General features: G+C 32.8%; 84 protein-coding genes and 1 pseudogene (1 of these 85 cut by a window edge). 20 read left to right on the forward strand and 65 right to left on the reverse strand.

Annotation, left to right across the window (positions count from 1 at the left end; genetic code table 11):
- The 3 genes in view from OA93_RS05115 to OA93_RS05125 are tightly spaced (at most 26 nt apart) and all read left to right on the forward strand, a layout consistent with a single transcriptional unit that may run on beyond the window.
- Window positions 1-108: the final stretch of a gliding motility-associated C-terminal domain-containing protein gene (locus OA93_RS05115; protein ID WP_240474668.1), read on the forward strand. Its footprint begins 9,954 nt before the window's first position; only the last 108 of its 10,062 coding nucleotides appear in the window; the start codon falls outside the window, past its left edge; it ends in the stop codon at window positions 106-108.
- 26 nt (window positions 109-134) lie between these two features.
- Window positions 135-1,058 (forward strand): type IX secretion system membrane protein PorP/SprF, encoded by a 924-nt coding sequence (locus OA93_RS05120; RefSeq protein WP_082001768.1) that lies wholly within the window; start codon window positions 135-137, stop codon window positions 1,056-1,058.
- Between the two features lie 11 nt (window positions 1,059-1,069).
- On the forward strand, window positions 1,070-2,998 hold the full coding sequence (locus OA93_RS05125; RefSeq protein ID WP_039112060.1) for an OmpA family protein: 1,929 nt from the start codon (window positions 1,070-1,072) through the stop codon (window positions 2,996-2,998).
- 140 nt (window positions 2,999-3,138) lie between these two features.
- Here OA93_RS05125 and OA93_RS05130 read toward each other — a convergent pair whose 3' ends face one another.
- Genes OA93_RS05130 through OA93_RS05140 form a run of 3 tightly spaced genes read right to left on the reverse strand, consistent with a single transcriptional unit; the run spans window position 3,139 to window position 4,230 of the window.
- Window positions 3,139-3,357, reverse strand: a complete 219-nt coding sequence (locus OA93_RS05130) for a DUF4287 domain-containing protein (RefSeq protein ID WP_039112061.1) — start codon at window positions 3,355-3,357, stop codon at window positions 3,139-3,141.
- Between the two features lie 41 nt (window positions 3,358-3,398).
- The gene (locus tag OA93_RS05135) at window positions 3,399-3,812 is read right to left on the reverse strand and encodes a VOC family protein (protein ID WP_039112062.1); all 414 of its coding nucleotides are present in this window, start codon (window positions 3,810-3,812) and stop codon (window positions 3,399-3,401) included.
- A gap of 10 nt (window positions 3,813-3,822) precedes the next feature.
- Window positions 3,823-4,230, reverse strand: coding sequence for a VOC family protein (locus tag OA93_RS05140; protein ID WP_039112063.1), 408 nt, complete (start codon window positions 4,228-4,230; stop codon window positions 3,823-3,825).
- 138 nt (window positions 4,231-4,368) lie between these two features.
- On the opposite strand from OA93_RS05140, the gene OA93_RS05145 reads away from it, so the two are divergent.
- Window positions 4,369-5,349, forward strand: a complete 981-nt coding sequence (locus tag OA93_RS05145; protein ID WP_082001769.1) for a helix-turn-helix domain-containing protein — start codon at window positions 4,369-4,371, stop codon at window positions 5,347-5,349.
- Between the two features lie 411 nt (window positions 5,350-5,760).
- A complete protein-coding gene (locus tag OA93_RS05150; protein ID WP_039112064.1) occupies window positions 5,761-6,798 on the forward strand; it encodes a serine hydrolase domain-containing protein in 1,038 nt (345 codons plus the stop codon).
- 204 nt (window positions 6,799-7,002) lie between these two features.
- Here the strand turns inward: OA93_RS05150 and OA93_RS05155 are convergent, their stop codons facing one another.
- From OA93_RS05155 to OA93_RS05165, 3 genes are all read right to left on the reverse strand, one after another.
- Window positions 7,003-9,024: a site-specific recombinase gene (locus tag OA93_RS05155; RefSeq protein WP_240474670.1), complete on the reverse strand. Its 2,022-nt coding sequence runs from the start codon at window positions 9,022-9,024 to the stop codon at window positions 7,003-7,005.
- Between the two features lie 214 nt (window positions 9,025-9,238).
- The gene (locus OA93_RS05160; RefSeq protein ID WP_039112066.1) at window positions 9,239-10,114 is read right to left on the reverse strand and encodes a DMT family transporter; all 876 of its coding nucleotides are present in this window, start codon (window positions 10,112-10,114) and stop codon (window positions 9,239-9,241) included.
- Window positions 10,114-10,602: a MarR family transcriptional regulator gene (locus OA93_RS05165; RefSeq protein WP_052259378.1), complete on the reverse strand. Its 489-nt coding sequence runs from the start codon at window positions 10,600-10,602 to the stop codon at window positions 10,114-10,116. Before OA93_RS05165 ends, OA93_RS05160 begins: the two co-directional genes overlap by 1 nt.
- 477 nt (window positions 10,603-11,079) lie before the next feature.
- Between OA93_RS05165 and OA93_RS05170 the strand changes: the two genes are divergently transcribed.
- Window positions 11,080-12,150 (forward strand): hypothetical protein, encoded by a 1,071-nt coding sequence (locus OA93_RS05170; protein WP_039112067.1) that lies wholly within the window; start codon window positions 11,080-11,082, stop codon window positions 12,148-12,150.
- A 107-nt stretch (window positions 12,151-12,257) separates the two neighbouring features.
- Here the strand turns inward: OA93_RS05170 and OA93_RS05175 are convergent, their stop codons facing one another.
- From OA93_RS05175 to OA93_RS24990, 8 genes are all read right to left on the reverse strand, one after another.
- Window positions 12,258-13,751: a tryptophan 7-halogenase gene (locus OA93_RS05175; RefSeq protein ID WP_039112068.1), complete on the reverse strand. Its 1,494-nt coding sequence runs from the start codon at window positions 13,749-13,751 to the stop codon at window positions 12,258-12,260.
- A gap of 6 nt (window positions 13,752-13,757) precedes the next feature.
- Window positions 13,758-15,143: a radical SAM protein gene (locus OA93_RS05180; protein ID WP_039112069.1), complete on the reverse strand. Its 1,386-nt coding sequence runs from the start codon at window positions 15,141-15,143 to the stop codon at window positions 13,758-13,760.
- Window positions 15,140-17,446: a hypothetical protein gene (locus OA93_RS05185; protein WP_039112070.1), complete on the reverse strand. Its 2,307-nt coding sequence runs from the start codon at window positions 17,444-17,446 to the stop codon at window positions 15,140-15,142. The genes OA93_RS05180 and OA93_RS05185 overlap by 4 nt, the downstream gene beginning before the upstream one ends.
- Window positions 17,447-17,491: 45 nt before the next feature.
- Window positions 17,492-18,988, reverse strand: a complete 1,497-nt coding sequence (locus OA93_RS05190; protein WP_039112071.1) for a ferritin-like protein — start codon at window positions 18,986-18,988, stop codon at window positions 17,492-17,494.
- A 360-nt stretch (window positions 18,989-19,348) separates the two neighbouring features.
- Entirely contained in the window at window positions 19,349-21,007 is a 1,659-nt protein-coding gene (locus OA93_RS05195; RefSeq protein WP_039112072.1) for a hypothetical protein, read from the reverse strand.
- Between the two features lie 63 nt (window positions 21,008-21,070).
- Window positions 21,071-22,066 carry a hypothetical protein gene (locus tag OA93_RS05200; protein WP_039112073.1) on the reverse strand — a complete coding sequence of 332 codons (996 nt, stop codon included), beginning with the start codon at window positions 22,064-22,066 and terminating at the stop codon, window positions 21,071-21,073.
- A 161-nt stretch (window positions 22,067-22,227) separates the two neighbouring features.
- Window positions 22,228-23,199, reverse strand: coding sequence for a grasp-with-spasm system ATP-grasp peptide maturase (gwsG, locus tag OA93_RS05210; RefSeq protein WP_052259379.1), 972 nt, complete (start codon window positions 23,197-23,199; stop codon window positions 22,228-22,230).
- Window positions 23,200-23,266: 67 nt separating this feature from the next.
- Window positions 23,267-23,413 (reverse strand): hypothetical protein, encoded by a 147-nt coding sequence (locus tag OA93_RS24990; RefSeq protein ID WP_165572088.1) that lies wholly within the window; start codon window positions 23,411-23,413, stop codon window positions 23,267-23,269.
- 635 nt (window positions 23,414-24,048) lie between these two features.
- Between OA93_RS24990 and OA93_RS05215 the strand changes: the two genes are divergently transcribed.
- From OA93_RS05215 to OA93_RS05240, 5 genes are all read left to right on the forward strand, one after another.
- Complete coding sequence (locus tag OA93_RS05215) at window positions 24,049-25,611, forward strand: lipocalin family protein (RefSeq protein ID WP_039112075.1); 1,563 nt, start codon at window positions 24,049-24,051, stop codon at window positions 25,609-25,611.
- Between the two features lie 1,028 nt (window positions 25,612-26,639).
- On the forward strand, window positions 26,640-27,746 hold the full coding sequence (locus tag OA93_RS05225; protein ID WP_039112077.1) for an efflux RND transporter periplasmic adaptor subunit: 1,107 nt from the start codon (window positions 26,640-26,642) through the stop codon (window positions 27,744-27,746).
- A gap of 33 nt (window positions 27,747-27,779) precedes the next feature.
- Complete coding sequence (locus OA93_RS05230; protein ID WP_039112078.1) at window positions 27,780-30,899, forward strand: efflux RND transporter permease subunit; 3,120 nt, start codon at window positions 27,780-27,782, stop codon at window positions 30,897-30,899.
- Window positions 30,900-30,902: 3 nt separating this feature from the next.
- Entirely contained in the window at window positions 30,903-32,411 is a 1,509-nt protein-coding gene (locus OA93_RS05235; protein WP_082001771.1) for a TolC family protein, read from the forward strand.
- 203 nt (window positions 32,412-32,614) lie between these two features.
- The gene (locus OA93_RS05240; RefSeq protein WP_039112079.1) at window positions 32,615-33,397 is read left to right on the forward strand and encodes a hypothetical protein; all 783 of its coding nucleotides are present in this window, start codon (window positions 32,615-32,617) and stop codon (window positions 33,395-33,397) included.
- A gap of 246 nt (window positions 33,398-33,643) precedes the next feature.
- On the opposite strand, the gene OA93_RS05245 is transcribed toward OA93_RS05240, so the two are convergent.
- The 4 genes from OA93_RS05245 to OA93_RS05260 form a co-directional block, all read right to left on the reverse strand.
- Window positions 33,644-34,303 (reverse strand): GNAT family N-acetyltransferase, encoded by a 660-nt coding sequence (locus OA93_RS05245; RefSeq protein WP_240474671.1) that lies wholly within the window; start codon window positions 34,301-34,303, stop codon window positions 33,644-33,646.
- Between the two features lie 433 nt (window positions 34,304-34,736).
- Window positions 34,737-36,011, reverse strand: a complete 1,275-nt coding sequence (locus OA93_RS05250; protein WP_039112080.1) for a histidine-type phosphatase — start codon at window positions 36,009-36,011, stop codon at window positions 34,737-34,739.
- 431 nt (window positions 36,012-36,442) lie between these two features.
- On the reverse strand, window positions 36,443-37,624 hold the full coding sequence (locus OA93_RS05255) for an MFS transporter (RefSeq protein WP_039112081.1): 1,182 nt from the start codon (window positions 37,622-37,624) through the stop codon (window positions 36,443-36,445).
- A gap of 96 nt (window positions 37,625-37,720) precedes the next feature.
- Entirely contained in the window at window positions 37,721-38,215 is a 495-nt protein-coding gene (locus tag OA93_RS05260; protein ID WP_039112082.1) for a hypothetical protein, read from the reverse strand.
- Between the two features lie 357 nt (window positions 38,216-38,572).
- On the opposite strand from OA93_RS05260, the gene OA93_RS05265 reads away from it, so the two are divergent.
- Window positions 38,573-39,310 (forward strand): hypothetical protein, encoded by a 738-nt coding sequence (locus OA93_RS05265; RefSeq protein WP_039112083.1) that lies wholly within the window; start codon window positions 38,573-38,575, stop codon window positions 39,308-39,310.
- A gap of 436 nt (window positions 39,311-39,746) precedes the next feature.
- Window positions 39,747-41,288: a hypothetical protein gene (locus OA93_RS05270; protein ID WP_039112084.1), complete on the forward strand. Its 1,542-nt coding sequence runs from the start codon at window positions 39,747-39,749 to the stop codon at window positions 41,286-41,288.
- Window positions 41,289-41,366: 78 nt separating this feature from the next.
- On the opposite strand, the gene OA93_RS05275 is transcribed toward OA93_RS05270, so the two are convergent.
- From OA93_RS05275 to OA93_RS05345, 15 genes are all read right to left on the reverse strand, one after another.
- Complete coding sequence (locus tag OA93_RS05275; RefSeq protein WP_039112085.1) at window positions 41,367-42,395, reverse strand: rod shape-determining protein; 1,029 nt, start codon at window positions 42,393-42,395, stop codon at window positions 41,367-41,369.
- 521 nt (window positions 42,396-42,916) lie between these two features.
- Window positions 42,917-43,867, reverse strand: coding sequence for a heavy metal-binding domain-containing protein (locus OA93_RS05280; protein WP_240474674.1), 951 nt, complete (start codon window positions 43,865-43,867; stop codon window positions 42,917-42,919).
- 343 nt (window positions 43,868-44,210) lie between these two features.
- On the reverse strand, window positions 44,211-44,432 hold the full coding sequence (locus OA93_RS05285; RefSeq protein ID WP_039112086.1) for a cation transporter: 222 nt from the start codon (window positions 44,430-44,432) through the stop codon (window positions 44,211-44,213).
- Between the two features lie 124 nt (window positions 44,433-44,556).
- Window positions 44,557-46,572 (reverse strand): heavy metal translocating P-type ATPase, encoded by a 2,016-nt coding sequence (locus tag OA93_RS05290; RefSeq protein WP_082001772.1) that lies wholly within the window; start codon window positions 46,570-46,572, stop codon window positions 44,557-44,559.
- A 392-nt stretch (window positions 46,573-46,964) separates the two neighbouring features.
- A complete protein-coding gene (locus OA93_RS05295) occupies window positions 46,965-47,381 on the reverse strand; it encodes a transcriptional repressor (RefSeq protein WP_082001773.1) in 417 nt (138 codons plus the stop codon).
- A gap of 59 nt (window positions 47,382-47,440) precedes the next feature.
- A complete protein-coding gene (locus OA93_RS05300) occupies window positions 47,441-48,007 on the reverse strand; it encodes a DUF2652 domain-containing protein (protein WP_039112088.1) in 567 nt (188 codons plus the stop codon).
- A gap of 32 nt (window positions 48,008-48,039) precedes the next feature.
- A complete protein-coding gene (locus tag OA93_RS05305) occupies window positions 48,040-48,240 on the reverse strand; it encodes a heavy-metal-associated domain-containing protein (RefSeq protein ID WP_039112171.1) in 201 nt (66 codons plus the stop codon).
- 436 nt (window positions 48,241-48,676) lie between these two features.
- Window positions 48,677-50,104 (reverse strand): MFS transporter, encoded by a 1,428-nt coding sequence (locus OA93_RS05310; RefSeq protein ID WP_039112089.1) that lies wholly within the window; start codon window positions 50,102-50,104, stop codon window positions 48,677-48,679.
- A 28-nt stretch (window positions 50,105-50,132) separates the two neighbouring features.
- On the reverse strand, window positions 50,133-51,509 hold the full coding sequence (locus tag OA93_RS05315; protein WP_346425741.1) for a TolC family protein: 1,377 nt from the start codon (window positions 51,507-51,509) through the stop codon (window positions 50,133-50,135).
- Window positions 51,506-54,610 (reverse strand): efflux RND transporter permease subunit, encoded by a 3,105-nt coding sequence (locus OA93_RS05320; RefSeq protein ID WP_039112090.1) that lies wholly within the window; start codon window positions 54,608-54,610, stop codon window positions 51,506-51,508. The genes OA93_RS05315 and OA93_RS05320 overlap by 4 nt, the downstream gene beginning before the upstream one ends.
- A 21-nt stretch (window positions 54,611-54,631) precedes the next feature.
- Window positions 54,632-55,702, reverse strand: a complete 1,071-nt coding sequence (locus OA93_RS05325) for an efflux RND transporter periplasmic adaptor subunit (protein WP_039112091.1) — start codon at window positions 55,700-55,702, stop codon at window positions 54,632-54,634.
- Between the two features lie 462 nt (window positions 55,703-56,164).
- On the reverse strand, window positions 56,165-56,752 hold the full coding sequence (locus tag OA93_RS05330; protein WP_039112092.1) for a helix-turn-helix domain-containing protein: 588 nt from the start codon (window positions 56,750-56,752) through the stop codon (window positions 56,165-56,167).
- A 590-nt stretch (window positions 56,753-57,342) separates the two neighbouring features.
- On the reverse strand, window positions 57,343-59,763 hold the full coding sequence (locus OA93_RS05335; protein ID WP_039112093.1) for a heavy metal translocating P-type ATPase: 2,421 nt from the start codon (window positions 59,761-59,763) through the stop codon (window positions 57,343-57,345).
- A gap of 88 nt (window positions 59,764-59,851) precedes the next feature.
- On the reverse strand, window positions 59,852-60,415 hold the full coding sequence (locus OA93_RS05340; protein ID WP_039112094.1) for an AraC family transcriptional regulator: 564 nt from the start codon (window positions 60,413-60,415) through the stop codon (window positions 59,852-59,854).
- A gap of 383 nt (window positions 60,416-60,798) precedes the next feature.
- On the reverse strand, window positions 60,799-62,661 hold the full coding sequence (locus OA93_RS05345; protein WP_039112095.1) for a TonB-dependent receptor: 1,863 nt from the start codon (window positions 62,659-62,661) through the stop codon (window positions 60,799-60,801).
- Window positions 62,662-62,725: 64 nt separating this feature from the next.
- Between OA93_RS05345 and OA93_RS05350 the strand changes: the two genes are divergently transcribed.
- Window positions 62,726-64,210 carry a PLP-dependent aminotransferase family protein gene (locus OA93_RS05350; RefSeq protein WP_039112173.1) on the forward strand — a complete coding sequence of 495 codons (1,485 nt, stop codon included), beginning with the start codon at window positions 62,726-62,728 and terminating at the stop codon, window positions 64,208-64,210.
- 27 nt (window positions 64,211-64,237) lie between these two features.
- Here OA93_RS05350 and OA93_RS05355 read toward each other — a convergent pair.
- The 4 genes and pseudogenes from OA93_RS05355 to OA93_RS05370 form a co-directional block, all read right to left on the reverse strand.
- Window positions 64,238-65,081: pseudogene (locus OA93_RS05355) on the reverse strand (SDR family oxidoreductase).
- A gap of 286 nt (window positions 65,082-65,367) precedes the next feature.
- Window positions 65,368-65,751: a GreA/GreB family elongation factor gene (locus OA93_RS05360; protein ID WP_039112096.1), complete on the reverse strand. Its 384-nt coding sequence runs from the start codon at window positions 65,749-65,751 to the stop codon at window positions 65,368-65,370.
- 472 nt (window positions 65,752-66,223) lie between these two features.
- A complete protein-coding gene (locus tag OA93_RS24030) occupies window positions 66,224-66,832 on the reverse strand; it encodes a hypothetical protein (RefSeq protein ID WP_052259380.1) in 609 nt (202 codons plus the stop codon).
- A gap of 290 nt (window positions 66,833-67,122) precedes the next feature.
- Window positions 67,123-68,160 carry an META domain-containing protein gene (locus OA93_RS05370; RefSeq protein WP_039112097.1) on the reverse strand — a complete coding sequence of 346 codons (1,038 nt, stop codon included), beginning with the start codon at window positions 68,158-68,160 and terminating at the stop codon, window positions 67,123-67,125.
- A 499-nt stretch (window positions 68,161-68,659) separates the two neighbouring features.
- On the opposite strand from OA93_RS05370, the gene OA93_RS05375 reads away from it, so the two are divergent.
- Window positions 68,660-69,127: a hypothetical protein gene (locus OA93_RS05375; RefSeq protein ID WP_039112098.1), complete on the forward strand. Its 468-nt coding sequence runs from the start codon at window positions 68,660-68,662 to the stop codon at window positions 69,125-69,127.
- Between the two features lie 64 nt (window positions 69,128-69,191).
- On the opposite strand, the gene OA93_RS05380 is transcribed toward OA93_RS05375, so the two are convergent.
- A complete protein-coding gene (locus tag OA93_RS05380; protein ID WP_039112099.1) occupies window positions 69,192-69,935 on the reverse strand; it encodes a DUF2490 domain-containing protein in 744 nt (247 codons plus the stop codon).
- 311 nt (window positions 69,936-70,246) lie between these two features.
- Entirely contained in the window at window positions 70,247-71,623 is a 1,377-nt protein-coding gene (locus OA93_RS24035) for a HAMP domain-containing sensor histidine kinase (RefSeq protein ID WP_052259381.1), read from the reverse strand.
- Between the two features lie 242 nt (window positions 71,624-71,865).
- Here OA93_RS24035 and OA93_RS05390 point away from each other — a divergent pair, with 242 nt between their 5' ends.
- Both OA93_RS05390 and OA93_RS05395 read left to right on the forward strand, forming a co-directional pair.
- Complete coding sequence (locus tag OA93_RS05390) at window positions 71,866-72,462, forward strand: hypothetical protein (protein ID WP_039112100.1); 597 nt, start codon at window positions 71,866-71,868, stop codon at window positions 72,460-72,462.
- Between the two features lie 139 nt (window positions 72,463-72,601).
- On the forward strand, window positions 72,602-73,186 hold the full coding sequence (locus tag OA93_RS05395) for an XRE family transcriptional regulator (RefSeq protein WP_082001774.1): 585 nt from the start codon (window positions 72,602-72,604) through the stop codon (window positions 73,184-73,186).
- 175 nt (window positions 73,187-73,361) lie between these two features.
- On the opposite strand, the gene OA93_RS05400 is transcribed toward OA93_RS05395, so the two are convergent.
- From OA93_RS05400 to OA93_RS05480, 17 genes are all read right to left on the reverse strand, one after another.
- A complete protein-coding gene (locus OA93_RS05400) occupies window positions 73,362-75,041 on the reverse strand; it encodes a DUF4983 domain-containing protein (protein ID WP_039112102.1) in 1,680 nt (559 codons plus the stop codon).
- 72 nt (window positions 75,042-75,113) lie between these two features.
- Entirely contained in the window at window positions 75,114-75,794 is a 681-nt protein-coding gene (locus tag OA93_RS05405) for a phosphonatase-like hydrolase (protein ID WP_039112176.1), read from the reverse strand.
- 376 nt (window positions 75,795-76,170) lie between these two features.
- The gene (locus OA93_RS05410) at window positions 76,171-77,328 is read right to left on the reverse strand and encodes a TIGR03364 family FAD-dependent oxidoreductase (protein ID WP_039112103.1); all 1,158 of its coding nucleotides are present in this window, start codon (window positions 77,326-77,328) and stop codon (window positions 76,171-76,173) included.
- Between the two features lie 40 nt (window positions 77,329-77,368).
- Entirely contained in the window at window positions 77,369-78,649 is a 1,281-nt protein-coding gene (locus tag OA93_RS05415) for a DUF5690 family protein (RefSeq protein WP_117615801.1), read from the reverse strand.
- Window positions 78,650-78,851: 202 nt separating this feature from the next.
- Complete coding sequence (locus OA93_RS05420; protein ID WP_039112104.1) at window positions 78,852-81,728, reverse strand: TonB-dependent receptor; 2,877 nt, start codon at window positions 81,726-81,728, stop codon at window positions 78,852-78,854.
- 347 nt (window positions 81,729-82,075) lie between these two features.
- A complete protein-coding gene (locus OA93_RS05425) occupies window positions 82,076-82,363 on the reverse strand; it encodes a hypothetical protein (protein ID WP_039112105.1) in 288 nt (95 codons plus the stop codon).
- 218 nt (window positions 82,364-82,581) lie between these two features.
- Window positions 82,582-83,940, reverse strand: coding sequence for a S41 family peptidase (locus tag OA93_RS05430; RefSeq protein ID WP_052259382.1), 1,359 nt, complete (start codon window positions 83,938-83,940; stop codon window positions 82,582-82,584).
- A 42-nt stretch (window positions 83,941-83,982) separates the two neighbouring features.
- The gene (locus OA93_RS05435; protein WP_039112106.1) at window positions 83,983-84,771 is read right to left on the reverse strand and encodes a hypothetical protein; all 789 of its coding nucleotides are present in this window, start codon (window positions 84,769-84,771) and stop codon (window positions 83,983-83,985) included.
- A 60-nt stretch (window positions 84,772-84,831) separates the two neighbouring features.
- On the reverse strand, window positions 84,832-85,683 hold the full coding sequence (locus tag OA93_RS05440; protein ID WP_039112107.1) for a T9SS type A sorting domain-containing protein: 852 nt from the start codon (window positions 85,681-85,683) through the stop codon (window positions 84,832-84,834).
- 72 nt (window positions 85,684-85,755) lie between these two features.
- Entirely contained in the window at window positions 85,756-87,057 is a 1,302-nt protein-coding gene (locus tag OA93_RS05445; RefSeq protein WP_039112108.1) for a hypothetical protein, read from the reverse strand.
- A 469-nt stretch (window positions 87,058-87,526) separates the two neighbouring features.
- Window positions 87,527-88,828 (reverse strand): hypothetical protein, encoded by a 1,302-nt coding sequence (locus tag OA93_RS05450; RefSeq protein WP_039112109.1) that lies wholly within the window; start codon window positions 88,826-88,828, stop codon window positions 87,527-87,529.
- A gap of 94 nt (window positions 88,829-88,922) precedes the next feature.
- Complete coding sequence (locus OA93_RS05455) at window positions 88,923-92,153, reverse strand: TonB-dependent receptor (RefSeq protein WP_039112110.1); 3,231 nt, start codon at window positions 92,151-92,153, stop codon at window positions 88,923-88,925.
- Between the two features lie 173 nt (window positions 92,154-92,326).
- Window positions 92,327-93,175, reverse strand: a complete 849-nt coding sequence (locus OA93_RS05460; protein ID WP_039112111.1) for a FecR domain-containing protein — start codon at window positions 93,173-93,175, stop codon at window positions 92,327-92,329.
- 226 nt (window positions 93,176-93,401) lie between these two features.
- The gene (locus tag OA93_RS05465; protein ID WP_039112112.1) at window positions 93,402-93,980 is read right to left on the reverse strand and encodes a sigma-70 family RNA polymerase sigma factor; all 579 of its coding nucleotides are present in this window, start codon (window positions 93,978-93,980) and stop codon (window positions 93,402-93,404) included.
- Window positions 93,981-94,187: 207 nt separating this feature from the next.
- The gene (locus OA93_RS05470; protein WP_039112113.1) at window positions 94,188-94,784 is read right to left on the reverse strand and encodes a hypothetical protein; all 597 of its coding nucleotides are present in this window, start codon (window positions 94,782-94,784) and stop codon (window positions 94,188-94,190) included.
- Window positions 94,781-95,404: a hypothetical protein gene (locus OA93_RS05475; RefSeq protein WP_039112114.1), complete on the reverse strand. Its 624-nt coding sequence runs from the start codon at window positions 95,402-95,404 to the stop codon at window positions 94,781-94,783. Before OA93_RS05475 ends, OA93_RS05470 begins: the two co-directional genes overlap by 4 nt.
- Window positions 95,405-95,631: 227 nt before the next feature.
- On the reverse strand, window positions 95,632-96,843 hold the full coding sequence (locus OA93_RS05480; protein ID WP_240474680.1) for an MFS transporter: 1,212 nt from the start codon (window positions 96,841-96,843) through the stop codon (window positions 95,632-95,634).
- Window positions 96,844-96,939: 96 nt separating this feature from the next.
- On the opposite strand from OA93_RS05480, the gene OA93_RS05485 reads away from it, so the two are divergent.
- On the forward strand, window positions 96,940-97,710 hold the full coding sequence (locus OA93_RS05485) for an AraC family transcriptional regulator (RefSeq protein ID WP_039112115.1): 771 nt from the start codon (window positions 96,940-96,942) through the stop codon (window positions 97,708-97,710).
- Between the two features lie 181 nt (window positions 97,711-97,891).
- Window positions 97,892-98,965, forward strand: a complete 1,074-nt coding sequence (locus OA93_RS05490) for a BamA/TamA family outer membrane protein (RefSeq protein ID WP_039112116.1) — start codon at window positions 97,892-97,894, stop codon at window positions 98,963-98,965.
- A gap of 387 nt (window positions 98,966-99,352) precedes the next feature.
- Here the strand turns inward: OA93_RS05490 and OA93_RS05495 are convergent, their stop codons facing one another.
- The 3 genes from OA93_RS05495 to OA93_RS05505 form a co-directional block, all read right to left on the reverse strand.
- Window positions 99,353-99,841 carry a GNAT family N-acetyltransferase gene (locus tag OA93_RS05495; protein ID WP_052259383.1) on the reverse strand — a complete coding sequence of 163 codons (489 nt, stop codon included), beginning with the start codon at window positions 99,839-99,841 and terminating at the stop codon, window positions 99,353-99,355.
- A 134-nt stretch (window positions 99,842-99,975) separates the two neighbouring features.
- Entirely contained in the window at window positions 99,976-101,391 is a 1,416-nt protein-coding gene (locus OA93_RS05500) for a PLP-dependent aminotransferase family protein (RefSeq protein WP_039112117.1), read from the reverse strand.
- Between the two features lie 184 nt (window positions 101,392-101,575).
- On the reverse strand, window positions 101,576-101,986 hold the full coding sequence (locus OA93_RS05505) for a hypothetical protein (RefSeq protein WP_039112118.1): 411 nt from the start codon (window positions 101,984-101,986) through the stop codon (window positions 101,576-101,578).
- A gap of 237 nt (window positions 101,987-102,223) precedes the next feature.
- On the opposite strand from OA93_RS05505, the gene OA93_RS05510 reads away from it, so the two are divergent.
- Entirely contained in the window at window positions 102,224-107,164 is a 4,941-nt protein-coding gene (locus OA93_RS05510; RefSeq protein WP_039112119.1) for a hypothetical protein, read from the forward strand.
- A gap of 90 nt (window positions 107,165-107,254) precedes the next feature.
- On the opposite strand, the gene OA93_RS05515 is transcribed toward OA93_RS05510, so the two are convergent.
- The 6 genes from OA93_RS05515 to OA93_RS05540 form a co-directional block, all read right to left on the reverse strand.
- Window positions 107,255-108,202, reverse strand: coding sequence for a DUF4465 domain-containing protein (locus OA93_RS05515; RefSeq protein WP_052259384.1), 948 nt, complete (start codon window positions 108,200-108,202; stop codon window positions 107,255-107,257).
- Between the two features lie 79 nt (window positions 108,203-108,281).
- Window positions 108,282-109,508: a hypothetical protein gene (locus tag OA93_RS24040; RefSeq protein WP_052259385.1), complete on the reverse strand. Its 1,227-nt coding sequence runs from the start codon at window positions 109,506-109,508 to the stop codon at window positions 108,282-108,284.
- Window positions 109,509-109,512: 4 nt separating this feature from the next.
- Window positions 109,513-110,754 carry a hypothetical protein gene (locus OA93_RS05525; protein WP_039112120.1) on the reverse strand — a complete coding sequence of 414 codons (1,242 nt, stop codon included), beginning with the start codon at window positions 110,752-110,754 and terminating at the stop codon, window positions 109,513-109,515.
- A gap of 40 nt (window positions 110,755-110,794) precedes the next feature.
- Window positions 110,795-112,090 (reverse strand): hypothetical protein, encoded by a 1,296-nt coding sequence (locus OA93_RS05530; RefSeq protein ID WP_039112121.1) that lies wholly within the window; start codon window positions 112,088-112,090, stop codon window positions 110,795-110,797.
- A gap of 12 nt (window positions 112,091-112,102) precedes the next feature.
- Window positions 112,103-113,248, reverse strand: coding sequence for a DUF5074 domain-containing protein (locus tag OA93_RS05535; protein ID WP_039112122.1), 1,146 nt, complete (start codon window positions 113,246-113,248; stop codon window positions 112,103-112,105).
- Entirely contained in the window at window positions 113,245-115,293 is a 2,049-nt protein-coding gene (locus tag OA93_RS05540) for a TonB-dependent receptor plug domain-containing protein (protein WP_039112123.1), read from the reverse strand. Before OA93_RS05540 ends, OA93_RS05535 begins: the two co-directional genes overlap by 4 nt.
- Window positions 115,294-115,343 lie beyond the last annotated feature (50 nt).

Consider the following 115,343-nt stretch of genomic DNA (forward strand, 5'->3'; position numbering starts at 1 on the left):
GGAAAAGCAGATGGATCTGCGAAAGTGCTTCCAGAAGGAACCTATTTCTACATCCTTGATCTCGGAGATGGTTCGGCTAAAACCTCAGGATGGCTTTATTTAAAATAAAATGAATAACCAAAATTAAATTGGCTATGATTCAAAATATAAAAAAGATTTTCACCATCATAACGATGCTATCTGTATTTAGCGGTTTGGCACAACAAGATCCGCAATACACACAGTATATGTATAATACGCTTAGTGTTAACTCTGCGTATGCCGGATCGTTAGGACATTTGGCTGTAACCGGAATATACAGAACCCAGTGGGTTGGTCTGGAAGGAGCACCAAAAACGGCATCATTTAGTTTGGATACGCCACTAGGAAAACGCGTAGGATTAGGCTTATCTGTAATTAGTGAAGAAATCGGACCATCGGAAGAACAATACATAGATGCTAATTTCTCTTATACGATACAATCAGGACCAACTCATCAACTATCTTTTGGTATAAAAGGAGGCGGACGCGTATTAAATATCGATTGGACAAAAGGAAGTTATAGAGATCCTGATGCTCAGTTTCGCGAAAACATTACTAACAAATTCTTGCCCGTTATTGGCGCTGGTTTGTACTGGCACGGAGAAAGAGATTATATCGGACTATCAATTCCGAATTTTATGACACGGGAACGATATGATTATGATGATATTGCGGATGATCTTGTAAACCAACGCATGCACTTATATCTTATTGGTGGAATTGTTTTTGATTTATCGGCTCATACAAAATTTAAACCAGCAACTTTGCTTAAGTACGTTGCAGGTGCACCATTAATTGCTGATTTTTCGGCCAACTTTATGTTTAACGATTGTCTGACTCTTGGCGCATCATATCGTACCTCCGATTCAGTAAGCGGATTGGTTTCTTTGCAAATATCACCGCAAATACTAGTAGGTTATGCGTATGATTATACCACAACCGAATTACAAAATTACAATAGTGGCACACATGAAATTATGCTAAGATTTGAATTGGTATCACGCAAAAAAGGATTAAAATCGCCTAGATTCTTTTAATACTATGCTATATGAAAAGAACGATTATTATACTTGTATTATTAGTTATGCAGTTGGTTTATTCGCAAACGAAAAACAAAACTGCCGATGCTCTATTTGATAAAATGTATTATATAGAAGCAGCAAAATCGTATGAAATGTCTATAAAAAATGGAGACGTTTCTAAAGAGATTTTGCAGCGTGTAGGAGATGCTCATTATTTTAATACGCAAATGGAAAATGCAAGTAAATGGTATGGTAAGCTCCTTGCCGATTATTCAAATGAAGTTTCCGCTGAATATTATTTCCGTTATGCACAATCCTTACAAGGAATCCAGAATTATGAATTGGCTAAAAAATGGATGAAAAGTTTTTCTGAAAAACAAAAAGCATCAGATTCCAGAGGCGAGAATTTTTCACTAAAAACAGTAACACTAGAAGATATTAAAGCTATAAAACCACAGTTTATACTCGAAAATCTGGATATAAATTCGGCTTATTCCGATTTTGGACCAATGTTTTATAAAGGCGATTTAGTTTACTCTACAACCGTAGATTCCTCTTATTTAAAAACAGCTAAATACGGATGGAATGATCAGCCGTTTTTAAACCTTCAACTAGGCAAAATTAGCCCGACACAAACCGATGTGACTTTTAAAGAACGTTTCGGGAAAGAGATTACAACACAATATCATGAAGCTTGCGTGGCTTTTTCGCCTGACGAAAAAACAATTTATTTTACAAGAAATAATTATAACGGAAAACTGAAAAGAGATGCTAAAGGAATCAATAATTTAAAAATGTATTCGGCAAAAGCTGTGGAAAATGGAAACGGTACTGTAAAATGGGAAAACGTAAAAGAACTTCCTTTTAACAGCGATAACTATTCTGTTGGGCAACCATCTGTAAGTAAAGACGGAAAAAAACTATACTTTATTTCGGATATGCCAGGAACAATTGGTTCTACAGATGTTTTTGTTGTTGATATTTTAGGCGAAGATCAATATTCGAATCCTAAAAATTTAGGAGAGAAAGTAAATACTAGCGGACGCGAAATGTTTCCTTTTATAACTGATAAAGCATTATATTTTTCATCTGATGGATTCTTGGGTCTGGGTGGACTTGATGTTTTTGAAAGCCGATTAAACAACGAAATTTTTAATACGCCAGTTAATCTTGGCGCTCCATTAAATAGCAATCTAGATGATTTTGGTTATATCGTAAACGAAGAAACCAATAAAGGTTTTGTTTGTTCCAACAGAAAAACAGGCAAAGGCGATGATGATATTTATTCTTTCGAAAGAAGCTGTACACAATCGATTAAAGGATATGTTTTTGATGCTATTTCTAATGCTAAAATAGCGGGAGCCATTGTTACGCTTAAAAATAAAGAAAATCAAAAAATTGATGAAACAGTTTCTAAAATTGATGGTAGTTACGAGTTTGACGGAAACATTGCTTGTAGCACCTCTTATACAATTGAGGCTGCAAAAGATAATTTTGCAACAAATACAAAAGCAATTACTACGGCTGAAAGTTCTGGGGTAATACAAGTTCCTATTGACCTTGACCCTGCTCTTATAGAACGCAAAGACGGTTTATTAAAAATAAAAATTGGTATTATTTTCTTTGATCTTGATAAGTCGAATATCCGATATGATGCCGCAATAGAATTAAATAAAGTAGTTTTATTAATGAGCCAATACCCAACAATAATTATTAAGATAGAATCCCACACCGATTCCAGAGCTAATGACCAGTACAATCTTGAACTCTCTGACCGACGAGCAAAATCAACCAGAGATTATATAATCTCTCAAGGAATTGCCCCTGATAGAATCGAAAGTGCAATTGGTTACGGAGAAACACAGCTTATTAATAATTGCTCAAACGGAGTTCCTTGTACTGAAGTACAACATCAAATAAACAGACGTAGTGAATTTATTATCACTAAGATGTAATTTAAAATAATAAAAATATTCTAATGTTGATTACTCAATAAAGTCGGAACAATAAGAATTAAAATATACTATAATAAAAAGAAGCTGTATCAAATCTTTCATTGATACGGCTTCTTTCTATTTTGCTTTTATACAATATTTTATTCCGTTTTCCCTTTGAATGAAGCGTAGATTGCCATAGCATGTCCATGACCTAATTCAAATTCTTCTTTAAGCCAATTGGTAATTTGGGTGGCTTTTACAGTTTCAATAATGTTTCCGTCTTTCAGGAATCCTTTCTTTTCAGCCAGTTCTTTAAATTCTGCTGGTGTTTTACCAGTCTTGGCTTTAATATTATCTATATACGCTTGAAATGACATAATCGTGTTGGTTTAGTTTGTGATACAATTTATAGTAATAGTTAATCTTTAGCAGATGAATAATAGAGCATCCATTGATAACCAAATTTATCCGTAAGATGACCAAATAAGGCTCCAAAAAAAGTTACTTCTAAAGAATGAGTTGCAACGCCATCTTTAGCCAGATAAGCATAGGCATTTCTTATTTCTTCTTCAGTGTTAAAAGTAAGCATCATAGCAACATTATTACCTTTAACTAAATTTTCTGGAGCCATATCTGATCCCATAATTACAATAGAGTCACTCTTAAGTGTGGCATGCAAAATACATTTTTTCATTTTCTGAGGCAAATCTTTTGCCATTGGTGAGTCGGCTATGGTTTGTAGTTTGAGTTCACCACCAAGACAAGCTTTGTAAAATGTCATAGCTTCCTGGCAATTGCCATTAAATGTTAAATAAGAATTAAGCTGTACCATTTTTATTGTGTTATTGTTGTGGGAATTTAGTTAGATCCATATATAGAACTTCCCAAAGATGCCCATCTAAATCTTCAAAGCTTCGTTGTTGCATAAAACCATAATCTTTAGCTTCAGAAGATTCCTTACCTCCTGCTCCTACGGCTTTATCGATCATTGTATTCACTTCCTGAGTGCTATCTACAGATAAAGAGTTAATTACAGAAGCGGTTTTAAAAGTATTACCGATTTCTTTTTTGGTAAATTCATTAAATTTTGAATGCGTTAAAAGCATTACATAGATTTCTTCGGTCAAAACCATACAAGCAGCAGTTTCATCTGTAAACTGTGGGTTATTTGTAAATCCGATTGCTGAATAAAAGGACATTGCCTTTTGTAAATCTGCTACAGGCAGATTGATAAAAATTTTCGTAGCCATTTGTCTAATTTTTTAATTGTTAATTGATTAATACAAAGATCGAACAGAAATAATAGAATATGAATATACAAAAATGACAACAAAAGGGTGATTTGCGACAAACTATATTTATCTTTGAAATAGTAAGAAATTAAAGCTATGATAAAAAAAGTTAGTATTCTTGTTCCTGAAAGTTCTGTTTTGCAAGCTATTGCAGACCCTCAGTATTTATTTTCGGCAGTAAACCAATTTATGGTTTCATCTGGTAAAGAACCGCTGTTTGAAGTACAGTTAGTTGGCTTAAAAAATGAAGTAAAGCTAAATGACGGATTATATTCTGTAAATGCATCTCATCTTTTAAAAGATATTACAAAGACTGATCTAATTGTAATACCTGCATTGTTTGGAGATATGAAGAATGCGATAGCTCTAAATCAACAATTTTTGCCTTGGATAAACGAACAATATGATAAAGGAGCCGAAGTCGCTTCCTTATGTGTTGGCGCATTCTTGTTGGCATCTACAGGTTTATTAAATAATAAAAAATGTTCTACACATTGGGGTTTTCAAAACGAGTTTAGAGAAATGTTTCCCGAAGTAGAAGTTGTAGATGGAAGTATAATTACCGAAGAACTGCGTATTTATTCTAGTGGAGGAGCAAATTCTTATTGGAATTTGTTATTGCATCTGGTAGAAAAATATACGGATAGACAAACTGCTATATTAGCTTCTAAATATTTTGCTATTGATATAGATAGAGATAGCCAGGCAGCATTTGCAATGTTTCAGGGACAAAAAAATCATAATGATGCTGCAATTAAACAAGCACAGGAATTTATAGAAGATAATATTCAGGAGAAAATTACAATTGATGAATTGGCAGAATTAGTACTATTAGGCAGAAGAAGTTTTGAAAGACGATTTAAAGCCGCGACCAATAATTCTGTTTTAGAATATATAAACAGAGTAAAAATTGAGTTTGCTAAAAAGAGTTTTGAAACCAGTCGTAAGAATATTAACGAAGTAATGTACGATGTAGGTTATACAGATACCAAAGCATTTCGTAGTATTTTCAAAAAAGTTACTGGATTAAACCCAATCGAATACCGCAATAAGTACAATAAAATGGTTCTTAATTAATACTCATATAGCTCACAGTTTCAACCGTGTGATACAGATTGCGATAATGCATTATGCTTCAACGGCTAAAACCGTTGGCAATGTTTACAACACCCGATAGCACGGAAATTCTTTCCGTGTCCGCAAGATGTATTCTTAATCAAGATATAAGTTTATATCATTTTAAATTCCAGAGCTCCGATGGAGTAATTACGGATTATAATTTTCTAAAACTTCCTGAGAGCTAAAGTATTTTCTAAACTTGAAAATCACATTTAATAGCGGGAAATTCCTTGTATATGTTGCATCACTTAAAGTAAAAAAAAGACTTTTTTGAAAATATTACTTTCCTATATTTGTTTACAACAAAACCAAAGTTTTTTCACAAACTGACGTTATGTGCCATTTAATCATATAATTAAATTATAAATTATGACAATAAAACATTTAACGATATTTTTGTTTTTTGCCTTACTTGGGTGTAAAAGTAATCAGCAAAATGTTGAAAATGCGATTACAAAAAATGCCTTACAGTTATTAGAGGACAAAAGATTTCATTCTGTTTCAATAGCTGTGTTTAAAGATGGAGAATCTACAATAAAACATTTTGGAGAATTATCTATTGGAAAAGGAAACAAACCAAACGATTCTACACTTTATGAATTAGCTTCTGTAACTAAAACTTTTACGGGCTATGTAGCCGCTAAAGCCGTACTTGATAAAAAAATAAATTTAGATGATGATATTAGAATTTATCTAAGCGAACCTTATCCTAATTTAGAATTTAATGGAGAATGTATAACAATCAAGCACCTCCTCACGCATACAAGTGGGTTTCCTAATTTCCCTATAAAAAGCGAAAATAAAGAAGCTTTTTTTGAAGGATTAAAACTAATCAAAATTGAAACGAAACCTGGAGAAATATATTCCTATTCAAACACAGCTCCAGAGTTAACAGCATATATACTTGAAAAAGTGTATCAAAAACCTTATGAGGAATTGGTAATTGAATTTGTTTTGAAACCAAATAAAATGAACCAAACCAAATTCACCTTAAATGATAATGAAAGAGCAATTTTAGTAAAGGGCTACAATGATAAAAACGAGTTAATGCCAAACTTCAATAGAACTTTATGGGGCGGAATTTCAGGATTGCACTCTACGCCTACGGATTTAGTAAAATATATGAAATTACAACTTGACAAGTCAAATCTTGTTGTAAATGAATCTCATAAAAAATTATACAAAGAAGGTTCTGATTTTTGGGAGGGTTATCATTGGTATATATTAGAAAATGATAATGAATTAATTTATAGACATCACGGAGGTATATACGGAATGCAAAATTGGTTTGTGATTTATCCTAAAAAAAATATGGGAATATCTATATTAACAAATACCAGTTTTAATGAAACAGGAGAAATTTTGGAAAACGTGGTTGATAAATTATATGAAGACCTAAATAAATAGATATAAACAGAAAAAAAACAGCACATAACCTCTATAATAATGGCAGATTTAGGCCTTAATTTTATGATATGTGTGCTATAAATACAATGTTCTGATGGAGTAATTACGGATTATAATTTTCTAAAACTTCTAAAAAAAAGGTGCTGTCCAAAAATTAGACAGCACCTTTTTTATTACTTAAGAAATAATGAGTTTTGTAAATAGCTATTGTGAAATACTGCTATTTTTTGGTGGAAAAAAGAAATGCATAGGTTTACTTAAAAAGTACCTGAAGATTGCTCTTGCCACTTGTCTTAGTTCTGAAAGCGGAATGTTTCGAGAACGAAATGCAAGTCCAAGCGATAAGCTGAAACTAACCATGAAATTGACCAAACCGATGATTCCGATACCTAATACTGACCAGATAAACATCCATTGAGTAACATAAAAGTCGGTTCCGTATAAAGCCAACGCAAAGTTTCCACTTGCAAAAGTAATGTGCCTGATATCTATATTTAATCCGAAGAATATCCCAATAAAAGCTGTACTTCCCATAAAAACACCAAACCAGAAATTAGAAATAATACCTGCCCATTTTTTTTCATATAAAGAGGCTAATTTCTTAGTCCATTTTTTACCTAAACTCAATTTTAATAATGGATGTTCCTGAATACGATAGTATATATGATTGTGTTTGTCACGATTGGCGATACTACCCGCAATAATTCCTGATAAGAATAGAAAAACCCCTGCTATGGCAGCATGAAAAATTGCTGCAGAATAAATCGGATTTAGATCTTGCATTAAAGTTGGCCATTTTTCCTTAGCTATATTATAATGAAAAGTTTGGTCAATAAGCCAGATTCCGAGTAATGAAACTGGAAAAGCTATAATAACGTTCCCTACAAAAGCGATAAACTGTGAGCGGAATACACGAGCAAAAAATATTGCAAATTCTTTATACTTATAGTCTTTTTTGTCCTGTGTTTTTTGCTTAAAGCCTTCTTGTAAAGCCCTTACCAGTGCAGAAGCGGTCATTGCAGGCTGTTTTGTTGCAAGCGTAAACCCAAGAATATAAATGATTATAAATCCGATAGAATAGTTCATGCTGTATAAAAAAACATGTCCAAATCCGCTTGCTTCTACTTTACCTAATAACAGTTTAATGATACACAGTATTCCTACGATAAAACCTCCACCAGCAGCAGAATAAAACATTTTATAATACTCCTTACGACTATTAGTAATATAATGTTCTCCAGTATTGGCAGTATGCTGGGTTATTTCATAAGATAAAAGCTGAGTACTCTCATTAACTAATTTCTGGATATTATTTTTATCACAATTGTATTTAATCAGTTTATACGCTAGAGAAATTGTATTTCTTTTAGCATCTTCTTGATTGCCTTGTATCAAAAGTGGTAATAGCGATTTAAGTCGCTGAAGTTGCTGACGAATTCGTAAAAGACTTTGATTTACGTGTAATGAAATACCGAATTTATTACTGTTTTTAAAAGCAGTTTCTATATAATCTACACATTGTTTGTGCAGAATAATTAATTGTTTGTAACCTAAATCATCTTCATTGATTGCATTCTCAGGAGAATCAATTAGTTTCTCATTCATTAATAACAATTCTCGCTGAAAAGCAATAAATGGGCTTTCGAGATTTTCATATTCTGGCACCATTTGTATTACATCTGTCTCCATGGCAGACCCACAAATGCGATAAGTAATTACTTCCATTGCAAAAATTAACTCATTAAACGAAGAGTTTTCGTCAGTGAATCCATAAATAGAATGAAATTTAAGCAAATAAAATAGCTCTAGGATTTGCTCTTGAGGTATTTTTTTAATCCATATCGGGTCAGTATTAACAAAGAATATTTGATTTAAAATAAATTGCAATGTGTCCTTTTCAGGTTGCTCAGGAATTAATTTAGCGAAAATCCTTTTGCGAACTTCAAAAAAGAAATTGGCATCTTGAAGAATACCTGCATCAGAAAGGATTTTATTAAACTTTTTCTTTTCTAAATGGGCATTAACGCAAACCATCAGTCCGTTACGATAATTTTCATTCTCCTTAAGTAGACTAATTAGCTCCGATAAATCAACAGCAGTAACAGTTTTTGGGTTTTTCGGGCGAATTAAATTCACCAGTTCTACCAGTAATTCTACATTTTCGCTATTAAATTCCCATAACTGGGCATTATTAAAGTTTTTTTCAAAATAGTATTTTAATGTCATTTTTGGTTTTCTCCTCAATTTCATTCTAATCAAATTTATTATAGCAAATCTTTTTATATCGGGTACAAAAAGTGAGCTTGTTTGAGTTTGCAATATACTGTATAAGAATTATAGTCATTTTAATTTTCTCTTAAAGTATTCTCGCGATAGTTTATTTAGACAGAATTTTAATTCATTTCTAATTTTTGATTTTACTTTTGAAGGGGGAAAAATGTCAAACAGAAGTGCTTTTTGCCTTTTTTAGATTCATAGCTATAATTGCTGCTATCATAATTATAATTCCAATGATCTGGACAAAAGTTATATTTTCTCCTAACACCAAACTAGCAGTAAGAACAGCTACTGGCAACTCAACAGTCATTAAAAGACCACTTGTTGTCACTCCTACTTTAGGAATACCTACAGCAAACAAAGCTGGCGGTAATATGGTTCCGAATACAGAAAGGAAAAGTCCCCATTTTAATAAATGAAAGTCAAAATGATTAGAGAAAACGATAGGCTGAAAGTTTACTATTAAAATACAAAGAGCAGAACCTGTCATAATCCATGCACTTCTGTTTTGCCAGTTTCCTTCCTTTCCAGTCTTGCTATTAAGTATAATATAAATAGAGTAAATAAGTGAAGCCAACAGCACAAATCCAATACCTTTTAATGATAAAGAACTCCCTTCATTAAAATTTATTCCACTTGCCAAAACCGTCCCAAAAATAACAACTCCAGTTACTATTAATTCCATTTTAAGCGGTTTCTTACCGTACAAAAGCCATTCTAGCAAAATACCAATCCATGTAAACTGCATAAGTAATACTATAGCAATTGATGCAGGAATGTACTTTACCGATAAATAATACAGAAAAGTTGTAATACCAATTGCTGCTCCTGTAATTAAAAGCCACCCTATTTCTTTAGGTTTACGACGTTCTTTATTTGTAAAAAACACAATTCCCCATAATACAATCGCTCCCAATAGCGCTTGAATAAAAGATACTTCGGGAGTTGTATATCCTTGCTTATATGCAAGTTTTACAAACGAAGAAAGAATACCAAAACTTGCAGCGCCCACAAGTACCATTAAAACATATCTAAACATTATATTTTTTTTAAATTATTTAAAGTTCTCTCTTTATAACTTTTCTTTCCGATTTTTTCCTCAATCAGTTCTAGATTTTTTAAGAAAAGTTCATTTCCATCTAGTAATTCGTTCATGGTAAGAATACAAGCTTCCCAACATTTTTCTAATTGAGGCAAGGCTAACTTTGCTTTTTCAGTAAGGTATAGCAGTTGTTTCCGAGAATCGGTAGTATCAGTTTTGGTTTCTATATACCCTTTTGCTTTCATGTTCCTGATAATCTTAACAATTGCAGGATGTGACATTTGCAAACGCTCTGATATTTCGGTTACCGTGAGCTCTTCATGTTTTTTTAAAAGCAAGAATATAAGATGCCAATTCGGCTCAATATCTACTCCAACAGCTTTATAAAAGTCTTTAGTACTATAAAGTATATTATCCGTAAGTCGCTTTAATCGGCTGGTAAGTCCCACCAATTGTAATTCTATTAAAAAATCGTTCTGTATCATAAATTACGTAACTAGTTACGCAAATATAAAAAAAATACGTAACTAGTTACGTTGTTTGCGAAAAAAGAGGATAATTTAAATAAAGTATGATTACGAAATGTGTTTAATGAAGAGAATTTAGTTACATAAAAAATAGTTGGGATTTTCCCGATTATTGGTAATTTATTAAAAGAATGATGACACTCCAAATAATTAATTTTACTTATTGTTTAATTTTGTACTGTAAGAAAAACGTGTATCTTTAAAACAATATAAAATTTATATTATTTTAAATTATTTATTTAAAATTCAGATGATTGTAAATAAGTTATGCATAAAACTTAAAAAATAAGAAAGAAAATTTCCAAAATCAATAGCGGTAAAACTAAGAATCTCAATAATGGCTCTTAGAGCGTATTATAATTTTAAGTGTATAACATTTAGTGAAATACAAATTGCTTACATGACAAAAACTGGATAACTTACAAGAAAAAACTAATGGAATCTATTGAGCTAAAAGAAAAAGAATTTAATGTTTTTGCCTGTTCTAATTGTGGAGGCGAACTTAAATACAAACCTGGCACTACAACTTTAGTTTGCGACCACTGCAATACTAAAAATGAAATTCCTCAAGAAAAAACAATAATTGAAGAACTCGATTTTAATGATTATCTAGAAAAATCTGAATCAGAAAGTCTTGGATTAGAAAAAATGATTCAATGTAAAAGTTGCGGAGCTACATCTTCTATCAATGAAAGCATAAAATCTTTTCATTGTCCTTATTGTAGTACTCCTTTGGTTGAGGAAGATATTCGAGAAGAACGAGTTATAAAACCTAGTTATTTACTGCCTTTTAATTTAGACACCCCAAAAGTTTATAACTTACTTTCGAGTTGGGTAGATGGTCTTTGGTGGGCTCCAAATAATTTAAAAAAGGCGGCTCTCTCTCCAATAGGATTACGAGGTATTTATGTTCCTTATTGGACTTTCGATGTCAATACTCACACTATGTATACGGGAGAAAGAGGAGAAAATTATAAAGTTACAACGGGTAGTGGTGATAATGAAACAACTAAAATTAAAACCCGTTGGTATGATACTACAGGCAATGTTTCAATATTTTTTGATGATATCATGATTCCGGCATCAGGAAGTATTGATCCAAATTCATTGGCACAATTGGGGCCTTGGGATGTAAATGCTTTGGTGAAAGTTAATGATCAATATTTGAGTGGTTTTGTAACTGAAAAATATAAGATTAAATTAAAAGAAAGTTTCCAATCTATAAAAGGTCTCATTGATAACAACATTACAAAAAAGATATATAATGACATTGGTGGGGATGATCAGCGCATAAATTCTGTTAACACACAATATAGCAACATACATTTTAAACATATTTTGCTACCAGTTTATGTTAGTTCTTATCATTATGATGGCAAAATTTACCATTTTTATGTAAATGGAAGAAATGGCAAAATGATAGGTAAAAGACCATATAGTGCAACAAAAATTGCACTAGCTATTATTATTGTATTCTTAATTTTAATTGTTGTTATAGTACTCTAGAAATTTAGGAGATGCATCAAAATGGTTTATTTAGAACTATACAAAAGATTAATCTTTGCAGAATTTAAAATTCGTTTAAGATTGGTCAAAAAGCACGAAATAACGATTTAAACATTTGCATATTTTTTGTCAACAACAAGTAGCTGATTTGATAAAAGAAAAACTAATATTTTTTTAGATTTTTCTATTTCCATAAATTTATTTAAATCAGCTATAACATTTGAAACTACTTTTCCATTCATACTTTTGTAAAAGGGAAATAATTCGACTTGATCGAGATAAACTGTAGGCCGCTCTAAATTAGGATGTATTAGTGCTTGTTTTATTATTATACGATCATTATTAATTGCGTAAACATCTTTAAATGTAACATCCGAAGAAATATTAATTTCCTTATTCCAAAGTGAAAATAAAAATAAATCAACAGGAATTGGTTCTACTTGTTTTTTTTCAAATATTGGCAGATCTTGATTATACTCCTTTTCTAATTTGAGGGCAAAATTGGTTTGGTTTTTAGAAATATCAAGTTGAAAGTTGGCTCTTTTCATCCAAAACTCTTTTTTTTCTGAGTATGCCCATGCTTTGCGATAATAATCGGCTGTCCAATGTGTATGATTAACAACCGATTCTATTAATTTTTCTTCATAAAAATTCTTTGGATGCTGAGAATCGGGATTTTTTAAATAGGTATTTATTGCAATAGCAACTTGCAATGAAAAACGCATTGCTTTTTCTACACCTGTTGAAGAAAGTGGATCTAATGTAAAAGCGGCTTCTCCAATTTTTACAAACTGCTTATTCCATGGGTTTTGATTAACAAACGAGGTAACGGAACAAGTTTCTATATGACCGTTTCTTGCTTTGTTTGCCAATGGAGAAAATAATTCGGTCTTGTTCATTAAATCTAAAAGATGCAAATCGCTATTATTTTTTAATGTAATTGGATCTGTAAAGCACATAATGCGATAGCGATTTCCCGCAACTGGAGATCCCCATAACCAACCATCATCAACCGCTTCGATTAATGCTTCTTTCGTAATTGAGTTATTATCTATATGTGTCCATACTGCAATAGCCGAAGGTGCAATGGGAACTCTCTCGCTTAAAAGTGTCCCTTTGCGACCTCGTGCATCTAGTACTATCTTCGAATTAACTTTAATTTCAACCGAACCAGCTATAATTTCTAATATGAATCCGTTTTCTGTACTTATGGATTGCTTTAATTTTGCGGGTTGTATGGAATGTAATCCTTTTACAATAGCAAATTCTAGTAACTCCTGATCCAATTTGCTTCTATCTACAATTATCCCTTCGTTATTTTGACCAGAACGATAGTATATATCGGCTGTATTTTCCCAAATTACCTTGGCGGGAATATTTCTTAAATACGTAGAATCTTCCAGTAAATGACCTGCATTTAAATATTCGAAAATATTGTGAATTCCAGGTGAAAGTGACTCCCCTATTTGTGGTCTCGGAAATTGTTCTTGCTCAAGCATTCCAACCGTATATCCCATATCTAATAAACGTATTGCAGCGCATAATCCGGCAGGACCAGCTCCTAGAATAAAGACATCGAAAGTATCAGGTACCGTTTTCATTTACAATTAATTATTCCAGTTTGGTTTTAATCGTGATAATCTTTCATTGGCTTGTATAGTATAAAATAACCATGATCGTATATAATCACAAGCCGGTCTTCCTTTTTCGATTACTTCATGATGGCATCCACCACCACAAAGGTATCGAGCCCAACATTTAGAACATGGTTCTTGTGTGTTTACATGTCTGGAAGCTAACCAATTGTTTTGCAAGTCAGCTTGTACACCATTGTTTAAGTCGCCCATTTTCCCTACATCTTCGTTTACAAAACGATGACAGGCAAATAATTCTTCATCTGCAGATACGCCCATATAACCCGCGCCTGCACCACAAGGATAAGGTCTATGTGTTCCTTTGGAAATTTCCTTCAAAGCATTTACCATATTCAAAAAAGGATAACGTTTTCCTGCCAGTACATTTTTCTCAAAATTAAGTCCGCAAGCAATCATATTTTCTAACATGATGGCTAGCTGCTCATTGTTCATTTCATTTTGTCCGTTGCTAGATCTTAACAAAGGCGAGAAACCTACACCATGAAATCCCATATTAATAAATTCATCCAGAACTGCAGGAAGGTTTGTATTTTCGGGAGTTACTGTTACTCTTGCAGATACTTGCATTTTCTTTTGTAATAAAAGTAAAGGCTGAATATTTTTTATGATTGTATCATAACTTCCTTTACCTCCTTTCATAGGGCGATTAAGATCATGATCTTTGCCTATTCCGTCTAAACTAATGGTTACTGAAAAACCATATTCTTCAAAAAAAATGGCATCACTTTCTGTAACCAAAGTTCCGTTTGTAGTAATGGAATAACTGACTTGTATTTGTTTCTTTTTTGCAGTTGTTTCAGCATAAACAGTAGCTTCTCTAATTGCTTGTCTATTAATTAGTGGTTCTCCTCCTAAAAAAGTAAGTTGTGCTTTTCCTCCTTCCGGGCAATCTTTTAATAACAAATCGATGGCTTTATAAGCGGTTTCTAAAGACATGTTTTTTGTAGGTCCTCCAAAATCACCCTGATCAGCATAACAATATGTACAGCCCATATTACATTTTTGCGCTATTGCTAATGATAAAGCATGCAATGGCGGACTTTGTAAAGGCTCGTCTGTAATATATTCGGGAGCATCCAGACCCAAAAAGTTTAGCTCATCTTGCAGGCCTTTATCATCTTTTTTATCCATTAGGAAAGCTATTTTTTGCTCTACTTCTGGAGAAATAGTATAAAGTCGGCTTCCATTTGGGATAAAAATCTGAGTCGATTGTCCTCCTTTTACCAAATGCGCTTTGGCTGAACGTGGTTTTGATTGCGGGACAATTATTTGTGCCAACTTGGTTGCAATCGACGCATTTTTTTTCTGTTCGGCAAATGTTTCAATAACTCCTATCATTTCGTTTTGCTTGATTTAGGTTTTATTTTGCTACTTTCTATTGCATCATTTCCTTTTATAATAAAGTTGAGTTCGCCTTGCCAATTCTCAAATAAATCTTGATAAGAAATTAATCTTGAATTTTTCCAATCATCTGGAATATAAGAGCCTGTTCGTTTTTTTGACATCCATAAATCTCCAGTACTCAAACCATTTTCATCTGGTACAATATTTACAAAATCAGGTCTGCTGGCTGCCCAATAATAGCAAGAACATTCACGATAATCATTTTGCCACGGTGCACAAAGTCCTTGAGTTAATTCTCCGGGTTTTAAAATAGTATCTGAAAATGCAGCACTATTACCATCAAATACTTTATTAACTACTAATATTACAGCAATATATTTTTCTACATCATGTAATTCCTTTAAATCAACTACAACTTCCTCCATTGAAGGTTTGGCTGTAAAATGACATATTACTTCCTGACCTTGTTTTTGCAAAACGTGAACCATAGAATTCGACCATTCCATAAACGAAACACCGTTAGGGTTTGCATCCGTCTTTAAGGGAGTATTGTCCCCATCAGGAAAAACGGGACCAAATGTCTGTACCATTGTAGGTTTCCCTTCTATAGCTACCAATCGGTGTCCTACTAAACTTTGAAATTTTATATCGGTAGCTTCTAGTACATAATTATTATTTTCAATAAGTACAATGCCATTAAATGTTCTTCTCCAAAGATTTCTAAAATCAAATTCGAGCCCGGGAAAGCAATTCGAAATCGCCGTTCTTGGCAAAACTGCAATAGGGTTTCCTGTTCCTCTATAATGTAATTGTGCGGTTAAATTTGTAGCTTTTAATGGCGAACCGTATGATACTGGCAGCGTATCTGGATTATTATCCTTAAAAATTGATGTTGTTGCAGCCTTTATTATCGTATTAATTTGGCGGTAGGTAAAAGTTAGTGATCTACCATCGGCACCACGCATTAATGCAGGCATTTTTCGAAGTGCTTTACTCGATAAATCCCCTATTTCTGTAGGTTTTCGCAATAAATCACCAAACCAGGGCGATGCACCCGAACTTAACCCGTTAAAGACTCTTTCGTGTAATAATTGCAAAGCAAGATTATCTACAAGGGAGGTTGCCATAATGGGTTCAAAAAAACGTCCGAAATCATTTGTGTTTTGGCGTACCATTGTACTGGCAACATTTTGTTTTCCTTCGTAACTATTCCCATTCATAATCGTTGTATTCATCAATCGAATAGTTTCAAAAGCTCTGCGAATAATTTCTTCGGCTTCTTCTATACTTACTTCTCCATCTATATCTGTACTTAATATTATTTGTTCTAACTCATCAGACACTACACGAATTGGTAAAGTATCGGGAGCAAAAGATGGTGGTCCAGCACTAATATGTGCTTTGGCTGTTAATGTTTTTTCATCCGAAACCTTTAGTTTAACGGTTACAAAACCATCACATTCATCATCAATATATCCCCAGCTTACTTGCCAACTTACTTGTTTTTCATCGGTATAGGAATAACCGGCAAAAATTTGTGCCGGAGCAGTGTAAAATATATTAGGAGTGCCACTTTCCTGATAACCACGCCATGTCCCTTTACCTTCGCTTGTATCGTATATTATTAAATCTTCTTTCTTTTCAAAAGTTGGGTCTTCTTGTATTTCTGTTTCACCAGGACCTGTCTTTCTTTTTAAATTTGAACCATAAACTTTACCGCCTGCAGGTGTATATCGTAATCTTAATTCTGGAAACTCTTTTGTTGGTTTTATGTACTGAACAGAACCTAATGGTAATTTTTTATTTGGCAAAAAGTTATTACAATCAGCTAGCAATGGTTTTGATTCATGCGAGGTAATGTTAGTAATTTTTGCTGTCATTTTATCATTGACATCGGTGGTTCTTCTAAATATTTTTATGTTAGCCACATCTACATCCCAACTAATGTCTTTCAGACTTAATCCTGATTTAACAAGCAATTCTTCAGTAAGAGGCACTAACTCGCCAGGGTTTTCATCTGTTATAGCAAACACTTCCAGGAAAGGTGAAACTGGGCGTATTTTTCCTTTTCTATCTGCCAGACTTGTTACCTCTTTAAATTTTATATTTATAGGGTCATGTGCTTTAATTTCTCCTGAAACGGGGTCTACTGTTAAAGTCGTTTTTGGTATTATTTCTCTAAAGTCAAGTGGTTTTTCTTTAGATAATTCAAGGTCATACGCTTCCATTGGTGTATTTGATTCTCCTAGTCTGCCAATTGCAATGGGAGGAAGAATTCGTAATTCTATAATTTTCATATTGTAGTATTTTAAATGTTTTAATTGAGTTGAATTAATTTGAAACTATACCAGATTTTCCTGGGTTAAGTGTACAATTGCTTGTAATAGCTTTTTATCAGCTTCTTGTAATCCATTCAAATATTGAATATGTGGTTGGTCTTTAAAGTTCTTTAACTGTACGATAAGATTATTTGATGCTTCGAGAAGGTCTTTGTGTGATCTCCATCTATTGTGTTCTCCAAAAGGCAAATCAAATGTATATGGGAGTGTAAATGGTGGTCCAGCCATTTTGCTGCTATTTTTAGCAATAGGAGTCTGAACCAATATAGTAGCCAGACTTCGTAAATTATACATTTCTCCAAATGAAGAATTGATAATCATACCACGAGGAGAAGTATTCCCAGAATGATTATAACCATCATCTAGTAAAAAACTATGATTTAAGAAATTAAGCAATAATCGATAACGAATATCACACAAGTTCGCCCAAAGTATTGCCTGCGGATCTGTAATTTTTTCACTTTCTGCTTCTACTGCCGAGGCTTTAAACGTTGATTCTTCTATTACTTCGATTTTTTTGCCTACATAAGGATTGGTAGCAACATCACGAGAAGGATTAAAAGTGCCTTTGGTATCTTCTAATAATTCTTTATACTCTCTGTAGATATGTAAAAACCTTTCGAAATGAGATGGTGTACCTTCTTTTACATCTAAACCTTCTCCCTGCTCTGCAATTTCATTTAATGCATTATAAGCGTCATCACGAGATAATAATGCTGCAACTAATACGTCGGGACTTTTTGTATAAATGCTTTTTCCATCACTTCCTCTGTCACCTTCTTTATATCCACGACCCCATTCACCAAACTTAGCCTGATAGTTATAAGTAGCCGCCTGAAAAGTTTCATCGGATATTACATCAGGATCCTTAATTAATTGAAGTAATACTATAAACAATGCTCCAACGGTATGCGGATCATCTACAGTTGTTTGTACGGATTTCTTAATTTCGGCAGCCAAAGGATCATCACCATCCAACCAATCCGAAGAAGCTTCGGCATAAACATATTTAGCAAGGGATTTAAGAGAGAATTTTTCTAAAGTAAAAGGAAAAGGATAAAAAGGACTATCCCAAGGATAACTTTCTCTTCCAAAATTTAAGGGAGCTCCAATCACTTTTAATACATTTTGTACCGAGATAAAATGTCCCATTTCTTCTTTGGCAATACCTAAAATTATATTTTGCCAAGTATGTACTTTTTCTTGATATTTTTCTGGAATTTGAGGTCCACCTATACTGTAAGCAGAGTAAAGATACTGCAACATAAGCCCTTGCTCTATTTCGGCATCTATCTGTAGTAACATAGTAATGTAATCTTTTCCATTAAATTCTGATGGTACCTTAAAACGTTTTGCTTTTTCTAGATTTTCATAAGTGTCGGTAAGACTATCTGTTGCCATAAACATTTTGTTTGCGGCGTTCTCCGTCGGTTTATTATTGGCTTTTGCCCATTCTAATATTGGGGAAATAAAATGGTCTCTTTTTGGATTGTAATTCATAATATATTGTTTAGTTAAATTTCTATTTAATTATATATTGTACTTACTACCAACTCAATTATAAATGCTGATCGTTACTGGATTTCAGCCTTTTAATTCAAATAATAATTTAATAACCTAAACTCATTCTGTTATAACTGTCTAGTGTATTGGTTTTTAGTTGGTATTAGAAGAATCTAAGCTAAGTTTTTAATTAATAAATTTGCCAAGTATAAATACCTGTTTTTCATTGTTATGCCATTTTTTTAATAAGATTATTATCTAAGTATTACAGCATTATATATGCATAAAAAAACCAGAATTGATTTCCTAAATCAATTCTGGTTTTTGTTGTAATTTTCGAGGAAATACTAGTGGCAGCTATTTAGCTTCGATATCATCAAATTCAAATCTATCATTATTTGCTGATTTTACTGTAACGTAGTACTTTCCAATAGGTAAATTGATTTCAATTTTATCACCTTTTGGGATAATTAGGGTTGATTCTATTGGGATTAATAAATCTGCATTTTTAGTTTTGTTATATTCATCAAACAGAAAAATTTCAACTAGTAATTCTTCATTTTTATAAGCATTGAGTTTTTCATTTTTTAAAACAACCTTCTTAAAAACGTCATTCGGGTAAACTGATTTTAGGTTTGCTTCAAGATTATTTATTAAAAAATAATCAGCACTTGATTTCATTAAAGTATCATTTAAAAATATAGATTTAGGAAGCAAAACTAATTTTTCCTTCGTGTTACCAATAACTGTTTCCTGATTAATTGTAATCGGATCAATGTTTGAATATTCTTTTAAATAACTTCCCATGACACGACTTTCTCCCTCCTCTTCTAAGTGACCATGACCAACATAAATGAAAATTTTTTCTTTTGGATTTTTCTCTAATATTTTCATGATATTTTTGGCTTGCCCTATTTCTCTTGGAACGTTTCGATCTTGATTTTCATGTCCTAAAAGATTAAATCCCATAGCATTTGCTTTTCTTACAAAATGACCAAAATAAGGATCTTTAATATAGAATCCATTTTTAGAATTTGGGATTACAGTCGTAGTATTATCTTCATTAGGCACAAATGTTTCCATAGAGATAGTTGTGAATCCTTTTTGTTTTAAAATGTCTAATAATGACATAGCAAATAATCGATGTTTAGGATAAAAATGATCCTCGTTAAGCATGATTATCTGATTATTATTGGCTAAGTCGGCAATTGTAGTCAAAACATCTTCATTGGTTTTAACTTCCTCTTTTGATAAAGAATTTAGAACTGTAGCATTAAAGTCATCTTTTTTATTTTCATAGTCTTTAATGAGTAAATCATATTCTTTATTATTACCCATAAAAGAGTTAATTGTAAAATACAATGGTTCCTTGAGCATTATTTTCTTAGGATCTTTTATGGGAGCTTCCTTTATTTTCTCTCTTCCTTGAAGAAAATTTTTATGTGGCTCGACTGTATAATAATTGTACAGTTTCATAAAGGACAGTTTATCCAAATTGGTATTATCAAGATTAACTGTTTTCATATTTTCAGTAGCCTTTTCCAAATTATTAGCATGATCCAACATACGTGTAATGCAAATAATTTTCTTTGTTCCTTTTTGTTTTTCAAAAATAACAACTCCATTGATACTGTCATTTTTTACAATTTTTTCATGAGCAATTGTATCAATAGGGTTTTCAACTTTTTCAAAGAAATATGATGTTTCTACATTTTGATCTGTTTTAAAACTAAGGATTAAATTATCTATAGAAACATCTTTAAAATCTCCAATTTTCTTTTTTAAGTTGTTTTTCTTCTCTTTCGAAAGATCTTCATAAGTTACATTTCCTAAGATATCAATTGAAACATCTAGTGAATCATTGTAAAACAAATCTCCGTAGTTTCTTTCTCCAGTTATATAATTGTGTTTAATAACATCTTGATTAATTGTTTTGCACCCAATTAGTAATAGGAAACAAGATGCTGAAAAATAATTTTTTATAAATTTAATTTGAATCGTTCTTTTTCTAAACATAATTATTAAAAGGTGAAATGTATTAAAGCGCATGTTTTTAACTATTTGTATAGGATAAAATGACTAAACTACTAGCCATTTATTAGTATAAGGATTATAATTGCAGCTTTGGGAATGGGTATAATATTTGTTTTCGGCAGTTTTTAACGGGATGCTACCATCTGGACATACATATCTGAATTCGCAGTCTTGACAAATCTTTATTTTATCCTTATTGATTTCCCAAAAATCTGTTATTTCAGGATTAAAAACAATTTCGTTTAAGTCATGAGTAGCAACATTACCAAAAATTGATCCATCACTAATATATCTCTTTATGTTTCCAAAAGAATCTATATATATTGTCCTGTTGTAAGCTAAACTATATTTAAGTGATTCATTGAAGTTAAAACGATTCAATAAGAAGTTATCCTGATTGTTAATTTTCATTGATAATGTTTCTTCTAATGTATTTGTTTCATAAATAAACTTGCTTTTTTTTAATTCATCTTTATTGACTTCATAAAAAATAACTTCAGCTATTCTGGCAAATTTATTTTGTAGTTTAATTAATTCGCTTTCTAATCCACCAATATGTTTTATATACAAAACGACGGATTTTACTTTGGATTTATTGATGAATTTAAGTATTTGGGTCAATTTTGCTAGATCATAATCCTTACATATTATTTTCAGATTCGACACGCCCAAATTATCAATTTTATTTTCTAAGAAATCTTGTGAAATTGATGTACTAATAGCTGAATCTAAAGTTATTGTATCCAAATTATAAGGCTTTTCAAAACTATTACTTATTGCTGGATATCGTTTTGTATTGTTACTCACAATAACTAATTCGTTGGAAAGAAAAAAACGGATATACTTTTTTAAAGTAATCTTATCATTCTGAAAATCTTTAAATAAAAAGTATATTTCCTTATCAGAATACTTATTTATTAAATCAATAATTTGATTGGGTATTGTGAAATAGTTTTTTCTCTGAAAATCAATGATTATTCCACGATTGATGCCTTTTACAGAAAGACAGTTTGTAAACAGTTTGAATTTTTTATCTATCATCAGAATTTTTTAAATATATCGGCTTATCAAATTCACTGCAAATAATTTTAGAAGTTTGGTAAAACTTTGATTCAACATATTTATAGTAACTTTTGTAATTCATTTTAAGAACAAGATCTTCCTTGGCGGGTTCTGCAATTACTGGCAAACTTATCTTTCGTTTATTCTTCATTATTCAGTAAGGTTAAATTTTCGGCAACTATTTTATGAAGAGGAAAATTACAAGGATAAGCAGTCATCCCAAATTGTCCCGAAGGATTAACTTCTAAAAAATAATATTCCCCATCCTTCGATGACTTGATTAAATCGATTGATCCAGTATTGAGTTCCAGATTTTTCATCAGCACATCAATTTTAGTTTCGATAGATTCAGGAAGCTGATAAGGAATAAATCTATTGGGATTTTCCAAATCATAAGCTCGGAAATCTAATTGAGTTTGTGGATTACTTTGTGAAAATATGGCCATCGAATAACATTTGCCCATGATATAAAATACCCTTAGTTCTATTTCTTTTTCTATGTACTCCTGAAATAGAGACGGGCTAAAAGTTTTGTTTAAATCCTTTACCGTTTCTATTTTTTTAGTGCTAAAGGTTACAGAACTATTTGGCAATTTTACATGCACGGCTTCTGCTATAGGTTTTGTTATTATAAAGTTATTATTCTCTTTTAAAAATGCTTTAAGATTATTTCTTTCTGTAGTTATAATTGTCTTCGGGATACATAGTCCAGCCATTTTAGCTACATTCAAAATCTCTAATTTAGACTTCCATAAATTTCTTTTAAAAAGCCATTTTTTATCTTCTAGAAGATGTAAAATCAATTCTCGTAAAGCTTTAAATTCACTATATAAAAAATCTGTTAAATCCCTTACAACAGTAAGCTTTCTTTCATAATCAGTTAGAAAACCAAACTTTCTGCACCAAACTACGGTAATGTCTTTTATGTAAACTCTTTGCGTTGCATTCTCAAAATAGGAGTTTTCTATAAAATTGATATTATATGAAAAATATGATTTTCCCTGCATTAATTCTTCATCATCAATCCTGATAACTGGAGTCTTAAAAAAATTCAACCATTCAATGACATTATCGGTATCTCTATCGTCAGGTTTGCTTAATATTAAAATCATAATGAATGTTGTAAAATGCATTTAGGCATATAAATTATGCCTAAATACATAAATTGAAATAAGAATACTATTTGCTAGCTGGATCCATACCATCAAAGTCGTTTAGCTCCTGTCCTGGAACTTGACAAAATGTATAAGCCTTACCTTTTTCTCCTCCTCCAACTACATTTTTAATCTCTACTTTTTCGCATTCGAAATCTTCTAATCTTTTCATAATTTTATGGTTTTATAATTAATTGTAAGCAAATATCTACGCTTTTTGATATTATTTTAAATAATATATTATCCTAAAATCATATTATATTACTCAAAAAAATCCTACAGAAATTAAAATTGATAGTTTTGGTTTGGTAGGCTGAAAGTCTTTAAATTGAATCTCTTCAGGAATTAAATCCTTATTATTTAATTCTGCATTTACCCCTCTAAAATCTGAAACTCTGATAAATATTGAACTGTAAGTTTATTTATTGGTACTTAACTTTTGTTGTAAAATAGCGATACATGCGTTTTGTAGAATTAAAAATTAAATAATTTATAAAGGAATAGAAGTTTGGAGACGAATAGTTAAACAATAACCTGATTAATAACATTGTATGATAATTTTAAAGCTAAAAAACAGGTGAAAATACTGGGTGCTTTAAATAGTTTTTTTCTTAATTTCGAAGAAATATTTCATCTCTAAGAGAGTTCTTTTCAAAATCTACAAAACATGTTAAATCAATAACAATTATTTATCTAAAGGATTAATCGTACGATAATAATAATTTACGCTAAATTTATTTGAATTGCTTAAATTTTTTAATACGATTTTTCTATAAAAAGAAGAATTTATTATCTAAATCAAATATTATGAAATCAAATTCAAAACTAGATTTAAATAAAAAAAACATCATTTTTTTTATTCTTATAATTACTTTAATTTTTGCATCTTGTAGTAAAAATGATGATGAAATAAAATTAGATCCTGAAAACACTTTGAAAGAAAACACTTTAAAAGAAAATGTTTTTATAATAAATTCTATAAATATAATATCCTCAGACGACAATTCATTTGTTTTAAATGGTAATCAAAATTCACTAAAAGTAAATGATATTGTTTTATCTGCTCCGTCAAGTAATTGCCCATATGGTATGATAAGAAAAATTACAGCAATTAATAATTCAAGTAACGGAATAACTTTTAAAACGATACAATCTAATTTAAATGAAGCATTTGATGAACTTCATATTGATACTTCGAATAATGAATCATATACATCAGGAGTAACTTTTAAAAACTCGCAAGGTTCTGGAAGTAAACTCTCTGTTGATTTTAATGATAATGTTACAATTGCTGCGGGAATTAAAATGAATGGCTCATTAAAATTTAATATTCCAACCACAATTATAAAGTATGAAAAAGAAAAAGGGAGTTTGAAACCAAAATTAGTTTTATTAAAGGCTGAATTAAATAGTTCAGCATCATTAATAGATCTAACTTATTCTGGCTCTGCACCAATAACAGTGCCTAAAAAAATAATTAAATCGTTTGATTTACTTCCAATCGAAGTTATAATACCAATAACTACTCCAATAGGAATCTTTCCGTTACCTGTCATATTTAAACATAAAATAGATATTGAAGTATTACCCTTTACAGTAAATGGGAAATTTAATTTGAGTATTAATCCTGAAATTAATGCCGTACTAGGTTGCAAATATGAAAATGATTCTTGGTCAGATTTAAGTAGCTTTTCAATTAACGCATCCAGTGCTACAAATTTTTCTATCCTTGATTTATTAAGTAATGGCTCATCATTGAATGCAAATTTAGTTATCTTTAATCCACGCTACGAAATTACCCCTTTATACACGGAATTACTTAAAGGATATTTTGAGGTCCCAAATAGTGTAACATTAAAAATACAAAATCCCCAACCTAATTATTCTTTAAAATACGATTTAACTGTTAATGGTGGCATACAACAGTTCTTTTGGACTGGTATTCCTGCTGAATTTAAATTATCAAGCACTTTACTTAAAAAAACAATAAAAGAAGGAAACTGGAATTCAATTATTGGAAATTGGAAGATGAGTGGAAACGTCCATTATGGTGTTGATTGCTGGAATATCCCTATTGGAACTTGTGTTGTTGGAACTAACGGTTCATGTATATATTCTATACCTCAATGTGTAAGAGATGATATATCTACCTATACTGATTCAAATAATTTTATTGGTGATGAAGGAGCTACTAAATGTTCAAATAATGATCCGCAAACGGTTAAGGGGACCTATACAGTAAATAATAATCAACTTAGTCTCAATTTAAACGGAGAAAATATTACTTATAACATTCTACAACTTGACGCTACAACTCTAAAAATCCAAGAAATTGGTTATGATGGCTACGAAATTTATACTAGACAATAAATTATTATTATTTAATTTAAATTTGTTGAACCATTACAAATGGTTTGCTATTATTTTAAAGCAATATAAAAAAATGCTATTATTAGTTTCATGGAAAAATCATGGCACTTTAATAACTAAGTTAATATGTTCCCAAATATTATATCACTACAAATTGAATAATTCTTGTTTGTTCTAACTTTTATTTTACTCACTTTCTACTTCAAAATCTGAAATTCTGATAAATAGTAACTCACAAGTTTCACTATCGGGAAATAAGACTACAAAATTTTATGACCTATCTAAATTAAAGGAATTCTAAAAATGCTATGAATTAGTTAATTAACTATTGATAACTTTTAAATCATGTTTTTTTAAAGAAAATTTAATAAACATTAATTTTGCAAAGTATTATATTTGGCGGCTTATCACTTATAAGACTATTTATTTAGATACTAAAAAAGAAAAGTATCTGCCTATTTACCTATGAAACATATTAAGTTTATATCTGTTATTTTATTATTCTTGCTTTCCCTTTTAGGTAGCACGGAATTTTACAAATACTCTTTTGAACTAGATAATTATAATGGACAAGAGCATATTTTAGAGACTGTATCTTCAACTCTATCAATGTCTAATGATTTGGACGTGCATTTTATAATCAAAAAGATAAAAAATCGCATTGTAAGTTCTGAATCAAGTGCCTTAAAAAAAGATTACTACACCCAGTTAGTTCACTTTAAGGTTTTAAAGGACAATGTTATTTATAGTATCGCTACTATATATGAAAATCAGCGACATACTCACCTACACTTATATCAACTTTTCTAGATTTTAAGATTGTGTATTTTTATATGAAGTCTCTTTTGTAATAATGTTTTTCATTATTATAAAGGGGTTATAACTTATAAAAATAATTCTTAACGAACGATATTCTCTCACCAGGGAATACACGATACACTTCCATATTCAATATTTTCTCATTTGCAACTCCCTATAAATCATTATTTGGGAGGCAACATATTTATATAATACCTTAAAAATTAATCATGATTATTAGTAAAAAACAATTCCTGTTGTACGGTTTATCGTTAATATTTCTAACCTCTTGCGGAGATAAAGCCCAAAAAGACTCTGCCAATATAAAAACACTACCAGTTTACAAGATAACTTTAAGAGATACTGTAGTTTCTAACCGATTTGTTGCAGATGTTCACGCCAAAAATAATGTTGAAATCCATGTACGTATACCAGGATTATTAGATAAAGTGTATGTTAGTGAAGGACAAAAGGTAAAAAAAGGACAAATCCTTTTTAAGATTAGCGATGCCGAATTACAAATACAACTTATAAAAGCTGATGCTGTTTACAAAAGCATGTTGGCAGACCTAAGAATGGCAAATGTGGAGCTTGAGCAAGCACAAACTCTTTTTAATAAAAAGGTAATTGCAAATCAGGAATTAGAATTATCTAAGGCAAAACATGATGCGGCTACAGCCAAAGTTGCTCATGCTGCTGCTGAGAAAAAATCGATTAATCAGCAAATAAGTTTTACCACATTAAGAGCTCCATTTGATGGTACAATAGATCGTATTCCGTTTAAGGAAGGAAGTCTTGTCGAAAACGGTTCGCTCCTAACTACACTTTCTCAGTTAGACGATGTATATGCTTATTTCTCTATACCAGAGAATATTTATTTCCAGATGATGGCAGATAAAAGCCTGAATACTAAAGGGGATATAAAACTGGTATTACCAAACGGAATGGTATATGACCAACAAGGTGAACTTAAAACTGCCGATGGAGAGATCGACAGGCAAACGGGTTCTATCCAATACAAAGCTAAATTTAATAATCCGCAAGGTTTTATAAAACATGGAACATCAGGAAAATTGATTATTTCTGAGCCAAGAACCAATGTTATGCTTATTCCTCATAAAGCAGTTTTCTCTATTCAGGATAAACAATTTGTATTTGTTGTAAACAAAGAGGGTATCGTAAAAATGACCAATATTACCATTGCTAGCACTCTAGATGATGTATATATCTTAAATAAAGGGTTGAAAAAGAATGATCTTATCGTACAAGAAGGTACTCAATCACTGAGAGACGGAGATAAAATCAATATAAAACAAATGCAAAGCGCAAGCTTGTAATCAATCACTTAATTACAATTAAAAAGATATAAAATGATAGAGATGTTTATCAAAAGAAAAATATTATCATTAATCATTTCGGTTATGATAGTTTTGCTCGGAATATTAGCTTTATTCCAGTTACCTATAACACAATTTCCAGATATCGTTCCGCCATCGGTAACAGTTACAGCAAAATATACTGGTGCTAATGCCGAGGTTTCTGCCAATGCAGTTGCGCTTCCTTTGGAACGAGCCATAAATGGTGTGCCGGGAATGACTTATATGTCTACAGTTACATCAAACGATGGTTTAACACTGATTCAAGTATTTTTTGAAGTAGGAACCGATCCCGATCTGGCCGCGGTAAACGTACAAAACAGGGTTACCACAATTCTGGATGAACTTCCCGAAGAGGTTATACGTGCCGGGGTAACTACCGAGAAGGAAGTTAACAGTATGTTGATGTACTTAAATGTTACTAGTACGGATAAGATTCAGGACGAACAGTTTATCTTCAATTTTACAGATATTAATATTCTTCAGGAATTAAAGCGTATTGATGGTGTTGGACGTGCAGAAATTATGGGGCAGAAAGAATATTCGATGCGAGTATGGCTTGATCCACAAAAGATGCTGTCTTATAATATTTCGGCAAACGAAGTTATAAACTCATTGCAAAAGCAAAATATATCTGCTGCTCCGGGTAAAGTTGGAGAGGGTTCAGGACAACTGGACAGTCACGTTCAATATGTTATTAAATACGGAGGAAAATTCTATGAGCCTAAACAGTATGAAGAAATACCACTAAGAGCCAATTCTGATGGTACTATCTTAAAACTGAAGGATATCTCAAAAATAGAATTGGGATCTATGAGCTACGGAATGGTTTCTAAGACTGACGGAAAACCTTCGGCTTCGATTATGCTTAAGCAAAGACCCGGTTCTAATGCCTCTGAAGTAATTGCCAGCGTAAAAGCAAAAATGGCCGAACTAAAAGGAAGTTCATTTCCTCCGGGAATGAATTATAATATTGCTTATGATGTTTCTCGTTTTCTTGATGCATCTATAGACGAAGTTTTAGTAACTCTTGTAGAAGCATTTCTTCTTGTAGCCTTTGTTGTTTTTATATTCCTACAAGACTGGCGTTCTACACTTATACCAGTATTGGCAGTGCCTGTAGCTCTAATTGGTTCATTTACTTTTATGTCGATGATGGGCTTTTCTATAAACCTTCTTACGCTTTTTGCTTTAGTACTATCGATAGGAATTGTCGTCGATAATGCCATTGTAGTCGTCGAAGCCGTACACGTTAAAATTACGGAAGAACATATGGATCCTTTACCCGCCACCACAAGTGCGATGAAAGAAATCACTGGTGCCATTATTGCAATTACTATTGTAATGGCTGCTGTATTTATTCCTGTAGCTTTCCTTAGCGGGCCTGTTGGGGTTTTCTATAGGCAATTCTCGCTTACTATGGCTATAAGTATTGTAATTTCGGGTGTAAATGCACTTACGCTTACTCCTGCTCTATGTGCTATAATGCTTAGAAAACATGATCCAAACAAAGAGAAAACATCATTGCTAGATCGTTTCTTTTATCGATTTAATAAATGGTTTGACAAAATTACTTCAAAATATATCAGAGTACTTTCTAAACTTGCAGATCGTAGCTCTGTTACCATAGGAATTTTGGTTTTGTTTTGTATTCTTACTTGGGGTACATCTGCTCTTTTACCTTCAGGATTTATACCTTCTGAAGATCAGGGAATGGTATATGTTAGTGTAACTACACCACAAGGTGCTACTGTAGAACGTACAGAAAAAGTGCTAGACGAAGTAACTCGTATTGCAAAAGGAATAGAAGGTGTAGATAATGTTACTACACTTGCTGGTTATAGTATTATTACCGAAATCGCTGGTGCATCTTACGGTATGGGAATGATTAACCTAAAAGATTGGAGTAATCGAGATATATCTGTAAACGACTTTATTGCAAAATTAACAGAGAAAACAAAAGGCATTTCAGATGCGCAAATTGAAGTTTTTGCTCCGCCTACAGTTCCTGGATTTGGTAATACAAGTGGTTTCGAACTCCGTTTACTAGATAAAACCGGAGGCCCAATTAGTAATACTGATGAAGTTACTAAAAACTTTATAAAGGAACTAAATGCCACGCCCGAAATACAAAATTCATTTACGAGTTTTGATGCTACTTTCCCTCAATATATGATACATATTGATTATGATCTTGCAGCAAAAAAAGGCGTTTCGGTAGATAATGCTATGTCGACTTTACAAACAATGTTGGGATCGTTTTATGCTACAAACTTTATTCGTTTTTCTCAGATGTATAAAGTAATGGTACAAGCAAGTCCGCAGTTCAGAAAAAATCCTGAAAGCATACTAGATATGTATCTTAAGAATGATGCAGGCGAAATGGTTCCGTTTTCTACATTCGTAAAATTAGAGCGTGTTTATGGCCCAGAAGTTCTTACGCGTTATAATATGTATATGTCGGCGATGATCAATGGTGAACCTGCTCCAGGTTTTAGTTCTGGAGAAGCCATTGCAGCTGTAGAGAAAATTGCTGCCGAAAAACTCCCGGGTAAATTTGAATTAGAATGGTCAGGAATGACTCGAGAAGAAATCCTCTCTGGAAACCAAACGATATACATTTTTGCTTTGTGTTTGTTGTTTGTTTACTTATTACTTGCCGCTCAATATGAAAGTTTGCTACTACCCTTCCCTGTGCTTTTATCACTTCCTGTAGGTGTTTTTGGTTCTTATCTTGCACTTCTCGCTGTCGGGTTAGATAATAATATTTATGCCCAGGTTGCCTTGGTAATGCTTATAGGACTACTGGCCAAAAATGCCATTTTGATTGTGGAGTTTGCCATGGCTCAAAATAAACTAGGACAAGGTATAACCGAAGCTGCTATAGAAGGTGCCAGACTTCGTTTTAGACCTATCTTAATGACATCATTTGCCTTTATTGCCGGACTTATTCCTTTATGTATAGCTTCTGGTGCGGGTGCAATCGGTAACCGTTCTATTGGTACTGCGGCAGCTGGAGGAATGTTTATCGGGACTGTTTTTGGTCTTTTAATCATCCCTGGTCTTTATATACTATTCGCAAAACTTGAAAAAGCTTCGAAAAAACAAATTTAAACAATGAAAAATTCACTTAATAAATTCTATAAAAATACAACCCCTTCAGTAAGTTTCGAAGGAAGAAAAGCAATGTATATTTTGCCAGTTGTATTTACCACGTTACTCTTTGCTTGTTCTGCGCCTAAAGTGGCAGAACAGCAAAAGGCCAAAACATTGCCAGAGAACTTTGATGTTAATCGTAAAAAAACAACAGACAGTCTGCAAGTTTTTATTCCTGTAAAAACAGAAACGTATTTTAAAGATCCTGAGTTAGAAAAAATATTAGATATCGTTATTGCTCAAAATCCTGATTATTTGGCAATGCAAGAAAGAATTCTGATAGCAAATTCTCATCTAAAAGTTGCTAAACTGGCTTTGCTCCCATCATTTGATTTGGGAGCTGATATTTCGGGGACGCGTTATGGTAAATATACAATGGATGGCGTAGGAAACTTTGATACCAATTTTTCTCAGAATATATCAGAAAAACAAAGAATCAATACAGATCTTACTCCTAACTTGTTTTTAGGCGGAAAAGTATCTTGGGAAGCCGATATATGGGGAAAATTAAGCAATCGGAAAAAGGCTGCTCGTCAGCGATTTTTTGCTTCACAAGAAGGAATGAGATTATTACAAACCAGACTTTTGAGCGATGTTGCCGAACTGTATTATAAACTGATAGCATTAGATAAACAAGCTATTATTTATGAAAAAAACCTTAAAACACAGCAACGAGCACTTGATATCGTTTCTGCTCAAAGGTCTGTTGGAAAAGCAACTGAATTAGCCGTACAGCAATTTAATGCTCAGAACAATAATATTTTGGCTGAAGCCGAAGAATTAAATCTTAGTATTGATCAAACCGAAAAAGCTTTATTGACCTTGTTGGGAGAATATGGTGGTAAGATTACCAGAAGTAAAGAATTCTTATCAGGACATCTTGAAGTTTTGAATCAAAAAATAAGTGTTGATTCTATTATACACAACCGACCTGATGTATCGCAAGCCTATTTTGAATTACTGGCATCAAAAGCCGATGCTAAATCTGCTCGTGCCGCTTTCTTTCCGACTGTAAACTTGGGTGGTTATGCTGGATTTAACTCTTTTTCTTTCTCTACATTTTTTGATAGCGGATCATTTGCATGGCAATTACTTGGAGGAATTACTGCTCCTGTATTTAACAAAGGCCAAATTAAGCATGAATATTTTACAGCCAATAAAAGACAGCAAATTAGTTTTCTTGAATATCAAAAATCTATCACTGTTGCTTACAATGAGTTGAGTGCTTTATTATATCGTACAAAAGCTTTTGAAGATGTGCTTGAATATAAATCAAAGGAAATTGAGCACCTTGAAATTGCTGTAAATGTTTCGAATGATTTGTATTTGAGCGGATATGCTAATTACCTTGAAATTATCAGTGCGCAAAAAAACAGACTTCAGGCTGAGCTTGATTTTGTCGATATGCAATTAAAGAATGTAAACTCTCAAATATTATTGTATAAAGCTCTGGGTGGAGGAATAAATTAATTTTTTTCTTAAAATTAAGTCGCTAATAATTGAAATTGATTTATAAGTAAACTTAATCATAATGAACCCGATCTTGTATCGGGTTTATTTTTTTAGACTAGTCTCAACTTAACCCTTTTTTATTATTTTTGATTGATTTAAAGAAACTCAAAAACATCAAAAAGCCCACGTTAAGGCTAAAAAAATTCTCTAAAAACCTATAAATGAAAAAGAAATCTATACTTTTTATTTTTTTAACGATACTTTTAATTTCGTGTAAGGATACTGTAAAACAGGAAAACAACCTTATAAAGCCTGACAGTATAAAACAAGAAGAAAAAAATGCAGCATCAGTAATTACAGATTCATCAACGGCAGTTTATTTTATAAAAACCAAAATGATACCCGCTACGGATGAACTTAGAAAAGTCATCACAGAAAAAATTGAAAGCGTAGAAAGTGTTGATTTTACAGGCGATAAAATTCCTGATTATATCTGTAAAACGGCGATAGATTCGTTGGGAATTGGAAATGAATACTGGATTTCATCGGAATATAAAACTATAAAAAAAGCAAAACATTATGACGGTTTTCATTATCGTTGGTTTATAAATTTAGATGATGATCCCGAACCTGAAATGTTTGAAACAAACGGTGACGAGGATGGTGCTGATTACACTATTAGGGATCAGGATTTAATAACAGGAAAAGACAAAATATTGCTTTATATCAATCCGGTTATCATTGAAAATCAGAAAAAGTATTGGGGGTATTCTTGGGACGTAAAAAATATAATTGCCCGAAAAATCGGAACCGATATTGAACTGTTCTGCTCTTTAAACCATAAAGTAATCAGAGACGGGAATGAAGAATATGACCCGAAATTTCAGAAAATAATGCCCGTAATCTTTTTTACGGGACATCATACACAAGAAAGCGGAGATCATTTCATAAAAGAAGAACAATGGTTAACATTGAAAGAAATCATCAAACAAACCAAAAGATAAACCCCTAAAAAACAATACTTAATCTCTTGCCTAATTTTCTAAAGCTTGTGTTTTTTTTATTAAATATTCGCTCAGATCCTAAAAAAAATACTTAACACATAGAAACATAGATTTTATATGTAAAAAAGAGCAACGAAAAGAAATACATTTGAACTATGTTTATTTTAAACAAGTAAAACGCCTATTCTGAGAATCCAAAATCTATGTTTCTATGTGTTAAAATAATTACAACCAATAGATTATATTTTAAAATTCATTAGGTTTTGTTTTTGGATTATAAAGCATTGCCGTACACAAACAGTTTTTCCTTTCTTTACTCATTAATATGGGGCAATTAATACAGGATTTGCAATTTTCCCAAAATCGTTCGTCAGTAGTTAATTCAGAATAAGTAACGGGTTCAAAACCGAGTTCATGATTCATTTTCATTACGGTCAGCCCTGTGGTTAGACTAAATATGCTAGCATTAGGATATCTTTGGCGGCTCAGCCAAAAGATTTTTCTTTTAATTCTTTTAGCAAGACCAGTATGTCTGAATTGTGGAGCGACTATTAATCCTGAATTAGAAACAAATTGTCCATTACCCCAAGAAGAGATAAAAGAGAAACCTGCCCATGTTCCGTCGGATGCAAAAGCAATAATAGCTTCTCCCTTTTTCATTTTTTCCTCCAGCGTTTCTGGAGAACGTCCTGAAATTCCTGTTCCCCGTGCTATAGCCGATGATAAGGTCGTTTCGCAAATTTCTTTTATCCAAAATAGATGGTTGGCATTGGCGATTTCAATGGTGAAAGTTAGTAATTCCTCAGCTGGTTGAATACCTAATAATAAGGCTGTTTTGTCTGGGAATGGATCAGACAATAAAAAGGGGTTGTCTGAAAAATTTATGGTGCGTTGTCGGGTTTTCATATCTAATTTAGCGTATTTTGATTTTATTAATAATGCTAATACAATATGAAATATTCAAATTACATACCAATGTAGGTTTATGGTTGCTGTGTAAGCGTTACAAGCTGTCTTTGCTTGGCTTGCGCCAATAATAAGATATTTATTGGTAGATTCTATCCCTATCATTATGATATGATTGTATCATTATGAGATGCCATTAAGTTAAGAGATTTAAGATTTAAGATCAACGATTGTAGACTTTTGATTTGGTGTTAATAAATAAAAAAAACACCTATTTTAAGCGGTTTCATATTTCTGAAATCAATCCCGACGCTTCGGGACGTTAGTCAAAGATCCTAAATCATTTTTAAAATTATTGCTTAACTTAATGACATTACCCGAAGACTCAGGATTGCTTCTTTGCGAGAAGTTTATTTATTACAATCATATAAAATTAAGTAGCAAGCAAACTCTTATAATAAGCTTCCACATCTTTCCAGTGATAATATGGCGCTTTATCTGTTTGTATAGTTGGAACAAGGATTTCTTTTTCGTGCAGAAGGAATTTTACAAGAATATCATCAGATTTTGATTTTCTGAAAAATACAATTTGTATGTTACCAGCCATAGGTGCTACTTTAAAGTTGCTCCAAGCTTCGTAAAATTTACCAGGATCAGAGATACTATTATAACTTCCGTCTAAATGAAGTAACATCGCCAACGGAATTATATTACCATCATGAGCAAAACGTAGAGTTGCTCCTTTTCCTTTAGAAGCAATTATTTTATTGGCACTTTCCATAATATTTTTTAATGTTGGTTTTTGATTTTCAAACATGATTCCGTTATTAAGGGCTGAGTTTGCATCGTTTACATATAAGCGATAGTTGCCACTTTGCCATAGGTCAAACAATTCCTGTTTTTCGAATAAATCATAAAAGGATAGTTTTGTTTCTGTATTTTGCATCCCTCCTGCTATGGCAAATAATTTTTTCATGAGGTCGTCAGGATTTACTTTTTTAACGATATAATCAGTATCAGAAAATAGAGAATTTACCAAACGATCTGGGTTTGTATGTTTGGCTTCAAATTTTAGGAATTCTTCTTTCCATGTGTCTTTCGCAGATCTAAAAGCAATTGCTTCTTTTGTATGATAGTTTAAATACTGTTGCCATTTTATACCCGCATTTCGAGAAATTTGCAGGCTTGGATTAAGTTCTTTAATACGTTCGCTAAAAGCATCCATACTTAGAACAACACGCACAACTGTTGTGGCACTGGCTTCGACTTGAGCATCTTTTGCAAAAACTTTTGGATAATGCGCATACATACGTTCAGCGATTCCTCTTTGCTCCCTTTGTCCTAATGGCGTAAGATCGCCCCCTCTAAATTCTACTTCTGTCCAAAGTTCCTGCAATCGTTTTAAGGCGTCTTTACCTAAATCAGATAACGCTCCATTTTTATTAGCATCTTCAAATAGGTTAATTACATCTTTATAATCATTATCACTTATTAAATAACGGGAACCATGTCGCCCAAAATGACTGATATAAAATGCCTCATATCCTTTTGGTAACGGTGTATAAGCTACAATATCCTTATCTGGATAAGCGTAATGTACACCAGCAGTTTTTTCGGGAGTATCAAATAATTCTTGTTGGGTAGTTTGGGCTAAAATAACAGACAAATTAGCTAGCGTAAATAATAATGATAAACGGATTTTTTTCATTTTGGTTTAGTTTTTTGCGAAGTAAATATATTGTAAATACTAGAAAATAATTGCGGTTATTTAGCTCATTAAATTATTATTAACAACCCGTTGGGGAATGTCACTAAGTTAAGGGAAAATGATAAAAAGATTTAAGATTTTGACTAACGTCCCGAAGCGTCGGGATTGATTTCAGATGTGTGAAACTGCGTAAAATATAAAATCTATTAACTTAACGACATTGCGGGACGAGAGAAAATCTGCGTTTATCTGTGTTTTCGCTTTAGCGAATCAGTGTCATCCGCGTTCCCTTATAGACAATCTTTGTCGAGAATACAAATTAGTGGTTTAATAAAATTGTGGTGCATGAAAATACACTTCAATAAAATCGAAGCAACGAGAAATGATTAAATAAACGGTATTGTAAGTACTATTTGGCGTTATGAAAAAAGTTAGATTTTTTCAGCTTTTCGCAATCGCATCCAAACATATCCAAGTGCAAGAAAAACCATTGATGCACTGCCGTACATAAGCATTGGAATGTTTGCAATTACATCCTGATACATCCATCCGGCAACAAGTGCGCCAAGACCAATTCCTGCTTCAAGGGCAATGTACATAGTTGCCATGGCTTTACCTCTATGATCTGCAAAACTCATATCGACTGTCCAGGCATTTAGTGCAGGTGAAACAATTCCTGTGGCAATTCCGTAAATTGCTGCTCCTACTAGAAGTCCGCTAATTGAGGTTGAAAATCCAACTATGATTAGTGATATTATTAAAAAGAAAAGTCCAATCCCAATTAAATGTAAACGACCATATTTATCAGAAGCTTTTCCTGCTCCAAAACGAATCATTACTGATGTAATTGTAAAAACCATAAAGAATAGGCCTTTGTTGGTTATTCCTAAATGCTGACTCCAATCGGGGATTAATGTTAGTATCACACCATATGCCATATAGGAAAGAAAGGTTACTATAGCCGCTGGTAAAACTTCGACAGCAATAATATCTTTTCTGGAAATCTTTAGGATATGCAAGCTAAAACGCTGTTTATATTTCAACGTTTCTTTCATATTCATTAAAATGACGATGGACAAAAGTGCAAAAACGGAAGATGCATAAAAAAGCATGTTCATGGATGAATATATCTTAATTGTACTCCCAATGGCTGGCCCTAAAGCCATTCCGATAGAAAAACAAAGACCATGTAAGCCCAACGCTTCGCCCCAACGTTCTCTCGGAACAATATCGGCAACATAAGCTGCTGTTGCTGTAGGTTTAAATCCTGTAGAAAATCCGTGAATTAGTCGCAAGAATAAAAAACCTGAAACTGTTCCTAAAATTGGATAGAGAATTCCGCAAACAAAGCATACAATTGATCCGACTGCCATAACAGGAACTCTTCCTAATGTATCAGTTAACCGACCACTGAATGGTCTTGAAATTCCGGCTGTTAATGTAAAAAGCGCAACAATTAATCCTTTATATTCTGCCCCACCCATATTACTTAAATATTCTGGAAGTTCAGGAATTAGCATATTAAAACTAGCAGAAAAGAGTAAGGAACTTAAACATACTAATCCAAACTGAAGATTATAGATTGGATGAACGGCTTTTACAGGGGAATTCATGAGGTATTTTTAGAAATGCAAAGATAGGCAAAACTCTAACCTCAAACTAACGGATAATTGAAGAAGTTGCTATGTAAAAACAGTTTAAATTATAAGCTATTCATAAGTCTCATAATTGATATACAAAACACAATTAGGCAGTATTTCTTTCATTGTAATAACGTGTTCCAAAAGGTATTCTCTATCAATGTTTTCGGAAGAAACATACAATTCTTTTAATTTTTGAAGGTTAAATAATCCTGGTAAATCTTCTAAATGAATTTCTGTTTTTAAGATATCTAAGTATTCTAAATCGACTAATTTATTAAGATATGGTATAGATTTATTTGTGATCTTTTCATGCTCTCTTAGAGTAAGTTCCCGTAAGTTTTTAATGTTACTAATATGCCTTACTCCTTCATCGGTTATGAGATTAAATTTAAAATAAAGCCGATGAATAGATGGTATTCTAGATGTCATTGTAAACAAAAAGTCATCATCGAGTTCGGTATCAATAGCCTTATAACCATCTATTTCTGATGGTATAGCAGCAAGATTTCCAATATCAAAGTTGCTTCTCCAGAAGTATTTTTCTTTTCCTTTTAAATGCATGACTAAATTGATTTATGGGTTATTAATGTGAAATAACTTGATTTACAATTACTGCGTTTGTTCGTTTCACTCGGAGCATTAAAATAAATCAATAGCTGTATATACTATAAAATTAATAATAAAACATTAATTATCATTGATAAGAAAAGAATTAATGTTGCCCAGACATAATTACTATATTTAAAGCATTATATGTAATCATGCTAACCAAATTAATCCTAATGTTTTCATAATTTGTACGTTTCTATAACCGTTTAAAAAGTTAAAAATACTTATATTTACTTTTTTGGTGATAAAACCCGATTACACGAATAGTAAATTTGAGTAGGTTAAGCCGATTAATTTTAAGCAGTCAAGATGGAACAAAATACCATATCAATAGCATCATTACCTTTAGAGGATAATCCTATACCGAATAATATAATAATAAAAGCTGATTTATTACCCAATCCAGAATCCAGGTTAGATTCTATGGAAATGAAGGAAACACCTCTTTATGATTCTAGCATTCCTTATAGAGATTTAACGGATGTTGCTAGTAAAAAAGAAAGTATTGCCCGACTGATAGATAAATTAGATGTTGAAAAAAATATTAGATATCAAAGAACTGTAGAAGATACTTATTGTAATGTGTACTCTTACGATTATTGTTATTTTTCTAAAGTTTATCTTCCTACGGTTTGGTGGACTGATGAAGCTCTGGAAAATATATTGAACGGACAAGATGTGGAAGCTGTTTTTGAGCAAACCGTAGATCGCATTTATTCTAGTGCAATACACGACTGGTTTTTACAATGGGGAGCCAGTTTTGGTTGGGAAAGAATGTTTTCTGTTGATGAAATTCAGGAAAAAGTAAATGCAAATGGTGGAATCGGAATGATTTGTGCCAAAAGAAGGGAAAAAGGACTGTCTGGACATATAGTTCCTGTTGTTCCCGAAACAGATTTACATAAGGCATATCGTGAAAATGATGTGGTAGTGTATCCGCTGCAATCGCAAGCAGGAAAGCTAAATTATAATTACTTTTCTGAGGATAGAAAAGATTGGTGGAATGATGAGTTATATTCCTCTTATGTGTTTTATTACCATGAATAAAAAAACTTTTGCACTTTATTTTTAAATCCAAAAAAAGCTTATTGATTTTCAATGTGTTAACAACTTGGAAATGATAAAACAATTCACTACTTTTGCAACTTAGAAAATACTAGGAATAGCAAAAGTTGTAATTAAGCTATCCTTATGCTTAAATTATTGATATAAAAGTGATTAATAACAATAGTAATTTTATAACCTTATTATAAAATTTTAGTTTTTTTTCAATTCATCAGTCGCTACAAGTACAAAAAATCTAAAATATATTTTCCTATATTTTTAAAAGTAAACGAAAACTTTTATAATGGAGGCAACAATGATGCTCAATCCGTTACAAGGTTTCTTGTGTCTAATTTAAACTGATTAGACTCTTGTTTGCGGATAAAAAGTATCATCTTAAAAAAAGTATTATCAACCATAAAAAAGAAAATTAGTATAAATGAAAGACAATCAGACAAAAAAATATTATTGGGGAATTGGATTAGAAAACGAAACCTATTTGCAATTTGAAGACCCCCTAATAGTTTCTGGTGAATTTATACAAGAAAAAATTGGATTTGAGAAATACAGTATTGATTATAGAAAATGCTATAAACCAGAAAGCCTGGCTCCTATTTTAAAAAAAGCTTTTGGATTAAATGAAAGCTATAAAGTAAGCCGAATGATGAATAGTCATTCTCTGGAAAAACTTGATATAAACTATCAACACAAAACATTATCACCAATAAAACCATTAATTGATACTGAAAATGGTGAGGTGATCGCAGAACCACTTGAGAATCCTGATTATCTTGGAAAGTCTATCATGGAACTTTTCCTTGAGGATCAACCGTACAATATTCAGAGTATGATTACTCAAAGAAACAAAACAATGGGTTCTGTTCATTTTGATGGTGATTCTATCGAATTTGTAACTAAATATTTTGAAAACAGAACAATAGCCGATTCGTGCAAAGAACTAAAAGCTACCAAAAAGTTATTCATTGATAAAATTAATGAATCACGTGTATTAAACGGAAAATTAAACTTTCCGGATTATAACAATGGACTTAATATGTTTATGACCAATCAGGAAAATTTGGTTTTGTTTAATAACGGAACGTACCATTTTCATATTACTTTGCCGTCATTAACAGAAGATAGCAGAATTGTAGATTATAATGAATTTGAAAAGACACATGCCAATGCTATTTATTTGTTGCAATGGTTTGAACCATTTTTTATAGCTACTCTTGGAAGTCCAGATATTATGGGAGTGATAAGTGATACTTATAGTATGGACAAAAAATTTACTTTGGGCTCTATGCGCAATGCAATGTCTCGTTATATAGGTGTAGGAACTTATAATAAAGCGATGCCAAAAGGAAAAATTCTGACTTATAAAGTAGATGATTTTAGAAAATTACTAAAATTTGAAAAAGAAGAAAATGTTTGGTGGCGTGATCAGGTTGAAGCTGATATGGAATATGAAATGCTTTCGGAAGTTGGTCTTGATTTTAATCAGGAAAAAATGTACCAAAGTGGTTTTGAATTCAGAAGTTTTGATGAGTTTCCAGCGCAGTACTTGAACGATGTTCTTTTTTCTATAATTTTAATTTGTGAGCATTCTTTAAACCTACCCGATGTACAATGGGGACATGATAGTAAAGCATGGAATAATCTAGTTTTTAGAACTTTAAAAACGGGCTATTTAACTGAAATTAATGAAGATGAAAAGAATGAAGTTTTAAATTTATTGCAAGTAATAAATCCTACTGATAGTAATTATAATACGCTAAAAGCAGAATTTGATGCTATCATAATGTTAGATGAATTCTTCTTTAAAATTTTGGCTGTCTTACATGATAAATACAAAGACAATAATGTTTGCTTGGATTCTATGTACGGACAAAAAACAAACTTCCCTCCTAAATGGGATAACTTTAATAAATACCAAACAGAGAAACATTTAAAGCAAATAGGTTCTTTCTGTGAGAATTAAAAATTATTAAGAAGTTTAAAAAAAATCATACAACGCCATAAAATTATGGTATTGTATGATTTTTTTTTTTGATTCCTACTATTTTATAAGTACGCTTTTATACTTAGCTATATCTTTTAAGACAGTTCCAGTACCAATAACCACGGCTCTTAACGGATCTTCTGCAATATATACTGGTAAATCCGTTTTCTGAGATATTCTTTTATCAAGACCACGTAACATTGCGCCTCCTCCTGCCAGATATAATCCGGTATTATAAATGTCGGCAGAAAGTTCTGGTGGTGTTAATGAAAGTGTTACCATTATTGCATCTTCTATTCTTTGTATTGATTTATCCAATGCTTTTGCAATCTCCCTATAGCTAACTTTTATTTCTTTTGGTTTCCCCGTAAGTAAATCTCTTCCACGAACCAACATATCATCAGGAGCTTCCTCAAGTTCTTCCATTGCAGCGCCAACCTCAATTTTTATCATCTCTGCAGAAGCATCTCCAATATACAAATTGTGTTGTGTTCTCATATAATACAAGATATCATTGGTAAAAACATCCCCTGCAATTTTTATCGATTTGTCACAAATTATTCCTCCAAGTGCAATAACTGCAATTTCTGTAGTTCCTCCTCCAATATCAACAATAAGATTTCCTTTTGGGAGCATCACATCTAAACCAATTCCGATAGCAGCAGCCATAGGCTCATGAATTAAAAATACTTCTTTCCCGTTTACCCGTTCACAGGATTCTTTTACGGCTCTCATTTCAACCTCGGTAATACCACTCGGAATACACACAACCATTCGTAATGCGGGAGTGAAAAAACTTTTCTTTAGTTCAGGTATATTTTTTATAAACCAACTAATCATTTTCTCAGAGGCATCAAAATCGGCAATAACCCCATCCTTAAGTGGTCGGATTGTTTTAATATTTTCGTGTGTCTTTCCCTGCATTAAACTGGCTTCCTTGCCTACAGCGATAATTTTTCCGTTTCTAATATCTCTGGCTACAATAGAAGGACTGTCAACAACGATTTTTCCGTTATATATTATTAAAGTATTAGCTGTTCCTAAATCCATAGCTATCTCCACCATCATAAAATCAAATAAGCCCATAATATTGTTTTGTTTAAGAACGGTTATTGTTGCGGCTTTATTTTCTGCAAAAAATAAAATTAAAATGCGGCAATTAAATATGTTTAAGGTTGGAATCTAGTTAAAAGGCACTAAATCATTCTTATACTAAGGTAGAACAAAAGATATGATTATTATGATGATTTGTTTTTATTAAATTATTTAATATTTTCTTAGTGTTAATTATCAAATTTTTTGTAAGGATTGGTTTATACTCATGATTTACAGGGGTATCTATCTGCCAATTTAAAGCATTAAGTTACATAGTTAGATTCATGAAATTAATATTACAGCAAAAAAATAACCATAATAAGAGAAGTAAGGTCATTTAAGTTTACGCTGATTAGGAGTACTTATATTCACTTATTTTTTCCTATTATGGTTAAAATATTTTTATTGTATTCGCTAAAAATTTTAGCAACACTTAAATAAATTTCTAGCAACACTTACAGTACTTTATCTATACAGCAAAATAAATTATTTTATTGGATAGTAGTTTACTTTTAGTGGTGAGCATGTTTATCATGACTATCGCCTGTAGCTTTAGGACCTTCAGAAACATTTACTGTAAAATCTGCTGTATGAAGTTTACCATCTATTTTAAACTGTACCCACATTCTATAAATACCCGCTTTTTTAACTTGAGTCTCTGCGTAAATTGGGAAGTTTTTATCAGATATTGGATGGATATGCAGGAAGTCTTTAGTTTCTTTAGCAACCATTACAATATGAGCGCTTGCTCCAAGATACTGTTCAATATCTTTCTCCTCTAGTTTCTTACCCCCTTTTTCTACAGTAAATTTTAGTAACTGACCTCTGTCTGTTTTTAAATCATTTCCGTTAGTTAATGTAACAGTATAATTATCAACTTTAGATACTAGTTTTTCTGTTGCCGTTTTTGGTATATCCAAAGGAGTTCCTTTTACTTCAACTTCCATCATTTTGACGTTACCAGACGCACCAACTGGTTTGTAATCGGTAAATAATAAATATTTACCTCCACCCGGAAATGTTTCGGAAACACTATAAGTACCATCCGTTTGTTCTTTTGGGTGAACGTGATCAAACCATGTTAATTCTTCATTCATAACCAAAAGATGCATCTTCATTTCGTGTACTACATCCATTGTTACATTTTTACCATCTTCGGTAACTGAGATTGATAAATTCGTTGGTTTTCCAGCCTGAATTACTTCAGGATTACTAGATAACTTAACATCAAAAGCCCTATCCTTCTTTGCTGCTGAAGGTTCTAATTCCATTCCGCATTTTGAACATTTTTCTCCTTTTTTCCCTGTTACTTCAGGATGCATAGGACAAACATAATTAGTTTCTTCATTAGCGTGCTGATGTATATCCATATCTGATGTGTTTTGTTTGTTTCCTGTATTATTACAAGCGGATAGCATAGCAATAGATGCTGTTCCGAGCAATAAAATTTTTAGTTTATTCATACTATTTTTAATTATTTTAAAGGCTTTATTACCTGTTACAAAGTTCTATGTTTCTTATAATCTAATCATTACACTTTTTCTGGTTTTATTTGTGACATTTACAGATAATGGATTGCGAACAAAAAAATATCTTATAAATATTGCAACGGTTTTAACCGCTGGAGCGCAATGTATTATCATAATTCGTATCGCATGGTTGAAACCGTGCGCTATGGTTAAAATAGAATTTAAGAACTAAAAAGAAAGAGCCCGATATGGTATCGAGCTCTTTCCAAACTGCATAACTGTAATAATATTGACTTTTTGCTTTTAACCTCTTTTGGAATAAGGTGTGTTTACAATACTAAACAGATAAAGGTTCCGCTTTAAAACCTTTACTTTTGATGATAGCAACGATTTCGTCTTCTGTTGCTCCTTCTGATTGCACTGTAAGGATTTTGTCGGCATTATCAGTGTCTACATTCCATTCGCCAATACCTTGAGCATTGTCTAAATCAGATTTTACTTTTGCTACACATCCACCACAATTAAGGGTTGTTTTAAATTGAAGATTTTTATTTTCCATTTTAATTGATACTTTAATAATTATTTGATACCACAAATTTCCGTCAATAATGCCTCAATACGTTTACAATATTCCTTATTTGATTTGTGATATTTACTGATTAAGGGATATCATAATGTCTTCTTTAAAATTTCATCTTTTGAATTCTAACGGCATTTAGTATAGCCAATAGCGCAACTCCTACATCGGCAAATACAGCTTCCCACATGGTAGCAAGTCCGCCCGCTCCGAGTATAAGTACAATGGCTTTTATAGAAAATGCCAATATGATGTTTTGCCAAACTATTTTTTTGGTTTGTTTACCAATATTTATTGCCATTGCAATTTTTGATGGCATATCGTCTTGTATTACCACATCGGCAGTTTCTATGGCAGCATCACTTCCTAGACCGGCCATTGCAATTCCTGCATCACTCAGAGCAATTACTGGAGCATCGTTTACACCATCGCCCACAAAAGCTACACTACCGTTACTGGCTTTGATTTCTTTTACTTTATTCACTTTGTCTTCTGGTAGTAAATCTCCGTAAGCATTATCTATTCCTAATTGCTTAGCAACATGATTTACAACGGCACTTTTATCACCGCTGAGCATAGTGACTTTTACATTCATGCTATGTAACTTATCGATTGCTATTTTTGCATCAGCTTTAATGCTGTCTGAGATTGTTAGATAGCCTACAAATTTCCCATCATAAGCAATAGCTATAACCGTGTACACAATATTTGCTGTGTCGGCATCATGGCTGATATTAAATTTATCAAGTAATTTAAAATTACCAACAAGCAATTCTTTTCCGTTTACAGTCGATTTTAGTCCATGTCCGGCTATTTCTTCCGTCCCTACTAAATTGATGGTATTGTCTATCTCGCCAACATAGTCATGAATGGCAGTTGCTACAGGATGTGTGCTTTGGCTTTCGAGCGCATTGACCATTTTAAGGATTTCGTCTTTATTAAACTCGGGTTTTATTATTACTTCCTGAACTTTAAAAACGCCTTCGGTCATTGTTCCTGTTTTATCAATTACAACATTCTGAATATTAGCAAGAATATCCAAAAAGTTAGAACCTTTAAATAAAATACCATTATGACTTGCTGCTCCAATACCTCCAAAATAGCCTAAAGGGATAGAAATTACCAAGGCGCAAGGACAAGAAATAACTAAGAATACTAATGCTCTGTATAACCACTCACTAAAGACATAAGTATCTACAAATATCGCTGGCAACAACGTAATTGCAATAGAAAGCAATACGATAATAGGTGTATATACTTTGGCAAACTTACGAATGAACAATTCCGTGGGTGCTTTTTGAGCAGTTGCATTTTGTACCAGCTCCAATATTTTACTAAGTTTACTATCCGAATAGGCTGTGGTTACTCTTACTAAACTTATAGTGCTACCGTTAATCATACCTGCCAATACAGTTTCGCCTTTAGATTTCGTATCGGGTTTACTTTCTCCCGTAAGGGCGGCAGTGTTAAATGAGGCACTTTCCGAAACCAGTTCGCCGTCTAGTCCTAATTTTTCTCCTGGTTTTAGCTGAATGAGATCTCCTATTTTTGCATTTTCAGCTTTTATAATAACCGTTTTATTTTCTTTGAGTAAAGTAACTTCGTCTGGGCGTTGATCCAGTAGTGATTTTATATTTCCTTTGGCACGAGATACGGCAAGTGTTTGGAACACCTCGCCTACTGCATAAAACAACATAACAGCTACAGCTTCTGGATATTCGCCTATGGCAAAAGCACCAACTGTAGCAATAACCATAAGAAAGAATTCTGAAAAGAAATCTTTGTAGCGTATACTCTCAATCGCTTCTTTTATAACTGGTAACCCAACAGGAATATAAGCTATGATGTACCATGCTAATTTTACCCAGCCAGTAAACCAAGGTTGCAGAAAATAATTATCAAAAGCTATCGCAATCAATAATAAAATGAGGGAGATAATAGCAGGCAAAAATAACTGAAATGCTGTTTTATCTTCGAGGTCGTGGCTGTGATCATGATCGTGTCCGTGACTATGGTCATGCACATGATTATGGTCTTTTTTGGTAGTATCGCACTGGTGTTGGTGCGCTTCTTTTTTTTGAGGTTTTAAATGATTATCTGTAGTGCAGCATTGCTTTGACATATCTAATAGTTTTTAATTCTATGGCAAAGTTATAAGTCTGTTTTGGGAACCTGGTTGCAATTTATACTTCTGAAATCAAAAAGCGTTAGTCAAAAATCTGAAATCAATTTTATTAAGTTAAGGAAAAATATATAATCTTGCATAGAATAAATTTATCGCAAAAACGCAAATTTTTTACAAACATCAATTATCCACGCGGTTGCATTTCTAGCCCTGATAGAAGGGAAAATCCTTTTTTATTGTTTTTCTCAATAAAAAAGATTTGGAATGATAGCAGGAAATAGCTCCTAAAAATCTTTAGAGAATAAATTATTTCCTGATTGTCGGGCAATTCAAGGCCTGAAATAAAGGATTTTCTAAAGATATAAATACTTGTTTATTCTTGAGAAAATCTAAAAGAATTTGGAGCAATTTTCGCAAATTCCTTTCATTACAAAATTGACACTTTCTAATAAAAACTTTTCAGGAAGCTGAATTGGTGGTATAGAAATACTTTCGAGACAATAGGTATTATGGCAACGGTTACAATTAAAATGAACGTGTAATTCTCCAACGGTACACATACAGGTTTCATTACAAATTGAATATTTCATTGAACCAGAACCGTCGTCAATGTTATGAATAAGCAAGTTTTCATGAAACAAAGTCAAGGTTCTAAAAATGGTTGATTTATTTACGGTTTCTAATTCCGTTTCCAGATCTGTTAGGCTAAAAGTTTTTTTAAATTCAGTCATTGTTTTAAATATCAATAACCGTATTGATGTTGGCTTTATATTCCTGTTCAATAATCTTTTTTCTAAGCTTTCCATTTTTATACTTTATTTAGGCTTCTATTACAAATTTAAGAAAATAGGGAACGTTACAAACGTTACAAATAATGTATATAACCAATTTCTGGTAAGTACATACAATTATCGCAAGTATCATATTCGATAGTTGCTTTAGCCGGTTGTTCAAAATTGGCCTTTAAAAATGCATCTGAGAACAAAGCATACGGCGGAAATTTGGCAATATGATTTTTAAGCATTTTGTGAGCTTCTACAACTGGTGCTCCATAAAGTTTCTCAAATCTGCCAATTTTATATTTGGTAAAAGGACCATAATGCACAATGATTTTTAGGGATAAAGGAATTTCCATAGAAAGCTGTAATGATAGTCTGGATATTTCTCTTCTAAAGTTGTTGTACATTACTTCAATTTGAGTTAATGTAGTACCAAACGACGGTATTTTGTGGTATTTGTAAAATAATATGGCATCACCTTCAATTTCCGAAACTTCTAAGGATAATGTGTTGCTGTCTATTATTGATTTTAGCAGACTTTCGGTTATGTATTTACCGATAAACATATTGGTATTTATTACAAAATCTGTAAAACCAGATATGTCTGGAATCATCACCATTCCTGTTTTATATTGTGCAGTATCATTTTTCATAATTCGGATTACAGCTGGGCTGATTACTATTATTAATTACCAACAGTGTATCCCGCCTTTTTAATAGCTTCTATAAGATTTTCTGCAGCATCATTGTCTTCTACAGAAGCGGCTAGTTTTCCAGCTTCTATTTTTTGAATTTGAATTCCATCTATATTTTTGATAACAGTATTTACTCTAGCCTGACAATGTCCACTTTTCATATCAGGTATACTTAATATTATATTTTCCATTTTGATTTATTTTATAATACAAATTTCAGAATTGTACCACTATTTTTCATGGTGTAATTCCTTGTTTGATTTATAATATTTACTGATTGTTTTAAGAAAAGGTTCTGAGGTTCTGAGAGGCAAAGGTTCAAAGGTTTTCCTGTAGAGACGCACCTCAGTGCGTCTTAAAGAATGTATTTATAAAGGTTCTGAGAAGCAAAGGTGCAAAGGTTCAGAGGTTTCTCTTGCGCAGATGCCAAGTTGTCTAGTGAATAAGTTTTAAAGTTTTTATTTAAAATAGTTGATTTATAGTTTTTTATGGTGTTTTGGAATTTATTTTCAAAAAAAAAAGACCCCATCATTAATCAACTTCCAAACTATTAAAGAAGAGGATTAAAAATGAGGTCAAAAAATGGTTTGTTTTAAGAATTTATAAAGCTCGTTTTTTGAATAGCATTTATTGTTTAAGCGTTTTTATTGAAAAAGCGGCTATAATTGCAGCAATGGCACATATAACGGCTGCGGAGAAAAAAGCCGTCTGGAAACCTGTATTTAATGCTGCAATATCAGTTTCACCCATTGCTTTAAGCGTATTTGTTTTTGCTGCTGAAATAGCAACAACAATACCCAGTCCTAAAGCCGAACCTACCTGATAACTTGTATTAACCAAGCCAGAAGCAAGTCCCATTTCTTCGGGTTTAGCTCCAGACATTGAGGCGATAGTACCTGGAATATAGGCTAATGACATACCAAGTGCTCCCAATAAAGATGCAGGCAAGACATTGATTAAGAATGTTCCGTCGGGCGGAATTGTACTAAACAGAAGAAGTGATCCTGTAAGTGCGATTAATCCAGCAATTAGATTTGCTTTAAAACCAAATTTGGCGACCAACTTTCCTGTAACTCCAACCATTAAAAACATGATAGCAATTGTCATTGGTAATAAAGCCAGTCCGCTATTAAAGGCAGAATAATTAAGCGTTTGCTGCAAATAAAGATTTAGAAAAAACCATAACGGAATCCATCCTGCGGCCATTAAAGCCATTACTAGATTACCTCCTGAAAGATTAGGAACTTTAAAAATACTCATTGGTACTAATGGTTCTTTTTTCTGTTTTTGAACAATAAAGAAAACAAGAAATAGTAACAAAGAAAGACCTAGTAAGGCAATGGTTTGTAAAGACTTCCACCCTGCTCCTTCTCCCGACACGATTGCATACACCATTACTACTAATGCTGTTGTAGCAAGAATTGCACCTGCAATATCTACTTTTCCTTTGCGGGTAACACCAGCAAATAATAAACTCTTGCTATATGCTAATACTATAAGTCCTACGGGAATATTAATTAGGAATATCCAATGCCAAGAAAGCCATTGAGTAATTGCTCCGCCAAGGAAAACTCCTGCAGAACCTCCCGCAGCGGCAGATGCTCCCCAAAAACCTAATGCTTTATTGAGTTCTTTAGGGTCAGTAAATTTAGATAATACCAAAGTAAGTGCTGCCGGAGCAATAAGTGCCGAGCCTAAACCTTGTAAAGCTCTTCCTGTATTTAGTGCAGCTTCAGACCAAGCCACACCTGCCAAAAGTGATGCGGCAGAAAGGATAATGAATCCCCACATAAAAATTTTACGTGTACCAAACAAATCAGACAAACGCCCGCCGAGAAGCAAAAATCCTCCGAATAGGATAACGTATGCATTAAATATCCATTGCAACCCACTTTGCGAATAACCAAGATCCGCTTTTATTGCTGGCAAGGCTACCCCAATAATTGAGGTGTCCATAATTACTATAAATTGTGCTGTACATAGCAAAAAAAGTGCCGACCATCGTTTGCTATATGGTGTAGGTTTGTCTATTGGTTGTTTATTATTTTTAGTCATATTTTTATTTAATTGTTTTAGTTAGTAATTATAGAGTTAGCAGTCCAAGGGCTTGTTGTAATTCTACATGTAGCATTCGCAAATTATACACAGCGTTTAGGTAATTTATTTTGGCTTGTGTTAGTGCTAGTTCAGCATCTGTTAGTTCAAGCCTTGAGCCTAAGCTATTTCTAAAACGATCATCAATCATTCGGTAATTTAATTCTGCCGACTTTACCGTTGTTTCCTGTATGTCTAATTGCGTTACGGATTCCTTCCATTTGCTTATAATTGTGGCAAGTTCAGTCTTAACTTCATCTTTTAAATCGTTTAGCAATATGTCTTCTTGCTGCGTTTTAATTTTTGCTTGATTAATCTGAGATTTAGTGCGATTGCCATTGAAAATTGGTACGCTAAGCTGTAAGCCTAAGAAAGAAGTTCTTGGCCAAGCATATTCGTTAATTTCCATATCATCTGCTTGTGCCTGTATCTGATATTGTCCTATTAATGCCAGCTGTGGTAATAGTCCTGCCTGAGCGGCTTTTAATTTTTTTTGCTGAAGATCAATAGTCAGTTTTTGAATATTCAAATCTTTCCTGTTTTTATCAGCAATTAGCAATGCTTCATCAACTTGGTAAAATTCGCCTTGACTTACTTTTACGGTATCTTCAAGGTTGTCTGTCAGTTCAATTTCTCCCGAATCTTCTAATCCTATGAGTCTTTTTAACTCAATGGCAGATACCTCTATATTATTTTTTAAATAAGAAACAGATGATTTTAAATTTGCTACAGCAATAAAACTCCTTAGTGTATCTGATTTTAGTCCTCTGCCTTGTGCAAATAGCGATTTTGAATCTTTAAGTGCTTTGATGTTACGTTGATGGCTTTGTTGAAGTAAACCTAGTTGTCTGTTCATCATCAGTATGTTAAGGTAAAGACTAGAAACCTGAAGCGCTACCCGACTTTTTAAATCGGCAGTTTTTTCGTCTTGAATTTTCTCGTTGATTTTAGAAGCTTTTGTAAGCTGATGTGTCGCTGGTGCAAAGATGGGTTGGTACAACGATACGAATGCATTATAAGTATTTCTTCCGCCAACAGCGAAATCCTGCACTGGTTTATCTGTGCCTACAAAGGAACCTGGGAGAAATATAACCTGCCTGTCGAAATAATGAGAAAACCCTGCGTTTGCCGAAATACTGGGCAGCAAACCACCTCTTGTTTCTCGGGTCATTTCTTTAGCATTTATTTCTTCTAATATTTGAACCTGTAATGCTTTGTTTCCCTGTTTTGCCATTTCTAATGCATCTGTGAGAGCTAGCTTTTTTTTCTGTGCATGCACTGCATTAGCGCTGCTTAGCAATAGCAGCGCTGTAACTATGTGTAAGATATTTGTTTTCATTTTATCTTCTTTGAGATTTAAAATCATGATTCTATGGCTGGACTGTTTGTGTCTTCAGAATCTTCTTCTACAATAACAACTTCTCCTTTTTTGCTTGACAAATAAGAATAAACTGCCGGGATGATAAACAATGTTAATATTCCCGAAAAGACAAGTCCTCCCACAATAACAATTCCTAATGACTGGCGGCTGTTAACGGTAAGCGCAATAGGTAATGCTCCGAATATCATGGCTAGCGATGTCATTAAAATTGGACGGAAACGCTGCTCTGCTGCCTGTATTGCGGCATCGTATTTAGAAAGTCCTGTATCTTTTAGATGATTGGCAAATTCTACGATAAGGATTCCGTTCTTGGTAATTAATCCTACCAGTGTAATAATCCCAATCTGACTGAATACATTTAAACTCTGACCAAACCACGATAGGCTAAGAATTGCTCCTGTTACTGCCATAGGCACGGTTAACATAATGGTTAATGGATCACGAAGATTTCCGAACTGAGCAGCTAGAATCATATAAATAAGCAATAATGCAAGGACTAGCGTAAAGGCGATATTACCTTGACTTTCGTCATAATCTCGCGATTGACCTGCTAATGAACTTTTGAAATTTTCTCCTAACACTTCTTTCTTAATCTTTTCGATTTCCTCAATTCCTTCTGCAAGACTCACTCCTTCTGCTGTTGCTGCCGATACTGTTGCCGATATATATTGGTCGTATCGGTATATTGCTGCTGGACTTACAGCTTCTTCAGTTGTTATTAGGTTGTTCAACGGAATCATCTTACCTGTTGTTGAACGAACATAGATAGCGCTTAAATCACTTTTGTCATTTCTGTGTTGTCGGTCTAATTGTCCAATTACTTCATACTGACGATCGTTGCGCAGGAAATATCCGTAACGCTGTCCTGAGAATGAAAGTTGCAGCGTATGAGCTACTTCTTCCATAGATACGCCCATTAAGGCTGCTTTTTCTCTGTCAATATTTATTTTTATCTCTGGTTTATTAATCTTAAGATCTGCATCTACAAATAGTAGTTTTTTGCTTTGACGTGCTGCTGCCAGGAATTTAGGAAGCACCGCTGTTAGACTATCAAGATTTGGCGATTGCAATACATATTGTATTGGCATACCTCCTCCATAACGGCTTCCGATAGTTGGTGGCAAATAAGGAAACAAAAGAAATCCTCTAAATTTCCCCGACGCCGCACCATATTGATTGTATAAATCCTTAATACTTGATTTTCTATCTTTCGGATCTTTAAGATAGATACTTTGTACAGCTACGTTAACAGGTGCTGGAGCGGGAATAAATGAGATTGCAACCATCGAATAGGTTTGATATAATCCATCGGTAGAATCGTTTACATATTTTCCAACTTCGGTCATGTGTTTTTTCATATAATCGAAAGAAACACCCTCGGGAGCAACGGCAATTAGATTCATGTTCGAACGGTCCTCTATCGGTGCTAGCTCAGAAGGAAGTCCTTTCCCAACAAGATAAATAAGTAAAGTTGTGCCTATCAAAAATACCCACGCTAACCATCTAAATTTCATAAATGTGATTAACAAACTAGCGTATCCATTATTCATACGGACGAAAAAAGGCTCAGTCACACTATAAAACCAACTAGGCTTTTCTTCTTTCTTCAAGAAATAAGCACTCAGCATTGGAGTAAGTGTCAGTGCTACAAAAGCCGATACCATTACAGAACCTGATACGACAATAGCAAATTCCTTAAATAGCTGACCGCTGATTCCTCCCATGAAAACAATCGGCAGGAATACTGCTGCAAGCGTGATGGTAGTAGAAATAACTGCAAAATAAATCTCCTTAGAGCCTTTAAACGCTGCTTGTATGGGCGACATTCCTTCTTCAATTTTTTTGTAGATATTTTCGAGTACTACAATAGCATCATCGACCACCAATCCTATGGAAAGTACTAATCCCAAAAGGGTAAGTATATTGATAGAAAAACCAGCTATATACATAATAAAAAATGCGGAAAGAATAGAAACTGGAATTGCTAATACTGGTATGATTGTAGATCGCCAGTCTCTTAGAAATAGAAAAATAATTAATACGACTAAACCAAAAGCGATAAAGAGTGTTTCTTCTACTTCTTTAATAGATTCTCTTACAGAACGGGTATAATCAAAGCCTACTATTAAGCGGTATTCAGATGGGATATCTTTTTTTAGCTGATCTAATCTTCTGTAAAATTCATCTACTACTTCTATAGCATTTGCACCACGTTGTATCTGGATAGCCACACCTATACCCACGCGGTTAAGGCCTCCAGTTTCATTGATGATAGCCGTACGTTCGTTTACTTCTCCTAATTCGGCTGAGCCAATGTCTTTTAATCGGATTACTCTATTATCAACTTGTTTGATGAGCATTTCCTCAAAATCTTTTACGGAAGTAAGACGTCCCATTGTACGAATACTTAGTTCGCTGTTATTCCCGTCTATCCTACCCGCAGGCAAATCAATGTTTTCTCTTAATAATGCCTTACGGATATCTTCGGGAGTTAGTTGATAAGCAGCAAGCTTAGAAGGTTCAAACCGAAGACGCATGGCGTATTTATGTTCTCCCACGATAGCAACATTATTGATTCCGGGGATAGACTGTATTCGGTCTTTTATCGTAGTAGATGCGAGGTGACTGACCTCTTTTATGTCTTTGGTATCGCTTTCTACTTCAAGAAATGCTACCAAATTATCTGGCGAAGATGCTTTTTGTACAATCGGCGGATCTACATCTGTAGGAAGCTGTTTTCGTGATTTGGCAACTTTATCCCTGACATCATTTAATGCGTCTTCAATATTTATTTCACGGTTAAACTCTATTGAAATTACACTTACTTGTTCCCTGGATTCAGAAGAAATGGTGCGTATTCCGTTTGCTTCCGATATAGATTCTTCCATTGGTCTGGTAAGCTTAGATGCGATTACATCTGGGCTTGCACCAGCATAGAAAGTAATTACTGAAATTACTGGTGGTTCTGTTAATGGAAATTCTCGAATCCCTAATTGTTTCCATCCTATTATTCCTAAAATAACAATGAGGAGGGAGAATACACCGGCTAAAACCGGTTTTTTTATGCTTAAAGCTGATATACTCATAACGCTAAAATTTGAATTTGATTAATTGGGTACAACGACTTTTACAGGAGTACCATCTCCTATGCGTAGCATATTTGAAATTATGATACTATCGCCAGTCTTAATCCCAGATGTGATAACAGCATCCGTTTCTGTCCTATTACTTATGGTTACTGCCACAGGTTTTGCTACTCCGTTTTTTATTACAAAAACAGCATATCCTTTATCACTTGGCGACAAAGCTTCGGTTGGTATCATTATACCTTTTGCTCCTTTCTGAGTGACACTGAAATAAACTTTTGCCGAAAGGCCTGCACGAAATTTTCCGTTTGAATTATTAGTTATTGCCTGTACTTGTAAGCTTCTGCCTTGAGCGTCAAGACCCGGTTCGGTAGCATTGATAGTTGCCGAATATTCTTGATCGGATAACTCAGAAGTAAATCTTACTTTGTTTCCTGTTTGTATCAACGGCAAGTATTTTTCTGGAACAGAGAAATTGATTTTGATACTGCTTTGATCTTGCAGTATTACTAGTTCTGCTCCAGGCGATACGTAAGCCCCAAGATGTACTTTTGAAATTCCGATTTTTCCTGAAAATGGAGCTCTAATTACGGTTTTGGCTAAGTCTACTCTAAGGAGTTCTTGCTGTGCAATCAAGGATTGGTAACGCATAACTGCCTCATCGTTTTCCTGTGGTCTTACAGTTTCGGTTTTTAAAAGATTAGCCATTCTGTCTTTAGTTAATCGAGCCAGTTCTAGTTCGGCACCAACCTGTTTTAACCGCGATCTGATGTCGGCATCATTCAGTTTGTAAAGCACAGCTCCTTGGCTCACGTAACTACCATCTTTAAATGCTACATGAGTAATTTTTTGAGGGAGTTCGCTCACAATAGAGACTTCGCGATACGGCATCATCGTTCCCACTACAACCTCTTCCTGATTGAGTTGTTTTTCTTGGGCAATTATAATGTCAACTGGTAGTTTGTTGGCATCCGCCTTAGCTGTTGCATCCTTTTCTGGTGCTTTTTCAGTTTTGTTCTCACAAGCAATCAATAAGATGCTCAACAAGGGAACTAAAATTCCCAACCTTTGTGTAGTATGTTTGTATAACATGTTCTTTTTTTTAATTATCCAACTAACTATTAAATTTCAATGTCAAAATTACAGTGAGATGCTAGCGGGCTTTATACACAATTACAGGTAAGAGTTGTGAGATTTACTTTTTTAAAGGCTCTAAGAAAGGTTCAAAGGCTCTGAGGTACTAAGGCACAAAGGTTTTCGTAGAGGCGCACCGCAGTGCGTCTTAGCTATTGAGGATAAAGGTTTTTGAGAAGGTTCAAAGACGCAAAGGTTTTCCGTAGAGACGCACCGCAGTGCGTCTTAAGTTGTGGAGAGATAGGTTTTAAGAGATAACCGTTTAAAAAAACAGTCGCAATCTTGTCTTTCTGAGGCGGAGCCGAAGAATCTCCACCAGTAGCTCGACAACATTGTGTTAAGACTAGTTTGTGCCCTTCGACTCCGCTCAGGGTGACAAGATTGTTCGTGAAATTAGTTTTATAGGACTGAAATGATTTTTTAAGAAGCGCTATTTATATGAGATTGCTTCTCAATAATAGCAAGCTTATCAAACCGTATTTTTTTATAGTAGGAAGAAGTAAAACCAGTATATTTTTTTAACTGGTTAGATAAATGTGCAGGACTGCTATATCCTAAAGTATGGGTAATCTCAGACATCGATTGATCGGTATAAACAAGGAGTTCTTTTATCTTTTCGATTTTTCTGAGGATGATATATTTTTCAAGTGTTTGTCCTTCTACAGACGAAAATAAAGCGCTAAGTGTATCATAATTCTTAGTCAGTTTATTACTGATTAATGTAGAAAATTTAGTTGGTTTTCCATTGTCCAATTGCATTTTGATGCCTATTTCTACTAGTTCCTTAATCTTTTCTACAGTTTCTTCGGTTTTAGTAAATAGTAATTCAAATCCATTTTTTTTAAGCATGGATTTAATTGCCTCTTGGTTCACAGAAAAGTTGGCTGTATCTTTTATTACAACACGTCCTAGCTCAATAGCAATGATTTCTAAATCTAGATTTAAAAATTCTTGTTCGAGAACATAAATGCATCTGTTGCACACCATTCCTTTTATTAGTAATGTCATAAAATTGATATTAATGATGCTTTTTCTATTTTCCTTGAATTTTGTTTTACAAATTTCCTGATAGTTGAGCTGTGTCTTATATTGCTATTCCTAATTTGATTTATAAAATTTACTGATTGTTTAAAAAAAGGTTCTGAGGGACAGAGAGGCAAAGATTCAAAGGTTTCTCTTGCAGCGCGTATTTCTCAAAAAAAAAGACCTCATTTTAACTAGCTTCAAAGATTAATGAAGAGGAAAAATGAGGTCAATAATAAAAATCAATTAAACTAAGAGGTAATATAAAACGGCGGCCAATGCATTAGGAAACCGCCGTTTGGCAAACGCATCAAGATAGTTAGCTTCTTTTTTTTTAATTACAGATTTAATAAACTTCGTAGTTTGAACTGTTCAAGTACTACCAAAAAGCATTCATAATAATTCAAATGAAATTATTTTAACCACATAAGTGAAGTTAGTAAATATAAGTATAGTTAATCTGTGTAAACTTAAATGAACTTACATCACTTATATGGTGAGCTTTTGTGTTACATTATTAATTTTATGTAATCTGACTATATAATTTGTCTTGAGAATTTATAGCTCAGATAAGTTTACTTTTTCCACTTTAATCGTAAGCTGTTGCTTACCACACTTACACTACTCAAAGCCATTGCAGCTCCTGCAATCATTGGGTTTAGCAAGAATCCGTTTATAGGGTATAATATACCTGCAGCAAGAGGAATACCAATAAGATTATAAATAAACGCCCAGAATAAGTTTTGTTTGATGGTAGCTACTGTTTGTTTAGATAGTCGAATAGCTTGAGGTATTTTGTTAAGATCTGATGATATAATGGTCATCTTTGCCACATCCATTGCGATGTCGCTTCCCTTACCCATTGCAATACTTACATCGGCTGTTGCCAAGGCTGTACTGTCATTGATACCATCACCAACCATGGCAACAACTTTACCTTGCTGTTGCAATTCTTTTACAAAATCGGCTTTGTGCTGTGGCATTACTTCTGCTTTATAATGTTTTATTCCTGTTTGTTCTGCGATAGCTTTTGCAGTAGCTTCATTATCTCCAGTAAGCATATAGAGTTCAATACCCATACCTTGGAGATGTTTGATCGCTTCTACAGATGTTTCTTTAATTTTATCAGAAATTGCAATAACCGAAAGTGCTTGCTTGCTATTAGCAAACCAAATTACAGTCTTAGATTCTTTACCCCATGCATCAGCTTGATCCAATAATGTATTGTCAATAGTGATATTATTTTCTGCGAGCAATTTTTTGTTACCTACATAATAGGTTTCGTCCATATAGATTGCTTTTGCTCCCTTACCAGTAATACTATCAAAATGGGTTAGAACTACGTTTGGTATACTTTTGAAATTTTTCACTACGGCTTCCGCCAAAGGGTGTTCGGATTGCTTTTCGATACTAATTAAAATATCTTTTGTTACATCGTTATTATCTAGCCATTTAACACCAGTTACCTGTGGTCTTCCTTCAGTAATAGTTCCGGTCTTATCTAAGACAATTGCAGTAACTTTTCTTGCTAGTTCTAAACTTTCGGCATCTTTAATCAGGATACCATTTTCGGCACCTTTGCCCACTCCTACCATAATTGCTGTAGGTGTTGCAAGACCTAATGCACAAGGACAAGCAATAACTAGTACTGTAACTGCTGCTAATAAAGCTTGTGCCACAGCATTTTCTCCTCCTAGAACTATCCAAACAATAAAAGTAAGTATTGCTATACTAATCACGATTGGTACAAAAATGCCTGCAATTTTATCAACTAGTTTCTGTACAGGAGCTTTACTTCCCTGAGCATCTTGCACCATTTTAATAATTTGCGCAAGCATGGTTTCTTTTCCAACTTTAACTGCTTTGAATTGAAAACTTCCTTTTTGGTTTATAGTTCCAGCAAATACTTTTTCGTTTTCCGTTTTCAGTACAGGAACTGGTTCACCGCTTAACATACTTTCATCTACATACGAGTTTCCTGAAGTCACCATTCCATCCACAGCAATTTTTTCTCCTGGTTTTACAAGGATAATATCACCAACATTTACGTTTTCAATTGCTATTTGTTTTTCCGTTCCGTCAGGCTGAATAACCATTACAGTTTTAGGCTGTAAACCCATTAATTTTTTAATTGCAGATGAAGTATTTCCTTTGGCTTTTTCTTCTAATAATTTACCAAGAAGGATGAATGCAATAACTACTGCTGCCGCTTCAAAATAAACGTGAGCATGTAATCCGCGTTGATGCCAGAAATCCATGAATAACATGTTGAAAACGCTGAACAGATAAGCAATTCCTGTGCTTAAAGCCACCAAAGTGTCCATATTGGCAGATCTGTTTTTCGTTTGTTTCCATGCATTTATGAAGAAGTCTTTCCCTAACCAAAGCACTACTGGAGTCGAAAAGAACCACATAATCTCATTTCCATAAGGCATATCCATAAAGAACATACCAATCGTTACTACGGGTAACGACAATAGCACTGCCCAAATGGTTTTATTTTTTAATTTTTTGAATTTCTCGGCATGAATTGCCTCCAGAGATTCTTGCTGTTTGGTTTCGTCTACAATAAGTAAATCGTAACCAACGGCTTGCATAGCCTTTTGAAGTTTATTTGCGTCTGTTAGATTTGGAAGATATTCTACAGTTAAGTTTCCTGTTGCAAAGTTTACCGATGCATCAACTACTCCCAATTCATACGTTACAATACTTTCTGCGCTGCCTGCACAAGAGGCACAAGTCATACCTAGAACAGGAAAAGTATTTTTAACAGTGGGAACATTATATCCCAAGTTTTTGATAGCCTTTACAGCATTACCAACAGTTTCATTACCTTTAACAGTAATGGCAGCTCTGCGGTTGTTTACTTCTACTTTGTGAGTTTCAACGCCTTTAACCTCCGCTAATCCTTTTTCTACGATTAAAGCACAATGCTCGCTATCTACATTTTCTAGCGGAATGAAAATTGTATCTTTACTATTATTATTTGTCGCCATATTTCACGTGTTGTAATTTACATGCAAAGTTGGCGACAATATCTATGAATTTTATTGTGTAATTATGGGTTTGATTTGTAATATTTACTTAAACCTTATCCAATGGTTTTCTTTTTTCTTCCCTAATTTGTTTAAAATGACTTGGTGTTAACCCTGTTACCTTTTTAAATTGATTACTTAGGTACGCAACACTGGAATAATTTAAACGTAAAGCTATTTCGCTCAGTGATAACTCATCATAAACCAAAAGTTCTTTTATCTTTTCGACTTTTTGAGCGATGAAATATTTTTCTATCGTGGTGCCTTCTACCTCCGAAAATAAATTAGAAAGGTAATTATAGTCATGATTGATTTTTTCGCTCAAGATATCAGATAAATTGTTTTTTGTGTCATTATCCTGATGATGCACCAGGTCGATGATAATGTTTTTTATCTTTTCGATAATTCTACTTTTTTTATCATCAATTACCTCAAAACCTAAAGGAACTAATGCTTCTTCTATCGAATTTCTTTCGTCGGAGCTTAGTTCTTTTGTCAGGCTAACCTCTCCAAGCTTAATATTTGCAAAGTCTAAACCGAGTTTTTCGAGTTCATTTTGAACTACCATAATACAACGATTGCAGACCATGTTTTTAACGAATAATGTACTCATATCCTTGTTAGATCAGATTTTTTATTAAATATAGTATCGACAAATCTACTATTAAAATTCAATTAACCGTTTTATAAATATCGTTAAGTTTACCGCAAAGAGCGCAAAGGTTTATAATCTGTAGGTTAAAAAGTTTAACCATTAAGACATTAAGTTTCATTAAGGATTAGCGTTAAGTTTACCGCAAAGGTCACAAAGGTTTATAATCTTTAGGTTGAAAATTTTAACCATTAAGGATTAAGCTTAATTTTTCTTTTTTTCTTAATGGTAAAAAAATGGTCAAGTTAGGTTAATAATAAAGGACGAAAGGGTTTACGTTAAGCTTTGTACCCTTTGCGTAAACCCTAGCGCCCTTTGCGGTAAAAATATTTAGTTTATGATGTTTAGAAAGTCACAAATTTCACTCCTAAACTAAACCATCTTGACGGAAGCGGAACTGCTCCAACCTCGTAATAAGTTGTGTTGAAGATATTTTGTGCATCAACATAAATAGTTACTTTTTTTATAGATTGACTTACTCTAAAGTCGTTAATCCAGTATGATGGTCCTGTTATTCTTTTATTAAAACGGGTAGCAAATAGTCCCGTAAAATTTTTATGCTGAAAATCGATTGTATTGGTTATTTGGTGCTCTAAAGAAGAAACCAGATATTTAGAATAAAGATCATCGATAACATCTTGAAATTTAAAATCTAAATAAGAATACGCCAGATTGATATTTAACCTAGAATCATTAGAAAAGTTAACTCTATAGTTGGTACGTAAATTAAAACCATTTGTATTTAGATTTCCGTAATTATTACTTTGCCAAGGCTGAGTGGTTACATTTCTTGTCCAATCTATAAAATTGCTAATCTTTCTGTAAAAATAATTGGCATTAAAACTAAAATTTTGCTTCGTGTATTTGAATCCTATTTCGCTCTGAAAAGCGTTTTCGGTTAACAAATCAGGATTTCCAATATTCCCCGGACGTTGGTTAAGGTATAAATCGGTAAATGAAGGTATACGCTGACTTGTTCCGATATTTCCTATTATCTTAAACGCATCAGTTATAGCATAACTAGCATCAATTCCTGGATAAGCTTGCCATTTATAATCTGAATTATAATTAAGATAAGTACCAAAATTCACATCTAGTTTTTCAATAAAAGTAGTTCTGTATTGTAGATAAATTCCAAAATTTTCTCGATCATGATCCCCAATGTTAGACGAACTAATGTCTTCATTTCGTACTTCTGCACCAAAACCCAGTTCTCCCCTTTCCATCTTATAGGTTGTGTTAATTTCTGCAGCTATAGAGTTGGTATAATGCTGGCTTCTACCCGCTTTTAGGTTAGAAATTCCGTAGTAACGATAATCATCATAATTATATCTGTAGCTTACTCGAGGCATCAATGTCCATTTTTCCGATAGATTATGTTTAGATTGTACAGATGCAAAGGTAGTTTGTACAACTTCACTTGAGTTTCTGTCACCAGGAGCAGCATAAAATCCATTAGCGCCAAAGCCATTGTTAATATAACCGAATGAACTTAAAATTTCATTATTGTCGTTAATCTGAAAATTACCCTGATAAAATATTTTATTATTTTCGAAAGCTGTATTGTATCGATAACCGTTGCTTTTATCATGTGAAGCAAAAAGCGAATGTTGTTGTTTCTCTTTGCTTAAAACTCCTCCTACCTGAATTCCGGTACCATAAAATGTATCTCCTGTATCTTGCGTATCTTTTTCAAAATTAGATCCAGCATACGTATTTACTAAAAAGCCAGATTTGGTTGGTTTTTTGGTAATAATATTTATGGCTCCAGTTAAGCTGTTAACACCATAAGTAAGAGCAGCTGGTCCACGAATTATTTCGATTCTTTCAATTAATTCAACCGGAATAGGCAAATTAAGCATATTGTGTGCCGTTTGTGAGTCAATAATTTTTGTCCCATTTATAAAAACAACTGTTTGCTCAAAACTTCCTCCATCTATACTTACATCGGCTTGACTCCCAAAAGGTCCTCTTTGTCTTAAATCTACACCATTGGCATATTGTAAAATTTCCTGAATAGATTTTCCTGGTAATTTTTCAATTGCAACTTTATCAATTATATATACATTTCTGTTTTTTTTAGAAATTGGAGTGCTAAATCTATTTTCGTGAATTATTACTTCGTCAATTTTAATAGTATCTTTTTGTACTTGAGCGTATAAACCAACACTCATAAAGGTTAATATAGCAAAATAAATCTTTGTCATTTGTTTTAATTTTTTGCAAAAGTAGTATCTTGCCGTACTACTAATGTGTACCAGTTTTATAAAAATGGATAGTCCGGTTCAAATTCCTTTCAAAAGTTTTATTCAGCTTAAGCCTGAAGAGTCAACTGCTATATACTTGCAAATAGTTTTTGAATTTATAAAAGCGATACAAATCGGATTACTTCCTGAAGGCACAAAACTTCCTGGAACTCGTATATTATGTAAATTATTGGAGGTTAATAGAAATACGCTTATTAAAGCTTTTCAGGATTTAGAATTACAAGGCTGGATTGAAATTTTGCCAAATAAAGGAACGTTTATCTTATCTGAAAAAAAACAAAAAAACAAAGCCGAATTTGTTCCGATTGAAGGTGAAAATGCTTCAAAAATAAGTGAACCTTTTACTTTTAAGCGTTCTACAATTCTTGAAAACCCGAAAGAAATCAGCACTTTACCCTACCAATTTAATGATGGTTTACCCGATTTACGATTGGTTCAAACTGATGTTCTGGCGAGGTTATATGTATCTAAATTAAAAAGAAAAAAGAACACAAAAACTTGGGAACAAATTCAAACTCAGTCGCATTTAAATTTTAAGACTCAGTTCTCTAATTTTTTAAATCTGACACGTGGTATTCGTATTTCAACATCAAATTTACTCACAACTACTAGCCATGAAATCAGTTTGTATCTGGTTACAAAATTACTGATTAGTCCTGGTGATAAAGTTGTTGTGGCTTCTCCGGGTTATTATATGTCGAATATGACATTATCTGATAGTGGTGCGCAAATAATTACAATACCTGTTGATAAAGACGGAATCGACACGGGGCATCTAAGGCAGATTTGCGAAAAACAGAGTATCAGACTATTATATCTTACGTCTAATTATCATTATCCTACAACAACTTCTCTTAGTGCTAAAAGAAGAATGGAAGTATTAGAATTAGCTAATAAATATGGGTTTGTTATTTTAGAAGATGATTATGATTTTGATTTCCATTATGATAATAATCCTGTATTACCTTTGGCTGCCTTAGATTCTAATGAAAGAGTAGTTTATATTGGATCGTTTGGCAGATCCTTGCCAGCAGGTTTTGGTTATGGATTTATTGCTGCTCCATCAGAATTTATTAAGGAATTAGAAAAGCATCAAAACATTCTGGAACCTGAAATTGATGTTATTAAGGAACAGGTTTTAACCGAATGGATTATGGAAGGTGAAGTTCATCGTCTTTCTAAAAAAAATAAAAAAATCTATAAAGAGCGAAGAGATTATTTTGTTTCGTTATTAAAGGAAAAATTAGATGGAAAAATCAAATTTCAAATTCCTCTTCGGGGTTTGGCTATTTGGGTAGAATGGCTTGATAATTTTAATTTAATAAACTTGCAAAAGCAATGTATTGCAAATGGATTGTTCTTGCCGAAAACTATTTTATATCAAACAAAAAATCTAACCGCTACACGTTTAGGTTTCGGACATTTAGACGAAGCTGAAATGGAAAAGGCGGTTGCTATTTTAAGCAAATCTCTGGAAGAGATTATTTAAGATTAGGTATAAAAGACTGTTTTAATCTTAACTCCCAACCATTTCTCCTCCATTTACATGAATAAATTGTCCCGTAACATAGCTGCTATCCTCACTAGCCAAGTATACATAAGCTGGTGCAACTTCTGATGGCTGACCTGCTCTTCCCATTGGAGTTTTTGTCCCAAAATCAGAAACTTTATCAAAAGTAGCGATAATTAGCGGTGTCCATATCGGGCCAGGAGCTACGCCATTAACTCTTATTTTTCTTTTTATCAGCATTGTCGATAATGACCTGGTAAAACTTACAATTGCCCCCTTTGTACTGGCGTAATCTATTAAATGTGCGCTTCCTCGATAGGCTGTAACCGAACTGGTATTGATAATGCTAGCGCCCTCCTTTAGATAAGGTAAGGCAAATTTTGTAATATAAAAATAGGGATAAATATTAGTTTCAAAAGTAGTTTGTAATTGTATGGTGGTTACATCTTCAAGTTTTTTCTCAGGAAATTGAACCGCTGCATTATTCACTATTATATCTAATTTTTCAAAGGTTTGTATACTTTTTTTTATGACGTTTTTACAAAATTTAATGTCTTTAAGATCGCCACTAATTATTAAGCATCGCTGCCCCTTCTATCAGTTGTTTTGTTCTTTTGGCATCTATATCTTCTTTTAAATAAACAATGATAATGTTTGCTCCTTCTCTTGCGAAATGTACCGCTACACTACGACCAATACCACTATCCCCACCTGTTATTAAAGCAACTTTATCTGCAAGTTTCCTACTGCCCATATAATTTTCGCGGATTATTTCAGGTTCGGGAGTCATTTTATGTTCATGGCCTGGCAAATTTTGTTTTTGCTCAGGAAATTTTGTTTTCTTTTCCATATACTTCCTTTTTTATTTGATAAAATCAATTTCCTGTAGTAAAACTGTATTGTATTGTTATTCAAATTTCAGAATTTATCGGGCAAAATTGTTATATGTTTTTATGATAAAATTTCATAATTACCTTATAAATAGGAATGTATTAATGATGGCGAGGTATAGGATACTTATATATTGATTTGATAAAGCTTAGTTTAACCTTTGTTTAAATAAGATTTTTTAGTCAAAAAAAATATCCCATAAAGAAAGGCTTCTTTTGGGATATTTTTTTGATTGAAAAAGGGTTTTAAGCTACTTCTTCTACTTTTAGGATTTCTAATTTCAAATCCCCTTTTTTAGCAGGCCATTCTACTAGATTACCTACTTTGTATCCTACCATTGCAATACCTTCATCAGAAAGAATTGAAATTTTGTTTTTGCTTACTTTTGTTTTCTCAGGACCTACAAACACAACTGTTTTTTCTTCGTTTGTTGCATGGTCTTTATAGGTTACTTTTCTATTTACTGAAACAATATCTTCTGGTAAATCTCTTCTTAGTACCTGTGTTGCCTTTTTAAGTTCAAAAAGTAATAATTTTTCTTCTTCTATTGTTACTTTCTTTCTTCTTACGTGATCCTTAATTAAATCGTATATTCCTGTTGTTAAAATGATGTTTTGATTTGCTGACATAACTTTCTGTTTGCTCCATTCTCATAGGTATGATATATAACTCATCATTGAACTTTTTGTGGCTCTTGGTGTGTTTGAATTCAATGATATCAGAATCCTAAATAAAAATTGAAGATTAAATAAATGAGTTGCCTTAATAAAAGGGTCCCTGTCTAGAGTTTTGACAGGGCTTAATTAATAAACTCTTTAGAACTTTTTAAGAAAGTATCATCATGCAGATATAGTAACGTGCCCATAAGGCGCATCAAGCGATTATTTTTTAAATAAAAATTTGAAGTAGTCATTACTATATTTGCTTTTAACTCTGCAAAGATAGCTATTTTTTTTGAAAGAAAAAAATTTCAAAAAATAGAACTTTAATAATGTTAAATAAAATGAGGAGTCTCAAGGTCAGTTATATAGGTTTTTGTATTGCAAATACTTACCTATAAAAAGTTAGGGTTAACTTAAAGTTGACTTGAATCTCTTAAAACTAAAGTTTATAGCTTATTCCTACTACTATTATTCCTTTATAACCAAAACCTAGCTCTGCAAACCCTCCTAACTTCTTCCCTACTCTTAAACCAACCGGATTTACCTGAAAACCAAATGCAGTTGCATTATCTGTATAAGCATTGGTATTATCAATTTCTTTGGTTTGCATCATGATGATTCCAGCTGCAGCCGAACCGTAGAAGTTTATAAAGGATGTACGAACATAACTGAATTCTATAGTAGGTAGTACCAAAAAATATTGAGCTCTACGCTTATTGTGTTCTATCCCACCTGAATTTGGAAGTTTTGTTTCAAACGATTTATCGGTTCTAAGATAACTTACATCAACCCCTATTTTTAATCTTTCAGAAATACGATTGCGATATCCAATTTCAAACATTCCAAGGGTACTATCTTCTGCATTATCGATTTTGGCTCCGTATATTCCAGAAACAATTGCATCACCAAAAGCATTCGAAATCCCTGTTCCCATAATAAGGAATGTTGCATCACTATAACCTACGCGAAATTCGTGTTTTTCATTTTCTTGTGCTTTTGCAATAAGTGTAAAAAATAGTAACCCTAAGATAATAATCGATTTTTTCATTTTAATTCAGTTCTAATTTATATGTTCTGTTAAGTAATTTTCTTTTTTGCAAATATAAAAACGTTTGCTTATAATGCAACTAAGTTGCGTTATAAAAAGAAATTTAATTTTAATAGTTACAAATGTATTAGTCTAAAAAATGATTTTCGATGTAATTTATCATTGTCTTTTAGTATAAATTTATTATATAAGATAAAAAACTAGTTGCTATAAACAGAGTTTCATCAACTTGTATAAACAACAAAAGCCTGAACATTGTCAGGCTTTTGTTGTTATATATACTATAAGATTTACTTTGTAGTTGCGAACATCATTATTAATTTATCACCAAGATAAAAATTTAAGGTTTGCTCTGCCACATCAAAACGTAGCTCTTTATTATCTAAAAGAGAAAGTACTTTTTGTTCAATTTTAGAAGTTTTTTCGTCAAGACATGCCATTCTGGTAGATCCTAAATTTCCAAACTGAATTTGATCGTTACCTTTAAGTGTATATGTTCCGAAGAAATTATTACATCCAGAATTTCCGCTCACTTTTTTAGTAGCTGGGTCAAATTTAATTGAAGCTCTTCCGTAATCCTGCCCTACATTTTCAAGCATGATTAATTTCCAATTGTTTTTAGCAATAAAGCTCCAAACATCATTTTGTGTAGGAATCGTAAATTCCATAATGATTTTATTTTTAGAGTTTTTAAACTGTACTTTATTTTTTTTCTGTACAATTTTAAACTTTTGATCTTGTATAGCTTTAGTAAATTCTTGTTCTAATTTCATGCTCGCTTCATCACAAGCCATTAAAGTTCCTGCAGAAGAACCAATTTGAATTTGATTTTTTGAAGCAAGTTTAGTGTATTTTGCACTAAATCTGTTACATCCGCTTTTTCCGCTAATTGTTCCTGTAGCTGAGTCGATTGTCAAATACACATTTCCTGTAGATATTGTTTTACCATTTAAACGGGTTAATGTCATTTTAGTATCATAAATACCTTTAGCAGTTTTGGCAGCTGTTACAGGTGTTTTAGAGATAATACTTTTTAGTTTGTACGTATAAATAGATGCGTCCGCAGGAACAATTCCTTCACGTTTTGTTCTGATTACAGTAATCTCGTATTTATTTCCTTTTTCAAAATTAAAACCTTCAATGCCATTATAAAAAAGTTGATAGTCTTTTTCATTGTCATATCTTACTTGTAAGCACTCCATTGGACCTACACCTTGACAAGGTACTTTATTCTCTTTTACAAACATTTTCAGGGTCTCTTGTCCATAAGTAAATGATGAAACTAGTGTTACCATCATCAAAACAAACATGCATTTTAAATTTTTCATTCTTTTTAAATTTTGTAATACTTCAATAAGTATTGATTATTCTATCGTTTTGGTTCTTTTGCATTAACTGTGCCATTTTGAAATATTTTTAAGATTTTAAAATATTTTTAAGATTTTATGGAAATTAAAATGATGACTAAATTGTCTATCTATTATAGACAATAATTTGTTTTGTAGGGACTTATAAAATTATTAAATAAATAGATTTAAGCTAACGATTATTTTATTTTTTTTTCTGCCAACTAGAAAAAAAATCTTGATTATAAAAGAACATCTTATAGAATAATATTTTTTTAGGATGTTTTAAACCCATAGCGAAGAGCTAGACTGGAGCAAAAAATGCCGTTATAATATAATTTTGCAACAGAATATTTTATAAATTTAAACACATTGACAAGAGATATTCATTATTTTATTTTAATAAATATTCTCAAAAAACAACTTTAGGTTCGATTTTTGTTTTTACATATCTATTATTAATCTAATAAAATTTGAAATCATGAAAATATTGAAATATTTATTTATAGGAATAGCATTTCTTACGATTAGTTTTTCATCTGCTCAAGTATCAGTTAATGTTAATATTGGTACTCCACCAGCATGGGGACCTGTAGGATATACAGATGTACGCTATTATTATTTGCCAGATTTGGAAATGTACTACGATATAAATGCATCTAATTACATTTATATTAGTAACGGAAAATGGATAAGAGCAAAATATCTTCCTAGAAACTATAGAAATTATGATCTTTATAACGAATATAAAGTTGTTCTTACGGATTACAGAGGAAATTCACCATATGATAATTATAGAACTCATAAAGAAAAATATGGTAAAGGTTATAAAGGTAAACCACAAAAAACCATTGGTCAAAAACCAGGTAAAGGGAATAACAAAGAACATAAGAATAATGGTAATGGTAATAATGGGAATGGGAAAGGACACGGTAATGGAAAACATTAAATCATAAAAAAAGGGTTACTCTAAAAATTGAGTAACCCTTTTTTATTTATTGAATGATGTGTTTTTACAACCTTACATAGGCTGCTACTTGCACTATATTATTTACAGTATTATTGCTTTTGCCAAGAACATACTGGTTCATGTAACCTGCTTCAAGATCAAATTTTGGGCTTAATCTCCAGCCTAATGCCAGATATGCTCTGTTTTGGTCAAAAAAACTATCGTTTGGAGCATTTTGTACATTCAAGAAAACTTCATTTTGTAATGCTAAGAAAGCTCCTTTGGTAAAATTGTCTGTTTTAGAGAGCGGAAAGATAGAACGGGCAAAATAACGTAAACGTTGTGCAAACTCATAACTATCGGTTACAAGCTCGTTTTGCTCAATTGTTGCTTGCCCCATAAAACGTTGTTCTAGTCTAAAACGATGTTGCAAAGTAACAGGACGATTAGCTAGTGTGAATTTTTGATTAAAAATAAATTGTTCCCATATTCTGTGCTCAGGTACCCAACCATCAATATCCATAACGCTTCTGTTATTTCCTATATAAGCATACCCTACTGTAGCAATCATATTATCTTTTATATGATAATTTAAACCTGGGCGTATAATATAAGATTGAAGATTTTTTAGTTCATCTGTAGATCTTGCTTGTCCATCAAAATGAAGACTGAATTTATCATTTAGTTTATAAGTAAAAAATACGGCACTCCATCCGGTAAATGTGTTTTGTGTTTGTGCGTTTACAGTTGTACTTAGGAATAGAATTGTTATGCTAATTAAGCTAATGAGTGGTAATCTAGAAATCATTTTTTAATAAATTATATAAGGGAATTGCTAATTTATATAATTTATAATATAGTTCTGTTCCCAGCATTGTTAATTCTCATTTTATTTATGAAAATCATATTTTTTCTAAGTTATTTTTTGCTAAAAAATGTTAAAGCAATTTCAATAATCTATTTGTATGATTTTTGAGGGGCATGAAGATTAAATTATTTTACCTAGCAATAATCTATAAAATTGGGTATTAAACAATTATAGTATATATTTCTAATTCTATTTAATTAGCAGTGAATTTTATTTTTGCTTATTAAAAAAACAGATAAATTTCCGTTTAATTATTTATTGGTTTCGAGTAATGGCAAAGTAAATTTGAAGGTACTTCCTTTCCCCGCTTCGCTTTCAGTCCAGATTTCACCTTGATGCATTTTTATAAATTCACTACAAAGTAAAAGTCCGAGTCCGCTTCCAGTTTCGTTTTCTGTTCCTTTCTGGGTGACAATTTCGTTGATCTTAAATAATTTTCCTTTTATGTTATCAGGGATTCCAATGCCATTGTCTGTGATAGAAATTTCGGCCTTTTTAGGAGTTTTTTGAATTTTGACAATAATTTCTCCGCTTTTTTTTGTAAATTTAATAGCGTTACTTAGTAAGTTACGCACGATGGTATCTATCATGTTTTTGTCTGCATCGACTTCAATAAGTTCTGTAGATTCAAATGAAAGGGTGATATTTTTATTTAATGCTAAATTTTTATTTAGTTCTACGTTTTCTTTAATTAATGTGTTTAATGCAATTTTTTCAGGACTGTATTCTATCATTCCTGTTTGTACTTGCGACCAATCTAAGAGATTTTCTAGTAGTTTGTAACTGTTTTTATTCGATTGATGTAACATTTCTATGATTTCCTTAATTTCGTCTTGACTATATTCTTCAATGTTTTTAGTCAATATTTTCGAAAGCCTGAACGACGATCCTAATGGTCCTCTTAAGTCATGTGCTATTATAGAAAAAAACTGGTTCCTATCTTTTAGAAGTTTACGGATTCTAAGATCTTGTTTTTCCTTCACTAATAATAAAAAACCAACTGTACCAATGAGAGTAAGCAAAAACAAACTAATATTATATAAAGAGTCAAAAATATTATGGGAGAAAAAATCCTGTTGTGGATTATGATAATTGTTGATTGCTCGCATAACAACCAGAACTTCAAATGTTGCATAGCATAGCACGTAGAAAGTCCTAAAAAAGGTATATCTCTTTTCTGTAAAATAACTAATTGTAGGAGGTAAATAAATGGCAAATACTGCCAAAGACATAATTATAATGCGAGTATTGATTGTGCTCCCTAATAATACTGCGATATTAAAAACTATTGCAGTAACAATAGTAATCCCTATTTGAAGTTTATAGGACTTTTTTTCATCTGATTTAAGCATCGATAGCATTGCTATCGTTTCATAACAACAAGAAGCTAAAATGATTGTATTGGCTACATTTATAGAGATAAAATCGGGGACTATAGTCCTTAAAGCAATCAGGATCCAACCTATTGATAGTAAAAATTTTCCATATCCTAATTTTTGTATTATTTGCCTGTTCTCGCTGGTAGCATACGAAATAGAATAGCTAAAAATAAGAATGCAGATAAAAAAGTTTGCCCAAAAGTAAAGATGGAAAACAGTTTTAGAATCTAACAATAAAAGTTCGGACATTGTAGGGTTTCGTTTATTTAAAAAACTGATTGTCAAATATACAAATTATGGTAATAATCGAATGCTATTTTATAGTGAACTCGTTGTCTTTTTTGTAAAAAAGTAAATGGATAATAAGTTAAAATGCAAAGAATCGTTCGCTGAGTTTTATGATAATTAGTTTTCTATAAATACAATAAATATTATAATTAAATGTTTGTTTTAATTAAGAGTTAATTAGATTAATTTAATACAGAAAAGTCATGAAAAGGATATTGTTTTTAATAATTATAATTTGTGTTTCTCTAAAGGGATATGCACAGGACGAACTTAATGGTAAATTTAAACCGATTCCTCCAAAAGATTCGAAAATTAAAGAAGTTATTCCTCCAAAAGAAATTAAACCAAAAGTTGATCCGCCAGTAATTGTAGAGAAACCAGATCCTTTACAAATTAATCCAGAGGAACTTTTTAAGGATGGTAATTTATATAAAAAAGACGCTAATGTAGAAGGTATATTTTATAGACGAAACCAATTTTTAGGAAGTTTTAAAACAAAATCATTTACATCTACAATACGTTATCGCGATGCAGCTTTTGTAGATGGCGATAAAATAAAAGTATATTTAAATGATAAAATAGTTGTCCCTGAAGTGAGTTTGAATGGAGATTTTCAGGAATTTAAAATCGAACTAGTACCAGGAATTAATAAAATTGATTTTGAAGCTTTAAATGAAGGTTTCGCTTCGCCAAATACAGCCGAGTTTCAGGTTTATGATGATAAAGGAGCTGTAATTGAGTCAAGCCAATGGAATGTTGGTACAGGTTATAAAGCTACAATTGTATTAGTTAAAGAATAAAACCAGCATTTTTTCTAATCGCTTCCCTCCTGTTTCGTCTAAAAAGAGATTAATTATAAGTATCCATTGATAAAGAATCTATGTAAAAAGTTTAGGACTAAATATATTATATTTACGTTTTAAACGGAAGTTACTTACTATGGAAGATTTTTTAATTGGTATTGGAAAAAGATTAAAAGAAATAAGAAAAAAAAATGCCTTAACTATAAACGAAGTTGCCAATAGAGCCGGAGTTAGTAATGGTTTGGTTTCCAGAATTGAAAATGGCAGAACAATTCCTTCATTACCAGTTTTAATAGAGTTGATTCAATCTTTGAATACCGATGTAAGTTATTTTTTTGAAGGTGTCGAGAACACTAAAAATGCCAAATACATCCATATAAAGAAAACCGATTATCAAAAAATAGAAAAGGAAGACAGAGCAGAAACTAAAGGATTTAATTACTATCATATTTTTAGCAAAAGCATTAATTCTATTGGTTTTGAAGCTGTAATATTAGAAGTTGAACCAAACTGCAAACGAGAAAAAGTTATAACCGATGCCTGGGAATTTAAATATATTATAAAAGGCAGTGTTACCTATATTATTGATGATGTAGAAGTTATTGTTAATGAGGGAGATTCTTTATGTTTTAACGGAAGACATCTACATGTTCCCGAAAATCGAACTCAGGAAAATTGTATTATGTTAGTGCTTTATTTTTATTCTGAAAGCAATAATTAAAAACTAACCGCAAAGGGCGCAAAGTTTTTCGCAAAGTTTGCAAAGTTAAATAATCCTAGCTTTGCGAACTTTGCGTTTTACTTCATTGCGTCCTTTGCGGTTAAGTAAATATTTAAAAAGGCTACCTCCAAAATGGAGATAACCTTTCAAAAAAAAACAAAAAACACTATTTATATTAGTTTGCTGCAGGAAGCCAAGAGCGTCCATCTAGGGACCAAGCTGAATTAATTGGTACACCAAACCATTCGAGCGAAGAATAAGCTATATCTACCATTTTTGGAACAACTTTTTCAGCAGTACTTCCACATTTTAAGGAAGCTGTACTTGAAAGCCAAGTTGGATTGTTTGCAAAAGGAATTGAAATTGCATTAGAACTAGAATCTATAAAAACGTTTCCAGAACCCGTATTTCCTTTCCAGTATCCTATAAGGTTAGCATAATCGGGATGTGAACTTGTTATAGATGAACAGGTATAGTTTAAGATTGCAGCTTCGGATAAAGCCTTATTCCATACACGTACTTCGGCAATATTCCCGTTTACATTTGCCGGGTAAGCCAATGTTCCGTCCTGACCAATTGCAAAAGGTAATCCAGAGGTTAAACTTCCAAATCCGTTAATAATAGTTGCTTGTCCCACAAATGCACCATCCTGATATGTTTTTACCAATTTTGCTGCACGATCAACTACTAAAGTTAAATGATGCCATTTACCATCTTTAATTACTCCTCCTGATATATCAACACGATTTTGAGTATCACCAATATTTACTTTCCAACTTCCACCTGTATTTGCCGAAATTACAAATCCACGATTTTTACCACTAGCCCAGTTTTTATTTGAAACCAGAGACGGATCACTTGTATAACCTGATGTTTTAACTCTACACTCAATTGTAAAGCTTGAAGTGCCAAAATTATAAAGTGCATTATTTGTACTCGCATAAATAGAGTTGGAATTAAAATTTACAAATGATCCAGTTATTGATGTTGTCACATCTGCTGCTTTTTCAATTTTATTGGCTGCAAAGTTTTTATTATTGAAAATTGTAAAAATATTTCTTTCCTCATAAGATGAACCGCCATGAGATCCGCTAGAACCTGTTACTATTCCGCCATGATCAGGTGCAATGATAACCAACCAATCTTCATTGGCATAATTAGGTCTATTCTTTAAGGCTGTCAGGATTTCTCCAATATAAGCATCAGTAATTTCTATTGAGGCTTTGTATTGAGGAACATTTAAAGAGAATCCGTAGCTGTGTCCTGCATGATCTACATCATCAAAATGCATGAATAACGCATCTGGATTATCATTTGTAAGCGCACTTACTATTTCGTTTTTTACAGCTAGATCGGTTGTAAGCGTTTTTTCAACATCAATTCCATCAACAATATAAGTGTTAATTGGAGCCCAGTGTACTATAGACATGGTTTTTAACGTAGAATTATACGTTTCAAGACGTTTTAAGAAACTTGGATATGTTGTGAAATTAGGAGTCAAAAAAGAATTATCTGTAACCTTATGTTTTAAATGTGTAACCCCGCTTAGCATTGTAGACCAGCCGTTCCCACTCCAGGTTGGAGATTCGGTTAAGGCATCAAGACTATAAACCGAGTTACTGAGTAAGCCATGTACATTTGGCGTGTTTGCTCCCATTAAGGCATCTCCTCTACAGCCGTCAATCCCTATAATAAGTAACTTTTTTACTCCGCCAGTTAATTTTGTAGTTTTTACTGATTTTGCATTTGCAGCTAAATTTGCTGGTTCTTCTTGTAAAGATTCTTTAGTACAGGAAATGGTCAAAAACATACCTGCAAGAATGGTAACATAACTAAACTTTAAAATTTTTTTCATTTTATTTAATTGTTTTAGGGGTTACTATATTAATTACTGTGTGAAACTCTTTTTAGCTACAACAAGTTTTACTTAATTAAAAATGCTGTATAGTGAAGCCAAAGAGGGTAATATATAATCTGGTTTTGCATTTTCTAATTGTTCTCTCGTTTGTGCACCCGATAAAACTCCAATGGTAATCCCGCATTCAGCATTTTTCCCTTCTTTTATATCTATTGCCGAATCTCCAGCTTTTAATACTTTTGAGGCAGCTGTAATTTCAAACAATTGCATTGCTTTAATTATCATATCGGGATAAGGACGTCCGCGCTCAACATCATCAGCAGTTATTAATGCATCGTATTGTTCGCCTTTTTTCCAGTTTAATTTTTCTAGTAAAACATTGGCTACTTTACTGTTATATCCTGTATTTAGGACTATTTTTACACCGTCTTTTTTAAGATTGCTAAGTGTTTTTTCTACACCATCAATTGGAGAAACTGGAGCAGTAAGATATTCCTGATCTAATAGTTCTTTAAAATATTCAAATATTGTTTTGGCTTTTTCTTCATCTGTATTGTTTATATGTGCCAAAATATCTTTTATTGCCTGATACTTTTCTTTCCCTGCTCCTATTAATAAAACCAGTTCCAGAGAAACATCAATACCAAATTTGTTAATGGATTTATGTAAAGATTTATAAACTATATTTTGCTCATTAATTGTTGTTCCTGCCATATCAAAAACAACCATTTCAATTTCATTAATTTTCATTTTGTGTGTATTATTTGTTTTTCTAAACATTTTATATTTTCAATGCTATCTGACTCTTTGTCGAAGGAACGCGGATTATGCGGATTCGCTAAGGCGAAAACACGGATTAAACGGATTTTCTTTTGATTATTTTTAAATCAGTTTTAATCTGCGGCTTTACTTTTGTAAATCCGTATCATCCGCGTTCCATTATAGACAATTCAAGTTTGCAATACTTAATTTTTCTTAATCTCTTAATGGTTCATTTTTTTATCTGTGCGATATTTTTTCTCGCAGATTATGCAGATCAAGCAGATTTTTAATATTTTTATCATTACTGATTAAGAAGCGAGACTTAATTTTTCTTAATCTCTTAATGGTTCAATAAAGGGATAGCTTAAGCATTGAAAATTTTATCGATATTGTACTTTGCAAATCCTGCGCTTCCCGTCATTCCTTTTCCTCCTATTCCTGTTATGATATGAATGTTTTTGCCAATAGTATGTTCAAAGATATCTTTGGTTTTGCATTGAGAATACATTCCAAACCATCTGCTTTGGATTTCGTAAGTAGGCAAATCAATAATTTTTTTAGCTTCCTCAATCATAAAATTATCTATGTCCATATTCAAATCAAATCCTAGTGTATCTATCTCTTTTGCACTAGCGTATTCATGTGAATCTCCTAGAATTACCGAACCATCCATAGCTTGTTTGAATAAGATATGAACGCCATATTTTTTCTCAAAACTATTAGGGTCTTCTTTAGCTTTGATTGCTTGATACGATGGGCATTCCTCAAAAGATTCGTATCTTCTTATCGTTAATCCCGTTAAGATCGAGCCATCTAATTTATAATTGTTTTGAGGTTTTGTTTGCAACATCTGTAGCTTAGAAACTATCAAATCACTATTATTATAAATTTCCGGATATAATATTTTAAAGTCACTTCCGTTACAAATAATGATTTTAGAAGCCTTATATTCTATTCCTAATGAAGTAGTTGCAACCACTTCATTAGTGTGATCCTCAGTAGCGACAACCGTAGTATTGGTGTATAAATCTAATCCTAAATGAGCTATCATATATTCATGAAGCTTATGAATCATTGTATTGGGCTCGACCGTAACTTCCTGAGGAAAAAACAAACCGCCTTTGCAATAATCAGAACGTAATCCCGGGTATTTAGATAAACATTGGCTTTTAGTCAGTAATTCTGATTCGTAATCATTGGCAGCGTTAATTTGGCACAACTCTTCTATAAGTTGCATTTCTTCCTCATTTGAAGCTAAATATACCGTTCCGTTCTGGCGTAGATTGATATCGAATTTATCTTGAATTTCGTTGTATATTTTTAGACTTTCTTTACCGAAATTTTGCCATTTTCTGTCCATTCCCGATGGAACTACCTGACCAAAGTTTCTTACTGTTGCCCCTTCTGGTTTAGTGTTTTTTTCGAGTATAGCAACCGACATTCCTTTTCTCAAGGCATGATAGGCATGAAATGTGCCTAAAACCCCTGATCCTACTATGATTAAATCATATTTATCTTTCATGTGTGTTTGTTTTATTTTTATATAGATTTGCTGCTTTTATTTAAGAATATAAAGGAGCAACAATGATTTTGAATGTTTTTTTGAATTTGCGTTTAAAGTAATTATAGGACAATACCGTTGTTAATATTCCTATAAACGACAAGAGATAAATACAAGTGGTAAAAAAGCTAAGCAGAGAAATATCCTTGTTACCAAAATTTTTAAATAGCAAGACTAAGACGCTTCCTAAATAGCCAAAAGCATCGGCTATGTAAATCAAGAATCCTGCATTTCCCTTTATTTTATACGTTGCTATCATCCTTTCAAAAAATAAACCGTTGAAAGGAATGTAACATACATACATCCCGAAACCTGATGCAATCATCCATGGTAATGGTGTTATCATATTTTTTTGGAATAAAAATGTAGTTACTCCAATAAGTAATGAACCTAAAAACAATACCAAATGATAATTTTTGAATGCTTTGTAGTTGTTTTTCATACTTCCTAAAAAGCCTAGAATCACAAGAACTGATATTGCAATGGGAATTTCTGAGTACATATAAATAGAGATACTTTCTTTATACCCCAAAGTATCCCATAATTCTCTGGCAAAATTATCTCTGAATTCCCGCATTGCGGTAAGCATTGCATAGAAAATTATTATAATAGTTAATGGAAAAGCAAATTGGTTGAATAATAAAATGCGTTCTTTTCTTTTTAATGGTTTTCGTTTAGAACGTAAGGCTAAATCCTCTGTTGTTGGATTTGGAATTTTTTCCAGAAAAAGAGAAAATATTATTAATGGAATAATAAAAATTAAGCCTGATACAAACGGCATCCAGAATTCATTACAACCCAAAACTTTCAGAACAAATAAACCCACAGATTTTGCTGCGCCAGAAGAAACTATAAAACTAGAACATAATATCACACCAAGTAATTCAGTTACTTTTCGACCTTCGATATAAGAGAAAACAATTCCCCAGATCATTCCTAATGGCAATCCGTTTATAAATAAAAACAAGATATTATATGGAGCTGGTGTTACTGCAAAGCCAAGTAATGCCAATTCTGATATTAGTATAAAACCAATAAGATAAAAGGTTCTTTTGGACGATTTTAATTCGGATATGATTTTAATTCCTAAAAATTTAGAACATGTATAACCTAAAACCTGTGCTAAAATAAGTAGTATTTTATAATCAATTCCCCAAAAGGATAAATTATCAAATGTTGCTACTGTAAAGGGTTTCCTGAATGCATACATACAAAAGTAGGTACCAAAAGCAGCTATTGATGTTTTTAATATAAATCGAAAATTGGATGCTTTTTTTGACATTAGTTCATTGTTATTAGAGTAAGAAATGATAAAAAATATTTAAGATTTTTGACTTTACTCCCGAAGCTTCGGGATTGATTGCAGATGTGTGAAATTCTATAAAATGAATATTCTTAATTATTTATTCATGCAAATTCAAAAAGCGTTAGTCAGTACTCAAAAATCTTTTAATTTAAAATCTCATTGGTTAACATAATGTTGTCTATAAATTATATTTAAGACCTAAATTGAATCTTGCTCCATAATATTCTACTTGCTTTGGTCTGTTTGGAGTTTCACCAAAATGATACATCAACGGTTCATTTAAGATGTTATTTACATCTGTAAAAATTGTAAAATGCTCACCAATTCTATACGATGCAGAGAAGTCAAGAGAATTGTATTTTCCATAATAAATATCATTCATGTCTGTGTTTTTTGCGTTGGCATCAAACCCAATTGCATATGCACCTTTATGATTAAATGCTGCTCGGGCATTAAAACCTCCTTTTTCGTAGAACAACTGTATATTATATAACTCTTTGGCTTGGTATGGAGTTGAAACTCTTCTTCCGTTAGGATTATTTGTATTTTCTCCCAAGGTCATTTCAGAGTTCATTAATGTTGCATTTATCTGAGTTCCAAAATATTTTAAGAATCCAGGTAAGAAGCTAAAACGTTTTGTGATTCCGAATTCGATTCCGCCAATCCACGCATTTCCACCATTTGTTGGAGAACTGATTTCTATATTAGGAATTCCATTTATTGTACCTTGATACGTATCATCAAAAATTGGATCGGTGATTAATTTGTAAAACACTCCAGCGTTGATTACCCCTACTTCATCCAGGAAATATTCTCCCAATAAATCAAAGTTCCAAGAATAGGTTGGATTTAAATTTGGGTTACCACCTGCATATTCACCATCAATTGTATTTAATGAACCTGCTGGCGAAATATCTCCAAAATTTGGTCTGGCAAATGTTCTTGTAGTTGCAAAACGAAGATTTAAATTCTCAATTGGAGTATATTTTAAATGAAGCATCGGAAGTACAGATGTATAACTTTTTGTGTTTTTAGCATCAACAACAACATTGTTTTCAACCGTTTTACCTGTAACTTGTGTAATGGTATTAGTTACTCGAACTCCTCCTAAAACTGTTAATTTATCAGATATTGAGTAAGTTGACATTGCGTATGCAGATGAAGTAGTTTCGCCTACATTAAAGTTTCTTCCTAATCCTTTTCCTAATTCTGGAATTTGAGAATCTGCAGGGTTTAAAACCAAATTACCTTGTGAAGAATTATATAAATTGTTCATTCCGTTGGCAGACAAAACGGGACCAAAAGTATTTCCTATATTGGTTCCAATTTCTTTTCTTAAGTAATCTGTTCCGCCAGGCTGATTAATTAAATCCTGACTATAGTCTGATAAAAAAGGTGTTGGTGATCCTGTCCAATTATAATATTCATCTCTAAAAGTTGCAATACGATCTTTGTCAGTTAGTTTTACACCAAATTTCATTTTAAGATCTTCATTAAAAATGTGTTCATAGTTTGCAGCAGCAATAATATTATCTCTCTCCGTGATGCTTATTTTATACAACTCCAAAGTAGAAAACTTCATTTTTGTAGGGTCAGTTTTAAAATTTGGATCTGAATAGAAATCAAATATCGATTTTGGATTATTAGGATCCAGCATTCCTCCATCTGCAGCCCAATAAGCTCTTGGCCCTCCTGCTCCACCACTGGCTAGTGGTACTGTATTAAAGTATTCTGGTTTAACGCCAACTCCAGTTTGATTGAATTGAATTAAAAAATAACTATTGTTTTCTGCAGTTGGTATGTTACCATATTTAAAACTATTTCTATAAGAAGCCAAACTCCAATCTAAATTTCCATTCGCCAACTGATGTTTTCCTCCTAAATCAATACCTATAAATTGTGTAATTAATTCATTGTGAATATCTTGTTGTTCAACAGTTAAAGCATTTGTAGCAGAGTTAAATTTATCAAATCTAATGCGGTGTTTGTAATGAGTTTCTTTATCAGAAAGTCCTCCATAAGTTGCTTTCAAGAATATTTTATCTCTGGATGATGGGTTAAATTCCATAGCACCATTTAAACCTGTAGTTTTTCTAACTCCTGTATAATCTCTTAATTCTAAGCGATAAACACCCTGATCTCCATTTCTTCTGGCTTCATAATTATCTGTAGCCCAGTTTCTGTCCCAATAAGTAGCGTTTATAATGTACCCGAATTTTCCATTTTTACTTTTATCACCAATAGTAAGCGAACCACTATAGATTCCTTTATCCGATTTTTGATTGTATCCACTGAAAACACTTACTTTAAATGTTTTTTTGGTTGGTGCAGTTTGTGTGGTAAAATTTACGCTTCCGCCAATGGCATCTCCATCCATATCGGGTGTGATTGCTTTTGTAGCTTCAACATAAGCGATAAGGTCTGATGGAAAAAAATCAAATGCTGTAGCTCTGGAAGTAGTTTCTTCTTCGGCTGTTGGAATTCTGTTTCCGTTTATTGTAGTTGATGACCAAAAAGGTGGTAAACCTCTCACGGAAACGAAACGCCCTTCGCCCTGATCTTTTTCGATAGAAACTCCCGACATACGTTGTACCGTTTCGGCAGCATTACGATCTGGTAACTTTCCTATTCCATCAGCAGCAATTACATTTACGATACTCATAGATTTTTTTTGCATATTTAGTGCTCTTGCTTCGCTATTGCGAAGACTCATTCCGCTTACTACAACTTCATTTAATTCTTTTGAATTTGTCTTTAAAGAAATGATCCCTAAATTCAATCGCTGATTATCTTTTATTTCAATTTTAATAATTTTTACTTCATAACCTATATAAGAAATTTGCAATTCTAAGCTTCCAGATCTTACATCATTAATAGTAAACTCTCCGCTAAAATCGGTTGTAGCATTTTGTTTATTAGATAATGTAATAGTTGCTCCAGGTAATGGAGATTGTGCATCTGTAACCGTTCCGCTAATTGTTGCTTTTTGTGCAGTAATTTTTTGCGCTAGTAGTGTAATCGAAAAGATAATAAATACCTTATATATTGTTTTCATAATTCAAATGTTTACAAATATTAAATTTTACTATGCAAATAAACATTCAATTTTATAAATAGTAAAAAAAATGATTTTATCTAATTGTTAAAAAAATGAAAACTTAAAGCGTCTATTTTCTTAATTATTCGTTAAGAAATCTTGAATTATGGAGTGTTTACTGGGGATTATTCAATAATAACTTTATTGCTTAGTTTAAGAAATGTAGAATTATTGATAAGTTTGATAAAAGAATTAAGCATAGGAAATCGCAAAAGTTGCATAGATGTAAACATTTGTTTCTTTTGGTTATATAAACAGTAAAGCCCGACAGTGATGCCAGGCCTTTGAATATTTTAGGAATATTTCTAACTATATTGGTCCCTCTTTTGCGCCTCAGGAACTAATCTTCGCATGCTTTTATTGATAATGCTGCGTACTGATTTCTTTTTGAACTCATAAGCTTTGGTGCATTTTTCGAGTTCAACATATAATAACTGAAACTTATCGTACAGCGCATCAAGCTCTTCCATGGCTTTTCGCGTCTTTTCGTCTTCAGTTTCTTCGATTTTATTTTGGGATATCTTAGACAGATATTCAAATTTATGAAATGCTGTTAGCAAAATTCGATGCTCTCTTGAGTTTATTCCTTGCATAATATGGTAATCTAAATATTGATAATCTATATAACTGTTTTAAACTATATAAGCCATAAACATAAGTTTTGCATACTTCGCTTAAATGGACTTATATAACTTACATGGTTAACCTTTAAACCATATAAGTCATTTAAGAAAACATAAGTTTTGCATACTTCGCTTAAATAGACTTACATCATTTATATGGTTGCTTTATTTTTTTATAAAACTAGAACTTAAGGTGTAAAACGTAATAAGGGATCTATATCGGTATAAATTCTAGATGTAGGCAACAATCGCAATTTTGTGCTCTCTCTTTTGCTTACATTTCCCGATATTTTTCCTAATACTGCACTTAACAGAACTTCTGAACGGTTGCCTAAAGGAAAGACTTCGAGTTCTTGTAGTTCATCTGAATATATCAATGGATTTATTCCCTTTGAATAATTACCTTCATGTTTAGCATTAAATAATTTATAGATTGAAGGATATAATACCCAACCTTTAGTTCCTGTAATTCGATTATCTTCTATAGGAAATCCTGCTACGTCTTTACCAAAGGTTTTATCGCCAATGGTAATTACATCCATATATGGTTTCAGATTATTTATGATTAATTCTGAAGCAGATGCTGTACGATTTCCGCATAATATATATACTCTATTAATGAGAGGATGCGCATTTTGTAATGCTTCAAAACTTATTTTAGATTCATTACTTTCTAATGCCTGCTTAAAGGATTGATCTACATTTCCTCCATTTTTATTTCCTTCAAATTTTATAAAAAGATCATTGGTACGAACATTTGGAGTTATGGCAATACTCAGCGCAGTTGCCGAGGCGATATCTCCTCCTCCATTATATCGTAGATCCACAACGAGTTCTGTTATTGATTTACTTTTTAGCTCCTGAAAAATTTGCAGGATTTGTTGTGATTGCCCAACATCAAAATGCGGAATTTGAACATATCCTATTTTTATGTTTTTATCAGTAATTATTTGATATGATATTGGCTGTAAAAAAGTGAGCCCTGATGATAAAGTAACATCTTTTGTTTTAGAAAAACCGGATTGCGCTGTATAAGAGTTTATACGTAAGCTTAATTGGGACGAGGCTATCATGTTTGTATACATACGATCATAATTACCCTGATTAAGATCTGTCCCGTTTATCTGAGTAATAAGATTTCCTCTTTGCAGTCCGTTATTTTTGGCTGGAGAATCTTCTAATACATATAATACAATACCATAGTATTTTCCATCAGACTCAACAAAGCTTACATCAAAACCAAATTTTCGCCTTAGACTTTGTGGTGCTGTATCTGGTAATGCAGGATGTAAAGCATAAGAAAAAATATCATCTTTCTGTAACAGTTTTGCGAAGTACTCTTTTGGAGCAGCCGACAAATCGCCTTGGGCTGGCATTGTTTCGTTCCAGCGATAATATTTTTTCATTTGTTGGTACATCCATTCATTTACATATTCGTTAGTACCTTCAGTATAGACTTGCGTCGAATGATCATCTGGCGTACAGGAAATAAATAAACACCATAGAAAAAAAAATAAGTAGGTAATAAAAATAAAGGGGCGTTTCATATTTTATCCTTAAGATTTATAAGTGCAAGTTTTATTTATTAACTATTTAAAAGTGAAATAATCAACTAAATTTAGGGTTCCGTCTACTCCCGAAAATGCTCCGTTTGCATCCTTTTTTTCATCTAGTATAATTAATCGTGATTTATTTACAGACATGGTCATCATAACAGTAACTTTCTTTCCTGTAATGTAAGATTCTGTTGTGCCATGTTTTACAAGTTCCATTATGATTGTAGGTGGCGAACTATAAGGAAATTCGATAAACGGACTAAATTTATCTTTGTCAATATTCTCTACAACGCCTAGTACTTGTCCATTAATTTTACGGATAATCCCATCGAGTTTTCCTTCGTAGCCACTATTAGAATATTTATTTTTGGTTGGGAAAATAAATTTAAAGCCACTATTACTTGGTTTGCTTAATACACCTGGTTTTATCGATGTAATTTTATCAATCCAAATGTTTTCTTTAGCAAAAAAGGAAACTGTATCGATAGGAATTTTAGAGTTAAAACGATAGGTATGCAATAATTCCTTTGTTAGTTTATTTGTAAATTCTAAAGTCTTCTCATCTTTTCCGTAATAAACAAATTCATACTCTTTTTCGATTTTTTTTACAAAGGCGGTTTTCTTATCCTTACCTATCTCAATCAGTTTACCATTTGCGGTTATTTGGATAGAATCTGCCAAAGCGTTATACCCTACTATAACTACTTTTCCTGGTTGGTTGGTTTCATTGCTATAATAAGGGGTTAGCTCATCATTGGCACAAGATCCAAAAAAAGCTATTGTAATCGTAAAAAATAATACTCTTGTTACTGTATTCTTCATATTTGTTTTTTTATTGTAGAAACTCTGTTTATCTGAAAAGCGTGAAAACTTTATCTAATATTATTTTTTAATGAATTTTAATTTTTTAGAAATGTTGTTATTGCTTACTAAAAGAAAATAAACACCTTGTGATAAATTATCAACTGCTATACCTTCTTCTTTGTATGGTGATGCTGCAACTAATATTCCGCTTGTATTATAAATTTTTAAAGTTGTTTTTTCATTCTTAAATTCTTCTCCTAATTCTAATTGTAAATTTTCCTGAACTGGGTTTTGTTTTAATTTGCAAACCTGTGCTTTTAATTCTGCTTCATCTACACCTAGTAATGATTGTGCAGTAACCGATATTTTATCAATTTCATATCCTATAAAACCAACCGCAGGGTTATTTGCTAAAGCAATATATACTGCTGGTTTACCTACAAATTGCGAAATATCTACTATATAATCTTTAAATTCTGCATCTTCAACCGTTGATCTGTTTAAGGTTACTGTACCTATAAGTGTAAAAGTTGCTGGGTCAGGAGAAGTAGATCCATATACAAATAAATCCTGATTGCCATCATAAATACTTGTTTGCGCATTTAGAACCAAGGAAATTTTTCCTGAATAAAAGGAAACATCTATAGCAGGAGATATAGCCAAATTGTCTTCATTAGTTTCTAATTGTCCTCCTGTTACAAAATCGATATTATAAGTTGCTAAAACATCAATAGTACCATCTACTCCACCTAAAGCATTATCCCATTTTAAATTTTTTTTGGCTTTCCAATTACTTCCATTTCCGTCTTTGTCCAATAAAGTCCAGTCTGAAGCATCAGCATCATCAAAATCATCTTCCCAAATTGTATATTGAGCAAATGATGTCCCTGTAACCATGATAAGTAATAATAAAAGTAGATTTTTTTTCATTTTTTTAGTTTTTTAAAAACATGGGCAGTTTAATACTGCCCATGTAGAGTTTTAATAATTAACCTAATGCAATTAAAAATTTGCAAACTTTGTCCAAGTACCAGTCCAGTTAGATTCAGTTTTGAATGCACCTGTATTACCTGTAAAGTTTAACGTTCCATCATTAAAGAATGGTTGGCTAAGAGCCCATTTTGTAGCTGGATCTGCTATAGAAGTACTTGTACCTGCACCAGTAATAGTTGTTCCTACTGGTAATAATGGGTTATCAAATCCGTGGATTGATATTCTTAAGTACGAAGAACCAGTTGGAACTGAAGGAGATTCCCAGTTGATACCTCTGTTGTATCCTGTAACTGTAACATCAGTAAGGCTTATGTTACCTGCTCTACGTACGTGAATAGCGTTTTCGTATAAATCTGCTACTGTATTAGAGCTAACTCCGATAATTGATAATTGAGAAATAACAGGACGTGTAATAATTGGAGTAATTGCTCCTGTAGCATTGTTGTCTAATTCTATACCATTAGAATCTGGTTTTCCTCCGCTTAAACTGTGAGTTGAATTACTATCAGCAATAGCAATAGCTTTTGTGATCTTTCCAGTGTAACCAAAATCGAAATCGAAGTTGTCATCATCTGGTGCAAATGAAACTAAGTGACTAGCATCTACTTTACCACCAAAGAATTCAAATGAATCATCTTTACCGTATGATACCTGGATGTGATCAACTACAGTTCCGCTACCTACTCCAGCAAGTGTAAGACCGTTAATTTCAACATCTGTATCTAAGATACGTCCTGCAAATTCGATACGTACATAGTTTAAAGCACCTGCACTATGAGCATTATTTGTACCTCCGTAATAGAATTCAGCAAAATTTGACTGATCGTCTAAACCTTCAACGATATTAGTAACTGAACCAGTGTTAACTTCTGCATCTCCTAAAAGTACTATACCTCCAAAATCTCCAGGAAGTGCTGTAGTATTTGCATTACCATCTAATAAATTATAGCTTGTAAAAACTACTGGAGCAGTTGCAGTTCCCTGCGCATCGATTTGTCCAGTTTTTGTAATTACAAGTACTCCTGTAGCTACACCAGCAGCAAGTGGTTTAGCTTTAATATAAGTACCTGCCTGTATAGTAAGTTTAGCACCGCCCTTTACAGTAATAACTCCATCAATTTCCCATACTCTGTCGTTTGTCCAAGTAGTATTGGTTGTTATAGCACCACTTACCGTTTGAACTGCTGCTGGATATCCTGTGTAATCTGCTCCAGAAGCTTTCATAGAAAAAGAAGAATCTGTAGATGAATCATCATTTTGGCAAGAGCTCACAACTAGAGCTACCATTGCGAATAGAAAAAATTTTTTCATAAATAATTTAATTATTGCTATATTTGCCGCTATTACAATCTAGGCCTTTGGAGAGAGCAGCAAAATATCTTTCCTCAGGTCTTTCTCTTTTTTGGTAAAGATTTTTTTATAATTTCCCCGCTTTACCATCGGATTTTGTACCTACTATTTACTTCTTTTGCTCTTAGGATTTTTTACCGCAACAAAAGGTTATCTTTCCATTCTTTTAAAATTTTATTATCCAAAATTGTAAAAGACCTTATTAAGTATTTCGTTATTTTTTGTGCTTAATGCATTAAAGCAAAAAATCAAATTCAATACTTACAACTACTTATATTAGATTTTGAAAAACCAAAATATCATGCCAGATTTTATTGTTAACGGTTTCTTAATATTCAGTGATTTTAATGTAATACTCTACTTTATATTGTGAATTATAATTAATTGACAATGAGTGTATTAATAATTCGTAAGAATACTTTTTATGAAATTAAAAATTTACAAACTTGGTCCAAGTGTTTGTCCAGACAGCTTCTGTTTTAAATGCTCCTGTTGCGCCTGCAAAATTTAATGTTCCATTGTTAAAGAAAGGCTGTAGAAGGTTCCATTTTGTAGCTGGATCTACTACAGAAGTACTAGAACCTATGCCGGGAATAGTTGTTCCTACTGGCAATATTGGATTATCAAATCCGTGGATAGAAATTCTTAAATAAGAAGAATTGCTAGGAACTGAAGGAGATTCCCAGTTAATACCTCTGTTGTATCCTGTAACGGTAACATCTGTAAGGCTTATTTCTCCTAATCGACGCACATGTATAGCGTTTTCGTATAAATCTGCTACTGTATTAGAGCTAACTCCAATAATAGACATTTGTGAAATAACCGGACGTGTAATAAGCGCTGTAGCTTGACCATTTGGATTGTTATCTAATTCGATTCCATTAGAATCAGGTTTTCCACCACTTTGACTCAGATAAGTATCACTGTTGGCAATTGCAATTGCTTTTATGATTTTTCCTGTATATCCCAAATTAAAATCAAAATTATCATCATAAGCTGCAAAAGCGACTAAATGACTTGCATTTACCGTTCCTCCAAAAAATTCAAAATTATCATCTTTGGAATAAGATACCTGAACATGATCTACTATAGTACTGCTGCCTACCCCTGCAAAAGTCAATGCACTTAATCCTAAATTTTCATCTAAAAGTCTTCCTGCAAATTCGATTCGTACATAATTTAAAGCTCCTGAATTGTGTAAATCATTTGTTCCTCCATAATAAAAATCAGCCGAAATAGGTTGGTCATTTAGTCCTTCGACAATATTTGTAGTAGAGAAATTATTAATTCTAGCATCTCCTAATAGTATTACACCTCCAAAATCACCAGGAAGTGCTGTAGTATTTGCATTGCCATCTAATAAATTATAACTTGTAAAAATTACCGGAGCTGTTGCTGTTCCCTGTACATCAATTCTCCCTGTTTTAGTAATAAGGAGTATTCCTGTTGCTACATAACTACCTAAAAATTTTGCTTTAATAAATGTACCTGCTTCAATGGTTAAAATTGCTCCATTTTTTACAGTAACTATTCCGCTAATTTCCCACACTCTGTCGTTTGTCCAAGTAGTATTGGTTGTAATAGCGCCACTTACTGTTTGCACCGTTGCTGGATATCCTGTATAATCTGCTTCAGAAGCTTTCATAGAAAATGAAGAATCAACAGCAGAATCATCCTTTTGGCAAGAGCTCACCGATAGAGCTACCATTGCACATAAAAGTAGTTTTTTCATAAAAGTATATTTATTAGATATTTGCCGCTCTTAAAATCAAACCTTAGAAAGAGCAGCAAAATATCTTTCTTTAATTTTTATATAAAAACCTCACTTAAAACGAATAATTAACTGATACGCTTATTGTTCTGCCGCTCCATGCTTTAAAAATAACCTGATCTATATCTTCGTCGTATTTCTTTGTAGCATTGGCTCCCAGACTAAATTGATCTCTTGGATTAGAGCCATTAGGAACTTCTTCTATATGCGAATAACTGTTTGCATTATTATAGGTTTGGATCCCTATATCAAACATGTTTTTCATACTGCATTTTACTTCCAGATTTTTTTCTTTAAAAAACTTATAACTTACCTGAGCATCTGTTACAGAATAAGGCATTCTGATTTCTTCTTTAGAATAATCAAATCCTACCAAAATATATTGATCTCCAATAGCATTGTGTCTTATGCTAAATCCCATTCTATCCCCCACATAATCCAATCCTAAATTATAGGTATAAGGTGATTGTCCGTAAAGTGGTCTATTAGCCTCATAGAGTCCGCCTTCACCATCTAAACGCACGTATGAAGTTACTTTTGTATTATTAAAAGAAGCATTTCCTGAGATGAATAATTTTTCTAAAATTGGTCCTTCTCCTAAAAAAGTAAGATTTTTATAAAATTCTGCTTCTATCCCCCAAAGCTTGGCATTATAAGAATTAAGATTATAAATAATACCAGAGTTTCCGTTTATAGTTCCGATAGATTCTATAGGATCATCGATGTTTTTATGGTAAACTCCAAAGGATAATACTTCTCCTCCTGATGGAAACCACTCTAGTTTTAAATCATAATTATTAGAGACACTAGAAATCATTCCTGCCGACCAGTTAAGAATCTTGGCTGAGCGAATAGGATCATAATATGGTGTACCAACTCGTTCTGCAAATTGCGGACGCAAAACAGATTTGTTGTACCCTACTCTAACATTCATTTTATTGGTTGGACTGATTGTTAAACTAGCCGATGGTAAAAATTGCCATTTTTTGTCTTCTTTTTTTAAGATGAAAACATCCGGAGTTTCAAGCTGATTTGATACTTCATCGTAAATGTAACTTTCGGCTCTGGCTCCCCAAACTAATCTTATATAACTACCTATTTTATTATCGAGCATTAAATAAGGGGAATGGACTTTTACATTTCCTTCGTATTTATCTCCATATTTACCATAATCTTCCCAACCAAAACCTCCATAATAATATTTTGATCCGTTTAGAAACTCCGAAAGTGGCTCATAAATAAAGGCTCTATTTGCTGTACCTTGTCCTACAGCTACTAATTTGGCCGATTTTTGCTGATTTGTTGCCGTTTTGTATGTTCCGAAATAACCTGCTTTAATATCATTTTTGCTTATTTCGCCAAGATCAAAAGAATAATCCAGATTGATTGCCCAGTTGTAATCCGTTTCATCATTGGTATAATTATCTCTACTAAAAGGGAATCTTCCGCCACTATTATAAGCTTCATGATAAACCAATTCATCATCTCCTACTTTCTTGCGGTATGTTTCTAGAAAAGTAGCGTCTTTTGTATCTTTAGTCAAATTACTAAAAGCTGCATACCAGTTGATTTCTAATTTATCAAAACGATGATTTCCTTCTATTTTATTTTGGATAAAAGTTTGATAAACAGGATAACTAGTTTCGGTTGTACTAGGAAGATCTGATCCATCTAAAATTTCAGGAATCGCATCGCCTTTATCCCAACCCGTAATTTGATTTAACTGATTGTTATAAATATGCATAGCGGTATTACGGGAAGTAATTTTATGATTCCCGAGCTGAATTGCTGCATTAAACATTCCTCCCAAAGTGGAATTGTAATTGTAATTTGCTCCTGAGTTTTTAAAACCAAATTTTTCAAAAATAGAATATTGTTTTCCTCCTGTTCCTTCTTGAGAAAACCGTGTATTAGTATGGAATCTACCTCTTTCTGTGTGTTCTATCTCTAATTTTTCTTGTGTATTTTTAAAAAGTAATGAACCTACAAATCCCCATTTATTATTGTCTTTTAGGTTATAAGATCGTCCCAAGGCAAATTGTAATGTAGTTCCTGGTGCCCCATACGTTTTGTAGGTAGTAAAATTATCCTCGGTAAATTTTTTAGACTGTTCTATAAATGGTCCAGATGTGGCTTGATTTATTGGTACTTCTAGTGGTAACATATCAGGATAATCACGTCTTCCATCATCAAAACCTAGATAATCATAATCTCCTTCTTGTTTGGTAAGTCTTTCTTTAAATGCGCTTCGGCTGTTATATGATGTACTTACCGAAAAACTTGTAAAATCTTCTTTAGGAATATCTTTTGTTTTTATCTCGACATATCCTCCTGCAAAATTGGCATACATATCTGGTGTTGCCGATTTACTTACTACAATACTCTCTACCATAGCAGTTGGGATAATATCAAAAGAGAAATTTTGTTGATAAGCATCTGTACTTGGTAACGTGATTCCGTCCATAACGGCTTGGTTCCAACGTTCTCCCATAGAGCGAACTACAACATATTTATTATCAATTGTTGTTACACCCGTAATACGTTTAAGCGAACTACCAACATCTTTATCTGGTGTTCTTGCTATTTGTTCTGCAGAAATTCCATCAGAGAATTGTGCTGCTTTTTTTTGTTGCAATAACATTCCCTGAACAGATGCTGTTGCTTGTTTGTAGTTTTGTATAATTACTACTTCATCTAGAGATTGTGCGTCTTCTTTTAAGGAAACGACCAAAGGAGTCTCACCGCCCTCGGTAACTTTTACGCCAGTAATTTTTTGTGATTGAAACGATATTACACTAATTTCTACAGTGTATTCACCAGGCTCAAGTTCTGCTACATAATTTCCGTCTATGTCTGATTGTACGCCTAAATTGGCTTCGATAACTTTTATATTAGCTCCTGGCAGCGAAAGTCCGTTTACATCAACAACTTTACCTACGATTTTCCCCTTCTTTTTTTTTTTGCTCGCGTCTTTCCTGTTTACGGCTATATTATTTTCATTTCTTCTGAAATTTAGATTTGTCTGATTTTGTAAATCATTTAAAATTTCATCAATTGTAACATTTTCTTTTTTTAGTGTAACTAATGGTAAGCTTAGATCTAAATCTTTTTGATAAATGAATTGATATGGTGTTCTGGATTTTAAATTATCAATAATTTTTTGTGGTGTAGAGTTTTTAAAATCAACCGAAACTGTTCCGGTTTGTGAGTAAATAATGTTTGTTCCGAAGAATAATCCGAAAAACAAAATCCAAATGGCAAATTGCCTGGAGTAATCATTGTTCATAATTGATAATTGTTAGTTTGTTATTGGTATTTTTTTTTAAGATGAAATTTTGGGTTAATATTTTTATAAAATTTTAATGGTTCCCTAGCAGCTAGCCATTAAATCCCCTTTTTTTGATTTAATGCTGCTGTATTCTTTTTATTAAAGCGTATTGTGAAAAATCTATAGAACGATTACCTACTAATGAGATAGGCATCTTTATCAGTCGATCTGATTTTAATTTCTAGAGCAAAAGCAATAGTTTGGAGCATTTCGTAAAATCCTTGTCGGGTATCGAGAGTTCCCTCTATTTTAAGATTTTTCAGATTTTCATCCAGATAATTTACAGTAAAATTATGGTCGAGTTTTAGTTTCTCTATAACTTGTGCGAGGGTTAATCCATCTACATAAATTAAAACCTTTTTCCATTCTGGTTCAAGTAAAGTAGTTTTTTGCTTTTCTATTTTTGCGTCAGCATTATTATAGATCGCCTTATCCCCTCTTACCAGGAAAACAACATTTTCATTACTTTCCACTTTTACCTTTCCAGTCCTTACATTTACCTGAGGTTCCTTGTTAGTATAAGAACTAATATTAAAGGATGTACCAAGAACAGTTGTTTTTATAGCACCCGAAGTAATTACAAAAGGTCGTGATACATCTCTTTTTACTTCAAAAAAAGCTTCACCTGTAAGTTTTACTGCTCTTTCATTTTCGGCAAATTCAGTTGGATATTCTATTAAAGTGTTTTGGTTTAGCCATACGCGAGTTCCATCAGGTAAACATATCAGGCGTATATCTTTGCTAAATGTTTTTGTAGAAGTAATTGCGATTGCCTTATTATGCGATGGCGCAAAAAACTGATATCCGGTAAAAGACATGATTATTACTGCACACGCTGCTGCAACCCAATTATAAAAGCTTTTGTATTTATTAATTGTAACGTTCTGAATGTTATCCCACATTCGGGATGTAATTTGGTCAGGAAGAATACCTCTATTTGGTATTGCGTTCCATTCTTCTTTTAATCTTTTAGATTTCATTACAATTAAGTTTACTATTGAAAATTATACATGAATTTTATCAATTCAATTACATTAGATTCCTAGTCGGGTAAATATCATGGGGTGATATTACTATTAACGTTTTCTTAATCTAAGTAACCATTTGAGGGGTGTTTATTTGATGGTAAAAAACAGAAAAATTCAAAAACAAAAGAAAAAAAGAGCTGGTAACAAGTATTGTATAGGGAGAAAATCTGAAATTGTATTATACCATCAAACTTGGTTGACTTATAAAGAATAAAGCAAACCAGTACAGTTCATGATTGTGTACTGAATTCTTTTTAAGAAATTGTAAGGTCTTAGAGATTTGGTTAGCAACGGCGCTTGGCGACATATCCATCTCTACGGCAATTTCTTTATAACTAAGGTCTTCAAATTTATGGAGATTGAAGATTTTCCTTCTTTTAGGAGGGATTTTATTTAGGAGATATTCTATTTTTTCAAGCTTGGAGCTTATATCATCTTCTGTTTCGGATGCACTATCGAGTTCTTTAATTAACTGGTCATTTTCTACAGAAAAGATTCTGTTTTGTTTTTTATACCATTTCGAAATTTCCTGTTTTGAGCTTTTAAATAGGATGGCTTCCATACTTACATTTGGATCTAGTTTGGTTCTATATTTCCAAAGATGTATGAATACGTTTTGTGTCACATCTTCAGAATCTGCAAGCTGCGACGTATATTTTTTTATAAAACAAAAAACTTTATAATGATATAGATCATAAATTTCTTTGAAGCAGGAATCATCTCCCTCTCTTAACCTTATTACTAAATTAGAACTCATATTGTAATTTTAAATCGTTAAAGAAGACCCTTACAAAAGTAAGATTAAACCTTTATCAATATTTTTGTGGTTTAGTCATTTAATAATTTATTAATATTACACTATGTCTGTTTTATAGTTTTATCCTGAATTGTTTACTTATTTAATTACAGCAACTATTGAAACAAAAAAAAGAGCCACCATTTTAGGATGACTCTTTGTATCGCATTAATTAAAAGAGATGTATGACGAAGAAGGCAGCGGAAATATATCTTTATCTAAAATGACATTTGCATTAAATAGAGATACTAATTTTGCTGTATCGAGTGTGGTGCTTAATTGGGAATCATCCAGATGATTAAAGGTTGTTTCTAGAAAATTACAAAGTCCTATTACTTTTATTATAGCAGTACGGTTCTCGTTTTGAAATCCCATTTCTATAATCAAAGCAAAATAAGATTCCCATAATCTCTCTTTGTTTTCCAGATAAGAATCACTTATTAAGTATCTTGAAAAATCATCTACATTAGTATCAAAAAATAGGCAGGTTTGCTCTATTATTTTAGTAAAATCGGTCTCTTTATTTAAGACATTATAAAATGATTTGAATTTGCCTATATTTCCTTGTAGCTCGTTTGGGTTAAATATATATTGTAACTCATAAGGTGCAACACCTTCAATATAGGCTATCGCTTCATTTTGTATTTGTTCCCTATGCCCTTTCATTTTTAATGCAGCTAATTTAGCAAGGAATGAAAAATTGGCGGAGTCTTTAGCAAAAGGCTTGTACTGAAAAAAATCAAAAGTTTTTATTTCTCTATTCATTGTTTGTTTATGTTTTCTAAATTAAAATAGAATGGTGTAGAATTATTACCTGGTCCACCACCTGTCATTACGATATCTGCGCTAGTAATACCAAAAAGATTGATTTGTGAATTAATCTGAGAGATTATAGCAGAATCTAATATATCTCCTTCTTCTATTTCAGGTACAACACCTATAAAAAGTCTTGGATAAAATTCAAAAACGGCTTTATCTCCCGGCTTCAAGTTTGTTTTTGTAGCAATTAATCTATTGTTTCTGTAACAGTTTGCATCGATTATTCCAGATGGAAGTGCATTTTTGATTTCTATTTGACTAAGATTTGTAGCTGGTTTTGATGCAACTCTCAGTACGCTGCCAGAGTTATCCATGACCATTTCATACGCTGTTCCTTCATAAGTGTAAAACATGGGAGTAAAATTACCGTATGAATCACAAGCAGATACTTCATAACCCATCGAAAATGTAAAAGGATGATTATCTAGTTTAGCACTGTTTTCTATTACTTTCCAGGCAATAGCAGTTTTTTCAAATTCCTGAGCAGCATTTTGTTGAAAAATAACGACATTATTGTTCTTTGCATCATTAGATTTATTGATGAAATTCAATTTAATTTTGTCCATTATCATAATAATTTAGGGGGTTGAACTTTCCTTTTTTATATACTTTGATAATATTTGGTTTATGGATTTTTAATTTATCTACAATTTAAAACGAAAATTTAAATATCGATACCGTATTTATACCTATTTTTTAAGTGTTAAATTCATACAAATAATGATGTTTATGGACATAAAAAAACAGGCATTAATTGCCTGTTTTAAACTTAAATAAGTAGTTGGGTTTTGTTTTATTCTTGATTTATTATTCTGTTTCTTGCTGCCTTAAGTCCAACAAAAAGCATTATTACAACTATGATTAAAAGGAAATATAAAGATAAGTTCCAGTTGTTTCCGTACTCATATAAACTACCAAATATAGGAGGGCCAAATGCGGCTAATAAATAACCTACCGATTGTGCCATACCAGATATTCTTGTTGCTGTGTGACTATCTGCAGTACGAAGTACAAAAAACATCATTGACAGACTGAATGATAATCCTGAGGATATTCCGAAAAGAATAACTGCAGTATAAATATATTGCAACTGAAAGAATAGTATAAGTAAAACGCTAATAAACATTCCTGCGGCAACAACAAAAATTAAGCTTTTCTGGTTAGTCAGTTTAGATGCTATAATTGGTCCAAGGAATGTTAAAGGCAACATTGCCATTTGCATGAAAGACAAAACCCATCCGCTTTCTTCTTTTACCATACCATAACCCTGCAATAGCATTGGTAACCAAGTTACAATCGAATAATACATTAATGATTGAAGCCCCATAAATACACTAATTTGCCATGCTAGTGGTGATTTAAAGATGTTTAAATTACTCTTTACAATTCCAACTTTCTCTATGTTTTCTGTTCTTTTTAATGCGATTGGCAACCATATTAAAAAAGAAAATACAGCAATCCAAATCCATAATCCCAAAGAACCTTTCCAGCCAAGACCGCTTAATTTACCAATAGCTATACTAAATCCAGAAGCTAGAGCTGCCGTAAGATTCATCGATACAGAATAGAAACCGATAACCATTCCGGATTTATTAGGAAATGTTTTTTTGATATATCCAGGTACCAAAACATTTCCGATACATATTGCGATACCTAATATAGCCGATCCTAGAAATAGTGAAACTACTGTACCCATTACTCTTATGTATAATCCTGCGATTAAAAGTGCTATCGAGAAAAGCAGAAACTTCTCTAGACTCAGTTTTTTAGATAATTGCCCAACAAGTATAGATAGGAATGCAAATGCCATTAACGGAATGGTTGTAAGAAGTCCTGCCTCACTGTTTGATAGATTTAGTGATTTACTAATCTCTGTTAATACTGGCCCAAGAGCCGTTAATGGCGCTCGTAATGTAGAGGCAACAAATAATATCCCAACGAATGGCAGTAAGATTCCGAAACAAAATCCAGTGTTACTTTTCCAGTCTTTTTTATGCATATTCATAATATTTTTTTTCTTCTGCAAATTTACAATGTGTATTATAATTAAATTTGCCAGATGTTTAATCTAAAACGACAAAAGTAATTTGTGTGATGTATTATGAAGAATCATGAATTAGTAGACAGAATTGCCAAGAAAGCCTATGTTTGGTTTGAAGATAATTGGGTACATGATACCGATGAGCACTCTCATAAAAGAGCGCAACTTGTTTATGTAGAGAAAGGTTTTCAATACCTGCATGTGGCTGGACGTATTTATCTCTTGCCTCAAAATCATGCTGCATGGATTCCCTCTAACCTATCTCACAGAACTACTGCTGTTTCTGAAGATATAAATTTGAGAACCATTTTTTATTCTGTCAAAGAGGAAGATAATTTTTATGATAAACTAAGAATTTTTTCTGTTCCTCCTGTGCTTCGGGAGATTATATCTTATTCTTCTAAATGGAGTAAAAAAGAAGCCTATTCGGTGGAGGAAGAAGCTTTTCTGAATGCTATTTTTGTAGAATTACCAAGTTTTTTTAAAGATGCAATTGCTTTAAATGTAGTAATCCCAAATGATGAACGTTTATTACAAATAAGTAACTTTATTATAGATAATATCGGGAATGATCTACAGGTTAGCACAATTGCCGAAAACAATAATATGTCGTTAAGATCTCTGGAAAGAGTATTTAAGAAAGAAACAACAATTACAATTTCTAAGTACATTCAGTTTGTACGCATTATAAAAGGTGTTGAGTTTTTAAGCACCGGAAAATATACCGTATCTCAAGTAGCTTATCTTGTAGGTTACAAAAGTATACAAGCATTTAGTTCTAGCTTTTTTCAGATACTGAATAAAAGACCTAATGAGTTTTTAGGAGTTTAATAATCAATATAATATAGAATATTAGGTTCTGTTAATATATGCCTTTGCTGCTTTAAAAAAAATAATTTATCTTTAAGTTTTATCAAGCATAAAATTATTTGCTTGGACTAAGAATGCCCCCATTTGCATACCCTCTGGAATACATTAAATAGTTTATACAGTAACTTAAAATAAATCCAAAATGCATAAAATATTACCTACTATAATGCTGTTTTTATTTTGTTTATGTGCATCGTCTCAAACAAAACCAGCCGATAGCACTGCTAAAACTAAGGCAAGTCCCAAGAATATCGATTTTAATGTAATGCCTTATCTTAATTATAATAGAACGCTAGATTTTATGTTTGGTGCTATTCCTATGATGATGTACAAACTCAATAAAGCCGATACTATTTCTCCTAAATCGCTCTCGGGTATATCGGCAGTTTATACGACCAATAAATCCTATTTTGTAGCTTCTTTTAATAAATGGTATTTTAATGAAGATAAGTGGCGTGCACAATTTATTTTTATAACAGGAAATCAAAATGCTCAGTTTTATGTAGATGATATCGACACGCCTGACTTTTATGATTATTCAACCAAAAAAACTGTTGCCGCGATGACTATTCAGCGTAAAGTGGTTAAGGCATTATATGCTGGTATTGGCTATTCGTATGCGCATTACGATACAAATTATGAAGATGATATACAACCATCTTCTGTTACTCAAACAAATGGTTTGCAGCTAAATATGATGTATGATACTCGTGACGCTGTTTATTATCCTACCAAAGGTGATAAAGTAAAATTGCGTTGGATTGGTTATCCCACGTGGGTTGATAATGATGTCAGTGCCAATAAAATTCTTTCAGAGTACAATAAATACTTTCCTATGCGAAGCGGAACCGATGTACTAGCAGCTCGTTTTTCGGGTAAGTTTGGTTTAGGGAATATTTCTTTTGAGCAGCAAGTAACTATTGGCGGTGAGGATATTAGAGGATATTCAGAAGGGAAATACCGTGGTGACGGACTAATGGCTTTACAAGCGGAATACCGTTATAATTTTAATAAAAAAATGGGTCTTGTTGGTTTTGCTGGCGTAGCAACTATTTATGGTTCTGATACCTCCGATTTTAATTGGAATTTATACCCTGGTGCAGGAATTGGCTATCGCTACAGAGCCTTTAAACACGAGAAATTTAATGTTGGCTTGGATGCAGCTGTTGGAAAAGGCGATTGGGGACTTTATTTCCGAATCGGTGAAGCTTTTTAAATTAATTATTAGTTACTAAGGTTCTAAGTTACTAAGCTTCTGAGGTCGTAGCTTGTATAGTTTAACCGCAAACTTGTCTTTCTGAGGAACGAAGATACGAGCGATAGCGAACTGGCGAAGCAATCTCCGCGAGTAGCTCGACAATCTAAGAATGAATCTAAAAAAATGAGCATTTAGTCTATTTTATATATAGAGTATTTACTCTATGTCAAATGCAAGCCCATTATTAAAATTTTAATATTTTCCCCTCTATTCTTGAGCTACTCGCGGAGACCCTTCCTTCGTCAGGGAGACAAGATTGGGGATACATTGTGGTTAAAATTAATCTTGGTCTCTTCTTTTTTTCAACCTTTGAGCCTTTGTTGCTTTTTTTCTTTGTTCCTCCTCTTAAGGTAGCTTCTTCTCCATTTTAATATTTGCTCGTTCATAAAGCCCCTGCTCCAATGCGATTTCTTCAAATCCATATTTGCGATAAAGATGTATTGCTGACTCTAACTTTGTGTTAGAATACAGAATTAGTTTTTCTATTTTCATATCCTTTGCAGTTGTAATGCAATGTTCTAATAATAATGTGCCAATACCATAACCTTGTGCTTTATCACTGACCGCCATTTTTCCTAATTCGAAAATAGTATCGCTTTTTTTTAGAAGTGAAGCTGTCCCAACAATTTCATTATCTAATGTAGTATAGTATATAAAACCACCTTTATCAATGATTTCTTCTTTTGGATTTGAGAGTGAAACTTCATCCATTTTTTCAATTCTAAAATATTTTTCTAGCCAAGCGTAGTTCAGAATTTTGATAGATTCTTTGAATTTATCGGTGTAATCTATTATTTTTATTCTTGATTGAGAGTTAATTATATCTTGATTCATTTGTTTTTATATTGAACTTATTAGTTTAAGTGGTTTTATTTAAATTGCTGATATATAGTTATTTTAGTTAAAAATTAACACTAGTAAAGACGAGCTGTCACAATGACAGTTATATGTTTTTATAGGCAACAGTATTACAAAGCATTTTTTACAATTGTGCCAAGTCGTTTTATATCTAGATTCAGTTTATCATTCCACTCTAAAGCAAAATTAAGACGCATACAATTATTGTATTGATCATGTTGGGTGAAAATTCTGCCTGGAGCAAAACTGATTTTTTGCTTTATTGCAATATCATATAATGAAGCGGTATCAATTTTTTTGTCAAGTTCAAGCCAAAGAAAAGATCCTCCTTGTGGTTGAGAAATCTTAGTATTTTCAGGAAAATAATCTTCGACAGCACGCTGAAAATGCAGACAATTTGTATGCAAAGTGTGCCTAAAATTTCTTAGATGATGATCATATCTTCCAAATTCCATAAAATCGGCAACTACTTCTTGATACAAAGATGGCGTAGAGATTGTTTGTACTAATTTCTGTCTGATTATTTTCTCTTTAAACTGTCCTGGAGCAACCCATCCTACTCTGTATCCTGGAGCAAGTGTTTTGGATACTGATCCGCACCACATCACAATTCCTGCTTCATCATAATATTTACAAGGTTTTGGTCTGGCGGCACCAAAGAATAGATTACCATACAAATCATCTTCTATAAGCGGAATGTTATGATAAGTAAGCAATTCGACCAATTCTTTTTTATTTTCATCAGGCATTAAGCTACCTAATGGATTACTGAAATTGCTCATAAAACAACATGCTTTAATCTTTGGGATTACTTTTTTTAAAGCATCAAGATCTACTCCAGTTGTGGGATGTGTAGGGAGCTCGATAACATTAAGTCCCATAGACTTTGCAATTTGGAGTATTCCAAAATAAACGGGACTTTCGATAGCGATGGTATCTCCTCGTTGGGTTGTGACCATTAAGCAGCTATAAATAGCATTCATAGCTCCAGAAGTAGTTACAAAATCATCTTCGGTTAGTTTACCTTCTAATACAAGCGACCATTTTGCGAGATTACGTCTCAGGTTTAAATTTCCCTGAACCAAATTATAGTCTGTTCCACTCTCCTCCAGATTTCGCGTAGCTTTAATAATTCCTTTATTCAGTTTGGCAATAGGAAGCAAACTCTTATGCGGAACTCCCAAAGAAAATTGGGTAATGCTTTTATCACCAAAAGTGTCAAACACCTTAGTAATTAAATCGTCAGGACTTTTTTGGGTTTCTGATACTTTCAATTTATTCATCGAAGGAATCGAAAATTTCCTATTAGATGTATTACTTACATAAAAGCCAGATTTAGGTCTTGATTCTATCAAAGATTTACTTTCTAATTCTAAAAATGCTTGCTTAACAGTATTGATACTTACGTTATATAATTTTTGTAGTGCACGAATTGAAGGTAGCTTATCTCCTATTTTTAGCGTTTCAGATAAAATCTGTTCCTGAATAATATGAGCAATTTTTATATATAAGACTTCTTTAGCCATTTCTTTAATTATTATCTTAACAAGTTATATAACCTTATTGGCTAATATTTTATTAAAAAGCATTTTAAACCATATAAGTGATTTAAGAAAATATAAGTTTTAAAACACTTCGTTTAAATGAACTTACATAACTTACATGGTTCGCTTTTTTGTGTAAACAAAGCTTAATTATTTGTTCTAAAAACTAGCACTGATCAATCCAGTTTGCTAGTTTATCAATCGCATTTTGTACTGCATTTTCTTTGGTAGCATTATCATTAAATAAAACTTTGAAAGTTTTTTTTGCTTCTAGTTCTAAACCATCTTTTATTTGTGATGCATTATGTTCTTTTTCTTCAAAGCAATAATTAAATTCAGTTTCTCCAGAGCTATTAATTGTTACAAATCCGTAGCCTAACATTTGGTTTCCGTAATGAGCAACACTTAGCGGAAGTCCAAAATGATTCATATTGTTTTCGTCTATATTTTGTATCAGATTTGGATTGTTTTTAGTCCTTTCTTTTGCACGGTTAGATATATTTAATATGCTACCAAGGTGCGAGATATTTACAGTTCCAAATTCTAGATATTGAGCGTTATTTGTTTGAGTATTCATAAGGAGGATTTGTTTACTACAAACCTACGTACTAAATAAAAACAGGTACAGATACAGAAAACAATTTATATATGGATACAGATTATAAATATATGCTATTTTATCGGTAAATTATTCAGGTATTTTTACCTATAAAAAAACACTTCCTTTTTATTTACTTTGAGCTAAGCGGCTACTTATAAATTATTGATTTATATGTGGCACGCGATTATTTACTAATACCCCAATTATAGTATTATGGCAATTATAAAAAGTAAAATTACACTAGGTACCACAACTAATTTAATCTTTGGATATAACCCTTCTTGGAATCCTTCGTCTGTAGATAATCAAGGCTTGTTTCTGCAAGATAAAAAAGCTTTGAAAGAGCTAGAAATAGATATAAATCCCGATAAAAAACTGGAATGGAATTACCCAATAGTTTCTATTCACGAAGATGCAGAAAATCTTTTAAATGCTCTATTTCCATATCAAATTGATAACCCTAATGATGGTGCTCCAGATGCTGAAGTCGCTGCGGGAACTATGTTATTGCGTGATCAGGATCGCGATGAAGCATTAAAGAAACTTTCTGAGAATCTAGGTTTAGATTTAAAAGCATCAGATACCTCGTATGCTCTTGTTAAGCTAGAACGCTTATCAGCTACGGCTTTTCATCCTATCAATAAATCTGGAACAATATTACATCCTAATCCGTTATTACCTTCGACAGAATATCAGATTGAGGAAGATTTTCGCAAAAGTTTGATTAAAGTAAGAGCTTCTGATGATGAAAAAGGACAATACAATCCTGCAGAAACGACTTTAAATCAGGCAAATATTTGCATGAAGCATTTTAACGAATGGGGAACTCATTTTGTATCTGGTGTAAATGTGGGAGATATTATTTTTCAGGTGTTTGCATACAATAAAGACTCCTTTAAGAAGGTTTCGGCTAGTTTTTCTAAAAATAAATACACAAATGAAGACTCTGTTAATTTTTGCTATTTTACAACAAATGCCCTTACAGGAGCTTTTGGTTTTGTAAAGGAATATAGTAAACTCATTAGTTTTGGTAATAGCAAACTCTTAGAAAGCGACATCAAAAAGAATCTTTGGCACGATCAAAGATGGTCAGAAACCAATAGTATTTTTGAACCGTTTTTAGATGGAAAAATAAATCTTGCTAATTATAAAGAAAACGCAGTTACAAGATTCAAACTTACAACCTTGTCCGTTTTTGCAGAGTATAACCGCCGTTTGGTAATGAAGCGTATCTTAAAAGGGGCGTTAATCCAAAAATTTACGGATCGTGTTGTTCCCAACTTCGAAAAATATTTCCCGTATGATATTAAGAATGTTATCCCTGACTCCGAAATTCCGGGATTTCTTAGTACAATTGTAACAAAAGACATAAATACGTATAAAGCCAAACTAGCGTTGGATGAAATGCAGTTTATAGCCAGTAATAAGGCGTTAAAATTCATACTTTGTTCGCAATATCTATATTCAAAAATTGGCACGATAAGCATTCCCGGAAACTATATTAATATACTTACTCAAAGTACTAATATGGAAACTGATAAAGGCGTTGTTGTTTGCAAACTAAGTAAAGAGGGTTATAAATCATTTAACTTCAATAGTAAAGTTTTTTATGGCGGAATGGTTGTTACAAAAGACGATTTCACGGAGCATTTTACCATAGTAGACGGGCTAAAATTTATGCATGATACAGCCAAAATACACGGTAGATCTCTTGTATTAATCACAGATGATGTTCGTAAGGAACCTAAAGAAAGTGATGTATTTCCAGATATGGAAGAAAATTTATCTTTTGCTTATTCTTTTGCCGAATCTATTATGGCAGGTTGTACTGATTTTAACGATACGAATCAAAAAAATGCATTAAACTTTGTGGCAGATACGATGGGTTGGATTACCAGCATTCTTCCTCAAGTAAGTAGTAATGCAAGTGTGCTAGATTTGAGAGTACGAGCGATGGATAGTGTCCGAAATGCTATGAATCCCGAATATGCTGCTTATGTACCACTATTACCGGCTAAAGAATACAAAAAACATATAGAAACTATTATACAATATTCTGACGGTATTGCTCTTGAGATACAAAAATATCAGGATATTATTGAGGCAAGAAAGACAAAGGAACTAATTATAGATGTAGGTAAATCGCTGAATGAGAATATAATTGAATCGGGTAAATTGCTTACAAAGTTTATTCAGGCAAATGCCGACCAGCAACGTGACCTGAGTTCGTATTACAAAGAAATTATTACCCAAAAAGAAAAAGAACTCAAAAGTCTGGAAGCTAAAATTGCTACTTTTCAGAAAAATGTTGACAGTCAAAAATCTGATTTGCAAACTGCTGTAACAAACTATAAGCAGGCTGTAAGAGATTGGCAAACCCGGCAAGCGATACAATTTGGTCTTGATATGGCGACGACTATTTTTTCCGTAGCTACATCTATTGCTATTCCAGCCAAATCAATCAAAGCTGTAGAGGAATTAGGACTTAAAGTGCAACAGATGCAGAAATTACTTAATATTCTGAATGCTTCTTATAAAGTATTTACAACGGGGGTTAAAGGTGTTGAGGAATTGCTAAATGCGGAGAAAGCTCTTAACGAACTAAAAAATGCTTCGTTTGCTATCGAATCGAATCTGGCATGGGATGAAATGAGTGCTAATATGAAGCTTATAATCGATTCTGGACCGCCTGTACAAGAAAAGAATGATTTGATAAATGCATTTCAAATTCTACTTCTTCGCGGAAAAGCGTTGCTTAGCGCAAAAGATGCAGCAAACCAACTCGCCAAAGATATTTATAATCAGCAAAGATTAAACGTATTGAGCGAAGCGCAGCAAAAAAGACTCGATGGAATAAAAGACCAACTAAAACCGGGTAATATTCCGTCGCTAGAACCGCTTAATCTTGATTTGATTGGTATGACTGCTTCACTTCAATTCTTACGAAATCGTATGTTGAGCATGCTTTCTAAAACGCTGATTTTACAAGATCAGGCACTTCAATATGAGAATCTTCAAGCGCCCACATTAATGACAGCATTTGATTTGCTGAGTTTTAAAGGTACAATTGTTAAGCAAAGCCAGAATACCTTAACTGCTTTGAATTTGCTAAATTCTATTCATCAATCTGTAACTAGTCCGATACGTATTACAGTAGAAGTGCCTGTAGGTAAATTAATCAATGGTAATGCTTATATTCTGGATATTGGTCTTGATAATGTAAATTTTAGCGAATACATTAATTGTCGTGTTAAGTCTGTAGTGGCAAGCGTTGGAACTTCGGTAAAAACAAAAAGTGGTAAATACCTTTTAAAATTAACGTATGAAGGTAATCCGTTTTTTGATCGTGCTCCCAATAGGATTCCGCGTATGTTTAAAACGCCTTCTCGTGAACGTATCTATGAGTATAAATGTGATACTAACACCCCGAATTTTACAGACGGCGGCGATACATGGTCTAAAGAGGTTAGCCCGATTACGCCATTCTGTAAGTGGAACATTAGTTTTCCTAAAACAGAAATTAATAAAGGAATAGAGTTAGAAGATGCATTTGTACCCGTAACACTCGAGTTTGTACTTGAGGCAAGAATAGAGGATTTACCTGGTAGATTATTATCGGGAGTTAAAAAAGGACTTCTTGGTAATGCTCTTACCTCCGCACCTTCTTTGCAGGATATGCTGGTATTAATGCAAGGAAAAACGGTTACAAATGGTTGGGATGTTGTTTTTAATATGGGGCTTACCAAAATTCAGGAAACTATTAACAAACAGTATGATGAATTAAAAAAAGATAAATCATACGGAGGAAAAATTAAATTAGAGTATCATTATGATGCCACATCTAAAGTGAAAACCTGGGTAAAGTTTGAAGCCGAATATGGATATCCTAAACTCTCTTTTCTTCCCAACAATCCATCCAATGTAAAGATGGAATGCATCATCCATTCTGGAAAGATAACGAAAGGATCACAATACAAATCAGAACCTATAGAATGGGATGAACCAGAAGTATCTAATCCTGGGGCTCTTATTCAAGCACAGATTCCGCTAAGCGAGGCAAAAGGAATTGTAGGATCGGGTACAATTGCAAGCGAGAATGTGTTAAGCGTAATTCTGGACATGTCACAGGGAACTTTTGTTCCCAAAAACATTAATATTGAAGGAAATGATGAAAAAGCAAGATTCAATTTGGAACTCATTTCTTATTTTACACAGAATCCTGTAGTTTTTGTTATTAGCTCACTAGATAAAAGTAAGATTGGTAAAATTAGCGATATGAAACCTAACCAATTTTTATTTAAAACGCTGATTACACGCAATTCTGCTAATCAAATTTTACAACTTTTCATTATGACTAATGATAGAATTGCGGAAAGTAGTCAAACATTTCTTAATGATTTACCCGAACCTATCCCAATGGGATCAGATGTGAGTATGATTGTAAGTAGTAAAGTTTTATTTGAAAGTGTGTTGCCACAAAGTTTGGATAAATTGGGTTGGCAATTAGAAGGTACCAATCCTAAAGATACTAATAAGTCGAAGGCATGGTCGGGAAAGTTTAATCAAGGTGCGCTTACTGCAGAAGTAAATTTAAGCGCTCTGGATAGTAGCTATACAAGTCCTAGAGGTGTTGTTGAAATATCCAAGTATGCTGTTGATGGAGGAATCATTTCTGAACCAATTTCAGGAATGACTTTAACTCCTAATGGAACAAATATAAAATTAGATTTTAATCAGCAGCGCACGCAACATTTTACAGAATATTGGAAAACAATTATTTGGTTCCGTACGGAGTCTGGTACTAAAGACCATTCATCTGATTATACCTTAAATATTTCTGCTTCTATGCCTCTTACCATATCGGGTACTGGCAGAGAACAAAATATTTCATTTAAAATGACTAATCAGGATGTTAAAATTAGCGGGCATCTTTCGGGTGGTGGCCCTTGTGGTTGTGGGAATGATTTGCAGGCATTATTCAATATTCAATTGAATGAACAAATTCCGCCAAAATTAACGAAGCAACTCAATGTAAGTTTTAATGATGTTTCTGTATTTGCATTAAAGAATTTGATTTTCCCGCAAGGAAATTACATTGAATTAAAGGATGTAAATTGCCCAGGAGATTTGCTTATTACGGGTAGTATTATTTAAAAACGGGTCATTTTAAACAGATATAAAAAATTAGATAATAAAAAGAGCCATCTTTTGAATGGCTCTTTTTTGTATTGCAAACAATTTGTTTTAGTCTATACGTTTTACCGAAAGTTTGTCTAAACAAAAGTATGCTGCAGTATTGATTCCGTAAATAGGATCTGAGTCTGTTGAAGCCATCTGGAAAATAAGATATTTAACATCTCCTAAACTAGCTAGTTTAAGAGCCGTTACATCTACCCAGCCTGTTGGCATCACAAGAGAAGTTCCTGTATGATTTGCTAATGTATGTGTAACTGGAGCAGAGATAACTCCACTTGCATCAACACCATAAATTAATAATTCGAAATGATCACCAGAAACAAATTTCTTAGCAAAACCATCTCCATTTAAACAACCATAATAAGGCCATGGATGCATATTAATTTTCAATCCTTTAACTTGGTATGTTCCTGTATTTCCTATTTTTACCCAATTTGAAAAACCACCTTCAGTAAAAGTAGTTCCTTGTGGATTTTTAGGATCTAAATAACTAGACCAATAAGCTACAATATAAGGATCTCCTGTTGTTCCCGGAGTTCCTGGCGCAATTGTAGAAGAAGTATTAAAACCACTTCCTGCCATAGTTCCCCATTGGTGAGGCACCCAACCATCTGATCCGCCCGGAGCAGCACCAGAACCGTAATCTTTAATGTCATTTACGTTAGATACTATAAAACCATCCCAGTAGTTGTATCCCGCAGATGTAGCTGTGTGCGAAAACGTAAATATATCTACATTTAGTTTTGTGTTAGATACATAAGTGTTTTCCCAATACTTACCACCAGTTGTAGTGATTCCGCTTGCCAGTAAAGAACTCGTTAGATTAAGAGTTGTTGTAGTTCCTATTGCCGGATCAGTAAGGATTCTGCTTGTAGATGCATTTGCGCTGTTTGCTGTTGCATTTGCACCACCATCAATTAAAACATTGTCTTCGTTGCTACAGGACGAAAGTCCTAAAAGTAAACCAACGGTCAAAAAATAAATTACTTTCTTCATTATTTATAAAATTAGGGGTTAATAATTCTTCTTTAATGTTTTTGCAATAGCATACTTTTTTAAGAATATGCAGTTTTAATTATTTGCTTTTTGCAAAATTCAAATCCTCAGCTTCTTTAAAAGAACTTGTTAATAAATCTGAAGCTCCAAGCTCTGTATATGTTGACACATATACTTTAACAAAATCGATTCCAGGTAAATGCACTTTTTTTCCGTTACTATCTACAGCCCAACTAATATCTATCGAAGGATCTTTGATACCAGCATAACCCCATTCAAAAGTTCCTACATTAAAAGCAGTTCCTTCTCCATCACTTACATCTTTTACTGGTAAGTATAGTTTTGTTCCTTTTAGGGTATAAGAATCTCCTATCCATTGTGGGTAATAATTTAAACGTCTCCATTTTTTTGTTTTAGTAATAAAGTTGGATGTGTTTTTATTATCTGTCCATTTTAAATATTCTTTATCAAACTGCCAATCGGCTTTGCCTGTTACAGCTGCTTTGGCAGGATCTGGCTTGAAATAAGTGATTTCGTAATTTTTTGTTGTCGTAGATTTATTATGCTCACTCCCTCCTATCTCATACCATTCATTATCATCTGCAATACCGTTTTTATTGGCATCATACGCTACATATACACTTACTGGGAAAACTTTTACAGTAGTACTGTTAGCAACAGTTTGAACAGTAAAATCTCGTTTGCCATAAGAATTAATAACAGTATGATCAAATTTTGTAACAATGTATCCGCCAAAAGTTCCAAGGTTAATATCTTCTCCCTGATTAAGACTTGCCTGAAGATTATCTAAAATTTCAGTTTTAGTAGTAAATTCATAATTATCAAGAGCATAACTTGGTGCTGGTAAATAATCTATAAGCGATAGTGCTTTTGCTGTATAGGTTTTTCCTGTTTCTGAAACTTTAACTTTCGTTGAAGCTTGTTTTACTAATTTGTCTAATGTTACTGTAAATTCTACAGCATAATCAGCCGCTTTAGGAGCAATAAATTGTAACGTCTTAGCGTCACCAATAATAGAATCTTTCACAACTCCATCAGTACCAGTTACTTTAACAGTCCATTTGTATTTTGCAACAGCTTCACTAGCGTTTTCAATAACAACTTCTGGATTTATAGTTACTACGCTGTATCTGTCAACTGCAAAATTTGGTTCTAATTTTAATGTAACAGAAGCGTTTTTAACTGGTTCAGGAGTTGTCTCAGGCTTTGAATCATCATCGTTACTACAGCAATAAAAAGCACCAATAGCTACTAAAATCAAACTATATTTTAAATATTTTTTCATTTTCTTATTCTTTTACTTTTCTTAAATTATATTTTTTTAATATATGAAGATCTGCTGCTCCTGCGAATCTTGTTGCCATTGATGATTGCTGATGACAAAGTCCCATTGGCTCACTAACACAGTTTACAATTTTTATAAAATTTATCCCTGGTAGATTTGCTTTATTTCCATTATTATCTACAGCCCAGTCTATATCAATATCAGGATTTACAGCATTTACATATCCCCATTCAGGAGCTTCAAAATTCCATAGTGTAGTTTGTCCGGGACGTAGTGGTGTAAATTTCACATTTAGTCTGGTTCCTTCATATACAGCAGTATTTTGAGTTGCCCAAGCAGGGTAATATTCTTTTTTTGTCTTAGATCGTGGTAAATAATACGTTTCAGAATTATTGTTTTCGCAATAAATGTGTTCACGATCTATAAATGGATCATTAGGACCACTTACTACTACAGGCTTTCCTATGGCAGGTTTATGGTATGTAATCTTGAAGTTTTTGGTTGTATTTTCTTTAGTATGCTGGCTTCCTATTATTTCGTACCATTCATCATCATCTGGTTTTCCATTACCATTTTTATCATAGGCTACAAATAGTAATCCTGGAGCTGGGGGATTGCCTTTATCGGTTAAATCTCCTCCATAAACTCTAAAATCTTTTTGTCCTGCATTATTAATAACAGTATGATCAAACCCAACAATAATAGATCCTCCAAAACCACCTAAGTCTAATGGATAACCAACACTGGTTTCATTAATCCTGCCTAATGCTACTCGCATTATATCTTCTTTTGTAAAACCATTTTTAAATAAATCATTGGCAAACATTCCCGGTGCAGGATCAAAATCGTAGATTGCTGTTATATAAGGATTGTAATTTTTAGTCTCATTAGTAACATTTACTAGTGTTTTTTTGCTTCCTTTTTTTCCATCTGCGGATACATTTAATGTCAGTTCGTATGCACCTGAGTATAGTGCTATGAATCTTAAATCTTTAGAATTTCCAACAATAGAATCTGTAGTTTTATTAACTGGATTTTTAGTCATTACCCATTGATATGTTGGGTTTGTTGCAGTAGCTGAAGCATTTATATTTAAGACACTAAATGTTCCTATATCATGTTTTTCTTGAAGTGTAATTGCTATTGTATTCTTAGCCTCGTCTACTCGTTTTGAGTCATCATCATTACTACTGCATCCTATAACTAAGAATGCAAGGAATAATAAATGGGTTAATTTTTTTTTCATGGTTTCTGGTATTATAGTTTAATTTAAAATCCTTTTTAATTTATGGTCTGGTAGGAATATTTTCTCCTAAAAGATGCAAATCTGTAGCACCCATTATTTCGGTAGAAGTTTCTCCTAACCATCCGGCTTGCTGATTAAGTGCATTATAAACTTTTACGAAATCAACTCCTGGCAAATGAATTTTGTTCCCGTTTTTATCTATTGCCCAATCAATATCTATTGCAGAATCATTATCATTGTTTGGGGCATTATCTGCATATCCGTATAAAAATGCGTACTGAACAAAATAGCTTCCAGTTCCGCTTTCATCAACAGCATTATCTGGTAATCTTGTACCTTTAAAAGTGATTTTTTCTTGATCTTTGAGCCATTTTGGCCAATAATCTAAGGAATGATTATAAGCGTTGTTCTGGGCTAAATAACCGTCTTTACCTTGGTTATCTTTCCAGTAGATATATTCTATATCTGTAAATTGTACAGTTCCTGTGCCACCTCCTGGAACTGGAATTTTATTAGGATCAGGTCTATAATAGGTAATCTCATAATTCTGAACTGTTTTTTCCATTTTATGCCCAGCTCCTTCTATTTCGTACCATTCATCATCCGGAAGACCGTTTTTATTTTTGTCGTAAGAAACCATTATAACTCCAGCTTCACTACTACCGCCACGCATAGTTTTATCAGGATTAGGATTGGCTTCTGCCCAAAAAGCATTCCCTAAAACTCTAAAATCGCGTTTGCCTTTTACGTTTACAATTGTATGATCGAAACCAAAAACGATATAACCACCAAAGGCTCCTAGCGAAATTAGATCTCCGTTTTTCTTGGCTAGATACGTATTGGCTCTGCTTAAAATTTTATCATATGTTTCACCGTCATTCGCTGCAGGCAAATCATTTATAAATTGTCCCGGAGCAGGTTTAAAATCAAATACTTTAGCAATAAATGTTTTATAATCCTTAGCTTCTTTGCTTACGTGTACTTTAATTTTTTGTGTTTGCGTATTTCCGTTATCAGTTATAACTACTGTAAGTTCATACGTTCCTATTTCTGTTGCTGCAAATAAGGCTTCTTTTGCAGTGTTGTTTGCCAAAGAATAATTTTCTGAAGGAGAATTTGTTACGCTCCAACTATAAGTTGCATTTGCGCTTACGGTACTATTTACGGTAATTGGTACAATTGTAGCTCTTTGCGCATTGTACTCATTGTTACCAATACCACCTGTTGGCGGATTGCTATTTTCAGAACCATCGTCGCCACTGGAACAATTGGTTACCAATGCTGCTGCGAGTAAAAGCAATAGCGTTCGGAAGTGTTTTAAAGATTTGTTATACATGATTTTACTATTTTAGTTTTTGGTTATAAAAGCAATATGTGCAGGTATATTTCCTGCTGTAGTTTTCCATTTTAATTTTCCATCGGGTGTAAAGCAATAGATATAGCCTGTTACGACATAATTTTGTGCATCGGTGATATAAATTTCTTTGGTTTCGGGATTTACCTGTAGTCCATAAGGAATCATTATTTGTTTATCTGTACCGTCAGTGATTATCTTGTCGCTTATTATCTTTTTGGTTTTAGTGTCTAATATTCCGTAGGTTACTTTATTACTATTAGTAAGATAGCTCCACGATACACTATAGAAATAGAGTAAATCATCTACTAAACACATTCCTAGAACCGGAATATCGAGTTGCATTTTTTTCTCATCCGTTTTGGTATCAATTACAAAAAGATTTGATGGTGTATTGTAATAATCTCCTCTGGAACTCACATAAATATCTCCTCTACTGTCTATTTGCATACTGTAAAGATTTATACCTACATCTATTTTTTTTATTTCGGTAAAAGTTTCAAGATCTATTACAGATACGGTTCTGTCATAATTAGGAACTCTGTAACCTCCAGAGTTTGCCACATATAATTTTCCGTTACTTACCACCATTTGCTCTGGCTGATAACCTACATTTACTTTTCGTTTTATTTCTAATGATGTGGTATCAATTTCAGCCACAAAACCTATCTCTGCGTTAGGATCTATGGCTACAGGACCAGAATAGGAACTTACATAGGCTTTGTTTTTGTAAAAAGCTACATATCGGCAGTTAGGAATATCAATTTTTTTGATACGTTTTGCCGACCATTTATCGATTACTTCAACTTTATTCGAACAGTTTATTACTGCATAAACCTTATTACCATAAATTTTTATATCGTTACCTACGTCACCCAATTCTTTTATAACTGTAGGGTTTCGTTCCGAATAAATATCGGTTGTATAGTTTCCGGTTCTATAATTAAATATATCGATGCTTGCCCGGTTCATGCCCATATTTCCTTCGTTAAGCAGATAAAAACCTTCTATCTTACCATCACTTCTTGGTGCAGCAACACTTTTATCCGAAGACGGAAAAATGGTTTCTTCTTCTCTACAAGAAACAAAAGCAAGGGCTATAAATAAACCGAGAATTAATTGTGTAGTTATCTTTTTCATAGCGCAATACTTATTATAAATTTCATTGTACGTCCCGGCATCGGATAATTGTATATAACCTCATACTGCTGATTAAGCACATTGTTTAGCTCTATTGTTCCTTTTATTAAATATTTTCTTAAAGCAAAAGACTTTTGTACCGCTAAATCGTGTGTGTACCAAGGCTGAATTTCATTGATTTTGATATTGTTGACATTACCATTATATCGTTTTCCTACATAAACAAAACTGTAGTTAAAATTCCAGGTTTTATAATCAGCATTTAATATCCCAGAGCCACTATGCCACGGAGTATAAGGAATCTGATCTCCGTAAGAAGACAATTCTAAACCTGCAAATTTTGTATAATCTCTACTTTCTGAATAAGTGTAGGTAAGATTTGTAGCTAAATTTACATTACCAATATGCATTCCTATATTAAGAACAGATTCTATCCCTTTTCCTTTTACTTGTCCCATATTTGTCATCATCCAGCGGAATAAATTTCCTGTTGGAGCGGCTACAATTTTATCTTTGGTATTGGTATAATATCCATCAACCTGAATAGAAAGTTTGTCTAAAAAAGAATTATTTACAGGTAAATTATAGGTAAACCCAACATCGTACTGGTTCATATATTCGGGTCTCAAAGTACTGGATCCGACCATGGTATAATACAAATCATTAAAAGTGGGCATCCTGAAAATACGTTTTGCAAATGCTCGTAAATTAAAATCGTAGTCTTTAAATGGTGTATAACCAAGGAATAATGCAGGAGTAAACTCTTTTTTGTCGGGAGCTTTTGCGTTATAGCGCACTTCTTCCTGAACATAAGTACCAACAACACTACCTAAGGCTTTAAATTGTCCCAGTCTGAAGGAACTTGCCAATGAAAACAATGCTGTATAGCGTTGCGGAAATGAAAATTGAGTTTGTATCCCTTTTCTTGTAGCATTAAGTTTATTGTATTGAAAATCTGTAGATAACGAAACATCCCATGTTGGTAATATATTGTACATATTTACTGCCGAGAAGTATATTTCCTGTTGGTAATAACTATCGTCAGATTGTGCTCCTTCGGTTACTGTTTCTCCTAAAATATGGGTTGTATCTCTGGCAACATAATGCGTGTAATCGTAAGCGTATTTTGCCTTTACCTGAAATTTGTATTTTTTTGTAAAATCCTTTACTATAGATGCCTGTGTGAAGAAATTTTTGTCGTACTGTCTAAATCCATCAGAAAACTTATTTTCGACAATTGCTCCCGGTGCTCCCCTATCCGAGTCATAATAATAAACTTTGGCATCCCAGGAACCGTTGTTTATTTTTCCGTAAAGTCCAGATTCAAATCTGAATGCTTCAATATCACTATTATGTCTTGTGGCAGTAGTATCGTAGGCTACAGTACCGTCCTGATTGTTTCTTTTGTACCTAAATTTATATTCACCGTTAGATTTTATATATTCAGAACTTACGCTCATGCTTACTTTATTGCTTAGCTTTTGTTCCCATCTAAAAGACGGATCAAAATAATTTATGGTCATGGTTTTAAACCGTACCAATAAATTAGTTTTTTTATCTCCTTCAAAAACGGGACGTTTAGTTCTTAAATAAATAGTAGATGCTGCTGCAAAGTCTTTTGCAGACTGGAATATTTCGCTTTTCTGACCGTTATACATGGTAAGAGATTCCATGTCGTCTAGCGAATATTTACCCAAATCAGTAACTCCGTTTTGCGCATTACCTAATTGGATTCCGTCGTAAAAAACACCTACGTGGTGCGTTCCCATATTACGGACATCTACAGTTTTAAGTCCGCCAAGACCACCATAATCTTTAATCTGGACTCCGGCAAAATAACGAAGTGCATCGGCAACATTATGACTGGCTAAATTTTCTAGTAATTTCCCCGAAAGACTTTGCACAGGAATTACTTCCTGGTATGGTTTTGCCTTAAGAATTACTTCTTTTAGTTTGCGAATGCTATCATTAGTTGCTTGTGAATGAAGCAAAAATGGAGTAAATAAGATAAAAACGAATAAAAGCTTTTTGTTTGTATTATACATCACTAAATAAATTATAAAAACTTTTCGCGATGTAATAATCAAGAAGCATA

This window comes from Flavobacterium sp. KMS, assembly GCF_000813005.1.
GTDB lineage: Bacteria > Bacteroidota > Bacteroidia > Flavobacteriales > Flavobacteriaceae > Flavobacterium.

Coding starts and splice junctions, on each gene's coding strand:
- OA93_RS05250 (WP_039112080.1), bottom strand. CDS start 36,011: ATGAAAAAAATCCGTTTATCATTATTATTTACGCTAGCTAATTTGTCT.
- OA93_RS05185 (WP_039112070.1), bottom strand. CDS start 17,446: ATGAAAATTATAGAATTACGAATTCTTCCTCCCATTGCAATTGGCAGA.
- OA93_RS05235 (WP_082001771.1), top strand. CDS start 30,903: ATGAAAAATTCACTTAATAAATTCTATAAAAATACAACCCCTTCAGTA.
- OA93_RS05295 (WP_082001773.1), bottom strand. CDS start 47,381: ATGGAAAGCTTAGAAAAAAGATTATTGAACAGGAATATAAAGCCAACA.
- OA93_RS05125 (WP_039112060.1), top strand. CDS start 1,070: ATGAAAAGAACGATTATTATACTTGTATTATTAGTTATGCAGTTGGTT.
- OA93_RS05345 (WP_039112095.1), bottom strand. CDS start 62,661: ATGACAAAGATTTATTTTGCTATATTAACCTTTATGAGTGTTGGTTTA.
- OA93_RS05180 (WP_039112069.1), bottom strand. CDS start 15,143: ATGATAGGAGTTATTGAAACATTTGCCGAACAGAAAAAAAATGCGTCG.
- OA93_RS05415 (WP_117615801.1), bottom strand. CDS start 78,649: ATGTCAAAAAAAGCATCCAATTTTCGATTTATATTAAAAACATCAATA.
- OA93_RS05375 (WP_039112098.1), top strand. CDS start 68,660: ATGAAAATATTGAAATATTTATTTATAGGAATAGCATTTCTTACGATT.
- OA93_RS05490 (WP_039112116.1), top strand. CDS start 97,892: ATGCATAAAATATTACCTACTATAATGCTGTTTTTATTTTGTTTATGT.
- OA93_RS05285 (WP_039112086.1), bottom strand. CDS start 44,432: ATGGAAAATAAAAATCTTCAATTTAAAACAACCCTTAATTGTGGTGGA.
- OA93_RS05390 (WP_039112100.1), top strand. CDS start 71,866: ATGAAAAGGATATTGTTTTTAATAATTATAATTTGTGTTTCTCTAAAG.
- OA93_RS05245 (WP_240474671.1), bottom strand. CDS start 34,303: ATGAAAACCCGACAACGCACCATAAATTTTTCAGACAACCCCTTTTTA.
- OA93_RS05155 (WP_240474670.1), bottom strand. CDS start 9,024: ATGACATTAAAATACTATTTTGAAAAAAACTTTAATAATGCCCAGTTA.
- OA93_RS05485 (WP_039112115.1), top strand. CDS start 96,940: ATGAAGAATCATGAATTAGTAGACAGAATTGCCAAGAAAGCCTATGTT.
- OA93_RS05255 (WP_039112081.1), bottom strand. CDS start 37,624: ATGAATTCCCCTGTAAAAGCCGTTCATCCAATCTATAATCTTCAGTTT.
- OA93_RS05435 (WP_039112106.1), bottom strand. CDS start 84,771: ATGAAGAATACAGTAACAAGAGTATTATTTTTTACGATTACAATAGCT.
- OA93_RS05540 (WP_039112123.1), bottom strand. CDS start 115,293: ATGTATAATACAAACAAAAAGCTTTTATTCGTTTTTATCTTATTTACT.
- OA93_RS05230 (WP_039112078.1), top strand. CDS start 27,780: ATGATAGAGATGTTTATCAAAAGAAAAATATTATCATTAATCATTTCG.
- OA93_RS05260 (WP_039112082.1), bottom strand. CDS start 38,215: ATGCATTTAAAAGGAAAAGAAAAATACTTCTGGAGAAGCAACTTTGAT.
- OA93_RS24040 (WP_052259385.1), bottom strand. CDS start 109,508: ATGAAAAAATATTTAAAATATAGTTTGATTTTAGTAGCTATTGGTGCT.
- OA93_RS05270 (WP_039112084.1), top strand. CDS start 39,747: ATGAAAGACAATCAGACAAAAAAATATTATTGGGGAATTGGATTAGAA.
- OA93_RS05305 (WP_039112171.1), bottom strand. CDS start 48,240: ATGGAAAATATAATATTAAGTATACCTGATATGAAAAGTGGACATTGT.
- OA93_RS05330 (WP_039112092.1), bottom strand. CDS start 56,752: ATGACATTACTAATAAAAGGAATGGTGTGCAACAGATGCATTTATGTT.
- OA93_RS05145 (WP_082001769.1), top strand. CDS start 4,369: ATGATAAAAAAAGTTAGTATTCTTGTTCCTGAAAGTTCTGTTTTGCAA.
- OA93_RS05480 (WP_240474680.1), bottom strand. CDS start 96,843: ATGAATATGCATAAAAAAGACTGGAAAAGTAACACTGGATTTTGTTTC.
- OA93_RS05300 (WP_039112088.1), bottom strand. CDS start 48,007: ATGAAAAATGATACTGCACAATATAAAACAGGAATGGTGATGATTCCA.
- OA93_RS05460 (WP_039112111.1), bottom strand. CDS start 93,175: ATGAAATCTAAAAGATTAAAAGAAGAATGGAACGCAATACCAAATAGA.
- OA93_RS05495 (WP_052259383.1), bottom strand. CDS start 99,841: ATGAATCAAGATATAATTAACTCTCAATCAAGAATAAAAATAATAGAT.
- OA93_RS05130 (WP_039112061.1), bottom strand. CDS start 3,357: ATGTCATTTCAAGCGTATATAGATAATATTAAAGCCAAGACTGGTAAA.
- OA93_RS05465 (WP_039112112.1), bottom strand. CDS start 93,980: ATGAGTTCTAATTTAGTAATAAGGTTAAGAGAGGGAGATGATTCCTGC.
- OA93_RS05165 (WP_052259378.1), bottom strand. CDS start 10,602: ATGATACAGAACGATTTTTTAATAGAATTACAATTGGTGGGACTTACC.
- OA93_RS05175 (WP_039112068.1), bottom strand. CDS start 13,751: ATGAAAACGGTACCTGATACTTTCGATGTCTTTATTCTAGGAGCTGGT.
- OA93_RS05170 (WP_039112067.1), top strand. CDS start 11,080: ATGGAATCTATTGAGCTAAAAGAAAAAGAATTTAATGTTTTTGCCTGT.
- OA93_RS05445 (WP_039112108.1), bottom strand. CDS start 87,057: ATGAAAAAATTTTTTCTATTCGCAATGGTAGCTCTAGTTGTGAGCTCT.
- OA93_RS05400 (WP_039112102.1), bottom strand. CDS start 75,041: ATGAAAAAAATTTTAAAGTTTAGTTATGTTACCATTCTTGCAGGTATG.
- OA93_RS05275 (WP_039112085.1), bottom strand. CDS start 42,395: ATGGGCTTATTTGATTTTATGATGGTGGAGATAGCTATGGATTTAGGA.
- OA93_RS05425 (WP_039112105.1), bottom strand. CDS start 82,363: ATGCAAGGAATAAACTCAAGAGAGCATCGAATTTTGCTAACAGCATTT.
- OA93_RS05360 (WP_039112096.1), bottom strand. CDS start 65,751: ATGTCAGCAAATCAAAACATCATTTTAACAACAGGAATATACGATTTA.
- OA93_RS05475 (WP_039112114.1), bottom strand. CDS start 95,404: ATGGACAAAATTAAATTGAATTTCATCAATAAATCTAATGATGCAAAG.
- OA93_RS05280 (WP_240474674.1), bottom strand. CDS start 43,867: ATGAATAAACTAAAAATTTTATTGCTCGGAACAGCATCTATTGCTATG.
- OA93_RS05325 (WP_039112091.1), bottom strand. CDS start 55,702: ATGTTATACAAACATACTACACAAAGGTTGGGAATTTTAGTTCCCTTG.
- OA93_RS05505 (WP_039112118.1), bottom strand. CDS start 101,986: ATGAATACTCAAACAAATAACGCTCAATATCTAGAATTTGGAACTGTA.
- OA93_RS05420 (WP_039112104.1), bottom strand. CDS start 81,728: ATGAAAACAATATATAAGGTATTTATTATCTTTTCGATTACACTACTA.
- OA93_RS05335 (WP_039112093.1), bottom strand. CDS start 59,763: ATGGCGACAAATAATAATAGTAAAGATACAATTTTCATTCCGCTAGAA.
- gwsG (WP_052259379.1), bottom strand. CDS start 23,199: ATGATTTTAATATTAAGCAAACCTGACGATAGAGATACCGATAATGTC.
- OA93_RS05310 (WP_039112089.1), bottom strand. CDS start 50,104: ATGACTAAAAATAATAAACAACCAATAGACAAACCTACACCATATAGC.
- OA93_RS05450 (WP_039112109.1), bottom strand. CDS start 88,828: ATGAAAAAACTACTTTTATGTGCAATGGTAGCTCTATCGGTGAGCTCT.
- OA93_RS05395 (WP_082001774.1), top strand. CDS start 72,602: ATGGAAGATTTTTTAATTGGTATTGGAAAAAGATTAAAAGAAATAAGA.
- OA93_RS05195 (WP_039112072.1), bottom strand. CDS start 21,007: ATGTTTAGAAAAAGAACGATTCAAATTAAATTTATAAAAAATTATTTT.
- OA93_RS05370 (WP_039112097.1), bottom strand. CDS start 68,160: ATGAAAAATTTAAAATGCATGTTTGTTTTGATGATGGTAACACTAGTT.
- OA93_RS05440 (WP_039112107.1), bottom strand. CDS start 85,683: ATGAAAAAAAATCTACTTTTATTATTACTTATCATGGTTACAGGGACA.
- OA93_RS05120 (WP_082001768.1), top strand. CDS start 135: ATGATTCAAAATATAAAAAAGATTTTCACCATCATAACGATGCTATCT.
- OA93_RS05510 (WP_039112119.1), top strand. CDS start 102,224: ATGGCAATTATAAAAAGTAAAATTACACTAGGTACCACAACTAATTTA.
- OA93_RS24990 (WP_165572088.1), bottom strand. CDS start 23,413: ATGAAAAGATTAGAAGATTTCGAATGCGAAAAAGTAGAGATTAAAAAT.
- OA93_RS24030 (WP_052259380.1), bottom strand. CDS start 66,832: ATGAAAAAATCGATTATTATCTTAGGGTTACTATTTTTTACACTTATT.
- OA93_RS05405 (WP_039112176.1), bottom strand. CDS start 75,794: ATGAAAATTAATGAAATTGAAATGGTTGTTTTTGATATGGCAGGAACA.
- OA93_RS05290 (WP_082001772.1), bottom strand. CDS start 46,572: ATGTCAAAGCAATGCTGCACTACAGATAATCATTTAAAACCTCAAAAA.
- OA93_RS05380 (WP_039112099.1), bottom strand. CDS start 69,935: ATGATTTCTAGATTACCACTCATTAGCTTAATTAGCATAACAATTCTA.
- OA93_RS05215 (WP_039112075.1), top strand. CDS start 24,049: ATGAAATCAAATTCAAAACTAGATTTAAATAAAAAAAACATCATTTTT.
- OA93_RS05455 (WP_039112110.1), bottom strand. CDS start 92,153: ATGAACAATGATTACTCCAGGCAATTTGCCATTTGGATTTTGTTTTTC.
- OA93_RS05535 (WP_039112122.1), bottom strand. CDS start 113,248: ATGAAAAAGATAACTACACAATTAATTCTCGGTTTATTTATAGCCCTT.
- OA93_RS05500 (WP_039112117.1), bottom strand. CDS start 101,391: ATGGCTAAAGAAGTCTTATATATAAAAATTGCTCATATTATTCAGGAA.
- OA93_RS05515 (WP_052259384.1), bottom strand. CDS start 108,202: ATGAAGAAAGTAATTTATTTTTTGACCGTTGGTTTACTTTTAGGACTT.
- OA93_RS05135 (WP_039112062.1), bottom strand. CDS start 3,812: ATGGTACAGCTTAATTCTTATTTAACATTTAATGGCAATTGCCAGGAA.
- OA93_RS05140 (WP_039112063.1), bottom strand. CDS start 4,230: ATGGCTACGAAAATTTTTATCAATCTGCCTGTAGCAGATTTACAAAAG.
- OA93_RS24035 (WP_052259381.1), bottom strand. CDS start 71,623: ATGTCCGAACTTTTATTGTTAGATTCTAAAACTGTTTTCCATCTTTAC.
- OA93_RS05525 (WP_039112120.1), bottom strand. CDS start 110,754: ATGAAAAAAAAATTAACCCATTTATTATTCCTTGCATTCTTAGTTATA.
- OA93_RS05240 (WP_039112079.1), top strand. CDS start 32,615: ATGAAAAAGAAATCTATACTTTTTATTTTTTTAACGATACTTTTAATT.
- OA93_RS05265 (WP_039112083.1), top strand. CDS start 38,573: ATGGAACAAAATACCATATCAATAGCATCATTACCTTTAGAGGATAAT.
- OA93_RS05470 (WP_039112113.1), bottom strand. CDS start 94,784: ATGAATAGAGAAATAAAAACTTTTGATTTTTTTCAGTACAAGCCTTTT.
- OA93_RS05350 (WP_039112173.1), top strand. CDS start 62,726: ATGGATAGTCCGGTTCAAATTCCTTTCAAAAGTTTTATTCAGCTTAAG.
- OA93_RS05410 (WP_039112103.1), bottom strand. CDS start 77,328: ATGAAAGATAAATATGATTTAATCATAGTAGGATCAGGGGTTTTAGGC.
- OA93_RS05160 (WP_039112066.1), bottom strand. CDS start 10,114: ATGTTTAGATATGTTTTAATGGTACTTGTGGGCGCTGCAAGTTTTGGT.
- OA93_RS05190 (WP_039112071.1), bottom strand. CDS start 18,988: ATGAATTACAATCCAAAAAGAGACCATTTTATTTCCCCAATATTAGAA.
- OA93_RS05150 (WP_039112064.1), top strand. CDS start 5,761: ATGACAATAAAACATTTAACGATATTTTTGTTTTTTGCCTTACTTGGG.
- OA93_RS05340 (WP_039112094.1), bottom strand. CDS start 60,415: ATGAGTACATTATTCGTTAAAAACATGGTCTGCAATCGTTGTATTATG.
- OA93_RS05320 (WP_039112090.1), bottom strand. CDS start 54,610: ATGAGTATATCAGCTTTAAGCATAAAAAAACCGGTTTTAGCCGGTGTA.
- OA93_RS05430 (WP_052259382.1), bottom strand. CDS start 83,940: ATGAAACGCCCCTTTATTTTTATTACCTACTTATTTTTTTTTCTATGG.
- OA93_RS05315 (WP_346425741.1), bottom strand. CDS start 51,509: ATGATTTTAAATCTCAAAGAAGATAAAATGAAAACAAATATCTTACAC.
- OA93_RS05530 (WP_039112121.1), bottom strand. CDS start 112,090: ATGTATAACAAATCTTTAAAACACTTCCGAACGCTATTGCTTTTACTC.
- OA93_RS05200 (WP_039112073.1), bottom strand. CDS start 22,066: ATGATAGATAAAAAATTCAAACTGTTTACAAACTGTCTTTCTGTAAAA.
- OA93_RS05225 (WP_039112077.1), top strand. CDS start 26,640: ATGATTATTAGTAAAAAACAATTCCTGTTGTACGGTTTATCGTTAATA.